This window comes from Alloacidobacterium dinghuense (assembly GCF_014274465.1).
Lineage (GTDB): Bacteria > Acidobacteriota > Terriglobia > Terriglobales > Acidobacteriaceae > Alloacidobacterium > Alloacidobacterium dinghuense.
The window spans coordinates 5818964-5934306 of the sequence record NZ_CP060394.1 but is presented as its reverse complement, the minus strand read 5'-3'; the positions used below and the strand labels follow the sequence as shown (position 1 = coordinate 5934306).

At 56.1% G+C, this 115343-nt stretch carries 113 protein-coding genes and 1 tRNA gene; 44 read left to right on the top strand and 70 right to left on the bottom strand.

What is annotated here, in order from left to right:
• Positions 1 to 120 precede the first annotated feature (120 nt).
• Positions 121 to 780: a hypothetical protein gene (locus H7849_RS25000; protein ID WP_186743161.1), complete on the top strand. Its 660-nt coding sequence runs from the start codon at positions 121 to 123 to the stop codon at positions 778 to 780.
• Positions 781 to 892: 112 nt separating this feature from the next.
• On the opposite strand, the gene H7849_RS24995 is transcribed toward H7849_RS25000, so the two are convergent.
• Positions 893 to 1141, bottom strand: a complete 249-nt coding sequence (locus tag H7849_RS24995; RefSeq protein WP_251106476.1) for an ASCH domain-containing protein — start codon at positions 1139 to 1141, stop codon at positions 893 to 895.
• Positions 1142 to 1220: 79 nt separating this feature from the next.
• Positions 1221 to 2774: a DM9 repeat-containing protein gene (locus H7849_RS24990; protein ID WP_186743159.1), complete on the bottom strand. Its 1554-nt coding sequence runs from the start codon at positions 2772 to 2774 to the stop codon at positions 1221 to 1223.
• Between the two features lie 297 nt (positions 2775 to 3071).
• Between H7849_RS24990 and H7849_RS24985 the strand changes: the two genes are divergently transcribed.
• The 3 genes from H7849_RS24985 to H7849_RS24975 all read left to right on the top strand — a co-directional run bounded on the left by H7849_RS24985 (position 3072) and on the right by H7849_RS24975 (position 6942).
• Positions 3072 to 5636 carry an ABC transporter permease gene (locus H7849_RS24985; RefSeq protein ID WP_186743158.1) on the top strand — a complete coding sequence of 855 codons (2565 nt, stop codon included), beginning with the start codon at positions 3072 to 3074 and terminating at the stop codon, positions 5634 to 5636.
• A gap of 200 nt (positions 5637 to 5836) precedes the next feature.
• On the top strand, positions 5837 to 6286 hold the full coding sequence (locus H7849_RS24980; protein ID WP_186743157.1) for a response regulator transcription factor: 450 nt from the start codon (positions 5837 to 5839) through the stop codon (positions 6284 to 6286).
• Positions 6287 to 6396: 110 nt separating this feature from the next.
• Positions 6397 to 6942 carry a DUF4199 domain-containing protein gene (locus H7849_RS24975; RefSeq protein WP_186743156.1) on the top strand — a complete coding sequence of 182 codons (546 nt, stop codon included), beginning with the start codon at positions 6397 to 6399 and terminating at the stop codon, positions 6940 to 6942.
• A 107-nt stretch (positions 6943 to 7049) separates the two neighbouring features.
• On the opposite strand, the gene H7849_RS24970 is transcribed toward H7849_RS24975, so the two are convergent.
• The 3 genes from H7849_RS24970 to H7849_RS24960 all read right to left on the bottom strand — a co-directional run bounded on the left by H7849_RS24970 (position 7050) and on the right by H7849_RS24960 (position 9810).
• Entirely contained in the window at positions 7050 to 9050 is a 2001-nt protein-coding gene (locus H7849_RS24970) for a M61 family metallopeptidase (protein ID WP_186743155.1), read from the bottom strand.
• 83 nt (positions 9051 to 9133) lie between these two features.
• Positions 9134 to 9553 (bottom strand): type II toxin-antitoxin system VapC family toxin, encoded by a 420-nt coding sequence (locus tag H7849_RS24965; protein WP_186743154.1) that lies wholly within the window; start codon positions 9551 to 9553, stop codon positions 9134 to 9136.
• Positions 9553 to 9810: a type II toxin-antitoxin system Phd/YefM family antitoxin gene (locus H7849_RS24960; protein ID WP_186743153.1), complete on the bottom strand. Its 258-nt coding sequence runs from the start codon at positions 9808 to 9810 to the stop codon at positions 9553 to 9555. The genes H7849_RS24965 and H7849_RS24960 overlap by 1 nt, the downstream gene beginning before the upstream one ends.
• Here H7849_RS24960 and H7849_RS24955 point away from each other — a divergent pair.
• The 5 genes from H7849_RS24955 (at position 9800) to H7849_RS24935 (ending at position 14532) form a co-directional block, all read left to right on the top strand.
• Positions 9800 to 10489, top strand: coding sequence for a GNAT family N-acetyltransferase (locus tag H7849_RS24955; protein ID WP_251106475.1), 690 nt, complete (start codon positions 9800 to 9802; stop codon positions 10487 to 10489). The genes H7849_RS24960 and H7849_RS24955 overlap by 11 nt on opposite strands.
• Positions 10490 to 10671: 182 nt before the next feature.
• A complete protein-coding gene (locus tag H7849_RS24950) occupies positions 10672 to 11625 on the top strand; it encodes an AEC family transporter (protein ID WP_186743152.1) in 954 nt (317 codons plus the stop codon).
• Between the two features lie 111 nt (positions 11626 to 11736).
• Positions 11737 to 12480 carry a hypothetical protein gene (locus H7849_RS24945; protein WP_186743151.1) on the top strand — a complete coding sequence of 248 codons (744 nt, stop codon included), beginning with the start codon at positions 11737 to 11739 and terminating at the stop codon, positions 12478 to 12480.
• Between the two features lie 297 nt (positions 12481 to 12777).
• Positions 12778 to 13611, top strand: a complete 834-nt coding sequence (gene lepB / locus H7849_RS24940; protein ID WP_186743150.1) for a signal peptidase I — start codon at positions 12778 to 12780, stop codon at positions 13609 to 13611.
• A gap of 318 nt (positions 13612 to 13929) precedes the next feature.
• Positions 13930 to 14532 carry a DinB family protein gene (locus H7849_RS24935; RefSeq protein WP_186743149.1) on the top strand — a complete coding sequence of 201 codons (603 nt, stop codon included), beginning with the start codon at positions 13930 to 13932 and terminating at the stop codon, positions 14530 to 14532.
• 312 nt (positions 14533 to 14844) lie between these two features.
• Here the strand turns inward: H7849_RS24935 and H7849_RS24930 are convergent, their stop codons facing one another.
• Entirely contained in the window at positions 14845 to 15333 is a 489-nt protein-coding gene (locus H7849_RS24930; RefSeq protein WP_251106474.1) for a cupin domain-containing protein, read from the bottom strand.
• Between the two features lie 156 nt (positions 15334 to 15489).
• Here H7849_RS24930 and H7849_RS24925 point away from each other — a divergent pair, with 156 nt between their 5' ends.
• Positions 15490 to 17295 carry a winged helix-turn-helix domain-containing protein gene (locus H7849_RS24925; RefSeq protein WP_186743148.1) on the top strand — a complete coding sequence of 602 codons (1806 nt, stop codon included), beginning with the start codon at positions 15490 to 15492 and terminating at the stop codon, positions 17293 to 17295.
• Positions 17296 to 17695: 400 nt separating this feature from the next.
• Positions 17696 to 18043: a GIY-YIG nuclease family protein gene (locus H7849_RS24920; protein ID WP_186743147.1), complete on the top strand. Its 348-nt coding sequence runs from the start codon at positions 17696 to 17698 to the stop codon at positions 18041 to 18043.
• A 264-nt stretch (positions 18044 to 18307) separates the two neighbouring features.
• On the opposite strand, the gene H7849_RS24915 is transcribed toward H7849_RS24920, so the two are convergent.
• Positions 18308 to 19324 carry an alcohol dehydrogenase gene (locus H7849_RS24915; protein WP_186743146.1) on the bottom strand — a complete coding sequence of 339 codons (1017 nt, stop codon included), beginning with the start codon at positions 19322 to 19324 and terminating at the stop codon, positions 18308 to 18310.
• Positions 19325 to 19394: 70 nt separating this feature from the next.
• On the opposite strand from H7849_RS24915, the gene H7849_RS24910 reads away from it, so the two are divergent.
• Both H7849_RS24910 and msrA read left to right on the top strand, forming a co-directional pair.
• Complete coding sequence (locus H7849_RS24910) at positions 19395 to 20114, top strand: ankyrin repeat domain-containing protein (protein ID WP_186743145.1); 720 nt, start codon at positions 19395 to 19397, stop codon at positions 20112 to 20114.
• Between the two features lie 104 nt (positions 20115 to 20218).
• Positions 20219 to 20689: a peptide-methionine (S)-S-oxide reductase MsrA gene (gene msrA, locus H7849_RS24905; RefSeq protein WP_186743144.1), complete on the top strand. Its 471-nt coding sequence runs from the start codon at positions 20219 to 20221 to the stop codon at positions 20687 to 20689.
• 63 nt (positions 20690 to 20752) lie between these two features.
• Here msrA and H7849_RS24900 read toward each other — a convergent pair whose 3' ends face one another.
• Both H7849_RS24900 and H7849_RS24895 read right to left on the bottom strand, forming a co-directional pair.
• Positions 20753 to 20929 carry a DUF1059 domain-containing protein gene (locus H7849_RS24900; RefSeq protein WP_186743143.1) on the bottom strand — a complete coding sequence of 59 codons (177 nt, stop codon included), beginning with the start codon at positions 20927 to 20929 and terminating at the stop codon, positions 20753 to 20755.
• Between the two features lie 155 nt (positions 20930 to 21084).
• Positions 21085 to 21161: transfer RNA gene (locus H7849_RS24895), tRNA-Arg, on the bottom strand.
• Between the two features lie 94 nt (positions 21162 to 21255).
• Between H7849_RS24895 and H7849_RS24890 the strand changes: the two genes are divergently transcribed.
• Positions 21256 to 21804, top strand: a complete 549-nt coding sequence (locus tag H7849_RS24890) for a DUF2911 domain-containing protein (protein WP_186743142.1) — start codon at positions 21256 to 21258, stop codon at positions 21802 to 21804.
• Here the strand turns inward: H7849_RS24890 and H7849_RS24885 are convergent.
• The 6 genes from H7849_RS24885 to H7849_RS24860 all read right to left on the bottom strand — a co-directional run bounded on the left by H7849_RS24885 (position 21801) and on the right by H7849_RS24860 (position 27896).
• Complete coding sequence (locus H7849_RS24885) at positions 21801 to 22070, bottom strand: hypothetical protein (RefSeq protein ID WP_186743141.1); 270 nt, start codon at positions 22068 to 22070, stop codon at positions 21801 to 21803. The two genes, H7849_RS24890 and H7849_RS24885, sit on opposite strands and share 4 nt — an antisense overlap.
• Before the next feature lie 7 nt (positions 22071 to 22077).
• Entirely contained in the window at positions 22078 to 23634 is a 1557-nt protein-coding gene (gcvPB, locus tag H7849_RS24880; protein ID WP_186743140.1) for an aminomethyl-transferring glycine dehydrogenase subunit GcvPB, read from the bottom strand.
• A gap of 18 nt (positions 23635 to 23652) precedes the next feature.
• Entirely contained in the window at positions 23653 to 25002 is a 1350-nt protein-coding gene (gene gcvPA / locus H7849_RS24875; RefSeq protein ID WP_186743139.1) for an aminomethyl-transferring glycine dehydrogenase subunit GcvPA, read from the bottom strand.
• A gap of 89 nt (positions 25003 to 25091) precedes the next feature.
• Positions 25092 to 25481, bottom strand: coding sequence for a glycine cleavage system protein GcvH (gene gcvH, locus H7849_RS24870; RefSeq protein ID WP_186743138.1), 390 nt, complete (start codon positions 25479 to 25481; stop codon positions 25092 to 25094).
• 34 nt (positions 25482 to 25515) lie between these two features.
• Entirely contained in the window at positions 25516 to 26655 is a 1140-nt protein-coding gene (gene gcvT, locus H7849_RS24865) for a glycine cleavage system aminomethyltransferase GcvT (RefSeq protein ID WP_186743137.1), read from the bottom strand.
• Positions 26656 to 26735: 80 nt separating this feature from the next.
• Positions 26736 to 27896: a VWA domain-containing protein gene (locus H7849_RS24860; RefSeq protein ID WP_186743136.1), complete on the bottom strand. Its 1161-nt coding sequence runs from the start codon at positions 27894 to 27896 to the stop codon at positions 26736 to 26738.
• Positions 27897 to 28059: 163 nt separating this feature from the next.
• Here H7849_RS24860 and H7849_RS24855 point away from each other — a divergent pair, with 163 nt between their 5' ends.
• Positions 28060 to 29013 (top strand): aldo/keto reductase, encoded by a 954-nt coding sequence (locus H7849_RS24855; protein ID WP_186743135.1) that lies wholly within the window; start codon positions 28060 to 28062, stop codon positions 29011 to 29013.
• Positions 29014 to 29176: 163 nt separating this feature from the next.
• On the opposite strand, the gene H7849_RS24850 is transcribed toward H7849_RS24855, so the two are convergent.
• The 6 genes from H7849_RS24850 to H7849_RS24835 form a co-directional block, all read right to left on the bottom strand.
• Positions 29177 to 29968: an NIPSNAP family protein gene (locus H7849_RS24850; protein WP_186743134.1), complete on the bottom strand. Its 792-nt coding sequence runs from the start codon at positions 29966 to 29968 to the stop codon at positions 29177 to 29179.
• 471 nt (positions 29969 to 30439) lie between these two features.
• The gene (locus tag H7849_RS27000; RefSeq protein WP_251106472.1) at positions 30440 to 30781 is read right to left on the bottom strand and encodes a MotA/TolQ/ExbB proton channel family protein; all 342 of its coding nucleotides are present in this window, start codon (positions 30779 to 30781) and stop codon (positions 30440 to 30442) included.
• Positions 30782 to 30786: 5 nt separating this feature from the next.
• A complete protein-coding gene (locus H7849_RS26995) occupies positions 30787 to 31170 on the bottom strand; it encodes a MotA/TolQ/ExbB proton channel family protein (protein WP_251106471.1) in 384 nt (127 codons plus the stop codon).
• Positions 31145 to 31339 (bottom strand): motility-associated protein, encoded by a 195-nt coding sequence (locus H7849_RS26990; RefSeq protein WP_251106470.1) that lies wholly within the window; start codon positions 31337 to 31339, stop codon positions 31145 to 31147. The genes H7849_RS26995 and H7849_RS26990 overlap by 26 nt, the downstream gene beginning before the upstream one ends.
• A gap of 137 nt (positions 31340 to 31476) precedes the next feature.
• On the bottom strand, positions 31477 to 32925 hold the full coding sequence (locus tag H7849_RS24840; protein ID WP_186743133.1) for an ATP-binding protein: 1449 nt from the start codon (positions 32923 to 32925) through the stop codon (positions 31477 to 31479).
• Positions 32926 to 32943: 18 nt separating this feature from the next.
• Positions 32944 to 34593, bottom strand: coding sequence for a response regulator (locus tag H7849_RS24835; protein WP_186743132.1), 1650 nt, complete (start codon positions 34591 to 34593; stop codon positions 32944 to 32946).
• Between the two features lie 498 nt (positions 34594 to 35091).
• On the opposite strand from H7849_RS24835, the gene H7849_RS24830 reads away from it, so the two are divergent.
• Entirely contained in the window at positions 35092 to 35748 is a 657-nt protein-coding gene (locus tag H7849_RS24830; protein WP_186743131.1) for a response regulator transcription factor, read from the top strand.
• 65 nt (positions 35749 to 35813) lie between these two features.
• On the opposite strand, the gene pruA is transcribed toward H7849_RS24830, so the two are convergent.
• Complete coding sequence (gene pruA, locus H7849_RS24825; RefSeq protein ID WP_186743130.1) at positions 35814 to 37406, bottom strand: L-glutamate gamma-semialdehyde dehydrogenase; 1593 nt, start codon at positions 37404 to 37406, stop codon at positions 35814 to 35816.
• Positions 37407 to 37478: 72 nt separating this feature from the next.
• Between pruA and H7849_RS24820 the strand changes: the two genes are divergently transcribed.
• Positions 37479 to 38252 carry an SDR family NAD(P)-dependent oxidoreductase gene (locus H7849_RS24820; protein WP_186743129.1) on the top strand — a complete coding sequence of 258 codons (774 nt, stop codon included), beginning with the start codon at positions 37479 to 37481 and terminating at the stop codon, positions 38250 to 38252.
• A gap of 40 nt (positions 38253 to 38292) precedes the next feature.
• Here H7849_RS24820 and H7849_RS24815 read toward each other — a convergent pair whose 3' ends face one another.
• Positions 38293 to 38961 (bottom strand): O-methyltransferase, encoded by a 669-nt coding sequence (locus H7849_RS24815; protein WP_186743128.1) that lies wholly within the window; start codon positions 38959 to 38961, stop codon positions 38293 to 38295.
• 16 nt (positions 38962 to 38977) lie between these two features.
• Entirely contained in the window at positions 38978 to 40351 is a 1374-nt protein-coding gene (locus tag H7849_RS24810; RefSeq protein WP_186743127.1) for an ArnT family glycosyltransferase, read from the bottom strand.
• Between the two features lie 81 nt (positions 40352 to 40432).
• Here H7849_RS24810 and H7849_RS24805 point away from each other — a divergent pair, with 81 nt between their 5' ends.
• On the top strand, positions 40433 to 43936 hold the full coding sequence (locus H7849_RS24805) for a trifunctional glycoside hydrolase family 18/polysaccharide deacetylase/glycosyltransferase family 2 protein (protein ID WP_186743126.1): 3504 nt from the start codon (positions 40433 to 40435) through the stop codon (positions 43934 to 43936).
• Between the two features lie 24 nt (positions 43937 to 43960).
• Here the strand turns inward: H7849_RS24805 and H7849_RS24800 are convergent, their stop codons facing one another.
• The 4 genes from H7849_RS24800 to H7849_RS24785 form a co-directional block, all read right to left on the bottom strand.
• Positions 43961 to 44659, bottom strand: a complete 699-nt coding sequence (locus H7849_RS24800; RefSeq protein ID WP_251106469.1) for a LolA family protein — start codon at positions 44657 to 44659, stop codon at positions 43961 to 43963.
• 44 nt (positions 44660 to 44703) lie between these two features.
• Complete coding sequence (locus H7849_RS24795; RefSeq protein ID WP_186743125.1) at positions 44704 to 45066, bottom strand: hypothetical protein; 363 nt, start codon at positions 45064 to 45066, stop codon at positions 44704 to 44706.
• Positions 45067 to 45088: 22 nt separating this feature from the next.
• Positions 45089 to 46405, bottom strand: coding sequence for a serine--tRNA ligase (gene serS / locus H7849_RS24790; protein WP_186743124.1), 1317 nt, complete (start codon positions 46403 to 46405; stop codon positions 45089 to 45091).
• Positions 46406 to 46524: 119 nt separating this feature from the next.
• The gene (locus tag H7849_RS24785; RefSeq protein WP_222439738.1) at positions 46525 to 47910 is read right to left on the bottom strand and encodes a nicotinate phosphoribosyltransferase; all 1386 of its coding nucleotides are present in this window, start codon (positions 47908 to 47910) and stop codon (positions 46525 to 46527) included.
• A gap of 132 nt (positions 47911 to 48042) precedes the next feature.
• Here H7849_RS24785 and H7849_RS24780 point away from each other — a divergent pair, with 132 nt between their 5' ends.
• The 4 genes from H7849_RS24780 (at position 48043) to H7849_RS24765 (ending at position 51639) form a co-directional block, all read left to right on the top strand.
• Positions 48043 to 49803 (top strand): alkaline phosphatase family protein, encoded by a 1761-nt coding sequence (locus H7849_RS24780; protein WP_186743123.1) that lies wholly within the window; start codon positions 48043 to 48045, stop codon positions 49801 to 49803.
• 8 nt (positions 49804 to 49811) lie between these two features.
• Complete coding sequence (locus tag H7849_RS24775; protein WP_186743122.1) at positions 49812 to 50771, top strand: dihydroorotate dehydrogenase; 960 nt, start codon at positions 49812 to 49814, stop codon at positions 50769 to 50771.
• Positions 50768 to 51385 carry a putative colanic acid biosynthesis acetyltransferase gene (locus H7849_RS24770; protein ID WP_186743121.1) on the top strand — a complete coding sequence of 206 codons (618 nt, stop codon included), beginning with the start codon at positions 50768 to 50770 and terminating at the stop codon, positions 51383 to 51385. Before H7849_RS24775 ends, H7849_RS24770 begins: the two co-directional genes overlap by 4 nt.
• Before the next feature lie 62 nt (positions 51386 to 51447).
• Positions 51448 to 51639 carry a hypothetical protein gene (locus tag H7849_RS24765; RefSeq protein ID WP_186743120.1) on the top strand — a complete coding sequence of 64 codons (192 nt, stop codon included), beginning with the start codon at positions 51448 to 51450 and terminating at the stop codon, positions 51637 to 51639.
• 63 nt (positions 51640 to 51702) lie between these two features.
• Here the strand turns inward: H7849_RS24765 and H7849_RS24760 are convergent, their stop codons facing one another.
• The 4 genes from H7849_RS24760 to H7849_RS24745 all read right to left on the bottom strand — a co-directional run bounded on the left by H7849_RS24760 (position 51703) and on the right by H7849_RS24745 (position 54641).
• Positions 51703 to 52143, bottom strand: a complete 441-nt coding sequence (locus H7849_RS24760; protein WP_251106468.1) for a hypothetical protein — start codon at positions 52141 to 52143, stop codon at positions 51703 to 51705.
• A 125-nt stretch (positions 52144 to 52268) separates the two neighbouring features.
• Positions 52269 to 53252: an MBL fold metallo-hydrolase gene (locus tag H7849_RS24755; RefSeq protein WP_186743119.1), complete on the bottom strand. Its 984-nt coding sequence runs from the start codon at positions 53250 to 53252 to the stop codon at positions 52269 to 52271.
• 108 nt (positions 53253 to 53360) lie between these two features.
• Positions 53361 to 53738: an acetyltransferase domain-containing protein gene (locus H7849_RS24750; RefSeq protein WP_186743118.1), complete on the bottom strand. Its 378-nt coding sequence runs from the start codon at positions 53736 to 53738 to the stop codon at positions 53361 to 53363.
• A 12-nt stretch (positions 53739 to 53750) separates the two neighbouring features.
• Positions 53751 to 54641 carry a phosphotransferase gene (locus tag H7849_RS24745; protein ID WP_186743117.1) on the bottom strand — a complete coding sequence of 297 codons (891 nt, stop codon included), beginning with the start codon at positions 54639 to 54641 and terminating at the stop codon, positions 53751 to 53753.
• A gap of 87 nt (positions 54642 to 54728) precedes the next feature.
• Here H7849_RS24745 and H7849_RS24740 point away from each other — a divergent pair, with 87 nt between their 5' ends.
• Complete coding sequence (locus H7849_RS24740; RefSeq protein WP_186743116.1) at positions 54729 to 55139, top strand: cupin domain-containing protein; 411 nt, start codon at positions 54729 to 54731, stop codon at positions 55137 to 55139.
• Positions 55140 to 55142: 3 nt separating this feature from the next.
• Here the strand turns inward: H7849_RS24740 and H7849_RS24735 are convergent, their stop codons facing one another.
• The 15 genes from H7849_RS24735 to H7849_RS24665 form a co-directional block, all read right to left on the bottom strand.
• Positions 55143 to 55997, bottom strand: a complete 855-nt coding sequence (locus H7849_RS24735; RefSeq protein ID WP_186743115.1) for a 3-hydroxybutyryl-CoA dehydrogenase — start codon at positions 55995 to 55997, stop codon at positions 55143 to 55145.
• A gap of 77 nt (positions 55998 to 56074) precedes the next feature.
• Complete coding sequence (locus tag H7849_RS24730; protein ID WP_186743114.1) at positions 56075 to 56809, bottom strand: Stp1/IreP family PP2C-type Ser/Thr phosphatase; 735 nt, start codon at positions 56807 to 56809, stop codon at positions 56075 to 56077.
• Positions 56810 to 56951: 142 nt separating this feature from the next.
• Positions 56952 to 57365, bottom strand: a complete 414-nt coding sequence (atpC, locus tag H7849_RS24725; protein WP_186743113.1) for an ATP synthase F1 subunit epsilon — start codon at positions 57363 to 57365, stop codon at positions 56952 to 56954.
• 3 nt (positions 57366 to 57368) lie between these two features.
• Positions 57369 to 58811 (bottom strand): F0F1 ATP synthase subunit beta, encoded by a 1443-nt coding sequence (gene atpD, locus H7849_RS24720; RefSeq protein ID WP_186743112.1) that lies wholly within the window; start codon positions 58809 to 58811, stop codon positions 57369 to 57371.
• A gap of 14 nt (positions 58812 to 58825) precedes the next feature.
• A complete protein-coding gene (locus H7849_RS24715) occupies positions 58826 to 59920 on the bottom strand; it encodes a F0F1 ATP synthase subunit gamma (RefSeq protein WP_186743111.1) in 1095 nt (364 codons plus the stop codon).
• A gap of 15 nt (positions 59921 to 59935) precedes the next feature.
• The gene (atpA, locus tag H7849_RS24710; protein WP_186743110.1) at positions 59936 to 61594 is read right to left on the bottom strand and encodes a F0F1 ATP synthase subunit alpha; all 1659 of its coding nucleotides are present in this window, start codon (positions 61592 to 61594) and stop codon (positions 59936 to 59938) included.
• A gap of 41 nt (positions 61595 to 61635) precedes the next feature.
• Positions 61636 to 62172, bottom strand: coding sequence for an ATP synthase F1 subunit delta (atpH, locus tag H7849_RS24705; protein ID WP_186743109.1), 537 nt, complete (start codon positions 62170 to 62172; stop codon positions 61636 to 61638).
• Entirely contained in the window at positions 62172 to 62882 is a 711-nt protein-coding gene (locus H7849_RS24700) for a F0F1 ATP synthase subunit B (RefSeq protein WP_186743108.1), read from the bottom strand. The genes atpH and H7849_RS24700 overlap by 1 nt, the downstream gene beginning before the upstream one ends.
• A complete protein-coding gene (locus H7849_RS24695) occupies positions 62879 to 63346 on the bottom strand; it encodes a F0F1 ATP synthase subunit B (RefSeq protein WP_186743107.1) in 468 nt (155 codons plus the stop codon). Before H7849_RS24695 ends, H7849_RS24700 begins: the two co-directional genes overlap by 4 nt.
• 326 nt (positions 63347 to 63672) lie before the next feature.
• A complete protein-coding gene (gene hflX, locus H7849_RS24690) occupies positions 63673 to 65094 on the bottom strand; it encodes a GTPase HflX (protein WP_186743106.1) in 1422 nt (473 codons plus the stop codon).
• A 51-nt stretch (positions 65095 to 65145) separates the two neighbouring features.
• A complete protein-coding gene (gene hfq / locus H7849_RS24685) occupies positions 65146 to 65463 on the bottom strand; it encodes an RNA chaperone Hfq (protein ID WP_186743105.1) in 318 nt (105 codons plus the stop codon).
• Positions 65464 to 65791: 328 nt separating this feature from the next.
• Positions 65792 to 66955: an SH3 domain-containing protein gene (locus H7849_RS24680; RefSeq protein ID WP_186743104.1), complete on the bottom strand. Its 1164-nt coding sequence runs from the start codon at positions 66953 to 66955 to the stop codon at positions 65792 to 65794.
• Between the two features lie 214 nt (positions 66956 to 67169).
• Positions 67170 to 68255: an AI-2E family transporter gene (locus tag H7849_RS24675; protein WP_186743103.1), complete on the bottom strand. Its 1086-nt coding sequence runs from the start codon at positions 68253 to 68255 to the stop codon at positions 67170 to 67172.
• 186 nt (positions 68256 to 68441) lie between these two features.
• Positions 68442 to 69620, bottom strand: coding sequence for a PP2C family protein-serine/threonine phosphatase (locus tag H7849_RS24670; protein ID WP_186743102.1), 1179 nt, complete (start codon positions 69618 to 69620; stop codon positions 68442 to 68444).
• Between the two features lie 52 nt (positions 69621 to 69672).
• Positions 69673 to 70668 carry a lactonase family protein gene (locus H7849_RS24665; RefSeq protein WP_186743101.1) on the bottom strand — a complete coding sequence of 332 codons (996 nt, stop codon included), beginning with the start codon at positions 70666 to 70668 and terminating at the stop codon, positions 69673 to 69675.
• Positions 70669 to 70906: 238 nt separating this feature from the next.
• Between H7849_RS24665 and H7849_RS24660 the strand changes: the two genes are divergently transcribed.
• A complete protein-coding gene (locus H7849_RS24660) occupies positions 70907 to 71908 on the top strand; it encodes a M20/M25/M40 family metallo-hydrolase (RefSeq protein WP_186743100.1) in 1002 nt (333 codons plus the stop codon).
• A 331-nt stretch (positions 71909 to 72239) separates the two neighbouring features.
• Positions 72240 to 72707: an OmpA family protein gene (locus tag H7849_RS24655; protein ID WP_186743099.1), complete on the top strand. Its 468-nt coding sequence runs from the start codon at positions 72240 to 72242 to the stop codon at positions 72705 to 72707.
• Positions 72708 to 72802: 95 nt separating this feature from the next.
• On the opposite strand, the gene ahpD is transcribed toward H7849_RS24655, so the two are convergent.
• From ahpD to H7849_RS24610, 10 genes are all read right to left on the bottom strand, one after another.
• Positions 72803 to 73354, bottom strand: coding sequence for an alkylhydroperoxidase, AhpD family (ahpD, locus tag H7849_RS24650; protein WP_186743098.1), 552 nt, complete (start codon positions 73352 to 73354; stop codon positions 72803 to 72805).
• Between the two features lie 219 nt (positions 73355 to 73573).
• Positions 73574 to 74110, bottom strand: coding sequence for a peroxiredoxin (locus H7849_RS24645; protein ID WP_186743097.1), 537 nt, complete (start codon positions 74108 to 74110; stop codon positions 73574 to 73576).
• Between the two features lie 191 nt (positions 74111 to 74301).
• Complete coding sequence (locus tag H7849_RS24640) at positions 74302 to 74736, bottom strand: Fur family transcriptional regulator (protein WP_251106467.1); 435 nt, start codon at positions 74734 to 74736, stop codon at positions 74302 to 74304.
• Between the two features lie 150 nt (positions 74737 to 74886).
• On the bottom strand, positions 74887 to 75321 hold the full coding sequence (locus H7849_RS24635; RefSeq protein ID WP_186743096.1) for a DUF2203 domain-containing protein: 435 nt from the start codon (positions 75319 to 75321) through the stop codon (positions 74887 to 74889).
• Positions 75322 to 75330: 9 nt separating this feature from the next.
• Positions 75331 to 76488 carry a quinolinate synthase NadA gene (nadA, locus tag H7849_RS24630; RefSeq protein WP_186743095.1) on the bottom strand — a complete coding sequence of 386 codons (1158 nt, stop codon included), beginning with the start codon at positions 76486 to 76488 and terminating at the stop codon, positions 75331 to 75333.
• A 257-nt stretch (positions 76489 to 76745) separates the two neighbouring features.
• Complete coding sequence (locus H7849_RS27170; RefSeq protein WP_285288918.1) at positions 76746 to 76877, bottom strand: hypothetical protein; 132 nt, start codon at positions 76875 to 76877, stop codon at positions 76746 to 76748.
• A gap of 65 nt (positions 76878 to 76942) precedes the next feature.
• Entirely contained in the window at positions 76943 to 78085 is a 1143-nt protein-coding gene (locus H7849_RS24625; RefSeq protein ID WP_251106358.1) for an IS481 family transposase, read from the bottom strand.
• 148 nt (positions 78086 to 78233) lie between these two features.
• Positions 78234 to 78899 (bottom strand): DUF4386 domain-containing protein, encoded by a 666-nt coding sequence (locus H7849_RS24620; RefSeq protein WP_186743094.1) that lies wholly within the window; start codon positions 78897 to 78899, stop codon positions 78234 to 78236.
• 220 nt (positions 78900 to 79119) lie between these two features.
• Positions 79120 to 79614 (bottom strand): ion channel, encoded by a 495-nt coding sequence (locus H7849_RS26605; RefSeq protein WP_222439737.1) that lies wholly within the window; start codon positions 79612 to 79614, stop codon positions 79120 to 79122.
• A gap of 119 nt (positions 79615 to 79733) precedes the next feature.
• Positions 79734 to 81362: a tetratricopeptide repeat protein gene (locus tag H7849_RS24610; protein WP_186743093.1), complete on the bottom strand. Its 1629-nt coding sequence runs from the start codon at positions 81360 to 81362 to the stop codon at positions 79734 to 79736.
• A gap of 149 nt (positions 81363 to 81511) precedes the next feature.
• On the opposite strand from H7849_RS24610, the gene H7849_RS24605 reads away from it, so the two are divergent.
• From H7849_RS24605 to H7849_RS24595, 3 genes are all read left to right on the top strand, one after another.
• Positions 81512 to 81871 carry a PadR family transcriptional regulator gene (locus H7849_RS24605; protein ID WP_222439736.1) on the top strand — a complete coding sequence of 120 codons (360 nt, stop codon included), beginning with the start codon at positions 81512 to 81514 and terminating at the stop codon, positions 81869 to 81871.
• 8 nt (positions 81872 to 81879) lie between these two features.
• On the top strand, positions 81880 to 83985 hold the full coding sequence (locus H7849_RS24600; RefSeq protein WP_186743092.1) for a hypothetical protein: 2106 nt from the start codon (positions 81880 to 81882) through the stop codon (positions 83983 to 83985).
• Between the two features lie 92 nt (positions 83986 to 84077).
• A complete protein-coding gene (locus H7849_RS24595; protein ID WP_186743091.1) occupies positions 84078 to 85082 on the top strand; it encodes a VTT domain-containing protein in 1005 nt (334 codons plus the stop codon).
• Positions 85083 to 85269: 187 nt separating this feature from the next.
• On the opposite strand, the gene tal is transcribed toward H7849_RS24595, so the two are convergent.
• Positions 85270 to 86352: a transaldolase gene (tal, locus tag H7849_RS24590; protein ID WP_186743090.1), complete on the bottom strand. Its 1083-nt coding sequence runs from the start codon at positions 86350 to 86352 to the stop codon at positions 85270 to 85272.
• A 254-nt stretch (positions 86353 to 86606) separates the two neighbouring features.
• Here tal and H7849_RS24585 point away from each other — a divergent pair, with 254 nt between their 5' ends.
• Positions 86607 to 87488 (top strand): helix-turn-helix domain-containing protein, encoded by an 882-nt coding sequence (locus tag H7849_RS24585; RefSeq protein WP_186743089.1) that lies wholly within the window; start codon positions 86607 to 86609, stop codon positions 87486 to 87488.
• Positions 87379 to 87825, top strand: a complete 447-nt coding sequence (locus tag H7849_RS24580) for an integrase core domain-containing protein (protein ID WP_186747929.1) — start codon at positions 87379 to 87381, stop codon at positions 87823 to 87825. The genes H7849_RS24585 and H7849_RS24580 overlap by 110 nt, the downstream gene beginning before the upstream one ends.
• Before the next feature lie 759 nt (positions 87826 to 88584).
• On the opposite strand, the gene H7849_RS24575 is transcribed toward H7849_RS24580, so the two are convergent.
• The gene (locus tag H7849_RS24575; protein ID WP_186743088.1) at positions 88585 to 89484 is read right to left on the bottom strand and encodes an AbiJ-NTD4 domain-containing protein; all 900 of its coding nucleotides are present in this window, start codon (positions 89482 to 89484) and stop codon (positions 88585 to 88587) included.
• A 976-nt stretch (positions 89485 to 90460) separates the two neighbouring features.
• Between H7849_RS24575 and H7849_RS24570 the strand changes: the two genes are divergently transcribed.
• Genes H7849_RS24570 through H7849_RS24555 form a run of 4 tightly spaced genes read left to right on the top strand, consistent with a single transcriptional unit; the run spans position 90461 to position 93513 of the window.
• Entirely contained in the window at positions 90461 to 90934 is a 474-nt protein-coding gene (locus tag H7849_RS24570) for a Sec-independent protein translocase subunit TatA/TatB (protein WP_186743087.1), read from the top strand.
• Entirely contained in the window at positions 90927 to 91730 is an 804-nt protein-coding gene (gene tatC, locus H7849_RS24565) for a twin-arginine translocase subunit TatC (RefSeq protein ID WP_186743086.1), read from the top strand. Before H7849_RS24570 ends, tatC begins: the two co-directional genes overlap by 8 nt.
• On the top strand, positions 91730 to 92605 hold the full coding sequence (locus H7849_RS24560) for a M28 family peptidase (protein ID WP_186743085.1): 876 nt from the start codon (positions 91730 to 91732) through the stop codon (positions 92603 to 92605). Before tatC ends, H7849_RS24560 begins: the two co-directional genes overlap by 1 nt.
• A gap of 2 nt (positions 92606 to 92607) precedes the next feature.
• The gene (locus tag H7849_RS24555; RefSeq protein ID WP_186743084.1) at positions 92608 to 93513 is read left to right on the top strand and encodes a TerC/Alx family metal homeostasis membrane protein; all 906 of its coding nucleotides are present in this window, start codon (positions 92608 to 92610) and stop codon (positions 93511 to 93513) included.
• Here H7849_RS24555 and nadB read toward each other — a convergent pair.
• Positions 93510 to 95081, bottom strand: a complete 1572-nt coding sequence (gene nadB, locus H7849_RS24550) for an L-aspartate oxidase (protein WP_186743083.1) — start codon at positions 95079 to 95081, stop codon at positions 93510 to 93512. The two genes, H7849_RS24555 and nadB, sit on opposite strands and share 4 nt — an antisense overlap.
• 96 nt (positions 95082 to 95177) lie before the next feature.
• On the opposite strand from nadB, the gene aroB reads away from it, so the two are divergent.
• The 4 genes from aroB (at position 95178) to H7849_RS24530 (ending at position 98381) form a co-directional block, all read left to right on the top strand.
• Entirely contained in the window at positions 95178 to 96263 is a 1086-nt protein-coding gene (gene aroB / locus H7849_RS24545; protein ID WP_186743082.1) for a 3-dehydroquinate synthase, read from the top strand.
• On the top strand, positions 96263 to 97003 hold the full coding sequence (locus tag H7849_RS24540; RefSeq protein ID WP_186747851.1) for a ubiquinone/menaquinone biosynthesis methyltransferase: 741 nt from the start codon (positions 96263 to 96265) through the stop codon (positions 97001 to 97003). Before aroB ends, H7849_RS24540 begins: the two co-directional genes overlap by 1 nt.
• Positions 97004 to 97203: 200 nt before the next feature.
• A complete protein-coding gene (locus H7849_RS24535) occupies positions 97204 to 97620 on the top strand; it encodes an OsmC family protein (protein ID WP_186743081.1) in 417 nt (138 codons plus the stop codon).
• Positions 97617 to 98381: a PASTA domain-containing protein gene (locus H7849_RS24530; protein WP_186743080.1), complete on the top strand. Its 765-nt coding sequence runs from the start codon at positions 97617 to 97619 to the stop codon at positions 98379 to 98381. Before H7849_RS24535 ends, H7849_RS24530 begins: the two co-directional genes overlap by 4 nt.
• On the opposite strand, the gene H7849_RS24525 is transcribed toward H7849_RS24530, so the two are convergent.
• From H7849_RS24525 to H7849_RS24495, 7 genes are read right to left on the bottom strand one after another with little or no spacing between them, the layout of a single operon-like run.
• The gene (locus H7849_RS24525) at positions 98378 to 99733 is read right to left on the bottom strand and encodes a transcription antitermination factor NusB (protein ID WP_186743079.1); all 1356 of its coding nucleotides are present in this window, start codon (positions 99731 to 99733) and stop codon (positions 98378 to 98380) included. The genes H7849_RS24530 and H7849_RS24525 overlap by 4 nt on opposite strands.
• Positions 99730 to 100665 (bottom strand): methionyl-tRNA formyltransferase, encoded by a 936-nt coding sequence (gene fmt, locus H7849_RS24520; RefSeq protein WP_186743078.1) that lies wholly within the window; start codon positions 100663 to 100665, stop codon positions 99730 to 99732. The genes H7849_RS24525 and fmt overlap by 4 nt, the downstream gene beginning before the upstream one ends.
• Positions 100666 to 100668: 3 nt before the next feature.
• Positions 100669 to 101178, bottom strand: a complete 510-nt coding sequence (gene def / locus H7849_RS24515; RefSeq protein WP_186743077.1) for a peptide deformylase — start codon at positions 101176 to 101178, stop codon at positions 100669 to 100671.
• 11 nt (positions 101179 to 101189) lie between these two features.
• On the bottom strand, positions 101190 to 102371 hold the full coding sequence (gene aroC / locus H7849_RS24510; RefSeq protein ID WP_186743076.1) for a chorismate synthase: 1182 nt from the start codon (positions 102369 to 102371) through the stop codon (positions 101190 to 101192).
• Between the two features lie 45 nt (positions 102372 to 102416).
• The gene (locus H7849_RS24505; RefSeq protein WP_186743075.1) at positions 102417 to 102797 is read right to left on the bottom strand and encodes an EVE domain-containing protein; all 381 of its coding nucleotides are present in this window, start codon (positions 102795 to 102797) and stop codon (positions 102417 to 102419) included.
• Entirely contained in the window at positions 102775 to 103824 is a 1050-nt protein-coding gene (locus tag H7849_RS24500) for a 3'-5' exoribonuclease YhaM family protein (RefSeq protein WP_186743074.1), read from the bottom strand. The genes H7849_RS24505 and H7849_RS24500 overlap by 23 nt, the downstream gene beginning before the upstream one ends.
• A gap of 22 nt (positions 103825 to 103846) precedes the next feature.
• Positions 103847 to 105715 (bottom strand): peptidylprolyl isomerase, encoded by a 1869-nt coding sequence (locus H7849_RS24495; protein ID WP_186743073.1) that lies wholly within the window; start codon positions 105713 to 105715, stop codon positions 103847 to 103849.
• Between the two features lie 233 nt (positions 105716 to 105948).
• Here H7849_RS24495 and H7849_RS24490 point away from each other — a divergent pair, with 233 nt between their 5' ends.
• Entirely contained in the window at positions 105949 to 107586 is a 1638-nt protein-coding gene (locus H7849_RS24490; protein WP_186743072.1) for a S41 family peptidase, read from the top strand.
• A gap of 58 nt (positions 107587 to 107644) precedes the next feature.
• Here H7849_RS24490 and sucD read toward each other — a convergent pair whose 3' ends face one another.
• The 3 genes from sucD to H7849_RS24475 all read right to left on the bottom strand — a co-directional run bounded on the left by sucD (position 107645) and on the right by H7849_RS24475 (position 110651).
• Entirely contained in the window at positions 107645 to 108520 is an 876-nt protein-coding gene (gene sucD, locus H7849_RS24485; RefSeq protein ID WP_186743071.1) for a succinate--CoA ligase subunit alpha, read from the bottom strand.
• 2 nt (positions 108521 to 108522) lie between these two features.
• Entirely contained in the window at positions 108523 to 109701 is a 1179-nt protein-coding gene (gene sucC, locus H7849_RS24480; RefSeq protein WP_186743070.1) for an ADP-forming succinate--CoA ligase subunit beta, read from the bottom strand.
• Between the two features lie 134 nt (positions 109702 to 109835).
• Complete coding sequence (locus tag H7849_RS24475; protein WP_186743069.1) at positions 109836 to 110651, bottom strand: transglutaminase-like domain-containing protein; 816 nt, start codon at positions 110649 to 110651, stop codon at positions 109836 to 109838.
• 179 nt (positions 110652 to 110830) lie between these two features.
• Between H7849_RS24475 and H7849_RS24470 the strand changes: the two genes are divergently transcribed.
• The 5 genes from H7849_RS24470 (at position 110831) to H7849_RS24450 (ending at position 115185) form a co-directional block, all read left to right on the top strand.
• Positions 110831 to 111532, top strand: coding sequence for a proteasome-type protease (locus tag H7849_RS24470; protein ID WP_251106466.1), 702 nt, complete (start codon positions 110831 to 110833; stop codon positions 111530 to 111532).
• A gap of 4 nt (positions 111533 to 111536) precedes the next feature.
• Positions 111537 to 112577 carry an anthranilate phosphoribosyltransferase gene (gene trpD, locus H7849_RS24465; RefSeq protein WP_186743067.1) on the top strand — a complete coding sequence of 347 codons (1041 nt, stop codon included), beginning with the start codon at positions 111537 to 111539 and terminating at the stop codon, positions 112575 to 112577.
• A gap of 71 nt (positions 112578 to 112648) precedes the next feature.
• A complete protein-coding gene (locus H7849_RS24460) occupies positions 112649 to 113380 on the top strand; it encodes an SIMPL domain-containing protein (protein WP_186743066.1) in 732 nt (243 codons plus the stop codon).
• Between the two features lie 130 nt (positions 113381 to 113510).
• Complete coding sequence (locus tag H7849_RS24455; RefSeq protein WP_186743065.1) at positions 113511 to 114362, top strand: acyltransferase; 852 nt, start codon at positions 113511 to 113513, stop codon at positions 114360 to 114362.
• 124 nt (positions 114363 to 114486) lie between these two features.
• On the top strand, positions 114487 to 115185 hold the full coding sequence (locus tag H7849_RS24450; RefSeq protein WP_186743064.1) for a site-2 protease family protein: 699 nt from the start codon (positions 114487 to 114489) through the stop codon (positions 115183 to 115185).
• The last annotated feature ends 158 nt before the right edge of the window (positions 115186 to 115343 follow it).

Here is a 115343-nt window from a genome sequence, read left to right as displayed (position 1 = left end):
CAAATTGGCCTAAAGTACAATCTGTTGACACCGTCCAAGATCAACATTCGTTTCTATAGCTTGCCTAAGGACCCCATGGCGTCAACAGAAGGACAATCTCGACTCTTGCAAGAGGCGATTATGAGTTCGATGAGGACCGTATTGAAGTCGCAATGGCCCGATCAGACAAAATCCCCTCCGACCTTAGGACGGTCAGCGCTAAATCCAAGTGAACTATTCATCGTCGATCTTTTTCAGCACTTTGTAGAAATTATCAACTCTGTCGAGAGGCTTCGGTTAATTGCTGCTTTGCTCGGTGCTAGGCCTGGACGGTCTCCGAAGGTTAACAAGGCTACCTATCTCAGCTTTCTGCTGGAGAGTTACTTGCAGGAACTCTTCGTTCTGCGGGAGAGATTTCTCCTATTCGCAAAATATGTAAAAAGGAAGTCCAAACGGCTGGATCCGCGCGATGCTACTAAATTGGATAACCTCATTAAGTTGACTGTCACTTTATTCGAACGGCGAGCTCGACAACGATCAAACCATGTTCATGAAACACGATATACAACGGACGATATCTCACACGCTCAGGGCTTAGAGTTGATTGCAAACAGCCCGCTGCCTAAAGACCCAATAGATCCAGCCGCTTGGAGGGTTCACGCCGACTTGGCCTACCAAGAGACTCGAAAAAGACTTGTCAAAGAGGTTCGTAAAGAACTTGAAGCAATCGAGAAATTTCAGAATGTTTTTTTCGCAACCATCCAACCTATCTTGGCCGAACGAATCTGCAAAAGCGGATGATCGTTATCGTTGACCGTCGAGCAGACAGTAGATTGAAGCCAGCGATATCTTAACAATGACACCCGCGAAAACTCTGATCAAATCGAAAACGCGTGAGTCTGCACCTGTAAACCTACACCTTCGGCTCAGAGCATCCCTGCCCCGTACGAGAGCGCGGTGGCACATAGTGAAACCGGATGAGGTAAATATTCTCGCCCTTACCATGCTTTGCCACCTTCAGCAGATCCAGAACACCTAAGAATCCCGACTCACGCGCAAGCTCGGGAGTAATGTCTGGGAACCCGATCGTCTCAATCGAATCCACCTCGATTTCGCCTTCTTCCATGCGATATCGTCCGCCCACTCGCACACGGGGACTCATCCAAATTCGGACGCTGCAAGTGATCTCTCCGCGACGAATCCCCTCGCGCAGTCGCTTGGCAAACAGCATGGCCGGAAACCTAAAACTGGCTCACCGAAATCGAAGCCTGCGTGACATTCACCGCATTGTTCGTCCCAAAGACCCGCAGACCCCCATCCGGCTGGGCTTGAATCTGCAGCCCCGCCTGAAAAGCAGCCTGCTGCACAATCTCCATACATTGCGGTGGAGTCGAGTTGGCCGGCAAGGGCTTAGTGACGGTGTTGTTCGTCGATCCGTTGGTCACAGTCACCGTCCCCGCAGTCGCACCTGTGCCGCTCACGAACGAAATCAGAATCCCATGCGGCTGAGCCGGCCCGGAAGGAGGCGGAGGTGGCATTTGCTGAGGAGGCGCGGAATTGTATAGAGCATCGAACGGAGTGCCCTCGACATTATCAACCCCATAGGGAATGTGGCACTTGCCGTTGGCCAGGAAGCCCGGCTGATACCCCTTTTTGCTGCCGAAGTAGCTGATCTGCTTGCGGCAGATGTAAATGTGGGTGCCGTCGGCGAGGTATCCGCCAGGCACCAGTGCTCCTATGTTGCCATCGAAATTGCGCCACTCCGCCGGGCCAGTGGCGACCTCATAGCTCTTCGACGAGTCCTCTTTTCCCTGGTCGTTGACGAATCGGCACTCTCCTTCAACCCACTTTCCAGGTACAAGAGCGTTGTTGGAATAGACTCGGCAGACATAAAGAGGCGAATCAGGCTTGGGACCGTTGCCCGGACCTCCCTTCACCGCGTCGTCTCCCGGAACAAAGGGCGACTGTGCTTGCTGCCAGTTCACTGAGCTCGCTCCCGGATCATACGGAGGAGGAGGCGCGTAATCTCCGGGTTGTGGATACTTGGGCTGAACATTGCCAAAAGCATCGATCGAAGAACACCGCGGTCCAACATACCAGCTCGTCCCTCCCTGCACCTGCCGCGTCACACTCGGATCGTCACGCCGGCACGGTGGATACGGCTGGGCAGGCTGCACTGGCGGGTAAGGATACGGCGGGTACGGTGGATACGGTGGCGGATAAGGATATGGCGGCCTTCCGCCGCCGGTGGCATAGAGCACTTCAAACGGCGGACCCTGCACGACTTCGCCTCCGCCCATCGGGATGTGACACGTCCCATCGGAGACCAATTTGCCGGGCTGATAGCCGTAATCCGTTCCGGGATTGGGAGAGTAGTGAACGCGGCATGAATAGAGTGGGCTTCCGTCAGCGTTGCTTCCCGTCTGCGCAAGACCATAGACGCTGCCCTGATATTGCCCCCAACGGGCGCTCCCATAAGCGACCTCATACGAGCGCATGATCTGTTCCGATCCGCCGTACGGCACGTTGCAATTGCCCTGAACCCACTTGCCGGGAACAACGCTCCCCTGGATCTGCGCGCGGCAGATAAACATCGGTGCCCCGGGATTGGGATCGGAGCCCGGCCCGCCTGCGATTGCTCCGTTCGACTGGTCCGGCGTAAAGGGCGACTGAACACGCTTCCATGAAATGCTTTGGCCCAACATAGAGCCATTCTGCGCAACCGAAGAAATGCTGAAGTTACCCAACAACACCAGGAGCAGCACAAGACGGTAGGGGCGACCGAAGAATTTCATGTTAAGCCTGCGGGAAAGAGAAAGATGCGAGGAACCTGCGTTAGCCGGTTCATTATGGATAAATTTTCACCGCCATGTATACATGATTCCCAGAAAAGTGCCCGTTCGTCGCAGATCCAACCAAAACTGTTCGATTCCGAACAGATGAGGCCATTTGCGGACAGAAACCCTTGCCACGGTTCGCTTAAGTCCTTCATTCTCAAAGAGTCGGTGACCTCAAGAACGGTAGGCAACGTGCTCGACATTATTTGGCTTCAAGATACAAAGAAACCACCGAAACACCACTTGGGGGACGGGATGTTGGCAGATTTGCGGGACGCACTGCGACAACTACGAAAAGCACCGGGGTTTACCGCGACAGCTGTGATCACGCTGGCACTGGGCATCGGTGCGACAACGGCCATCTTCACGCTTGTGCACCAGGTGTTGTTGAAATCGCTGCCGGTGACCAAACCAGATGAGCTGTGGCGGATTGGAGACCTGGACCGCTGCTGCAACTGGGGTGGGTACGTCCAGGGTGACGACGGGGATTTCTCGCTGTTCTCGTGGGAGGCATACAAGAACTTTCGTGCGCATACGCCGGAGTTCTCAGACTTGGCTGCACTGCAGGCAGGCAATGCGCCTCTCGGCGTCCGCAGAGAAGGATCGCAGGCTCCGGTCGACACGCGCAATGGCGAGTATGTATCGGGAAATTTCTTCAGGACCCTTGGCATCCAACCATGGATCGGTAGGCTCATGACCGACGAGGACGATAAGGAAGGCGCGCCGTCGGTAGCGGTGATGAGCTACCACATCTGGAGCCAGAAATACGGATCCGATCCCTCCGTCGTGGGCGCCAGCTATCAGATCAACGGACATCCGTTCACCGTGATTGGGGTTACTCCGCCGGGATTCTATGGTGGCAGGCTATCTGGGTTTAACATGCCGGATCTCTGGCTGCCGCTCACGACAGAGTTGTTGATCGATGGTGCGACGGCGCGCCTGAAAAGGCCGAATGGCAACTTCCTCGACTTGCTCGGAAGAGTGCATCCGGGAGTGAATCCAAAGACGCTTGAGGCAAAGCTCAGGGTTGAATTCCATGACTGGCTCGCCAGTCATGTTCCCGACATGGAGCCGGGCGAGAAGCAACTCTGGCAGCAGCAAACGTTGCATCTGGTACCTGGCGGTGCCGGAGTAGCATCCATGAAGGCTCAGTATGAGGATGGCCTGAGGCTGCTGCTGATCGCCTCCACCTGCGTGCTGCTGGTGGCCTGCGGAAATCTGGCAAATCTCATGCTGGCGCGCGGATTGAAGGATCGCGCGCAAACGTCGGTGCGCGTGGCATTGGGCGCTTCACGGCAACGGCTGGTGCGCAAGGCGCTGGTGGAATGCGTCCTGCTGGCTGTCATTGGTGGAGTCATCGGCATAGCCGTGGCCTACGCTGGAACACGGCTGATCCTGCATCTGGCCTTTCAGATCGGCGGTCCGAACAATTATGTGCCGATCGATGCGAGCCCATCCTGGCCAGTGCTGCTCTTCACTCTGGGCGTGTCGGTGCTCACCGGCATCTTGTTCGGGATCGCGCCGGCCTGGATGACCTCGCATGCGGAACCTGTAGAAGCGCTGCGCGGCGCAAACCGCTCCGTAGGCGGCGGGCGCTCGTGGGCGCAGAAGTCTCTGGTGATCGGACAGGCAGCTATGTCGCTGATCCTCCTGTCGGCAGCGGCTCTGCTAGGCCAGAGCTTGCGCAACCTCCAGCACCAGAATTTCGGATTCGACATGCGCGGACGCTACATAGCCTGGATCAATCCGCTGCTCAGCAACTACAAGCCGGAACAAATGGAGCCAATGTTCCGTGAGATCGACGCCCGCCTGCGTCAGATTCCGGGCGTGCGTATGGTCGCCCCGGCACTCTATGCGCCAATGAGCGGCGACAGTTGGAACGACGGTATCCGCATCGAAGGCAGGCCGGAACCCGGAGCGAAGGAAGACACCTCCGCGGGCTGGTCGCGAGTCATGCCAGGATTTTTTGAAACCATAGGCGCAAAAGTTGTGCTGGGCCGGCCTATTACTGAAGACGATACCGATGCAACGCGGAAGATCGCGGTCATCAACGAAGCCTTCGCGAAGAAGTTCTTCAAAGGCGAGAACCCGATTGGACAGCATTTCGGTCCTGACAAGATCAAGTATTCCGCAACCTACGAAATCGTCGGTGTCATCCGAAACATACGGTATATGACCTACGACTACAAGGAGGCCATACGCCCGATGTTCTGGGTGCCGGAGGCACAGACTGTGCAGTACGACGAGACGGCATACATGAGCGGCGAAATCTGGTCACACTACCTCTACAACATCGTCATCTGGGCGCCGGGGAATCCGCCGGGACTGGAAGAGCGCGTGCGCAAGGTCTTGGCCGGCGTCGATCCAAATTTCGTTCTTTACGGAGTTGACCCGTACAGCAAAGTCGTCGACGCGGATTTCCAGCAGCAAAACATGATTGCGACACTGACGACGCTCTTTGGCATACTCGGGCTGGTGTTGGCAGCAGTTGGCCTCTACGGAGTAATGGCATACACGGTGGAACAGCGCACGAGCGAGATTGGCGTGCGCATGGCGCTCGGAGCAGATCGCGGACAAGTGGTCAAGATGGTGCTGCGCGGCGCGTTCTCGCAGATCGCTATCGGACTGGCAATTGGCATCCCGACGGCAATAGGCGTAGGAAAACTGATGACCGATCAACTATTCGGCGTAAAGCCCTGGGATCCGGTCATGCTCACGCTGGCTACATTGCTGCTGGCGCTGGCAGCACTCCTCGCCACGGTGATTCCCGCACGCCGGGCTGCGGGAGTCGAACCGATCGTTGCACTTCGGAATGAATAGTTGCGAGGCAGACGGGTACGCGCGTGATTCCGCCCTGTCAAAAGACTATAAGGGGATGACCCTCTCAATCGAGATGGCAAGCCTCCCATATCTCTTCGAGATGTTCTCGGCAAAATTAGCGAGTACCGAAGCTCCCCCCTGCGCTAACATGAGTCAGCACTCGGTCTTTTGATCGTAACTGAAGCCTTCCCTCCTGACGCATGGCGCGCCACGTACTTATCTTCGGCTTGATCGGCGGAATCCTGATCGCCGCTCTTCAGTGGACTGAGTACCAGTTCCTGGTCATCGAACATTCGATGGCAATCTATGGGGCGCTGATCGCCGCCATCTTTGCCGCTCTTGGAATCTGGCTTGGCATCAAGCTGAGATCGTCGCGGCAAAAAATTGTTGTGAAAGAAATCTCCGTCCCGACCGAAAAGCCGTTCGTCCTGAACGAGAGAAAACGGGGTGACCTCGGCATCACACGCCGCGAGCTTGAAATCCTTGAACTCATCGCCCAGGGCATGAGCAATCGCGAGATCGCAGGAAAACTCTACGTGAGCGAGAACACGGTCAAGACGCATTGCAGCCGTGCCTTCGACAAACTAGGAGCCAAGCGACGGACACAGGCCGTCCAGCTCGGCAAGGAGTTCGGTCTGCTTCCGAAATGAGTCATGCAAACGCATGATTTTTCTATCCATCCGCCGAAATCACCCGAAAGGATGACGACAGAGCCCCTCCCCGCCACGGTAAGGTGTGTTCACATTCGCAGGAGACACAGATGAAAAAGACCATACTCACCTTCGGACTGATTTCCGGTGCCATTTCCTCGCTGCTGATGGGCGTCACAATAATGATCGCAAACAGGATCGGCCTCGATCGCGGCGCCTTCGTCGGCTACACCACCATCGTGCTGTCATTCTTGCTGGTCTTCTTCGGCATCCGCTCATACCGCGACACCACCGGCAACGGTCAGATTACCTTTGCCAAGGCATTCATCGTCGGAATCTCCATTACGCTCATCTCGTGCATCTGCTATGTGATCACATGGGAGATCATCTTCTTCCAGTTCATGCCCGACTTCATGCACAAATATGCGGCCCACGTCATGCAAAAGGCGCAAGCCTCAGGCGCCAGCCCAGCAGCCCTCCAGGCACAAAGCCAGCAAATGACGCGCTTAGAGCAGCTCTACAACAACCCCCTCTACAACGCAGCGGTGACATTCATCGAGCCCTTCCCGGTTGGCCTCGCCATCACCCTGATTTCCTCAGTCGTCTTGCGAAGGACACGGACGCCCCAACCAGCACAATCACCTCTGCCAACCTAAGCGGTCGCCTAGGCCAGAGGGCCTAGTGACTCTCGTGACAGATGACGACAAATCGCTATCGTTTAACGATTTGCTAGGTGCTGAGTCGCTCTCATCTTTCTGTCAGATCACATCGCAGGCAACGGACTCTTACTCGGCGCCAGAATATCGTCCAGCCGATCCGGCGTCCTCTCAACCCGCTCCAACGATGGATAACGCAGCCCATCATAGTAAGCGAACGGGATCGTCACGAAGCGGTCCTCTATATGAAATTGTAACTGTATCGGTTGCTTATCTTTTTCCGCTGCAAGAATGGCATCCCGCAGCACCTTCGCCGAGTACGCCGTGCCGTTCACAGAAACAAGTTCCATACCGGGAGTCACCCCTGCCTTGAACGCCAGGCTGTCCCACACCACATTCCCGATCGTCTTCGGTTCCGTGCCTTTGTTTCCATACGATCCAAGCGAGAAGCCCAGCGACGTCCAAAAGCTCACGATTCCAGCCTTCGCCTCTTCCTTTTCTGCCCACTCAATCGGCTTGTCCGTGTACACCAGCTTGTAGCCGCCTTGCGCAAAGCCGTTCATCGGCACCTCTGGATGCAGGTCATACACTCTCTCCTGAAGGAAGCCGCGCCAGTCATACGGAGCAACCGCATTCAGATCCTTCACCACATCCTCCAGCGTGTACTGATACGTAATGAAGCTGCCGTTGTAGACCCCGAAGAACTTCTTGCAGAAGTCATCCAGCGATTTCTGGCCTCCGGTCAGCTCGCGAATCTTCGTGTCCGCGTCCAGCCAGATCAGCATGCCTTCCTCGTAATAATCTTCCGGCCGCTGGTAGCTCACCCAGCTCACCGGGCGCCGCTGCGAAACAATCGGCTGATTCGTCGTATCCACCAGTGGCCGCCAGTCCCGTCCGCGGCTGATCGCATAGTGTGCCGCGGTAGCAGCCAGAATGTCGCGCGTCTGCTCCGGAGTGCGCATGCCCGCGCGAGCTGTCAGCACGTTGCCCCAATATTGCGTCATGCCCTCGTAGACCCACAGCAGGTCATCGCGCATCGGAACGTTGAAATTCGGCGTCCATAGATCGGCGGGCCTCCGGAACTTCCCATTCCAAGAGTGCGTGTACTCATGCCCCAGAAGATCGCGGTCCGAGACTCCGCCCGCCCAGTCCGTCAGGTAGTCCGCGCCCAGCCCGTCCTCGCTCGACTGATGATGTTCGAGCCCGACGCCTCCCACCTTTTCGCTGAGCAGCAGCAAAAAGTCGTAGTGCTTGTAGTGGTGCGATCCGTAAAGCTTATCCGCCTCCATCGCCAGATTCTTATGCGCCTGCAACTCCTCTGGCGTCATCTTCAGATCTTCGGCCTTATCTGCAACGATGTTCAGATGCACTGTGTCGGTCGGCGTCGGCGACAGATCGATGCGCTCGAAATAAAGCCCCGCATACAGCGGCGAATCCACCAGCGTATTCAGCGTCGTCCGCTCAAAGTGGACCGTATCGCCATCATTCGAAGCCGTCTCCAAAGCCGTCGCGTACTTCCAGCCCTTGGGAAGCTTCAGCGTCGCATCCACTGAAATGCCGCGCGAGAAGTACCCCGCCGGATACATCACAATCTCGTTCCACTCGATATCGGCCATCGCATCGGAAATCTCAATCCGGCCAGAGCTCGCCTTGATGGGCGAGAGATAATCGAAGTCCAGACCCACCGTCTTTGCGCCCTCGCTGAGCGGTACGTGAAAGGCATACATGTTCACGCGATTACGCACCCATTGCACGCGCTTGCCATCTACCGTCGTCACAATTCCAGCCAGCGCCGAGATCGGCCCACCCGGCGCATGCTCTCCCGGAAGCCACTGCGGATAGAGCAGCACCATCTCCTTCGCACCCTGCTCTACCGGAATCTCCTCGTGTACCTTCTCCACGCGATCGGTCAGGTCAGTAACGTCGACGGAGAGCTGGACCGGCCCGGAATACTGCTTATCCACTGGCGCCGCAATGGCGGGCGGCATCGACGTAGGCTCAGGCTGCGATTGCTTCTGTGCAACAGCAGGCGACGTCAAGGCAAGGAGAAACAACGCGGGAGCAAATCTGTTCATGAAAAAAGTGTAAAGCACGGCTCCTGCTTTCATCTCTTGCTCACCGCTGTGACGATGGTCCTAACCACAAGGAAAAATGCAGGGAAGCGAAGGCGTCATTGCCAATCAATCGACGGCTAATCTAGCCATGGATTCAGCAACGACACGCCAGTCAACTCAAAATCGGCCGTATTCCGCGTAACAATGGTCATTCCATGGACCAAAGCAGTTGCGGCTATCAGGGCGTCCCGGTCAGAACACGGATCGGGAACGTGAAGTGCCGCGCAACGCTGGGCAACCAAGGTATCGATAGCCACAATCCTGTCATGGAACGAAGGCAATACCTGCTCTTCCATCCAGGAGCGAAGCAGCCCGCCTTGATGATGGTCTCGGCGCTCAATCAGCAGAATCCCGATCTCCAATTCCAGTACCGAGATCACCGAAAGAAACAGCCGTCCAGAGGGGACGCCTTTAGCCCAGGACAACACATTCCGATCAGCCTTGCCGGTCTTCGCTCTGCGTAATTCGGAGACAACATTCGTGTCTAAAAGGAACATCAGGGCAGACTCGCTGGCTTATGAATATTCCCGCTGATACGAGGCGGTTCAAATTCAACCTCGGCCGCATTTGGCATTGCCAGCGAATCAACGATGTTTTCTCCCGTGCCGGTAATCTTCTCGTACTCTTCGATCGAAAGAAGCACATGAGAGGTGCGCCCACGATCAGTGATAAAGACAGGCCCTCGCTTGGCAGCTTTCTTCGCCCTGCCCGCATCCTGATTGAATTCCCGACTGGAAAATGTTGTGGCAGTCATAGCGGCCAATGTAGAAACATATCTACATAATAAGGCGTTCGCAGCCATGAAGCAAGACCATCAGCACATTCCTGAGTCCGATCGGGTTGATCAGACTCAGAAATCGGGCGACGATGAAGGCGGGAATCTCGAAGCCTCAATGACCCCAGACCTCGAAACCCGGCGGCTTCTCCTTCTCCCGCCCATCGTTGCGGACGCCGAACAGATCCAGCGCATCTTCCCGCAATGGGAGATCGTGAAATACCTCGGCAAAGTTGTTCCCTGGCCGTATCCGCCCGACGGCGCAATGACATTCTTACGCGACCAGATGCTGCCATCGATGAAGCGCGGCGACGGCTGGGCCTGGACGATCCGCCTCAAAGCAGCCCCCGCCCGGATCATTGGCTTCATCAGTCTTCACAACCGCGAAGAAACCCACCGCGGCTTCTGGATCGTTCCCGAGCATCAGGGCCAGGGTCTGATGACCGAGGCCTGCAACGCCGTCACCGATTTCTGGTTCAACACCCTCAATATGCTCGTTCTCCGCGTGCCAAAAGCAGTCCCGAATATCGGCTCCCGCCGCATCTCGGAGAAACAGGGCATGCGCCTGCTCCGCACCGAGGAACGCGATTTCGTCTCTGGCCGGTACACTGCTGAAATTTGGGAGATTACCGCTAAGGAATGGAACGCTCGCCGTTAACTAAGCCCCGCCTCAATAAACGATAATTTTATCTTCGCACTTCACTAAAAGAGAGTGGCCATGTCCGCTCTGCCCAGAGCTACTGCGATGACCAAGCTCTCTAGAAGACTGGCAGAGCACAAAATCAACCGAACAAAGCTAATTCCCAGTGCTACACTCTCCTTCAATCTGAGATATCCCTGGTGCAAATCGCTGACCTCATCCTACCTGTATTTGCAGTGATCCTGACTGGCTGGATCGTTGGCTTTACGGGGTATCTGTCGCGGGCATTGTCGGACGCACTGATTCACTTCGCTTATAACATCGCAATGCCGGCCTTGCTGATCGTCACCATTGCACAAGAGCCAAGTCATTCGCTGATTAATTGGCGCTTTCTTGTTGCCTTTGGTGGTGGCTCCCTCCTCTGCTTCACCTTCGTCTTCGGCATCATGAGCATTCATGCTTCGCGAAGTCTTGCAAGCCGAACGATGCATGGCATGGCGGCATCGATGACCAATACCGGCTTCGTCGCCTTACCCGTCCTGCAGGCGATCTATGGTCAGCACGCTGTGTTGCCGGCGGCGATCGCCACGGTATTCGTGGCCGTTGTGATGTTTCCAGCAGCTGTGATCCTGCTCGAACTTGATCAGCGAGATGCGCGTGGCTCACGCACGACCCCAATGGTCACAGTGAAGCATGTCGTGCTTAACCCGATGGTCATATCAACCCTGATTGGCATGCTTTTGTCGGTCCTCAATCTCCACATGCCCGGGCCAGTCACCGCTTACCTAGGCATCCTGGCAGATGCTCTCACGCCTTGTGCTCTATTCGCCATCGGGCTGGGGCTGTCGATCGATGGATTGCGCGCCAACATTGGTCGAGCCTCGCTGCTCTCGGCCGTCAAGCTCGTTATCATGCCTGTGATCGTGTACGGACTGAGCGTATCTCTGGGGCTCGACCCCCTCTACACCATTGCGGCTGTAATCTGCGCCGCAGTGCCCACGGCCAAGACTGTCTACATTCTTGCCGGAGAGTACCGCTGCGAGGAAATGATGGTAGCGTCCACTGTCTCGATGACAACTCTGGTTTCCGTCATCTCGCTCGTGATCTGGCTTTATGGGCTATCCGGGCTTGCGAAACGCATCGCCGCCGGATAGGGCACTAATGCGTTCGCGGTCTCGGAGGCTCATTGCCATTATGGATAAAACTCCGCGAATCCTGCTGAACGTTAAGAATTTCTTTCGAGCAAACTTCATGTGCTATGCCAATTGGAAAAGTGTACGATCTTCTTCGACTTTCAAGCTCAAGGCATCCGCACAACTGTGACGACCGCCAGGCTCTCTCTACACATCACCGAGCACAGATTTTTTCTGCTGTTTGTCTTCCTCCTGGCAGATCTCGCTTTCTATCCCTTCGTCAGCGATTCTCTCGGCGCGCGGTATTATGTGCTCCGCGGGTTGGGCATAGCCGTAACTTTGATTACTGTCTATGCGGTCAGTTTCCGCAAGGGTTTGATCTTCGTCGCCTTGGCGCTCGGCATTCCCGCGATGATGGAACGCAGGGTGTTCTTCCACACCGGCATCGGGGCGCTATCCGCTTTGAATGTATTTGTCGGCTTTGCGTTTGATGTCTTCGTGATCGTCGTAATGTTCCGGCGCATCTTTGCCCCCGACAAGCCCAGCGCGGAAACTCTCTTTGGCGCATTGTGCATCTATCTTTTGATCGGGTTCGCCTTCGCCCGGCTTTACGCTCTTATCGCAGCCCTCAGCCCCCATGCCTTTTATCTCGATCCGGCGACCAACCAGCACACTCTTCCAGTGGGCTTCGATTTCATCTTCTTCAGTTTCGGATCCATGACTACAGCCGGTGCTAGTAGCATCGTGGCCGTCTCGCCGCAGGTGCGCTCTCTCTCAGTGATCGAATCCATTCTGGGAGTCCTGTATCTCGCGGTCATGATCTCAAGGCTGGTAGGCGCCTATCGACGAACCTATCCCGACTCCAAAGAGTCCTGACCGTCTCCCGTAGCGAACAGCCTGTATTCAAAGTTGCGGCACGAAGAATCGCACGCAACGACTGAATATGCGCAGTTAGCAGATGATCGGCAATCCGGAACTAACCGGATTACTTCCGTATTGGCGACTAGCCGCTCGCACGCCGAATCATCCGGAGAATTCTACGTTGCACAGGGATTTGATAGACTCTGGTCAAGACGAAAACCCGACGACAGTCGAACGTACATGAAATCATCCCTTTCGAAGGGACCGCTGTGAACGCCCTGGGGCTTGCCAGCCTTCCTGAGGAGCCCTTGGATGCGCCTAGCGACGAAGATTTCTCCTGTTTCAACGAAGCCCGCAGCTTCCGCCAAGATCAATCAGGAGGAGACTCCTTTCGAAGCGCTGGCCAGCATCTGCTCAGTTCTGGTGGTGGGCCTATTTATTCTGACCTTCTTAGCTCAGAACTACGTCATTCCGTCGGGTTCGATGAAGAACACGTTGCTTGTAGGCGATCACCTGCTCGTCGACCGGATCACGCTAATGCCGCTTGCTTCGTGGATGCCGCTCATCAGGTATCGCGAGCCGAGGCGCGGCGATATCGTGGTCTTCCACAAGCCCGTCAATCAGCCTGGTATTGATGCCACTGACGCCGACGGAACACCACAATACACTCCCCTGGTGAAGAGGTTGATTGGCGTACCGGGAGATCATATTCATCTACGCAACGGCATTGTGATTGTTAATGGTGTTGCACAGCCCGGGGGATTTGCGCAGCCGACAACGACGGATAACTTCAACGAGTTCCTCGACGATTTCCCCGCAGTACCTCCAGCCGAGGTGCCTGGGTCAACAGAGTCGTGGGCCGTGAACTTCTCGAGTTATATCCAGGACGGCGACCTGGTGGTTCCACCCGGCATGTATTTCATGATGGGCGACAACCGGCACAACAGCCTGGACTCGCGCTACTGGGGCTTCGTGCCGCGCGCTAACATACTTGGCCGTCCGCTTTTCAACTATTGGTCGTTCGAGGCCGCAGACGGGCAACTTGAACAAACAGGATTCGGTCACAAGCTCGCGTGGATCGGCCACGTTCTGGTGCATTTCTTCCCAGACACGCGCTGGAAACGCACTTTCCACGTCGTTCGTTGAACCGAAATTGTAAGATCCCGATTTGATCTTGGTGCGCTCCGGTCGTATGACCGGCAATCCGGAAGTTACCCGCCGAAATGTCCGTATGCCGACCAACCGGCCTAAGGGTAACGAAATCGCGTGTGATCGCTCTCGTAACGCAGGTCCCCAACAATTTAACGTTCGAGCATCTGTAGCGCCATCTCCGGAATCATCAATCCCGTGAACGCGGCGACTCGTCCCTCAAAACTTCCGGATGATCACGAACTGCTTGTATCTTCCCCGCCTCTGCTCTAGCCTCGGGCGATTGCAAGAGTTTCGATTCCAGCGGAGACCGCAATGAAATCGCCGATTCTCTCTTCGATTTGTATCGCCTGCGTCCTGAATGCCGGTGCTCTCTCAATGCACGCGCAAACTTCCGACGCCTCCACAGACCGCACTGCACCCAGCTATGACATGAAAGCCCAGGCGCTTCTCGACCTGCAAGAGGTGAATAAGAAGTGCGTCGATCTTGCCCAGGTACTTCCGAGCGACAAACTCACCTGGCGCCCCTCGCCCGACACCCGGTCCTTTGCCGAAGTGTTTCTGCATGTAGCTGGAGAACGCTACGCATTCCTCAGCATGATGGGTGCGACTCCTCCGGCAGGGTTCAAAGCGGGCGAGTTCGACAAATCCACCACCGAAAAGGGTCACATCATCGAGGCGCTGAATCAATCCTGGGATTTCGCGAGCAAGGCGATCAATGGCATGAGCAACGCGGATTTCGCAAAGCTGCTGCCAAAGCTCGGCCCGCAGGCTAACGAGGGTGACGTTGTTTACCTCCTCGTTGCCGACGCGCACGAACACCTCGGCCAGCTAGTCGCCTACGCCCGGCAAAATGGCATCGTGCCTCCCTGGACCGTGGAGGCTCAAAAAAAGAAGACGGCCGCCGCTGCCAAATAAGGCGTGTGACTTCCCCCTCTCTATGACTCAACGCTCATATCGATCCCTGGAATACAGATTCCGAGTGGCATGGTGAACACATCCATCGCCTAATCGACGCTGTGCCATCTGCCAACCGAGAGTTTGGCCGATGGATTGATACATTCCGGATTGCCGACCAACCGGACGTTACTCAACACAAGGGCGTTTTTCGGTATCTATCTTGGAAGAGGGCGGCCGTCTCGGTCTCAAGTGTTTACTCTTGAGTTAGTTCCGGGTGGGCGACCACACGCCCAGGAGCGTTTCGAGTCGCATGCGGCAAGCGCGATTCCGCTACTTCTTCCGGCTTGGGTCGTCGTCAGGATTGACGTAGTTGAACTGCAACGGGGACATGCCGTGGACCTGCACCACAACTTCTCCGCTTGCCATCGCGTAGTGATGCATATCGGGGTCGAGAAAAGCAAAACTGCCGGCCGGGAAATCTCCCATCTTGGTTTCATCAAACCGATCTCCCATTCCCACTTTGAAAGTCCCTGTGATGACAGTGACGTTTTCTCGTTGAGGATGCCAATGTGGCGCGATGCGATATCTGTCTGGCATCTTCAAGCGAATGGTGTAGTCCCCACTGGAAGCACCTGGATTGCCCTCAAGTACTGCGAGTTGCGCTCCTGCGGGCACAAATGCTGGGGCGGGACCATATGGAATGGCATCGGGTGTGAATGCGTGTTTCGAAGAATCCGTTTGAGCCCCACTCGTGAAGACGAGGGCTACTCCGCACAGCAGTGCTGCCAGTGTAGCCGCGAGATTTACGTTCCGGTTCATAGACTTTGCCTCCGTCGTTGAATTCGATACCGAACGCCAAGAATATTCCTCCAACCAGGGCGCCATTTCAATCGGGCTCAGATAACGGTTCCATATCTTTCATATATCGGAGTAAAGTGCTCAATCTTAGAGAAGAATGCCTGCAAGACAAGCTCTATGCCGGGTGCAAAACAAGAAGTTAGTGAAATTGAGTTAGACCTCGGGCGCTACGAGCTTCGCCGCCGCGGGCGGCCGGTAAAGCTCGAGAAGAAGCCCATGGAACTGTTGATTTTCCTTGTGTCGCGCAGGAATCAGCTGGTTTCGCGGAGGGATATTATCACGAAACTCTGGCGTTCGGACGTATTTATCGATGCCGAGCCTGCCATTAACAACGTCATACGAAAAATCAGAACGGCCTTAGGCGACACCTCCGCTAAGCCGCGTTTTCTTGAGACGGTAGTTGGCAAAGGGTACCGATTCACCGGCCCGGTGCGAGTGATTCATGCTCGCTTCCAGTGTTCCGAGCTGGAGGGGTCTCCGGCAGTTGAGGCCAACTGGGAAGGTCTTTCTGTGCGAGACGAACGCCCGTCCCTCGCCGTACTCCCACTTTGTCTGCTCGGAAACAGTCCCGATGACAGGGGAGTATGTCTCGGGTTTGCAGACGCATTAGTATCGCGGCTCGGAAATCTGCAGGGCGTCAATGTCTTACCAACCTCGGCGATGCTTAACGTGCCGGTCGACATGAGCGCTTCGGACGTTGGGTCACGCCTCGGCGTCCGCTTTGTAATCCACGGCGCTATCCGAGAATCGAAGGGACAGTGGCGTCTTTCCCTGCAGATGTTCGACACACATTTGCAGGGCGCAGGCTTCTCACGGAAGTGCGATCTCGATGTGAATCGGCTATGCGACCTTGAAGATGAAATTGCCAGACAAATCGCGAGTGCATTGAATCGGCCATTGCGCCCACAGACAGAGCAGCGCCCGCGCTATAGCAGAGATCAGATGGCTTATGCGGAATTTGTCCGCGGATACCGACTTAGCTCCTCTGGTGACACTGCCGTCTTGGATGAAGCAATCGAACGCTTGAGTAATGCGGCGACCCGAGATCCGAACTTCGCTCTTGCTCATGCAACGCTTTCGCTTGCCTGCGCGACTCGCTATTTCGAGTTCGACCCAGCGAGCAAATGGTTGGAGAAAGCTGAGTTTCATTGCCGTCGGGCGCTTGAACTAAGTCCCGATTTGGCTGAAGGGCATGTCGCCAATGCCTTTCTCCTTTGGGGTCCATCGAAAAACTTTCAGCACCTCGATGCGATTGCCGAACTGCGGAGGGCGATTTCGCTGCAGAAGAATCTGCCTCATGCTTACAACCGTCTGGGGACAATTCTGGCGCACATCGGCCTGCTCGATCGTGCTCGTGAAATGTATGAGCGCGGGCGGCCTTTCCAGCCGAAGAAGGCCGCCAATCACAGTGTCGTCCAAGTGTATGTCTGGAATCATGAGCTCGATTTGGCACGGGAAGAGATCCAGGCGTGGCGAGCAGAGAATCCAGGCAACAAGTACGCCATCTACTTTGCTCCGCAGCTGGCCATGATGACCGGAGATTGGAACGAGGCGAGAGCTCTGTTGGATGACGCGGTTCGAGTCTTCCCTCAAGAACCGATGATTGTCAGTTTGTTGGGTCTCTATTTCGCTTTGGTCGGCAAAGCTGAACAAGCACTGGAGTGCGTGGCTCGCGCCTGCGGCACCGCAAAATCGTTTGGACACTCCCACCATACTTATTATCAAGTCGCTTGCATTTATGCCATTTTGGAGCGGCGTGAGGCGGCCTTTGAATGGCTGGAACGGAGCGTTGGTACTGGATTTGCGTGCTGGCCGTTTTTTCTAAAAGACATTGGCCTCGAGAATCTGCGGACCCTCCCTGAATTTGAGGTCTTGGTCAGCGCCTTGCAAGCCAAGTATCCAGACTATCTCGGATTGCTTTAGCCGTGCCCCCTTGTCGACTGCGAGTCGTGTCACCGCCAACTCGGTAATTACCAATTGGTTGAGAGCTTAGACGGCAAGAGCAAGATTAGTACCGAAAAGTCGGCTTGTGGGAAGTGATGTGACAGATGTATCACCGGCAAACCGGACATTTCGCTATAGCCGTCCAATGGCTGCCGGAAACCTCTGGCTGACGACAATCGGTCAAAGAACTCGGCAACGTCAAAAGCCGACCTCTTGGCGTCAACCTGCAACCTTTTGGTAGGTGCCCCCGTTTGGAGCAAACGCCAAATTACGGTTTATCTGAGACCCCGTTGGCGCAGCTTGATTACTTTCGGTTCGAAATCCACTGCTTGCGAACCAGAATCCGCGCATCTCCCTATACGGAGCCAAGCTACGCTGCATGCAGATGGGTCAGGCAAGTTTCTACGTCTACATCGCCGCAAGCCGCACCCGTGTCCTCTATCTGGGAATTACCCGGAACCTGAAGCGCCGCATGCACGGCCACAGGGACCCCAAAAACGAGGAAATACCGGCGTTCGCCTTACGAAACCGCTGCAATCGACTCGTGTGGTTTGAAAACCATGTCTCTCCGGAAAGCGCAATTGCACGCGAAACCCAGCTTAAAAGCTGGTCTCGTGCACAAAAACTCGCCTTAGTGGCGAATGAAAATCCCTCCTGGAACGACTTCAGCGAGAATTCCGGCAAGGCGAAACCTGTCAAGCCCCTGCGAGAGCTCGGCTCCCGATAAACAGCACGAAACAAAATACTTAATTGAAAAATTGAATTGGCGTACTATTTCGCCGAAATTGCTATACTGGAATTAAGGGGAGAAATTCCCTAGAAGTGCCCGCTGAAGAGCGGGCGCTCTGCTTTTTGAGTGAGGATCCCCCGCTAAGTGATTGAAAACACTAGAAAGCACCTAACGGCATTGAAATCAATCACTTAGGAGGGGATGATTCCCTCCTAAGTGATTGATAAATAATGAAGCCAGCCTGACGGGAGGGGAAGGGGGTCAGGCGCCCGTCTCAATCACCACCCGGAATCGCGCCTTGCCGCTCATCATGCGCTCGTACGCTTCCGCCGCGCGATCCAGCGGATACTTTTCGATCAAGGGCAGCACTCCTGTCAATTCGCTGAACTTGAGCGTGTCCTCTGACTCGATCGAAGTTCCGCTTGGCCAGCCATGGACGGATTGCCGCTGTAGAATCAACGGAAGCGTCGAGACTTGCAACGGCGTCATCGATACTCCAAGCACTACTAACTCGCCTGCATAGCCAAGGCCGCCAACCGCGGCCGACATCGCATCATTATCGGGCACCGTGGCCACGATGACTCTCGCGCCGCCAAGCTTCTGGAGCGCCTCAGCCACGTTCTCGCTTGAGCTGTCGATATAGTGCCGCGCACCCAGCTTATGGGCAAAATCAGTCTTGTCCGCCCCGCGGCCGATCGCAACGGTGTTGAAGCCCATCTTGGCCGCGAACTGCACCCCAAGATGCCCAAGGCCCCCGATTCCGAAAACCGCAACGGTGTCAGGCGGCTTCGCCTTGGTGTTGCGCAACGAGTTGAAGGTCGTGATCCCGGCACATAGAAGAGGCGCAGCCTCAGCGCTCTTGAACGAATCAGGGACCGCCGCCAGCGCATCGGCCGGGACCACAATGTAGTCGGCATAGCCGCCGTCATAAGTGACACCTGGGATCAGCGCATTCTGGCACGCAACCAGATCGCCACGGCGACAAGGCTCGCAGTGTCCGCAATGGCCGCCATACCAGCCAACGCCGACACGCTGCCCTTTTTTCCAGGGCACAACGCCCTCGCCCACAGCATCGATCAGCCCAATGACCTCATGGCCCGGCACACGCGGATAGGTGATGAAGGGGAAAAGCCCCTGTACGGTGACGGAATCGCTATGGCACACACCGCACGCCTGAACACGGACCCGCACATGTCCCGGTTTCGGCTCGGCCACGTCTCGCATCACGACTTCCAGAGGCGCGCCGCCCTTGGCTACCTGCACATATCTTCCCTGCATTCGAATTTCTCCTTGGCGTTGGATTATTTCAGACAGTGACGGATGAGAGATTACGAAGAGGAAAAGATAGGTGCAAAAGCTTGCGCTGAAAATGCAGCCCATGCAGAGCTATACTCGGCGAATGAGCCAGCACTTCTTCGACCTGATCCGCCAGGGAAAGACCACCGAAATCGCCGAGGCCGTCGAAGTTCAGCCATCGGTTGCCAAGTCTCGCGATGCTCAGGGAATCTCAGCGCTCATGCTGTCTATCTATACGCAGCAGCCGGTGATCCGCGATTACCTCCTGGCGCACCTGAAAGACCTGGACATCTTTGAAGCCGCCGCAACTGGCGACTGCGGCCGCCTTCAGCAGCTCATCAAGGAAGACGCCATGTCCGCCCGCGCCGTCTCTTCTGACGGCTGGACACCCCTTCACCTTGCCGCAGCCTTCGCCGGCCCTGAACCGGTTACGCTTCTGCTGGAACATGGGGCGCACGTACACCAGTTCTCGCACAACCCCATGCACAACCAACCGCTCCACGCCTGCATTGCGTTGAACCATTCGCTGGACGTGGTTGCGGTCCTGCTTGAGTGTGGCGCCGATATAAATGCGACCCAACACGGTGGATACACTCCGTTATTGCAGGCCGCCGCTGCTGGGAGGAAAGATCTGGTCCGGCTGCTCCTCGAACACGGGGCACGGGTAGATTGCATCTGCGACCGCGGCAAATCCCCCGCCGACTATGCTCGCGAGCGAGGCCACACGGAAGTGGCAGAGATTTTGGCTGAATACGCCGCACATCCTGCCTAGTCAGACGATTGAGATTCTGGTTCGGAATGCGACTCACCGACATCTAACAGGGTGCTTATAAAGGAAGTAAGGGATGCGCTGACAGGCTGCATCTGGAGGTTTAAATGGAAAAGGCAACATTTGGCGCAGGTTGTTTCTGGGGAGTTGAAGTCAATTTCGGGCAGATTCCCGGTGTACTTGAAACTGCCGTTGGTTATGAGGGTGGCAAGCTCGATAATCCCAGCTACAAGGATGTCTGCACCGACGCAACCGGCCATGCCGAAGTAGTGGAGCTAACGTTCGACCCGGCAAAAGTCAGCTACGAAAAGCTGGTGGAGGCATTCTTCTCGTTGCACGATCCGACACAGCTCAATCGTCAGGGCCCGGACTGGGGCACACAATACCGTTCCGCCATCTTCTATCACTCACCCGAGCAGGAGGCTGCGGCAAAGGGCGTGATCGAGAAGCTAACAGCAGAGCGCCGTTTCGCGAAGCCGATCGTAACCGAGGTAGTGCCAGCGCAGACATTCTGGAAGGCGGAAGAGTATCACCAGAAGTATCTCGAGAAGCGCGGATTAGCTAGCTGCCACATCTGAGTGCAAAAAAGCCGGCCAACAATATGGCCGGCTTTCTTTGTTTGATCCAATCATCCTGCAAGCTTACGCATCGTGAATGGCTGCCTTCACTTTCTCCATCAACTCTGGCGGAATGTCAGTAAATCCATGATCTTTACGAGCGTGTTGGGCCGCTTTCTCCATGACTTCTTCAGCACTTGCGCCCTGAGCAACAAAATCACAATCCACGCCAACATCCCGGCACGTCAAGACTTTGGTCATCTTAGGTCTCCTTTCACCAATGCCGACAGAGCATAGTGTCGAGGATCGTATTCCTCTGCGGATGCTCCGTCAACGCCCTTGGATAAGGGTTGTGGCGAAGTTCAACCAAGACTCTGGGATTGGGTTGATCCAGCAAATGAGATGGTAAGGGGATCTGGTGCGCCCGGAGAGATTCGAACTCCCGACCTAATGCTCCGGAGGCATTCGCTCTATCCAGCTGAGCTACGGGCGCGCGTCCTTAGGATACTATACCGGAAGTTTTGACACGCGGGCCTCTTCGCGATTTGATGGAGAGGCCCACTTCCGGCACAAAAAGGAGAGTTCCGATGCATCGCAGGACATTCGCAAAAACACTCTGTTGCATTTTGTTCGCAGCCATTGTCAGTTCCTTAGCTTTTGCGCAAAACGATCAGAAGCCGCCAGCCAGCCCACCGGCACAGGCGAAGGTGACTTTCGGCAGCAAGACTGTGACTATCGACTACAGTGCGCCATCGATGCGCGGACGCAAGATCTTCGGGGGACTGGTTCCCTACGATCACTGGTGGCGTACAGGCGCAAATTCTGCAACGACACTGAAGACCGACATCAATTTGAAAATCGGTGACCTTGGCGTGCCAGCCGGGACATATACGCTGTACACCATTCCGGAGAAGAGCGGCTGGACTCTCATTGTGAACAAGCAGACAGGCCAGTGGGGCACGAAATACGACGAGACTCAGGACCTGGGACGCGTGAAAATGACAGAAGGCGTCATGCCCAGCAGCCCGGTTGAAACCTTCCAGATGAAATTCGAGCACACGAAAGACCTGACGACCGAATTGCACCTGCTCTGGGAGACGACGGACGTCTATGTAGGCGTAACAGCGATCCCCTAACTCCGGCTCGCTTCCCTTGCCTGCTCTAGCTCCTGCATGACGGACTGGATCAGTTCCTTGGCGCCGTTGATTTCGTTCATCACGGTTTCGAGATCAAGCGCCGGCTTCGATGGATTACGGTTCGACGCGCAATAAACTCCGTGCTGACCAATGAGGATGAGCGCATCGGTCAGCGCGTCGAGCGTCACAGCAAGCCGCCCGCGAGCCGGTCCCATCATGAATTCGTACTTTTCGAGCTCGTCGCGGCGGTCGTGAAAAATAGACATGCCTTGACTACCACTCCTTGGCCGGAGTGTCGTCCGGAGTGAGCGGCGTGCTGGCAGGATGCGCTTTCCACCGCAGGATCGGCTTGCGCGCGGCAGTCGTCTCGTCCAGGCGCGAAACACGCGTCGAATGCGGCGCATTGAGAATCAGCTGTGGATTCTCGTCCGCTTCGCGCGCAATCTGGCGCATGGCATCGACAAAAAGATCGAGTTCCTCGCGCGATTCGCTCTCCGTGGGCTCGATCATCAGCGCGCCGGGCACGATCAGCGGAAACGCCGTCGTATACGGATGGAAGCCGTAATCGATAAGGCGCTTGGCAATGTCTCCGGTCTTAATGCCATTCTTCACCTGACGACGATCGCTAAAGACCACTTCATGCATGGAAGGCGTGTTGTACGGCAAATCGTAGACATCTTCGAGCTTCTTGCGAATGTAATTCGCATTGAGTACCGCGTCTTCAGTTGTCTGACGCAGGCCGTCAGGGCCGTTGGCAAGGGTGTATGCGAGTGCACGCACAAACATGCCAAAGTTACCGTAGAAGGCGCGCACGCGCCCCACAGATTGCGGACGATTGTAGTTCCAGTGAAGTTGTCCGTCGCTTCCCTCTTCGACTACCGGGATCGGCAAAAACGGCTCGAGAATCTTCTTGCATGCCACCGGTCCTGACCCCGGACCACCACCACCGTGCGGCGTCGAGAAAGTCTTGTGCAGGTTCAGGTGCATCACGTCGACGCCAAAGTCGCCAGGCCGCGTTTTCCCGCACAATGCGTTCATGTTTGCACCGTCCATATAGAGCAGCGCGCCCTTCGCGTGCAGAATGTCGGCTATCTTGTGAATCTGATTTTCGAAAACACCAATCGTCGACGGATTCGTAAGCATCAACGCGGCAGTGTCTTCATTGACCATCTGCTCAAGAGCCGCGACGTCGATGCCGCCCTGTGCATTGGATTTGAGATTGATGACCTGGTAGCCGCAGACGGCAGCGGTGGCCGGATTCGTCCCGTGGGCCGAGTCAGGAATGATGATGTTCTTGCGCGTGTTGCCTTTTGACTGGTGATACGCGCGCGCAAGCAGAATGCCGGTGAATTCGCCATGCGCTCCAGCAGCGGGCTGCAGCGTAATCGTGTCCATACCCGTGATCTCGATCAGACAGTCCTGCAACAGTTTCACAATCTGCAGCGAGCCTTGCGAGAGCGACTCCGGCTGATACGGATGGGCTTCAGCGATGCCCTCTAGTCGCGAGACGAATTCGTTCACGCGCGGGTTGTACTTCATCGTGCAGCTACCCAGCGGATACATGCCAAGATCAATGGCGTAATTCCATGTCGAAAGCCGCGTGAAATGGCGAATGATCTCGATCTCGCTCAACTCAGGCAGTGTGCCTGTGCTCTCGCGCGCCGCTTCACCGAGAAGTGTGGAGGGATCAACTTCGGGCACATCCAGCGGAGGCAGCCTGTATGCCTTCTTGCCCGGCGATGAAATTTCAAAAGACAGTTTTTCGTTCTGCGTAAGATGCGCTGTTACCTTGCGCGGCGTGCCGCCAAAAGTTTGTTCTGTTGTTGCCATCTTCAAATTTCCTTGTTGCTACCTTGCGGATGCTGCGACGGGCGCTTCCGCCACGACTGCAGCGGCCTGATCGATCTGGTCTTTTGTAGTCAATTCCGTCGCGCACCAGAGCGTCGCATTCCCCAGTTCCGGATACCACTTCTTGAGCGGCACTCCGCCGATGATCTTGTTTTCGAGCAAGCGTACATTGAGTTGATCAGGAGCCTCGCTCGTTTCGAGAACAAACTCATTGAAGCGTGGCGACCCAGCAAAGAGTAGCTTGCCGCTCTCGCTAATCGTCTTCGCCGCGTATTGCGCTTTGGCAAGATTCTGCACCGCAAGTTCCTTGATTCCTTCCTTGCCGTAGACGGTCATAAAGATCGTCGCCATCAAGGCCACAAGCGCCTGATTGGTACAGATATTCGAAGTCGCCTTCTCTCGCCGAATATGCTGCTCGCGCGTCGAAAGCGTGAGGACAAAACCGCGGCGTCCATCTTTGTCTTTCGTCTCGCCGACGAGACGTCCCGGCATCTGTCTCAGATATTTTTCCTTCGCTGCCAGCACACCGCAGAACGGTCCGCCATAGCTGGGGGCCACTCCAAACGACTGCGCTTCAAGCGAAACGATATCTGCCTCTACGGGAGGTCGCACAATACCGAGCGAAACCGCTTCCGCAATCGAAACAACCAGCAGTGCGCCCTTCTTGTGCGCGATCTCAGCGATGGCAGGAATATCTTCGACCACACCGAAGAAGTTCGGTGACTGGACCATCACGCACGCAGTCTTATCGGTCACCGCTTGCTCAAGTGCCGCAAGATCGATGCGGCCGTCAGCGCCGTAAGCAACTTCCTTCGCCGAGTGCTCCTGGTGCTGCGAGTATGTCTCCATCACTTCGCGATACTCAGGATGAACTGTGCGCGCAACGAGCACGCCATCGCGCCCTGTAACACGAACCGCCATCATCGCCGCTTCCGCAGCTCCCGTTGACCCGTCATACATCGAGGCATTGGCGATGTCCATTCCAGTGAGCTCGCAGATCATCGTCTGGAACTCGAAGATGGCCTGCAGCGTGCCTTGCGTAATCTCCGCCTGATACGGTGTGTACGAGGTCAGAAACTCGCCGCGCTGCACCAGCGAGTCGATAATCACAGGGCGATAGTGTCGGTACACGCCCGCGCCAAGAAAACTGGCATAGCCAACGGCGTTGTGCACTGCCGCGTTCTTGAAGTGATCGATGATCTCCGACTCGCCCATCTGCCGCGGAATATCGAGATCCCGCCCTAGACGGTATTCCTCGGGAATAGTCGCAAAGAGATCATCGATGGAAGAAGCGCCGATTTCACGCAGCATCTCAGCGCGCTCGGCGGGTGATTTCGGTAAATAACGCATGATTCTTATTCCTTACTGCTAAAAGAAAATCAATCGTGGGAACGCAAAAATATTCATCTCGTCGCAACACGGAACAAAGAGGATTGGGCCTAGTGGCCCGTCTCTTCAGCGATGAACTTCTCGTAGTCTGCCGCGCTCAGAAGCGAATCGACCTCCGCTGGATCGCTCAGCTCAACCTTCATGATCCATGCCTCGTGCGCGCTGGTGTTGATCTTTTCCGGAGCGGAGGCAAGTTCCTCATTCACTTCGGTGACCGTCCCGGTAACAGGCGAATACAAATCCGAAACAGCTTTCACTGATTCAACGCTGCCAAAGACTTCGCCCTTCGTCACAGCTGCGCCCACTTTGGGGGATTCCACAAAAACAATGTCGCCGAGTGAGTCCTGAGCATAGTCGGTGATACCGATCTTGCCGACCTTGCCAGTAACCTCAATCCATTCATGCTCGCGGGTATAGCGGTAATTCGCAGGATATGCCATGTGATTTCTCTTTCTATTGTACGGTCTGTTGTGGTCAGGACTGCTTTTTCGGGCGGCGGTAGAACGGAATGGGCACAACCTTGGCGCGAACCATCGCGTTGCGCACCTGCACAAAAACTTCAGAGTCGAGTGAGGCGTACTCGCGTGGAACAAAAGCCAGTGCAATATTTTTCTTCAGGAATGGCGCAGGCGAGCCGCTTACTACTGATCCAATCTGCGTGCCGCCTTCATTGAAGACACAATAACCATCGCGAGCGATCCCGCGTTCGATCACCTCAAGACCAACTAGTTTGCGCGTCGGGCCGCCTTCAGCAATAACGCGCTGTAAGGCCTCAGCGCCGATGAACGGGCCCTTCTCCAGTTTGCAGAAACGATCGAGCCTCGCTTCAAAAACGTTGATGGTTTCTGAGATTTCGTGTTCGTAGAGCGACAAAGCCGATTCGAGGCGCAGCGTATTCCGCGCACCCAGTCCACAGGGAATGATCTCGAACTCCTTGCCCGCTTCCAGCACTTCGTCCCACACGCGCCTGCTGGTGGCCTCGTCAGATGGAATATAAATCTCAAATCCATCTTCACCCGTATATCCGGTGCGGGCGATCAGCGTGTTGGGTAGACCGCAAACGGTTCCCCACTTGAACCAGTAGAACTTGATCGTCGAAAGATCGACGCTTGTTAGCTTCTGCAGTGTCTCCGCCGCCTTCGGACCCTGAATCGCAAGCTGCGTGTAGTAGTCACTGTAATCACTCACGTGACAATGAAATTTCTGCGCGTTGCTCTTGACCCAGCCGAAGTCCTTTTCGCGTGTACCCGCATTGATCACAATCAGATAGTCATTGTCAGAAAGCTTGTGGACGATCACATCATCCACAAACGTCCCCTGCGGGTAGAGCATCGCCGAATACTGTGCCTGCCCTACCCGAAGCTTCGCGGCATCATTCATGCAGATGTGCTGAATCGCATCGAGCGATTCGGGCCCGCGCAGCTGAATGTCGCCCATGTGGCTCACATCAAAGAGCCCAACTCCGGTCCGCACAGCCATGTGCTCGGCAATCAGGCCCGAATATTCAACGGGCATATCCCATCCGCCAAAATCGACCATTTTAGCGCCAAGGTGACGATGGACGGCGTTCAGAGCGGTCTTGCGCAGGACAGGAGCAGCTGTGGAAGTGGACACGGCAGGATCCTTCGTTGGAAGATACGGAACCTTCTAACTTACCACGGGACTTGCCGTCCAGGCGGACGCGCCTACGGCGCCTATTTCCCAGCCGTTTCCTTATCCGCGTAGTAGCCGTCCCGCGTCTGCACAATAAGGTCTTTCTTGTTCGCAGTCAGCGTGATCCGGTGATAGCTCTCGTCGGAGCTGGATTTATCCGGCGTGTAACCAAGCATGTACTGCGAGCGCAGTTCTTCGGCGATGCTGGCGTAGACCTGATCGAAGTTCTCCTTCTTCTTTGCCTCGAACATGCGGCCGCCAGTCTGCTCGGCGATCTGGGTCATAATCTTCTTACCGTCAACATGTGGCTCGTCGGACGGCCTCTGGCCGCCGCGCCCGCCGGGGTATCCGCCTCCGCCGCCAGGATAACCACCCGGATAACCTCCGCCGCCCATCCCAATCCGTGGGCGACCATAGCCACCGCCGCGATTGTCGTAGTCATGCTGTTGCTCACCCTGGAAATAGATGGTGTAAACGACCGTGTTCGACCGCTGCGCAGCTTCGATGGCTGAATTCAGCGTCTCCCGGCTGCCGCGGTCCTGTCCATCACTCAGGACGACGATGGCCTTGCGCCCTTGCTGCTTTTTCATAAGTTCATCAGCCGCGAGAAAGATCGCGTCATAAAGCTGCGTGCCGCCGCCGTGATGCGCCCGCTGTTGCCCAGAGTCGGAGTCCGAGGTAGTTTGATACGGCTGCTGCGTAGGGCCCAGATCCTGCAGGGCTGTCGAAAGCTTCTCTTTCGATGGGGTTAGGTCCTGTAACAACTCCACTTCGCGGTCGAAGTGAATCAAGAAGGCCTTGTCCTCGGGCTTCGTAAGCATCTGGTTGAGAAAGGTCTTGCTCGCCGTCTTTTCCTGATCGAAAGCGTTGCGCATGCTCATACTGGTATCCACCAGCAGGCCCAGCGTAAGGGGCAGATTTGTATCTAAATTGAAGTATTTAATGGTTTGCTGACGCGAGTCTTCAAGCAGAGTGAAATCGTCTTTCGTGAGATTCGTAACAATCTGGCCCTTCTTATCGCGAACCGTAACCGGCAGGGTCACAACCTTTACGTCTACTGACAACGTAGTGGGGGGCGCCGTGATTTTCGGTGGCCCGGGGGTTGCAGACTGTGGTGTTGCTGTCTGGGCAAGGAGACTGGCAGCAGCGAAGAGCCCGGAAGCTATCGCGGAAGAGAGAAACGTAGACTTCGATGAAAGCATAGTGGGTTGTCACATTGTTAGACGAAAGAGTCGGAAAACAGTTGAGACAGCGCGTTCATTGCAGGTGTGAAAATTCATATTCACCTGTGACAAATCCTTCATGAATCTGGGAAGATATACCTAGTAAGCCGGCTCTGCCTTCATCCCCTCAACGAGGTCACCTATGGAACGCCGCGACTTTCTAAAGCACAGCGCCTTCGCTGCTGCTGCCGCTGCCACAACTAAACTTTCTGCCGCCACTCCTGCCAACCCCATCGCCCGCCGACAATTGGGCAAGACCGGCGAACATCTGTCGATCATCGGGTTTGGCGGCATTGTCGTCATGGACGAAGAAACTGGCGCGGCCAGCAATATCGTGGCTGAAGCCGTCGATCGCGGCATTAACTATTTCGACGTCGCGCCCAGCTACGGTAACGCGCAAGAGAGACTCGGCCCTGCGCTCGCCCCCTACCGCAAGAACTGCTTCCTCGCTTGCAAGACCGAAGGCCGAATGAAAGACGACTCACGCAAGCAGTTGGAAGAGTCGCTGCGACTACTCAAGACTGACCATGTCGACCTATATCAGTTCCACGCACTCACAAAAATGACCGACCTCGACATGGTGCTCGGCCCGGGCGGAGCGATGGAGACAATGGAAGCGGCAAAAAAGGAAGGCAAGATCCGATACATTGGCTTCTCGGTGCATTCTGCCGAAACCGCTGTTGCCGCGATGGACCGATACAACTTCGATACAGTGCTTTTCCCTGTCAATTTCGTTCTCTTCTCGCAGGCAAGCTTTGGCCCGCAGATTCTCAAGAAGGCACAGGAAAAAGGAATGGGCATCCTCGCACTGAAATCCATGGCAAAAACCGTCTGGTCCACCGACCAGAAGCAGAACCATCCCGAACCAAAGTGCTGGTATCAGCCCGCCGCGTTCCCCGACGAGGCCTCGCTTGGCTTGCGCTGGACGCTCGGTCACCCCATCACCGCCGCATTGCCTCCGGGCGATGAAAAGTACTTCCGCCTGGCAATGGACGTAGCCCAAAACTACAAGCCTCTGGAATCGCACGAAGAACAGGCCTTGATCGCCCGCGCAACCGGCGTAGAGCCCATCTTCCATCTGGGAAATGACGTCTAGATGTGGAGTCTTAACAGGTCGTAATACGCACTCTCTACTACGCGACCGTCATTCTGACGACCAACGGGAGGAAGAATCTCAGCAATGCGTACCGGGAAGTGTCGCTGAGATTCTTCGCTGGGCTCAGAATGATGAGTCTATAGCTATTCCTAAAGATGACAGCCTAGATCTGCGAAAACTCCGTAGGCGTCAAAATCAGATTCGTAATGTTGCTCACAATCGATTCAAACGCGTATCGCGGTGAGGCCGACAGCTTCTTCCAGTCCGGATCGCTGCCGAAAGCCGCCCACTTGCCATTCATCTCGCCGATATCCCCGAACGTCAGCATGTAAGTCAGATTCGGCAGCCTCGGTCCAATCAGCGAGTCTCCATAGAACACCTGCCCAAAGCCCGCCTTCTGGAAAATCTCAAACTCCCCGTTGTGGAACATCTCCACCTTGCGCACGTGGTCCTGGTTCGTAGGGCTTTCATACGTGCGTAACTGAAACACACGCTTTGCGTGCTGCGCTGTGGCCGCCGGGACAGTCACCTTCGGCCAGCCTTCGAACGCAATCATCAGCGAGCTTTCAATCCGAACATAAGGCAGCTCTTTCGCCGAAGCATTCCAGAAGGGCTCCGCCGCCTGCATGAACCCTTTGTCCTGCGCCAGCTTCAGATCCGCCGTCACCAGTGCCTCCACCGACGTGCTGGGAATCAGCACATACAGCGTCGGCGTCTCCGGCCCAAGAGTGAGGTTGAACGCGCCTACCGGAGACATCCCCATACGATTCAGCGCCGGAATCAGCGCGCCGGAAACATAGTTCTCGGTCAGCTTCGTCTGGCCCGACTGCATAAAGTATTTGCGCAACTCGTAATACTCGCGCTGTTTGCCTGTGGATTCCTGCGCTACGGATTTACCTGCGAATGCCAATGTCGATGCGGCCAGAGACGAAGTAAGAAAGCGACGTCTTTCCAATGGGGCCCTCCTGATGATTGAGATTGTATCCAAGGAGGCGCCGCTGCAACGTAAACCCGAAAAGAAAAACCGGATGCCCCATGGTGTTGAACACGTGAGTATCCGGTCGACCGATGGGTTGATTGGTCTGAAAACTTACTGGTCGTTCCCTTTCACCAGTTCCGTCGAAACTGCTGTCAGATAACCGAACAACCCTCCCGAACCATGATTCGGACCGGCGGTGTGAAATACAACTCTGTTGAAGGCGCACCAGCGGGATCGTTGTTGGCCGGGTTTACATTGCCCGGGCTAATGGCCCAGATGCCGTTGATCGCGATCGGATTCCCGCTCGCATCTTCAGGCAGACCATCAAATTCACCCGTCGCCAGGTCGTAGGCAGCAATGTAGCCGCTTGATTACATCGTGCCGCCGCCGGTGGGCGTCGGAATGGAGCGCAGGCGGGGAACCTATGATCCGAATTCCTGAATCAGGCTACGGGCCGGTTACGCGAGGCTCGCCCTGCGCGCCTTCAGTAGGTGCAGCAACTTCACCGCGACAAACTGCCTCTACTTCAACGAAAGAAGGCCGCTCGTGCAGTGGAATGGCGCGGCGTCCCATTTCGATGGCAATAATCGGAGGATCGCCCTTGATGGCCGAGATCATCAATACGCGCAGCACGTGCAGGTAGTCTCGTTCCTCTTCAGCAATCTTCGTCATGTGCGATCCGATGGGCCCGATGAAGCCATAGCAAAGCAGAATGCCAAGAAACGTCCCGACTAGAGCCGCTGCCACTTTGTGGCCAATCGCTTCAGGAGGACCACCCAGCGCGCTCATCGTAATCACCACGCCCAGCACGGCGCAACAATTCCCAGGCCAGGAAGCGAATCCGCCACGGCACTCAGAGCGCCCGCAGATTCCGTTGCGCCGTGGTGCCGCACTTCCATGTCTAGCTCCAGCATCTGGTCAGTAGAGAAAGGCTCGGCGTTGTTACTCACTGCCAAACGCAAGGTGTCACACACAAAATCGCAGATGTGTTTCTGTTTTAGAAACCCGGGATTCGCTTGAAATATTGGACTCTCTGCAGGTGTCTCGATGTCGATCTCGATCGATAGCATGCCTGCGCGCCGCGCCTTGCTGAGCAGCTCATACATCATCTTGAAGGCCGCGAGGTAGGCTTCCTTACCGTAATGCGATTTGCTAAACACGCCGGCCGCGCGCTGCAATCTCCTTAAGAAGGCGCATGGGATTGGCGATCAGCAATGTTCCCGCCGCCGCTCCCCCGATGATAATCAGCTCAGCGGGCTGCATCAGAACCAGCAGCGATCCGCGCTCCATGAGGAAGCCCCCAAGCACTGCTGCGATCACGACTACCATTCCAACAATGACAAACACGACAGATCTCCCGGCCAGGCGCGGCAAGAGACACGTTTCCTGAAAGCCTCGCCTCGTTTTGCCTATCGGACGGGAGCGATCCGGGCTTGATGGAGTGGACTTACAAATTTGCCTTTATTCCGGGATTGGGAAGAGCCTTAGACTTCTTTCGGATTCGTCATCGGCAGCTTCACCACGAACTCCGTTTTTCCCGGCTCGCTGGCAAAGCTGATCTGACCTCCGTAGTGACCAGTCACAACGCGGTGGGCGATATCAAGCCCCAGACCGGTTCCAATGCCGACGGGCTTCGTCGTGAAGAAGGGCTCGAAGACCTTGGCGCGATGTTCGGGAGCGATGCCTGCTCCCTGATCGGTAATTCCGACACACACCCATTCGCCCTCCGTCCAGGTGCGAACCGTAATCTTCCCCGGCTCCGGAGATGCATCAATGGCGTTGTCTAGCAAGTTCGTCCACACTTGGCTGATTCCCGAGCCGCAGGTCGTAAGTACAGGAATGTCGGGATTGAACTGCTTTTCGATCGTGATCTGCTTCTGGCGGAACTTGTGGCCAAGGATGGTAAGAGTGCTCTGGATCGTGTCGTGGATATCGAGCTTGTGTTGTTTGTTCTTATCTTCGTAGGCGTATTTCTTTACCGCCATCACCAGCTCGGTGACACGTGCAATGCTCTCTTCAATGGTCCCGACAAGCTGCACATTCGAAACAAGAGCCTCAAGCCAGTTCAGTGCGTCCGAAAGCACGTTCGACGGGAACGACTCCTGCGCGCATTCAATATCACCGCGCGTCCAGCCCGCGGCGACGAGCGTAGGAGCCATTTTCCAGGCGTTTTCAACTCCGATACTCTCCAGCCACTCAGTAAGCGCTTCCTCGGCATCGCTCTGCTCAAGGGAACTCATAGCCGGATGCTTGGCCGGCGTAAAAACCTCTTCCTGCAACTGCGCCAGGCATTCAAGCTGATCTGGAGAAAGCTGCGCGCGGGACATGCGCAGGCTCAATTCCTGCTGACGCGTCATGTTTTCTCTAAGTTGCGAGGCCGCGCGCTTGGCCGCGGCTCCGGGATTATTCAGCTCATGCATCAGTCCAGCGGCAAGAGTGCCGAGCGAGATAAGCTTTTCTCGGTGCAGTGTAAGAGCCGTATAGGCTTCCAGCCTGCGCGACATATTCTCAAGAACTGCTCTGCGCACCACTGGGCAAGTCGCCATCAGGCTCCAGAAATTCTCCGGCAGAACCCGTCCCAAAGTGCAGTCGGTTATCGTCTCGCACGTGGCTCCCGTAACCGCATGCCCTGCGAGAATCGCGACCTCGCCGAACGTGTCTCCGTCTTTGACCACATTGATGTACATCTGCGAGCCGTCGCTGTCGCTTTTATAAGCCCGCAACTCGCCATGCAGCACGATCCAGAAATAGACCGCACTTTCGCCCGCCCGGTAGAGGATCGACCCTGCCGGAACATCCAGCACATCCACATCGCCTAGACAGGCAAGGTCCTCCTCTGAAGTCTGAGAAAAGGTGGGAATCCTGCGCAGTTCCGGATAAAGTTCCTTGGCACTGACTTTTCTTGCGTTGGCGGTAGCGACTTGTTGAGCCATCTTTGTGTTATCGAAATCCTAAAAACGAGCGAGATATTGGTGCATGAACTGAACCGAAATCGAGCCTTCTCCGACCGCCGAAGCGGCGCGTTTCACCGAGCCGTGGCGTACATCACCGGCGACAAAGATGCCGGGAGTGCTGGTTTCCAGCAGATATGGCGAGCGGCTTTCCTTCCATATCTTCGGCATTTTGCTCTCTATCTGCAGGTCAGGGCCTGAAAGCACAAAACCGTTGGGATCACGCATCACAGTCTCTGGCAGCCAATCCGTCTGCGGCGCCGCGCCGATAAAAATAAAGAGTGACGAAGCCGAACAAACAATTTCTCCCTTGGGACTGCCCACTTTGATGCATTCCAGCCGTCCGTTACCTTGCACTTCCTTAATCTCAGTGCCTGTCCGAACCTCAATATTGGATGTAGCAGCAATCTGATCGATTAAGTATTTCGACATGCTCTTCTCCAGTGAGGAGCGCACTAGCATCGTAACCTTGTGTGCGTACTTGGAAAAGTGCATTGCCGCCTGTCCAGCCGAATTGGCACCACCAACGATATAGACATCTTCGTTACGACAGGAAATCGCTTCGGCTTGCGCCGCTCCATAGTAGACGCCCGCACCGGTGAACTGATCGAGGCCGGGAATATCCAGCTTGCGGTAGTTCACCCCTACGGCGATCAGCGCCACGTGGCACGAAACCTCCCTGCCATCGGCCAACTTGATGAAGTGGTAGTTTGATTCCGAGCGAATCCCCGTAGCCCGCTGCGTCAGGAATTCTGCGCCAAAGCGTGAAGCCTGTGCGTAGGCACGACGCGCAAGATCGGCGCCGCTTAAGCCAGACGGGAAACCGAGATAATTCTCAATCCGGGAACTGCTGCCCGCTTGCCCGCCGGGAGCCTCAGGCTCGATCACCAGAGCCTTCAGCCCTTCCGATGCGCCATACACCGCCGCTGCCAGGCCGGCTGGACCGCCTCCCACAATCACCAAATCGTAAAACTCCTTCTGTGCCTGCGTTCGCAGGCCGATGCGCTCCGCCAGTTGAGTCTGGCTGGGCTGCACAAGCGATGTGCCATCGGGGAAAAGCACGGCTGGCAGCTTATGATCATCCAGCCTGAAGCGCTCCAACAGTTGAACCGCCTCGTCACTTTTCTCGGGATCGAGCCAAACATAAGGAATTTGATTCCGTGAAAGGAAATCGCGTACTTGGTAGTCATTGAGGGACCACCGCGGCCCAATGACCCGCAATCCTTCAAATGGCGGCTTGTAGTCTTCCTTCCAGTTCTCCAGCAAATCATCCAGAACCGGATAGAGCTTCTCCTCAGGCGGATCCCATGGCTTCGTCAGGTAGTAGTTGATTCGGGCCGTGTTGATGGCTTTGATCGCCGCTTCCGTGTCCGCATAAGCGGTCAGGAGGGCCCGCTTCGCGTCCGGATAGAGATCCTGCGCCTTCTCCAGAAATTCCACGCCCGTCATTCCGGGCATGCGCTGGTCGGATAAGAAGAGCGCAACCGCGTCGCCGCGCTGCTGCAACTGGGTGCAGGTGTCCAAAGCCGCCTGCCCGGAGCCTGCGCGCAGAATGCGGTAGTTCGCGCCATACTGGCGGCGCAAGTCCTGTATCACGGCTTCAAGGACGCTGATATCGTCGTCTACTGCAAGAATGACAGGCTTAGGCATGCTTCTCTAGTTTAAAGTGTCGCCTTTAAAAGATGATTGAGATGGCGACCGGTTGCGGGAAATGACACGGCAAAGCGCATGAATCGAAGGCCGGAATTCAGCAAGACTTCGCTCTTCGCGGCTCGGGATGCGGACTCCAATTTCATTCCATGAGGGGAGTTACTAACTCGTTAAATGGACCACAATAGTAACTAACCGTGGTAATTTATTAAGAGACACCCTCAAATTTTAATTTCCAAATCGGTATTTCCTCATGTAGAGTTGCTTCCACCAAATCAAAAAGTTGTTGACATGAAGGGAATTCTTGCGAAAGAAGACCCTTTCCGTACCGTAAATGTCAAGAAATAGGACACTTAGGTTCGGAGTTCTGCCGCAGTCGATGTAGTTAAGGTGGCCTGAAATGTTCTCAGGCTGCATGGATCAATTTGCCTGGACCTTGAAATCTTTCGTTGGCCAGCCAATGCATTCGTTAACGGGGAAACGGACGCAGCTAAAAATATGAACAAAATTATTCTTGCGGATAATCAGGCGATTTTTCGCGCAGGCACAGCGAAAATCCTCGCCATGGAAGACGATTTTCGCATCATCGCTCAGTGCCCGGATTCAGATCGGTTGTACCAGGCCATTGATGCTTTTCGTGGTGTGGTGCTGATGTTTGCAGCCACATTGAAAACAGACCTCAAAATGCTGATGGATCGGATCGCCAGTGCCGGCAGCCGATCGATCGCCATTCTTGAAAACAACGATTCACCTCAGCCCTATCTTTCAGCTGGAGTCGAAGGACTTGTCTACCGCAATGTGAGCGGCTCTTCTTTACTAGACTGCGCACGGCGCGTTGCTGGCGGCGAACGCTTTCAGCAGCCGGCAACCGGTAACTTCGAACTACTGGAAGAGGACGCGGTAGGTGCGCGCGTCCGTGACCGTCTCACATCGAAAGAGATGAAGATTGTCGCTCTCATCACGCAGGGCTGCAAAAACAAGGAAATTGCCATCCGGCTGGGAACAACTGAGCAGGTAGTGAAGAACTATCTGCGCAGCATCTATGACAAAACAGGTGTCTCAGACCGTCTGGAACTGGCTCTTTTCACCATGCACCACAAAATACTGGCGGAGGCGGCAGCAGCCGTCGGCGACCAGATGATGCAGGTAGTGTAGATTTTCTGATGTTTTAAGCTGAATTCCTGCTCAAAAAGGACCGATCGCGATCGGCCCTTTTTGTTTTAGCGCAGCTTTTCAGCGACTGACTTGGCTTGGGTGAACAGGATGAGGTAATCCGGCCCGCCAGCCTTGGAATCGGTGCCAGACATGTTGAATCCGCCAAACGGATGCGCCCCAACCATGGCTCCAGTGCACTTGCGGTTGAAATAGAGATTGCCCACGTGGTAGCTGCGACGCGCGTGATCCAGCTTCTGCTGACTGGTTGTGTACACGGCTCCGGTTAGGCCATATTCCGTGTTGTTGGCGATGGCCAGAGCGTCGTCGTAATCCTTTGCCTGAATGATCGCGAGTACCGGACCGAAGATTTCTTCCTGACAGATTCTTGCATCAGGAGCGACGTCGGCGAAGACGGTCGGTTCAAGGAAGTAGCCCTTTTCCGGTGTCTCGACGACATTGCCACCAGCGATGAGGCGGCCTTCCTTCTTGCCGGCTTCGATGTAGCCCGCAATCTTCTGCATGGCGTTAGCATTGACGACTGGTCCCATATTCGGATTTTTTGCCGGATCGCCCACTGTCAGCTGCGCAACTCGCTCGCGGATGCGTTCGATGAAAACATCGTACAGCGGTTCTTCGACGATGGCGCGAGAGCAAGCCGAGCATTTCTGACCGCTGAAACCGAAGGCGGATGCGACGACGCCTGTTACAGCGTCATCGAGCTCCGCGTCAGCGCTGACGATGATGGAGTCCTTGCCGCCGAGTTCCAGAATCGTCCGCTTGATCCAGACCTGACCAGGCTGGTTTTTCGCGGCGCGCTCGTGGATTTCGAGGCCAACTTTTTTCGAACCGGTAAAGGCGATGAAGCGTGTCTTCTGATGCTCAACAATGGCCTGACCCAGCGCGGGGCCTCCCTGGAGCAGGTTTACGACTCCCTGCGGCATGCCAGCTTCTTCCAATACGTCGAGGAAACGCGCGGCGATGGTGGGCGCGTCTGTAGAGGGCTTGAGAAGAACCGTATTACCGGTGACGATGGATGCGGCTGTCATGCCGGCCATGATGGCAAAGGGGAAATTCCACGGCGAAATGACCGCGCCCACACCGAGCGGGATGTAGATCAGCTGGTTGCGCTCGCCGGGATACTGGATCGGTGTCGTCGACTGCGCGAGGCGGAGGGCTTCACGGGAATAGAACTCGAGGAAGTCGATGGTCTCGGCTACATCGGCATCGGCTTCAGCCCAGTTCTTGCCGACCTCGTAGGTCAGCCATGCGCAGAATTCGAGTTTTCGTTCGCGGATGATGTGCGCTGCATTCAGCAGCAGCGAAGCGCGCTCTTCGACGGGCGTGTATTGCCAACCTCCGAAGGCTTTCAGCGCGGCTTCCATGGCCTGTTCAGCGTGTTCGGGTCCAGCCTGCTGGTGGATACCGACAATTTGCGTTGGCTTAGCTGGATTGTGCGACTCGATTTTGGCTTTCGTGTGAACACGCTCACCGCCGATGACGAGTTCGTATTCGTGCCCTAGCAAAGCGCTCACGCGCTCCAGAGCTTTCTTCATGGCATGCGCGTTCTCATGCTTTGAGAAATCGACGAAAGGCTCGTTGCGAAATTCGCCCTTAGGCGAACGCGGCAGGATGACAGTAGATATTTCTGCGGTAGCCATAACCCACCAGTTTAGCGCAATCCACTTGCTGTAACATGCTGCGATGAAGGGCAGGCGAAAGGAAATCCGTTAATGACTCCAGACCGGTTTGCCCGCTACCCCAGTCTCAGGGGCAAGGTGGTGTTAATTACGGGGGGTGGGTCCGGCATTGGAGCCTCCATGGTGGAGCAGTTCGCGCATCAGGGCGCGAAAGTAGCTTTTCTAGACATCGCCGAAACTATATCGCAAGAACTGGTCAAGAGCCTCACTGAAGGCGTCGAGCAACTGCCGTTCTTTCTTCCCTGCGACCTGACAGATATTTCCGCGTTAGGATCATGCATTCAGAATGCCGAAGAAAGCGTCGGCCCAATTGAAGTGCTGGTGAACAACGCTGCGAATGACGAGCGCCACGAGTGGGAAGAAACGACGCCTGAATACTGGGACAGAATGATGGCAGTGAACCTGCGCCATCACTTCTTCGCGATTCAGGCCGTAGCGCCAGGAATGAAAATACGCAGCCAAGGCTCGATCATCAACATGAGTTCCATCGCCTGGATGCTTCCAGGAACCAGGCTTCCGGCCTACATTTCGGCCAAAGCAGGCATCGTGGGCCTGACGCGCACCATGGCTCGCGAGTTGGGTCCCTCGGGAATCCGGGTGAACTGTGTGCTGCCGGGCGCGATTCAGACTGAAAAACAGCGCCGGTTAGTCTGGACCCCGGAATACATCGAGAGAATCCTGGCCGGCCAAAGCATTAAAAGGACGCTCATGCCTGAGGATGTGGCCCGTCTCGTCCTCTTCCTCGCAGCTGATGACTCCTCAGCGATTACAAATCAGAGCTACGTCATCGATGGAGGCTGGGTCTGATTTCGAGCTTGGGTTCCGGTCGTCATCGTGACGTCCGTCGCTAGCCGATGACCAGCGCAATAGCGAAGCCATCATAGCCCTTGCTGCCGACTGTCTGCTGAGCTGTGCAAAGCACGCGCGGCTCGGCGGCAATTCTTTTGAACATACTGCGAACCCCCTGAATATCTGCGTTTGTACTCTCCGCCTCAATCACCGCGCCGTCGCGCACGACGTTGTCCACAATGATCAGCGTGCCTTTGTGTGAAAGCCTGAGCGCCCAATCAAAATACTGCAGATTGTTGCACTTGTCAGCGTCAATAAAAATGAGATCGAAGGTTTCCAAACCCTCCGCAGCCAGCTCCGGCAATAGTTCCAGAGCCTTGCCTTCGCGCAGCTCGACCATTTCTGCCAGCCCCGCATTTGCAATGTTCGCGCTCGCAACCTCGGCATGCTTCGGATCAAATTCCATGGTGATGAGGCGGCCATCGGCAGGCAAGGCACGCGCCAGCCAGATCGTGCTGTAACCGCCCAGCGTACCAATTTCGAGAATATTTCTTGCTGCGATCAGGCGCGCCAGCAGATGCAGCAGTTTTCCTTGGCTCGGCGTGACGCTGATCTCGGGCAGCTCTGCTTCTGCGCAGGCGGCTAACGCAGCATCGAGGGCCGGATCTGAAGGCACGAGCTGGTCGTTAATGTATTCGTCAACAGCAGTCCACAATTCCTTGGTCATAGTCTCTCTTCTTGGATTAAATCGGCAAGCGGAAGTATGCGTCCCTGCGCTCGAGAGCTACCCCTCCCAGCGCAATAAGAATCGGAAAACATTCAAGCGTGTAGCGCGGCTCCGGAGCTTCAATGGTTGCAAGCAACGCACAGCGCAGCAGGATGAAAAGCAGCATTGCCCCTGCAAAACGGGGAGAACGGTACAGCCCAATCAAGGCCAGCACAATGTAGGCAAGATTGAGAGCAGCATACGCTAAAGCAAACTCCGTCTCGGCGTGATGCTTCGAATATTCCCACCAGCGCAACTCAATCCAGAGCAGTTCCGTTCGCGGCCTCAGCCACATATCTGCGAGGCGCAGCATTGGCATGCCAACGTAATAGCGAAGCGGATCAGCACTGATACGCTCCTGAGCCAATTCACCGAAGCGATCGTCGATATCCTGGCTGAGTGTGGTTGTTTTGTTGTAGTCGGCGAAGAGCTGCTTTGTCTTCGCATACTGCACAAGCGAATCAAAGGCGCGATTTGGCAGGCGGTCGAACGGCAGAGCATCGCTATTCGCGTTCCAGTAAATCTCCCATGTGCATGTCAAATCAGCGCAGACCGTCTTGGTCCAGCGGTTAAACCCGGGATTTGTAGCCTCACCAGGGTCCGTGGCATAGCGCGGAGCCAGCGGCTGAATCACATGAAAGGTTCTCCAGTTACGAACCGCCCAGGGAACGAACGGCAGCACGGAGAGAACTCCGCACACCACAGCCATGCGCAACATCAACCGCATCCCCCACAACTTAGCCCCGTAAGCAACAATCGCAGGGCACAAGGCTACCGCCAACAGCGCTCCATCCGGTCGCAGGATAGCGGCATAGCTAAATGCAAAGGCCAGCACCAACACCCACCGCCACTCCGGGTTTTCTAAAAGGCAGGCAAAACTCAAGAGAGCCAGCGCAATCGAGAAGAGCTCCAGCGTTTCCGTGAGTGGGGTAGCGGCGTAATTCGCTGTGAAAGGACAAAGCACCGCCAACCAGAGCGCCACCCATGCGGCGCGCCGCGACGCGATCTTCGCGGTAAATCCGGCGATGAGTAGGCATGTAAGCAGATCGATTCCGGTCTGCACATACATCACCGCGTGGTAGTGCTCGATGCCGAAGATGCGGAAACATAACACCAGAAACAATGGATACCCCGGCAGGCGAATGAGCGTAGGACGAATGGCTTCGACGTCGGTCTGGCCACCTGACAGTCCGTAGATACCGTGAAGCATCCAGTTCTTGGCAATATCCCCATAGATCAGCGGATCGCCCTGCACCTCAGGATAGGCATGGATGAACCAGAGCCGCAGCATGGCCCCAGCAGCGAGCGCAAGAAGAGCTATCCACCATTTGCGAGGGAGCGCGACCAGCATTCATGTGCATCATACAGGGCGGCGAGACGCTTACGAAGGCATCCAACCAATACAATAGATACCTGAGACAATCGGGAGCGAATGAAACAGGTTTTTTATGATCCGCAGCGGAAACGCTGGAAGCGTCTGCGACGTGTTCTTGACGTAGCCGCCGTGCTGCTTACGGTCGTCCTCGCAGTTTTTGCCTTCAGTGTGATCAAACGACAGTCTTTGCCCGAGCTGCTCCTGCCCACGCAGAAACGCAACTACAAGGCTCTCAAGCCGCAGCCGGACCTCAAGAAAACAGGACAGCAGCACTCGACGCGTCGCAAGACGCATCGCAAGCCATCCGAGATTCCCCTGAATTCCGACGAAGGCGTCCGTGCTGCTTTCTATGTGAACGATGCAAACAGCCTTGCCGCTCTCAAGGCGCACATCCACCAGATCGATCTGCTCTTTCCCGACTGGCTGCATGTAAGTACTGCAGATGGAAAGTTGCACGCCGCCACTCCCCTTTTCCCCGTGAGTGTTTATGACGTTGTCGATGGCAACGGGGTGGTACACGGCATTGATCCGGAAAATTCTGTAGCGCGCACGATTGCCGCCGCAAAGGAAGACACCGAGGTCTTCCCCATGCTCAATGATTACGACGTAGCGGCGGGCAAATGGAATGGCGACGTCATTGGGCAGATGCTCGAAAGTCCTGCCGCGCGCGAAAGCCTTCACATCCAACTAGACAAGTTCCTTGCCGCCAACCCGAGCTATCACGGCATTTGTTTGGATTTTGAGCAGGTTCCGGACGAGGACCAGAAGCTATACGCCGCCTGGATCGGAGAGATTTACAACGACTTTCGCGGCAAGAATCTCCACTTATACGTGAACGTGCAGGTCAGCACACCAGACGATGTTGTGAAGGCGATCGCGAAAAACAGCGACGGCATCATCCTGATGAACTATGACCAGCACGAGGAAACAAGCGAGCCCGGCCCGATCGCGGCGCAGGACTGGTTTGAAGGCAACCTCGCTCACGTACTCAAACTGATTCCGAAACAGAAGATCATCTGCGCTCTGGGGAACTACGGCTACGACTGGTCCACTCCTCTGCCGGAAAAGGGCAAGAAGCCAAGTCGCAAGGTGCTCGACACCGAGGATCTGACTGTGCAGGAGGCATGGCAACGCGCCTCTGACGCCGATGCTGACGTTCACCTTGAAGGCGACGAACTGAATCCCCATTTCGCCTACGACGATGAAGACGAGCATGTCCGCCACCAGGTGTGGTTCCTTGACGGCGTAACCACCTTGAACGAGCTGCGCGCTGCGCGGCAAATGGGCTTGAGAACCTTCGCACTATGGCGGCTGGGCTCCGAAGACGGCTCAATGTGGGCAGTCTGGGACCACCCCGGCGCAGCCGATGCACCGCAGCTTTTGAAAGATGTGCCACCCGGCCATGACGTAAATACTGAAGGCGAAGGCGACATTCTGCGCATAGTGGCTCGTCCCGAGCGAGGCAGCCGCACAGTAAGCATGGATGTGGACAACTTCACTGTCACCGACGAGCACATGGTGACGCTGCCCCACGCCTACACGATTGGCCAATATGGCTATCAGCCCAGGAAGCTCGCCTTATCTTTTGATGATGGCCCTGATCCCAAATGGACGCCGAAAATCCTTGATGTTCTAAAGCAATACAACGTGAAAGGCGCCTTCATGGTCATCGGCGAGCAGGCCCAGGAAAATCCCGGCCTGCTGAAGCGCTATGTGCACGAAGGCCACGAGATCGGCAATCACACCTTTACCCACCCGGACATCAGCGAAATTTCGCCACGCCAGCTTGATCTCGAATTGAACCTGACCGAGCGCCTCTTCGCTGCTGAAACCGGAGTGCAGCCGCTCTATTTCCGCCCTCCTTACTCGATTGATCAGGAACCCGAGACAAACGACCAGGCCGCGCCCGCTGATCGCATTGAGCAGATGGGATACATCATCGTCGGGAACAAGATCGACACCGACGACTGGAATGAGCATCCGCGGAGGACACCTCAGGAGATCGTCCAGACTGTTCTCGATGCCCTAGCGGCGATGAAAGACAGGCCGGACTTTCGCGGCAGCATCATCCTGCTGCACGATGGCGGCGGCGATCGGTCGGTCACCGTTGCAGCGCTCCCATTGCTGATTACTACGCTGCGCACAAGGGGCTATGAGTTCGTTCCCATTTCTGCGCTGATGGGAAAAACCACTGCAGACGTGATGCCGCCGATCGCGCCACAATTGCGCTGGCAAGCACGCATCGACTCAGTCGCATTCTTCATCTTTGGTTTCTTCAACCACTTCGTCGTGACCGTCTTCTTCGCGGGCGACGTATTGATGAGCGCTCGCCTCATTCTTGTCGGCCTTTTCGCGTTGATCGAGCGTTTTCGACAGCGCAAGACTCCTGACACTGGCGTCTTCGAGCCTCGTGTCGCTGTATTGATCCCGGCTTATAACGAAGAAAAGGTCATCGTACGCACGGTGCGTTCGGTGATGAATTCAACCTACAAAAACCTGCGCATCATTGTGATTGATGATGGCTCCAAGGATCGCACCTATGACGTCGTGCGCGAGGCATATCCAGAAGAGATTGCTTCCGGTCTATTGACCGTGCTCACAAAGCCGAATGCCGGTAAAGCTGAGGCGCTCAATTTCGCCTTGCAGCGCCTCGAAGAAGATTTCTATGTCGGCATCGACGCCGATACCGTCATCGCGCCCGACGCGGTTGCGAAACTAGTTTGTCATTTTGCCGACGAGCGTATCGGCGCCGTTGCCGGCAACGCAAAGGTCGGCAACAAGGTCAATCTCTGGACACGCTGGCAAGCGCTTGAATACATCACCAGCCAGAACTTTGAGCGCCGCGCACTCGATCTCTTCAACGTTGTCACCGTTGTTCCCGGAGCGATCGGCGCATGGCGGACGAATGCAGTCATCAAAGGCGGCGGCTACCCCGTCAATACCGTTGCTGAGGATGCCGATCTGACCATGAATCTGCTCGAACAGGGCTACAAGGTCATCTACGAAGACCGCGCCCTTGCCTTCACTGAAGCGCCGACCACCATGAACGGGCTTATGCGCCAGCGCTTCCGCTGGTCCTTCGGAATCCTGCAGGCAGTCTTCAAACACAAACAGGCCTTCCGCACCAATCGGGCCATGGGCCTATTTGCGCTGCCCAACATCGTCATTTTCCAGATCCTTCTGCCGCTGGTCTCGCCGTTCATCGACATCATGTTCGCCGCGGGAATCGTCCAGTACTGGTGGAACAAGCACTACCATCCGGAAGCCGCCAGCCCGGCCAGCTTCGAGAAGCTGCTAGTCTACTTCCTCGCATTCCTGCTCATCGACTTCGTGACCTCGATCCTCGCCTTCACGCTCGAACGGCGTCATCCGGCAAACAAAGGTGACGGCTGGCTGCTCTTCCACATCTGGCTGCAGCGCTTCTCCTACCGGCAGATATTTTCGCTGGTACTGTTCAAGACATTAAAACGCGCGATCGACGGACGCCCATTCAATTGGGACAAGCTGGAACGCACCGCGAAGATGTCGCAGCAGACAGAGAAGATTGCGGCGGGAGGCTAGGCAACCTTCCGAGAGATGTCGGCTTTACTTGCGAATCGTCTGAACATCGTGCGGAATTTTCAAAGCAAACGCACTCGCAGGGACCTGATTCATTTGAATATTCGAATAGATCGCCGTCCGTGTGTCCCCACTCTCCTGAAAGAACACCTGTTTGAGCGAGATCGCCCGAGCCGGATCGATCCAGATGGTGACGTGCGTAAACATCTGATTGCTACCAACCTGCTTCGGCGTCAGGTCAAGCTTCGCGGTCTGCGTGCCGTCGATGGCTTCCATTCCCTGAAAATTAATGATCCAGTTTGCCGCAAGATCCTTGCCGCTGCCGCCAAAGCCGAGCGTGAGGAAACCTTCAGCCTGCTGGCGATTGGCTCCCGTAGAAAAAATGGTCTGCTGCTTGATCGCCGGCTGGTAATAGGCAAGCTCGCCGTTCTTGTACAAGATGTCCTTCGGCGCCGGTTGACCGTTATCGGTCTTCACATGCGCAATCATCTCCGTGCTGGACACGACTCGGCGAAAGGCAATCGTGCCGGTTGTGATCTCATGGCTCTGGACAACAGCGGTAAGCTGGTCCCAGCTGAAGTCCGCCTGCGCGCTCTCGAATTTCTGCGAGGCCGCATCCATCTGGCTGAGTATCTTCTGCAGGTCAGCATTCTGCGCAAGTGCGGGGATGGCAGCAACTACAAACAGGGCTGTGATAATCGAACGGCTGATCTTGACTCGATTCATGGTTCCTTTAATCAGCACGGTTGCTTTGGATGCGTTCCAGCCCATTAGCGGTGGGCCCAGACTTTGTAGGCTGTGACCTTGCCGCTCGCATCCTTCAGCGTGTCGTAGTGGTCAATCACCATCGGACCGGAGATGCGCCCGATGCTTTGTTCCAGACGATCCTCAAAGGGCGCCGACGAATTGCCGCGCACCTGCTCTGCGGGAATCTGATACGTGAAGGCATTTTCGCCCGCCGCCCGCACTACTACCTCACTCGGAGCAAAGCTGCCGACCGAAGGGTGGTCACCGTAGTTCCAGAAGTGCGGCGTGACAAAGATAAATGCCAGAATGAGCGTCACCATCACGTCATAGTGAAAACTTCCGCGCTCATACGTCCAGAAAATGTAGCTCTTTAAAATACGACCCATTGGGGGAACTCTCTATCTCATTCTACTTGGCCGCAATGGCAGTCTGCCCACCCATGTAGGGCACCAGAGCTTCCGGCACGCGTACCGAACCATCCGCCTGCTGATAATTTTCGAGAATCGCAAGCCACGTCCTGCCTGTTGCCAGGCCACTACCGTTAAGCGTATGCAGAAACTCCGCCTTCCCCTTGCCCTTTGGACGATAGCGAATGTTCGCACGCCGCGCCTGAAATGCCTCGCAATTTGAGCACGATGAAATCTCTCGATACAGCCCTTGCCCCGGCAACCAGACTTCTACATCGTAAGTTTTCGCCGAACCGAAACCCAAGTCAGCCGTGCACAACAGCATTCGCCGATACGGCAAGCCTAACTTCTCAAGAATGGCCTCGGCATTCGACGTGAGCTTTTCCAACTCCTCATAGCTCTCTTCAGGCTTCGCGAATTTCACCAGCTCCACTTTTTGAAACTGGTGCTGACGGATGATGCCTCGCACATCCTTGCCATACGAACCCGCCTCAGACCGGAAGCAGGGTGTATAAGCAGTCAGCGAAATGGGCAGCTTCGCTTCATCCAACGTCTCATCGCGATAAAGATTCGTAACTGGCACTTCCGCCGTCGGAATCAGCCAGTGATCATTTTCCCGATACTGCCCTTCCTGAAAGCCCTGATCATCCACACAACGAAACAAGTCTTCAGCGAATTTCGGCAGTTGACCTGTCCCGAAAAGCGACTTGCTGTTGACCATGAATGGCGGCAGGACTTCCGTGTATCCATGCTCTCGCGTATGCGTATCGAGCATGAAGTTAATGAGCGCACGCTCGAGACGCGCGCCCTCAGCCCAATAGACCGCGAACCGCGCGCCGGAAAGCTTCGCTGCGCGTTCCAGGTCAAGAATGCCGAGCGCCTCACCGATCTCCCAGTGCGACTTCGGTTGAAAATCAAACTTAGGCTGCTCACCCCAGCGCTTGATCTCAACATTGTCATGCTCGGACTTTCCAACGGGAACAGAATCGTGCGGAAGATTCGGGATACGCTGCAGAATCCCGCGCAGCTGCTCCTCTGCTTCATTGGCCGAGCCTTCGAGCGATTCCATCTTTTCCTTGATCGCCCGCGTCTCTTCCATAACAGCAGTCGCATCCTGCCCGGCCTTCTTCAGATTTCCGACTTCTTCGCTCAGCTTGTTGCGCTGGGCTTTCAGCTTTTCGACTTCCGTGATGCGCTTACGACGGCGGCCATCAATCGAATGAAAATCCCCCAGCAACGCGGCCGGGTCCTGTCCCCTCGCGCGCAGCTTCTCCTCGACCAACGGCAAGTTGGCTCTCACGAATGCAAGATCGAGCATAAGCTTCTAGCTTACAGGAGGATTGGCGGCTCAAAACAGAGTCACACCCGCCTCAATCTGGTTCATCGGCAAATAGCCTTCTTTGGAACGACAAACAGCTGATTCCGACGCCGGAGCAACTAGGTCACAACCGGTATTTCGGCCATTCCTTCCAAGCCGAAAACGCGCCTGTAGCGCTCAACCTCATCTTGCGGCCCCAGCGCTTTCCTGAAATTATCAGAGAGCTTGACCGCTGGCCTACCGTCAGCGTCATTGAGTTTGCAGACCAGGCTGGCAGGATCAAAGGCATCGTCGCCACGCGGATTGCAGTTGCGGAAGTCATTTGTTAACAAAGTGCCCCAGCCTGCGCTGAAGCGGATGCGACGCTCCAAGCTCCACTTCTTTTCATCAAGAAAATCTGTCGCTTGGTGAAAGTCACTCGGAGCCGCGCCATTACGCAGTGTCCCGGCGAAATACGCATGCAGGGCAAGAATTTCATCCACATCCAGCGAATCGGAGGCGATAAAAAGCTTCTGCTTCGGATCGCGCCCATGTTCATCGAGCCATGCAATGTACTCGTCCCCGGCTACGAAGGGATCCTTGCTGTCGGCGCGCTGACCAGTCCAGTTCGCAACCCAGTCCGGGGCATCCCGCAGAAACTGCGTCGTCCCGAAGGTATCCGGCAACAGAATCAACAGCTCACCCTGGTACGTCTGCTGCCATAAATCGAGCAGCCGATATTGCGACGCCTTTAGTTCTTCATCATCTCCGGCCATCGCAGCCAATGCCATCGGCAGCTCATGCGCGTTCGTGCCAATGGCCTCCAGATCATGTTTGTAAGCAAGATACGTATTCGACGTGCCGGTAAAATTTTGACCCAGCACATCCGTCATCGCGTTCACAACGTATTCCTGCCATAAAAAGCTGTGCCGCCGTCGTGTGCCGAAATCGCTCACACGCAGACATGGAACGCCGCGCAAGCGCGCCATCTTTTCCCAAAGACGCGTCTTGGCGCGGGCATAAAGAATGTCCAGTTCCAGCTCACTCAGATCCTTTAACGCGGCGCGTGTCCTCAACTCATTAATCGTCGACAGGATGTAGATTTCCCAAAGCGTCGTCTCGGTCCACAGTCCGTGGAAGGTCAACGAGATCTGACCGTCGTGCGTGGACAGCTCATAATCGGAAAGTCGAAAATCGCACTCAAGCCATTCAAGAAACGCGGGCTCAAAGATGCCGCGCCGTCCATAAAACGTATTGCCTGCAAGCCAGATCAACTCGGACTTATGAAAGCGCAGGCGACGCGTCTGCTCCAATTGTTCCCGGAGCTGGTCCACATCGATCATGTCTGCAAGCCGCACCTGTGCCGAGCGATTGATAAATGAGAAGGACGCGCGGGTCTTCGGAAAATGTTTCCAGATAAACTGCAGCATCAGCAGCTTGTAAAAATCCGTGTCCAACAGGGATCGAGTAATGGGATCGAGTTCCCAATTGTGATTGTGAGCACGCCGCGCGAGATTAATGATCACGATGGCAACACTTTACTGCATCAGGACGAGGCAACAGAAATCGATTGCCCTCAGGACGGCATAAAAGCCGGGCTTCGAGGTCTGACCTTGTTACCATGGAATTTGAACCAATCCCTTAGAAAACCGATCCCAATGCTGAAGCGTTTCTTCTCCCTCGCCCTGATCCTTGCCCTCACCGTCGGGCTCACTCCCCGCGCAAGTGCCAGCGCTTACGATGCGCATCCCAAGCTGGTCGTCATTTTGGTCATCGATCAGTTCCGCGAAGATTATCTACAACGCTACCGCGCGGACTTCAAGCCGAAAGGCCTCCGTCTTTTCCTCGATCACGGCGCATATTTTCCTGACTGCTACTACGGCTATTCCAACCTCTTTACTGCACCGGGACACTCCACCATCGGCACCGGCGCCTACACTGACGGCCATGGCATTGGCTCGAACGCATGGTGGGATCTCGATCGCAATAAAGATCGCCCCATAACGTCAGTCGAAGATGAACGTTACGCCATCGTCGGTATGCCTCAAGGCAGTGAGACCGGCCCTGGTCGCTCGCCACGCAACCTGCTCGCCTCCACCGTGGGCGACGAGTTGCGCCTCGACACCAAGGGCCACGCAAGGGTCTTCGGAATATCGCTCAAAGACCGCGCCGCCATTCTTCCTGCCGGAGCCTCAGCGAACGGCGCTTTCTGGGTAGATGAAGCGACCGGCCGCTTTGAAACCTCTACGTATTACATGCCGCAGCTTCCCGACTGGGCCACAGCCTTCAATGCCAGCGGACGGCTCGATCAGGCAAAACAGGAAGCGAACCAACCGAACACAACAAATTTCGAAAATGAAATTGGCAGCACTCCCGCCAGCATCACCTACGAGCTCGATTTCGCGAAAGCTCTGGTCACCGGCGAGCAGATGGGCAAACATGATGTGACCGACATGCTCACGCTCAGCATCTCCGGCACAGATATTCTCGGGCATCGCGTAGGGCCAGACGCCGACGAGCAGCAAGCAATCGTAGATGCGCTCGATACTGACCTCGACGGCTTCTTTGCATGGCTCGATAAGAACGTCGAAGGCGGCCTCGGCAATGTTTGGATCGCCATCACCGCCGATCACGGCGTCGCGCCATCTCCGGCGATCGCTGCGCAACTTGGCATGAACGCCGCGCAGATCGACACAAAGAAGCTGGTCAACGAATTGAATGACGCCATGAACCAGAAATTTTCCCCCGGCGAAAAAGTAGTCTACGTACTTCCAAAACAGGAACTGCCTTTCCTCTCGCTGAATCGCCCGTCATTCGAACGTGCGGGAATCAACGAACAGGAAGCAGAACAGGCAGTACAGGATGCGCTTGAGGGCGCATTCTCAGCGCTCATGAAACCCAGCGACATAAAGCTGCCCGCGCAATCCAAGCTCCCGCCGCGCCCAGTTCTCTACCGCAGCTACACTCGCCTGCAGTTAGCCGCTGGCGAATTGCCGCACACGCAGTTTGGCGATCTGCTTGCGCACAGTTACACACCGAATGGCGGGTGGTACGTGCGCGTCGTTCCCGCCGCTTTCCAAATGGGACTCGAAAAAGCCAATGGCACGACGCACTTCACTCCTTATTCATATGACCGCCATGTACCGCTCGGCTTCTACGGCGCACCCTTTACAACGGGCGTGTATCACGGGCGCGTTGAGCCAGTCGACCTCGCGGCAACCTTTGCGTCCTTGCTGGGTGTGAATCAACCGTCAGCGTCTGTAGGACGCATCCTTACACAGGCCCTCAAACCGGCTGCGGAAGTGACCTACCCCAAGGCGATTCCCGCACGCACACATCGCGGCGCACACCCCACTGCGGGCAAGAACACCACTCCAAAAGCCCCTGCAAAATCCGCAACGGAGAAGCCACAGCCGTGAAGCCAGATATGAAAGCTCGCTTCCTCGGGATCGAACTTCGCAACCCGGTCATTGCGGCCAGTGGAACCTTCGCTTATGGCATCGAGTTCGAGGAAATCGTGTCACTCGACCGCATCGGCGGCTTCGTAACAAAAGGATTATCGCGCGAGCCGATGGCAGGCAACCAGGCCCCACGCATCATTGAAACAGCAGCGGGAATGATCAACGCCATCGGACTGCAGAACATCGGGGTGAAGGCATTTATCGAAACCAAGCTGCCCGCGCTCGCCCGCTACCCATCCTGTGGCATCATCGCCAACGTCTTCGGCTACGAAGTCGAAGACTACATAGCCGTCATCGAGGCACTGAATGAAGCGCGCGGCATCGCCGCCTACGAACTGAACGCGTCCTGCCCCAATACGAAGCACGGCGGTCAGGTCTTCGGCACAGATTGGAGATTACTGGGAGAACTCGTCGTCCGTGCCAAGGAAGTTGCGAAGCATCCGCTGATCGTCAAGCTATCGCCCAACGTCACTTCTATATCCGCCATGGCGCGCTGCGCCGAAGATGCAGGTGCCGACGCCATCTCCCTGATCAACACCTTCGTCTCGCTATCGATTGACGTAGAGACGCGCCGCCCGCGCATCGCCAACATCACCGGAGGACTCTCAGGTCCCGCCATCAAGCCCATCGCCGTTCGGATGGTCTGGGAAGCAGTGAAGGCTGTCCACATTCCCGTCATCGGCATGGGCGGCATCACAACTCCCGAAGATGCAGTCGAGTTCCTGCTTGCTGGAGCCACCGCCGTTCAAGTGGGAACAGCCAGCTATGCCGATCCTCGTGCAGTCGAGCGTATAGCGAGTGGATTAGAGTCATGGTGCGTTCGCCATCATGTCGAACGCGTTTCCAGCCTCATCGGCGCAATCGATACGAAGCCATTAGACACCGAAACAAAGCCCGCCTCCGAGCCCTCAAAGGTAAAGGCATGACCGCTCCTTCCAGGTCATTCGAGCCAAATGACCGGATCGCAATCACCGGTCCGGTGCAGGACCTCTCCGCACACCACCTGCCGCCCAACTTCCGCGGTCGCCCGGCATGGTTCGTGCAGACCTGGTGGCTAGTGCAATCGCTGCTCTTTCACACCTCGCCGCAAGTTCTATATGGCTGGAGACGCTTTCTGCTGAAGCTCTTCGGCGCAAAGATTGGTAAGAATGTGATGTTTCGTCCCAGCGTCTCGGTGACCTATCCCTGGAAGCTCACCATCGGCGAGGATTGCTGGATCGGCGATCACGTCACGCTCTACACGCTCGGACCTATCGTCATCGGCAACGACACAGTCATCTCGCAGCACTCTTATCTCGCCGCCGCTTCACACGACTACACCAAACCGTCCTTCGATATCTTCGCAAAGCAGATCACCGTCGAAGACGAAGTCTGGATTGCCGCTCACTGCTTCATTGGCCCCGGAGTTACCGTTGGGCGCGGCGCGGTGGTCGGCTCGTGCAGTGTCACATTCAAGGACGTTCCGCCGATGATGGTCTGCATGGGCAATCCACTCAAGGTGATCCGGCCGCGCGTCGTCACGGATACTGCAACGCGTTGATCGCGGAACTTTTTGTCAGTGGCCGCGTATTCTTTTTGCAGAGCGAAAGGAGTGTATCGCCCATGATCAAATTTCTTCTCTGGTGTATTCTCTTCTTCTTTTGCTGGCCCCTGGCGCTGCTTGCTCTCATCGTCTATCCGATCGTCTGGCTGCTGCTGTTACCCTTCAGGATTGTCGGAATCGCCGTGCATGGCGTACTCGAACTGGTAGCCGCAATCATCTTCCTGCCCGCTCGTATGATCCGCGCCATTTAAGTACCCTCCCCAAAGACAAAAGCCCTCGCCGATGCGAGGGCTTACTCATACCGATCCGAAAAATCAGGCAGCTTTTCTGGGCAAACGATTCTGCAATTCGCGCGCCTGCGCCATCGCTACCCCGGTAATATACACCGGAGCAGGGGTCGCAATGGCGACAAGAACCCACGCCAGCGCCGATATCAGTAGTCCCACGACAGCAGCAGCCTGCAGCGTAAGCACTACGTCGATCTGGTGCAGATGCAGGTTCATCACCGCCCAGTTGCGCAGTGGCTCTACGCGGTGAATCACCGACAATGCGAGCAGAAAGGCCAGCATTGAGATCGTGGCCAGCCCAATCAGCGTGACATCGACAGTACGATGCAGACGCTGGCGCGAGTGGCAGTGCTGGCATTCCACAAAATGTTGTTCGTAATCGACGCGCATCTCCGGGGAAATTCCGGAAATGTCATATCTCCAACTTGAGAGTATGTCTCCGATGACTTGATCGGTACAAGGGGTCATGTGAATCCGTTCTCCGCCCTAACGTTCTAGCTTAGGTAACAGTCTTCCTAAGCGGGCCCATTCGGCCCGAAGTGACTGCATCCCGGAGCGGCCAGGGAATCTTACTAAAGTATAAACGAGTCTCGTTACAACACAATAGACTCTGTTGCCGTTCGTTGTTCCGCCAGCACTAACCTGTTTCCCAACAAGCTCATACGGTCGCGCAAAGCATACTCTGCAGCCACCCGGGCTAGTTCGGGCAGGTTATTGCTCTCTGATAGATGCGCCAGAACAACATAAGACGCTTGTCCGTCATAATGCGTCTCAAGAAATTTTGCGGCGGCATCATTCGACAGATGCCCCACACGCGACATGACCCGCTGCTTCACCGACCAGGGATACGGTCCATCCCGCAGCATCTCTAAATCATGATTCGACTCCAGCATGAGCACATCGCATCCGCGAAGCTGCAGACTGACGTTCGGAGGCATGTACCCAAGATCGGTGGCCAGCCCAATGCGAATGCTCTCAGTCTGGAAGACAAATCCCACTGGATCCACAGCATCATGCGGAATCGTAAAGGCGCTGATCGCGATATCGCCAATTGAAAAGTGGGTACCAGCCCGAAAATATTCCACCCCTGGCAAAGCACAGGGATCACCCTCGACCTTGTCGTCGGCCTTTCGTTCCTCTTCTTCCTCTGCAGCACATTCGGCCAACTCTGCCTCGCGATAAAAGGGGTCCTCCGCTTCAGCATCCGGTTCTGACCCGCTCTTCTCCGCTTCTGCTTTCTTCTGCGCTGCCTCCTGCTGCCGCTGTGCCAGCCATTCGGCATAAGTCAGACGCTTGCGTGGAGTCATCCAGCGCATCCACGCTCGATGTGTCGCCTCTGTGAAATAAACAGGAATCCCCAGCTTGCGCGCCGTCACCTGCAAGCCCTGCACATGGTCTTGATGCTCGTGCGTGATGAGAATCGCGTCCAGCGTCTCCGGATCTTCGCCCACCGAGCGCATGCGCTTGAAAATCTCGCGGCAGGACATGCCCGCATCTACCAGAATCCGCGTGCGCGTGTTGGAGACAACGGTGCTGTTGCCCTTCGACCCGCTGGCCAGCACCGTCATTCGAACCATACCCTTCAGGATACGCCCACCGCGTGTGGAAGACGCGTCAGAAACTAACGCAGGAACCTGCCTTGACTACACCGCGTCCAAACTGGGGAGTAAATCCACCCGCCAAAGCTAGAGATAGCTCAGCCGCCAGTCATGCCGTGTCTCCTTGACTCCGGCAAACCACAGGCACAGCGGATACAACAACACGACTACGAAGTCCCAGGCCAGATAGACCACCCACAAACTGTACCCGAAGTTTGCCGGGAAGAGTTGCGCTGGCCCACCCATCGAAGGCAGCGGATTGAAAATGGATGAGAACGCCGACCGCGTAATCCAGCGCGTAAGGAACAACACAGGAATAGTCCTCGTCAGATCTGTCGGCGAGAACGACCTCGCGCTGCTATGAACAAAATCACGGACATGATCAAGAGCCATCACCACCATCACGAGTCCGCGAAGCGCATCAATACTGATGAGGCGCGGACGATGCTTCGTGAGCGCATTCATTGGCATCCAACCTCAATCAGAAGTCGATGCGTACCGCTCTCGACAAACGGCCATCCACTCCTCTGCCCGCGCCCGCCGGTCAGCAAATCGCGTCGAAAGAATCGCGCCCCATACCGCCCCCTGAAGGTCACGGGCTTCAAAGAACGGCTCCAGATGTTCCGGCTCAATCACCACGTCGTAGCTCGCCAGCGCATTCTTTCTCTCTTCACCCGAAGTGCGAACAAAGCACGCCACGTCCCATGCAATTGGTCCACGGCACGCATCTTCAAAATCTGTCCACACCAATCCTCGGCTTGTCTTGAGCACGTTTTTCTTGTGAGCATCGCCGTGCAGCGCTTGCTCTGGCAACGCCAAGGCGTCAATCCGTACCAAAATCGCTGCATATCCCCGTCGCAGCATCGCCAGATCGGCTGCTGCGACCGCCCCCCACTCTTCTACTTCATCAAGCCACTGCGGAATCTCGGTGAACGGGCTTAAATGCCTCAGATTGCCGCGAAAACCGCGCAATTCTGCATGTAGTTCCCGCAAGAACGCACCCGTTTCCAGCGCATTTGACACATAGCCGCGATCATGTTCGACATATTCCCAGAAGGTAAGCGCGAGATCGTCCGAGATATGCGGCCCTGAAGGGACCTCAGTGCTTGGCGCGACCACGGGAAAATTCCGGCCAGCAAGGAAACCGGCAAGATCTAGATCAAGCGCCAACCAATCCTGTGCCGGTTTACGAACCAGCCCCGTAGTCGTGGCCACCCGCGCAACTACGGGCGAAGGCCGCAAATGCACCAGAACATTGCTGCCGTCGGCGAGCAGCTCTGGTTCGTCGTTACACCTGAGTCCGAGTTTCCGCGCAACGGTCGTCGCAGCGGCAACAGCACGCGTGCTCAACGCATCCATTGTTTTCATCGTACTTGTGTTTGGTCAGGGCCTCGCAACCAACGAAGAAATGCGCTACTCTGGCTGCGCCAATTCGCAAGGAAGGAGACTCGCTGTATGACAACAGACACGATCAAAGAGACCACCGCGCCGGGCGACTCCGCGCAGTTCGATTTATTGAGCGAGATTGCCGATTCGGAAAAGAAAAAGCCCTGGCAATCGGGCCTCTACGCGAAAACACTCGACAAGCGAGCCGACTTCCGCACCGTTCTCATCACTATGGAACGCGGCGCCCGCATGAAAGAACATCACACTGACGGCACCATTTCCATTCACGTGCTCAAGGGCGCCATCCGCGTCAACGTGCAAGGACAGGCGCGCCAGTTGAACACCGCCGGCCTCTTCACGCTTGCCCCGTCCATCAAGCATGATATCGAATCGCTCGAGGGGTCAGCGTTTTTGCTCACCATCTCGTGGCCGACCAGCGAAAAACTCCGCTCGCTGGAACACCGTGGCTATGGCACCTAGGGATTACTCGTACTGATAGAAGCCGCGGCCGCTCTTGCGCCCCAGCCAACCCGCGTCCACCATGCGAATCAGGAGCGGGCACGGCCTGTATTTCGGATCGCCGAGCCCGTCGTGTAACACGCGCATGATGTCGAGACAGACATCGAGCCCGATAAAATCCGCCAACGTCAGCGGTCCCATGGGATGCGCCATCCCCAGCTTGAAGACCTCATCCACGGCCTCCGGCGTAGCGACGCCCTCCATCACCGCATACATTGCCTCGTTGAGCAGCGGCATCAGCACACGATTTGAAACAAAGCCGGGGGCATCGTTGACCTCGACGGGAGTCTTGTCAAGCTTTTCGGCCAGCGCCTTCACCGTGTCATAGGTCGCCTGAGAAGTCTGGAGGCCGCGAATCACTTCGACCAACTTCATCACCGGCACCGGATTGAAAAAGTGCATGCCGATAATCTGCTCTGGCCGCTCGGTCTGTGCGGCGAGCTTGGTGATAGAAATTGATGATGTGTTTGACGCCAGGATGACGTCCTTGGGCAGAATCGAATCCAGTTCCGCAAAAAGCTGGCTCTTGATTTCAAACTTCTCAGTGGCAGCCTCAACAACAAAATCGCAAGCCGCGAGCGACTGCCGATCAAGGGTCCCCTGAATCCTCTTTAACGAAGCAGCAACTTCATCTGCCGTGATCTTTCCTTTAGCCGCTTCGCGATCAAGATTCTTCCGGATGGTCTCAATGCCGCGATCGAGAAGTCGCTGTTCCACCTCACACAACCGCACATCAAATCCGCCGCGCGCAAACACGTGCGCAATGCCGTTCCCCATGGTTCCCGCGCCAAGCACGCCGACCACCTTGATCTCACTCATCCGTTCACCTCAAAACAATTGAGTGTATCAGTGAAAGGCAATTCACTCGCCGCTCCGGAATGACTGCGGTTAGCTGACTAAGAAATCCTCACTAGAATCGCAGTGATGTTGTCGCTTCCACCCGAGTCATTCGCATCTTGAATCAGCGCCTGGCACAGCGCCTGCAAGTCGGAAATATCTCCACAAAGAAGTTCGGCCATTCGCGGTTCGGGAACTTCTTTCGTCAATCCGTCCGAACACAGCAGAAAGAGATCACCATGCTCGGTGGCCACTTCCTGAATATCCGGCGTCACGTGCTCACGCGTCCCGATCGCCCGCGTAATCACGTTGCGAAACGGTGACACTTCCGCCTCCTCAGGCGTCATCTGTCCCAGGCGTATCTGCTCATCGACAAGGGAATGATCCTGCGTCATACGCTCCAACGCGCCCGCGCGAAGCCGATAACAACGGCTGTCTCCAACGTGGGCAATCCACACACAGCCCTCGCGCACCAGTAGCGCCACAAGGGTCGTGCCCATTCCATGCAAGGAGGACTCGCGTTCGGCACGCGAAAAGACCTGACGGTTGGATTCTGCAATCGCAGTCTCGAGCGCCTGCCGCGGATCGCTGACTGTTTCAGCGCAGACTTTCTCCATTACGGCCGCCACCGTCACCTGGCTCGCCACTTCTCCCGCGGCGGCCCCGCCCATGCCATCGCACACTACAAAAAAGCCGGCCTCGTAGCAAAGCCCATAACTATCTTCATTTCCGGAACGAATACGTCCAACATCCGTCAGCGCTGCAGCTTCCATAAGCATCTGTTCTTGAGGCATGCTGCGGTCCCCGGCCCCTACGAATTTGCTTCACAATGTAATCCAACACAATACACGGCTCTGGCAACACTTCGCATCCGGTTCGGTTCGCCGCAAAAATAAAGGCCGGCGCAATGGCCAGCCTTGTAATGGTAAACGCGGGTTACGATTTCGACGCGGCACTCGCCAGTTTCGATTCCGCCTCGGCAATCACGTGATTCGCCTCATCATACTTCTCGGCATCCTCGCCCGCTTCGCTCCATAATTTCTGACCGCGTTCGAGCTGCTCTTGGGCCCGCCCGGTATCGATCTCTTCCGGCTTCAACGCGCTCTCGGCGAGAATCGTTACACGCTCGGGAAGCACCTCAACGAATCCCCAATTCACGTTGTATCGTTGCTCACCTGCATGACCGCCGTGCAGTCGCACCTCGCCAGCACCGAGTTCAGAGAGCAACGGCGTGTGCCCGAAGAGCACCTCAATGTATCCGTTAGGCGCTGGCAACTCAACCGCATCTGCCGTCGAATCGACAAGGATGCGCTCCGGAGTCACCAACCGTACTTGCAGTTGATCTGGCATAGTCTACGCAGTCGCCTTCATCTTCTCAGCCGCTTCGAGCACTTGCTCAATCGAGCCCTTCAGGTAAAAGGCCTGTTCGGGAATGCTGTCATGCTTGCCGTCGAGCACTTCCTTGAAGCTGCGCACTGTGTCTTCGATCTTGACGTAGGCGCCCGGAATACCGGTGAACTGCTCCGCAACATGGAACGGCTGCGAGAGGAAGCGTTGAATCTTGCGCGCGCGCTGCACGGTAAGCTTGTCTTCTTCTGAAAGCTCGTCGATACCTAGAATCGCGATGATGTCCTGCAAGTCCTTGTAACGCTGCAGAATCCGCTTCACGCCCTGCGCCACGTCGTAGTGCTCCTGCCCGACGATACGCGGCGAAAGAATACGCGAGGTCGAAGCCAGTGGATCGACAGCAGGATAAATGCCCAGTTCAGACAGAGGCCTCGAAAGAACCGTCGTCGCGTCGAGGTGAGCAAAGGTTGTCGCCGGAGCCGGATCGGTAAGATCGTCAGCCGGAACGTACACAGCCTGTACCGACGTGACCGAGCCCTTCTTGGTCGATGTAATGCGCTCCTGCAACTCGCCCATCTCGGTCGAGAGATTCGGCTGGTAACCGACAGCCGAAGGCATGCGCCCCAGTAGCGTCGATACTTCAGAACCCGCCTGCGTAAAGCGGAAAATGTTGTCGATGAAGAGCAGCGTGTCTGCGCCTTCATGGTCGCGGAAGTATTCAGCGACGGTGAGTCCGGTCAGCGCCACACGCAGACGCGCACCTGGCGGCTCGGTCATCTGACCATAGATCAGCGCAGCCTTCGACTTCTTGAAGTCCTTCAGGTCGATAACGCCCGCTTCCTGGAACTCAATCCAAAGATCATTTCCTTCACGGGTACGCTCGCCCACCCCGGCAAAGACCGAGAAGCCGCCGTGCTTGAGCGCAACGTTGTTGATCAACTCCTGAATGATGACCGTCTTGCCCACACCAGCGCCCCCGAAGAGGCCAATCTTGCCGCCCTTCAAAAAGGGCTGGATGAGGTCGATAACCTTCACTCCGGTCTCAAACATCTCTTCGTGCGTCGATTGCTCATCGAAGGCAGGAGCGGGACGGTGAATCGGCATGTGGACCTTCGCGTTTACCGGACCAAGTTCGTCGACCGGCTCGCCGATCACGTTCAGCACGCGTCCCAACGTCTCGTGGCCCACGGGAACGGTGATGGGGCCACCGAGGTCGATGGCGTTCATACCACGCACCATCCCTTCAGTCGCCTGCATGGCAACGCAGCGCACGCGGCCTTCGCCCAGGTGCTGCTGCACTTCCAAAATGACGTTGATGGGGTTCGGCACGGTAAAGCCGTCGCTCACGACGCGCAATGCCTGATAAATCGGAGGCATCTTCGCCTCTTCAAACTGTACGTCGACCGCTGGCCCCGCGATCTTGATGACTTTGCCAATGTTCTCTGCCATAAAATTCTTTCTCTCTACAGTGCGGCTGCGCCGCTCACAATTTCGATTAGTTCCTTGGTAATCGCCGCCTGCCGAACGCGATTCATCAAAAGCGTGTAGTGGTCAATCAGGTCCGACGCGTTGTTTGTCGCCGAATCCATCGCTGTCATACGCGCAGCAAATTCCGCCGCTACTGACTCGATCATCGCGTGATACAGCAGAGTGCCGATATACCGTGGCAGAATCGCGTTGAATAGATCTTTCGGGTCCTGCTCGTAGATGTAGTCGATATCCGCCGTGCCAAAACGCTGCGCCTCTTCCTCAGCCTCCTTGGCTGCGGCACTCGCCTCTTCCGAACCTGGACTGATCCCGGCCGACGCTGCAGCTTGGGCTGCGCGCTCGCGCTCTTCTCGCGTCATCTCTTCGGCGGCAGCAACCTGTTGTTTTCCGATCTCAACGATGGGAAGAATCCGTTCCACGACAACGCGCTGCTGGATCACCGACTTGAATTCGTTGTAGACCACATAGACAGCGTCGATCTTTTCCCGGCTGTAGAGTGTAACGATCTCCCGGCCAAGTTCGCGTACTTCATCAAACGTAATCTTGTGCAGGATATTGCGATAATGGTCATCCATTATCTCAATTGCGCCGCCACTCTTGCGCTCACCGCGAGACAGGCGATCTTCTTCCGTTTGCTTTTGGGCATCCAGATACTGCGCCGCAGGATACCGCCGCCTCAGGATGTCGCGCCCCTTGCGGCCAATCGCTTCAATATCGATGTGCTCATCCGGATGCGCTGCAATAAAGTTCGTGGCCGCCTTGATGATGTTCGCGTTGAATGCCCCGGCAAATCCGCCTTCACCGGATATCACCAGCAACAACACATTCTTTTCCGGACGCGTGAGCAGCAGCGGATGCCGCACTTCGCCGGTTTCGGGGTCATAAATCTCAATGCGACGCTTGAGCGACTGCAGCACGCTCGCCATCATCGTTACGTATGGTCGCGACGCAAACGCGCGCTCCTGCGCCCGGCGCAGCTTGGCTGCGGCCACCATCTTCATGGCCTTGGTAATCTGGCGCGTGTTCTTGATACTGCGAATGCGCCTTCTTAAGTCGAGAACGTTTGCCATTCTTCCTGCTTGTGCTTATTTCCTGGCCGCCACAGGCTCCGCCTGTTCCGATGATGGTTTCGCAGAAGCGCCTTTTGAGTTTCCCGATTCCTTCTTCATATCCGATGACTTCGCCTGATCGGGCTCCTTCTTTGCCGCTGCCGCAACCTGGGAATCCTGGTGTTCCGCGAAGAAGTTCTGCTTGTACTCGTTAATCGCATCCTTCAGGCGGCTCCGCAAATCATCGTCCAGCGACTTCTTCTCGCCGATGTCCTTAAGCAGCGCCGCCTGCGTCGAATCCAGATACTTATGGAATCCGTCCTCAAACGCCCGAATATCCTGCACCTTGACGTCATCGAGCAGGCCCTGCGTTCCGGCAAACAGAATCGCGACCTGATGCTCCGCCGTCAGCGGCTCGAACTGCGGCTGTTTCAGCAGTTCAGTAAGGCGCTGACCGCGGTTGAGCTGATTCTGCGTAACCTTGTCCAGATCGCTGCCGAACTGTGAGAACGCTGCGAGTTCGCGATACTGTGCCAAGTCAAGCTTCAGCGTCGCGCCAACCTGCTTGATCGCCTTCATGGCCGCCGAGAATCCGACGCGCGACACCGAAAGCCCGACGTTGACCGCCGGACGGATGCCCGAGTTGAACAGATCGGTTTCAAGGAAGATCTGCCCGTCCGTGATCGAAATCACGTTGGTCGGAATGTAGGCCGAAACGTCACCCGCCTGCGTTTCAATAATCGGCAGAGCTGTCAGCGAGCCTCCGCCCTTTTCCTTGCTCAGCTTAGACGAGCGCTCCAGCATGCGCGAGTGGAGATAGAACACGTCACCCGGATACGCTTCGCGGCCCGGCGGACGGCGCAGCAGCAGCGAAATTTCGCGGTACGCCACGGCGTGCTTGGAAAGATCGTCGTAGATCACCAGCGCATGCTTGCCCTTGTCACGGAAGTACTCACCGATTGACGTGGCGGCATAGGGCGCAAGATAGAGCATCGGCGCAGGCTCAGAGGCGGTCGCCGCAACGACGACGGTGTAATCCATCGCGCCGTTTTCGGTCAGCGTCTGCACTACCGAAGCGACCGAGGAGCGCTTCTGCCCAATCGCGCAGTAGATGCAGATCAGGTCGTTCTTCGCGTTATTGATGATCGTGTCGAGCGCAATCGCCGTCTTTCCCGTCTGGCGGTCCCCAATGATCAGTTCGCGCTGTCCGCGGCCAATTGGAATCATGCTGTCGACCGCCTTGAGACCGGTCATCATTGGCTCGCGCACCGACTGGCGGTCGACGACACCTGGAGCAAGTCGTTCCACGGGCAGGAATTCGGATGAGTGGATCGGTCCCTTGTCGTCGATGGGCTGGCCCAGGGCGTCGACCACGCGGCCAACCACGGCCTCGCCAACAGGCACACTCAGAATCTTGCCGGTGCGCTTTACCTGGTCGCCCTCGCTGAGCTTGGTGTATTCGCCCATCAGAATGGCGCCCACCTGCTCCTCTTCCAGGTTCATAGCGAGCCCGGCCACATCGTGGGGAAACTCGAGCATCTCGCCATACATGACCTTGTCGAGGCCGTGAATGCGGGCAATACCATCGCCCAGGGCAATGATCGTGCCCACCTCATCCACGCGGATCTTCGAGTCGTAATTCTGAATCTGCTCTTTAAGGAGCTGCGTAATTTCGTCTGCTTTAATCTGAGCCATACTTCACTTTCCCAACGGAATCTTGTTTAGACCTTCGCAACCTAGCTGGCAAGCTGCGCTTTCAGACGGTCCAGCCGTCCCTTGACGGACCCGTCATAGACAGTGCTGTCCACGCGGACCACCACGCCTCCAAGCAGCGATTTATCTTCGTGAAAGGTGGCCTGCACCTGGGTGCCCGTCATTTTCGCCACCTTTTGTTCAATACCCCGCCGCTCATCTGCTTCTAGCAGACGCGCACTGGTTACGTGCACTTCAGAGATACCCAGGCGCTGATTCACTTCCCGGCGGTATTCGGTCAGAACTTCATCGAGCATATTCAACCGATCGTGCTGAATCAGCACCGCGATAAAATTCCGCACCTGCGCCGACAACCCCAGACGCGTGTTCAGCTTGTCCAGAATCGAAACCTTCTGGTCCGCCGGAAATGAGGGGTCAAGAAAGACCTCGCGTAGATCGGCGCTCTCGCGCCACGCCGCAACAAAATCATCCAGCTGCTTCTGAACGTCGCGCGCGTTCAGATGAGCCTCAAACACAACATCGGCAAAGGCGCGGGCATAAGGACCGGCAATTGCGGCCATCAGTTCTGCCCCCCCTTCGTCTGGGTGCCGGCCAGATCAGCGGTGAATTCCTGCACCAGAATGCGATCAGCATCTGCGCCCAGATGAATCCGCTGCAAGGCCCGGTCCACCGCCAGTTCGGCAGCAAATCGCTTCAGCTCCCGTTGCGCCGCTGATCCGAAGGCCTCAATCTCCTGTTCGGCAGACTCGACAATGCGCTTGCGCTCCTCTTCAAGCGACGCCTTGATGCGCTTCTCGTCCTCGGCGCTGTCATGTTCGGCCTGCTTGCGAATGGCCTCGATCTCGGAATCCAGCCGGGCCAGTCGAGCTTCAACCGCGCTCAGCCGTCTCTTAGCCTCTTCGGTCGCCGAGTGGGCGTCAACAAGTTCTTTCTGAATTTTCTCCGACCGCGCACGGAAAGCCTTGGGCAGCACCTTCACCAGAAGCCAGATGACTCCAATCCAGATGATCGCCGAATTGAGATCTTCAAAAATCTTCGCCGCGGTTTCCGTGTCCGTATGCATTACCTTGGCGATAAACTGCACCGACTTCGAATGCCGATACTGCTCTTCCTGAGCATGGGTCTCCGGCGCATCCATGTGCTCATACCGGGAGTCAACGTTCGGGGCATGCGCCGGCTGCTCCTGGCTGAAGGCACGCGGAGCGGCTCCGGCCAGCAGCGCCAGGGCGGCCATGAATGTTACAAACCTGATCTTCAAGCTACGCGTCAAAGGGCACTCTCCACAGGAGCCATGCCTGCCGGAAGTATGGCCTGAAGAATTTGCGAGGCGAGTTGCTCAGTCGAGCCCTCAATCTGCTTATGCGCCTCAGCAGCCTGCGCTTTCAATGCGCTTTCAGCGGAGCGGACCCGCTCTTGCGCAGCCAGCCGGGCGGAAGCCAGTGCCCTCTCGCGCTCGGCATTCCATTGGTGAATAAGCTGCTCGCGGTGGCGAAAGATCTCCGCGCGCGCCGCCCGCAGCTTGGCTTCATATTCCTGCGATTTCGCATCTGCGGCAGCGATGGCAGCGGCGGCTCGTTCGACCGCCCCCTGCGTGCGGTCACGGCGCTCCGCCAGCGTACGCGTAAGCGGGCCAAAGAGCACAAACCGGTAGGCCAGCACCAGGACGATGAAAAGGATCATCGTCGGAATCGAGCCAAGCACCAGATCGCCGAGTTGTTTCAGAATTACATCCATGCCTTTTGCCGGTTCTTGAAACCACCCTCAGGCGAGTCCGAAAACACCTCGAAATTCACCTTCAGGCAGTCTGATTTTCTCCGTACCGCCGCCCTATCCACACCTTTTCCCAACGCCTTGCGACTCGCTCTGGCGCGCTTTTAGCTGCCCTTTAAGCCCTTGGAAGTCTGGATATGGAAGGTATTGCGGAACCTATAGGTTGTAACAGAGTGAAAAATATAGTGTCAACGCAGGGGAGGACACTTCCCCTCTAGATGTATCACACCCGGCCGATTTTCTGCAGAAAACCGCTTGACTCGACCCCGTCCCGGCGTAGACTTGAACTATCACCTATGACCCGGTTCAGGGTCCAACGGATCGGGCGACTGGGAATCTCCACCGCTCCCCCTCGTCCGGTCCGTACTTGCATCCACCCGAAATTCCCTGTATCTCCCCAGCAATGACGCCGGCCCCGCGACTGTCATGCGAACGGTGTTGTCAATAAATTGTCGATCACGCAACACCGCCCCGGCGCCCAGCGCAGCAAGGATCTCGCCCTTTGCCTGCGGAATCGTAAAGGTCTGCTCAATGACCGGATCAGCCGTCAACTCTGCGTCGATCCGCACCAGCAATGCCTCAACCCCCAGACCAAGCTTGCCCGAGGTAGTAACTGCCCCGCTCGCAATCAATTCCGCGCGATCTTCGTCCGAGAGCAGGTCAATCTTGTTCATTACCTCAAGCCGGGGCTTGTGCAGCACGCCGAGCTCACCCAGCACCTTTTCCACTTCAGCCTTCTGCTCATCGCGCACCGGACTCGAAGCGTCCCGGACATGCAGCAGCACCTCCGCCTTCTGCACTTCTTCGAGCGTCGCGCGAAACGACGTGACTAGCGTATGCGGCAGATTGCGAATAAACCCAACCGTATCGGAGAGCAAAATTTTTCTTCGCGATGGCAGCTGAATGGCCTTCAGCTTTGGATCAAGGGTCGCAAACATCCGCGCCGACTCTAATACGCCGGCCTTCGTGAGCGTGTTAAATAGCGTGCTCTTTCCAGCGTTGGTGTAACCGACTAAAGCGACCGCTGGGACCGGAACCGCTTCTCGCCGCTGCCGCTGTTGCCCGCGGACTCGGCGCACTCCTTCCAGGTCGTCTTTCACCTGCACAATGCGACGCTGAATCTTGCGCCGGTCAGTCTCCAGCTGCGTTTCACCTGGACCTCGTGTCCCGATACCGCCGCCCAGCTGCGACATGGATTTCCCACGCCCGGCCAGCCTCGGCAGCATGTATTCGAGCTGCGCCAGTTCCACCTGCAACTGACCTTCCCGCGTCCGCGCATGCCGGGCAAAAATATCAAGAATCAGCTGCGTCCGGTCAAGAACACGACTGGGCAGCCGCTCTTCCAGATTTCGAAGCTGTGTCGGGCTCAAATCGTGATCGAACAGCACAACATTGGCGCGCGTCGAAGCCGCTACACCGGCCAGCTCGTCCACCTTGCCGCTCCCGATAAGGGTCGCCGGATCGGCTTTGGGTCGCCGTTGCGTCACCTCGCCGGCAATCACCGCGCCTGCGCTGACCACCAGTTCGCGAAATTCGCCAAGCGAAGATTCAGAATCGTGGGTTAAGGGCGCAGAGAACACGGCATCCGCTTCCTCGATGCCAGCCGAGATGCGCGCCGCATCACGCGCCAGAACTGCCGACGGCGGCAGAGTAGAACGCCGCGTGGCGAACTCCACCGCTACCAGCAGTGCGCGCTCTTCTGCGCTATTCATGCTTCTGCGCTGAAGCTCATCCACGAAACGCCGTTCCTGAAATCCTGACCGTTATGCGCTCTGTGATTCTGTTCCCGAGGGGCCCGCAGCAGCCACACCGCTCCCGCCTGGGTGTCCAGGGGTATGCGCCGATGGCGGCCTGTGTTCGGTATGGAGCACTGAGCGCGAGCTGACCACAGTCGAGATAGCGTGCTTGAAAATCAGTTGTTCCTGGCTATTGTTCTCCAACAGCACGGAGTATTTATCGAAGGAGCGAATCTTACCCGTCAGCTTTACTCCGCTTACCAGGTAGATAGTGATTGGGGTTTTGTCTTTCCGGACCGTATTAAGAAACGTGTCCTGAATGTTCTGTGCCGGCTTGTTGTCCATGTGCCGATCTCCTCTTGTTTTATTTTCACTGCGTGGGACTCGACTACTGCAATGCTAAAGCTCATGCCAAAGCCCGTAGGCGAAGCAAGGTTGTAAAAGAACAATACGAGGTTGTAACTGACCGGGGCAAGTCGTCATGGTCTTTCTCCCGCCAGATATCTCACCTCAAACGACGAGGCAAACTACACCTTAGTTGAGTTTAGATGCCTTTTAGGCTTGATGGTTGTGTGGAACCAGAGAATTCAGCGTATTTGATGGTGTCAAATCGCTTAAATTCGTTACATCAGACAAGAATTGCCGGAAAATCGCCGAATCCGGCGATCCCGCCTCAATGGTGTTTAGGATGCTTCGCCCGCGTTCCGTGGTGCTTGGCGGCCTTCTTCCCCGTTTCCCGCGATGCCTGCGGAGCGACTGACGGTAGAGGCGGTGGTGGAGCGGCGCTCGGCGGCTCGACCTTCCGGACGATCACGCCCTCCAGCCGGAACGTCTGCGTCGTCAGATTCGCAGGCCGAGCCGCGCCTGTCGCCGGATCGATTGCGATCGTGTCGTCGGTGGCTGTTTTTAGAGAAAACACCGGCACCGTCCCAATCTTGTCAAAGGCTTGCGTTCCAACCTGCACCGGCAGATACCCCTGCAGATTCCGCTGCCGATAAGCCGTTTCGTAGCGGTGCTTTCGCACATTCCAGGTAAAAATACGCACTTGGTCAAAGTCGTACGGCAGCCCGTCCTTATACGGGCTCATCACCGTCACAAACTCCGGTACCTGCCCATTCGGAAAACTCGACTCCGGATCACTCACCGTCGTCAGCTTGTAGGCGCCCACAATACGCTGTCCCTCGGCGTACCCGGCAATCGAATCCGGCACATCCACATCGAGACGTCGCGAGAGCATCCAGCCCACGCGGCCCTGCGTATCACGCACCAGCCACCAGTCTTCGAGAGCCGGGGGCTCAACCGGAGCCGCGGGGGGCGACGGGGTTGCAGCAATGGTGGGTACAGTTGCTGGGGATGCCGGCTTGTCCCCCGCCTTCGTATCTGTCTTCACGACTGGCTTGCGAGCAACGGGAGCAGCCTGCGGCGGCGCATCTTTCGGCACCGATGCACGCACCAGCATCTGCAGCTTGTCATTCTCTGGGAGCAGGTAAAAACGATCCGTCTGCCGCCCGGGCTTCACGTGCAGGTAAAGATCGTCGCGCAGCGTCGCAGTCGAAATCACCGGATCGTTCGCATGCTGCTTCGCCAGATCCGCAAACTGCTGGTAGGCGTCCTGGTCGATGACGCCATGCTCCTCGATCCAGCCGATCTCGCCCTTGTCCGTTTTCACCTTAAGAAAGCGCCGGCCCTTTTCGACCACCTGCAGCCGCTGTCCGTTCGTGACGTTGGCAACACGGTTGGACACGGCAGCCACGCGATCGCGCAGGAAGGTTTCCTTGGCGACAACGTACACGTATTCCGCGGCAGGTTTTGGGCGCAGACGATTGCAACCGCCCATTGCAGCAAGCAACAAAAAAACTGGCAGTAGACGTAGAAGTAGAGGAGGAGACGAGCGAAAAACCATGCGCACTTAACAAGAGAAGGTAGTTAGCGACTACATCTCCTGCTATTTACAGAGCATAGCATTGAATCGCGGTCTTTCTCGCTCGCTCCACAGAATCAACTCGTTACGGTTCCCACATAAGCACCAAGGGAGCAAGGGCCATCATCCATCAAGTTCCCTGCTTCGCCTCGGTCGGCCCTTCCAGCCATGCGAGCAGAAGCTTGTAGCCTACCGAAAGAACAATGGCGCCCACAAAAAGGCCAATAATGCCAATCGCAAGGAATCCGCCAATCGCACCCAAAAAAACCACCACAATGGGAACAGCCACGCCCCGCCCAAGCAGCAAAGGCTTCAGCACATGCTCGCTCAGCACCACTATCACGCACCACACCAGAAACACCACCGCCTTGGTCGTGCTGGCAATCGCAAATACGTAAATGATTGCGGGAATTAGAACAATGCCTCCAATCTGAAGCACGCAACCGAAGAGGAAGACCAGACACCACAATCCAGCACCGGGCAATCCCGCCACCAGGAACCCGATCCCGGCAAGCACCGCCTGTATCACGGCAACGCCAATAATTCCATTGGTGACGCTTCGTACCGTTGATCCCGCCAATTCCTCAAACTCAGGGCCTCGATCCCCAAAAAGGCGGGCGGCCAACAGATGCGTGACGGAAACGCCACCCGAAGCATTCGCCAGCAGAACCCCGGCAACAACAATAGAAAGAATAAATTGCACAACCGTCAGACCAATTCCAGCAGAAGTGTGGAGAAGCCTGGGAAGAAACTCGCGAATCTGTGGAGTGAGACTCTTCAGCAGTCCGCTCAAATTCGTATAAGCCATGTCCCACACGCGGCTCAAAGGCGCACCAACAAGCGGCCAGCCTTTCACACTTTCAGGCGGTGGAGGAATACTGATGTTCCCCGCTCTCACCTGAGCAGTCAAACCACGAATGCCGCTGATCAGTGTGTCGGTCAACAACGCGACCGGAACAATCAACACCGCCAGAAACGCCAGCGTGCAAAGAACCGCCGCCAGCGTCCCTCGCCCGCCTAAAAGACTCCGCAGCTTTTTGTAAGCAGGAAATGTAGCGATGGCAATGATGATGCCCCACGCAACCAGCGGAAGAAATGGGCGCAGAATCAGCAGGCAGGCTGTCGTAAGAAGCACGAGCAGGCCGACATGGATCGCAACTTCGAGGGCGCGACGTATGTAGTACCGGTTATCGGAAAGGGGCGGTTCGGTGGCCACGGCTAAGTCCTCCTGAGAAGCGGATGAGACTGATTACCGATACTGACTACTGCCCAATACTCGAATCAGTGTAGACTCGCCGCGTTTCGGGTCGAAAGGAAATTCAGTGATACGCCTCTGACCGGATCCGCTTATAACGATCATGGGCCGGTAAGACCGCGGCAACGCAAACCGATCCCAGAGAAGCTAGACAGCCCGCATCAGCACGCATGTAACATCGTCGTGCTGCGGTGCATTCCCGACAAAGCGATCGAGATCAGCAAGGACACTGTTCAACAGCATCGAGGGAGCCAGCATCACTCCCGAATGCAGCATCGTGATGAAGCGCACTTCGCCGTACTCCTGCTGTGCCGCATTCTCCGCTTCGACAACCCCATCGGTGAAGATGGCCAGCCAGTCACCCGCCTCCACTACTCGCTCTCCCGACTGATATGCCGCGTCTTCCATAATCCCGAAAGGCATCCCGCCTGCTTCAAGCCGTTCGATCGCGCCCGATTTCCGCCGCAGAATCGGATTGTTATGCCCCGCATTTACATACGTCAGACGCCGTGACACCGTGTCATATTCCGCGATGAATGCCGTCGTGAACCGTCGGCCGCGCTGGCTGTTGCTACATGCATAGCGATTCATCCGGTTCGCCAGTTCCACCAGCGACCCAGGAGTTGTGCTGAGGGTCTTAAGGCTCGCCTGGAACGTAGCCATCAGCATGGCAGCCGGAACGCTCTTGCCGGCAACATCCGCTACGGCGATGAGAAAGGTGGGGCTCCTTTCTGATTCCGCTGAGGCGCGCGCGAAAACATCGTAATAGTCGCCAGCCACGGTATTCGCCGGACGCGTGGCAAATGCAATCTCCAAACCCGGCACCAGCGGCGGTTCGGAGGGAAGCAGCCATGCCTGAATCTCCTTCGCGATCTGGAGATCCCGCTTCATCACCACCCGGTCTCCGACTTCCAGGATGAGCAGCGCAAACATCAGCAGCCCGCCATAGAAGTGAAAATCCAAAGCAAAAATCTTCACTTCATGCGACCTCGTCGAGAAGGTCCATTCGCCGCCGGGCACGATAACAAGAATCAACGCCGCCAGCAGCAGGACGCGACGAGCCGGGGTAAGCTTCTCGACAATCGCCCAGAAGAACTCGCTTGCTACACGAAAAAAATGCTTGCTGTGAGGAACACCGGCGGTGCGCGTGGCGTCAACTTCCTGCGAATACAGCCGATAGCTCGAATGCGCATCCTTCCGAAACTGTGACCACAACTCGCTGAGTTCCATGCCCTCAGTCACGCGTTGCCAGAATTGTTCAGCGCGTTCCCTGAATGGATCTCTCCGTACCGCCTGTCGCTGCTGTCGATAGTGGGGCGTCGCCATGAGGGTAAGTCTACTGCCAATCCCATACGGAAAAAGTGCCCCATCCTAACCATCAATGCGTAGCCGCGATAGCACTCGCCAGCGTAGGATCAGCCCCCGTAGTCAGGCTTGCAAACGGATCGAGCTTACCCGGCGTCGTGGTGTCGATGGTGAACACCTGCATATCAGGATTCCCTCCTACACACGCTACCGCAAGATAGGTATTGGTCTTATCCTCGACAATATCGACCGGGGCCGTGCCCGTCGTGTACGGCGAACCAGTCAGAGGCGTAAGCGACCCGTTCGCCACCAGCGTGAAGCCGCTGATCGTTCCATCCGTCCGATTGGTTACGTACACATAGCTTCCATCCGCGACGATGACTTGCGACGGCCCGAGGCCAGTCTTTACCGGCGAGGTAGAAAGCTCTGTAAGGATGGTGCCTGTGGCATTGATGTTCAAAACGCGAAGTGAATTGATCCCCGTTTCGGTAACAAAGAGATACTTGCTGTTCGGGTCGCTCGCCAGCCCGAAGTCGGCATTCGTCGAGGCGGTGGGATGCAGGATCTGATTCAGCTTGGTAATCACACCAGTCGTGGTATTGAACGTCAGAATATCCACGCCGCCTGTCCCCAGCGAGACAAAAACGTTCAGTCCATTCGGCGTGATGATCAGGTTCGTCGTGGTTCCCGTATCGAGCGCGAGCGCATTTCCCTGCGTTGTCAAAGCGCCGGTGCTGGCATTGATGCCAAAGACATACACTGCAGGGCTTAGATCGGCGGCAATCAGCCACTGCCCCGTCGGGTCGATCTTCATCGTAATCGGGCTGACGCCCGTGGCCACTGGACTTCCGTTGTTGGCTACAGTCAGAGTCCCATCCGAGTTGATCGTGTATGCGTAGATGCCCCCGGAAACGCTTCCCACATACAAGAATGTGTCTTTGGGCGTCACCGCCAGCGCATTCGGTGGCAGGCCCGTAGCAAACGGTGAACCGTTCAAGGCCGCGACCGCCGGAGTGCTGTTAATCGTGAAGGCCGCTACGGAACTTACGCTCGTCGACGAATTCGCCACATAAATAAAGTTCCCGCTGCTCGTCGGGTTGCAGTTGGTCTTACAAGGAGGCGGAAAAAACTTCCCCGTCTCACACGACGACAACGCAAGCAGGCCAGCCATACACAACAAAGGGAGAAACCTTGACTTCAATCCAACTCTCACTGCGTTCGACTCTCTCTCGTTCTCATGCTCCATGGTTTGAGAACAGTTCTGCGAAAAAGCGCTATTTCTTCTTCGATATACTGCGCTTACCCTTATGCGCCTCTGTTTTCGCCTTGTCTTGGTGATATCACTGCTCTCACCCTTTTGTCGCGTCGCCAGCGCCGCCGATCGTTCAACCTTCTGCAACCCATGCGTCCGCGCCGACGAAGAATTTCTCGCGTCCGACGAACTCCACGGACGCGGCAGCGCCACCCGCGACGAGCACATCGCCGCCACTTGGGCCGCTTCTCAGTTCCAGAGCTTCGGCCTCGAACCCGGCGGCGACAACGGCACTTTCATTCAGAAAGCTCCGCTGCCCAACCCGCTGCCGGATCGCATCCAGCAGCGCCTGGCAAAGTACGAAGACACGCCCCGCACCAAAACGTGGAACGCCGTAGCCGTTCTTCGTGGCTCCGACACTAAGACGCAGCAGGACGCCATTCTGCTCACCGCGCACCTCGACCACCTCGGCATCGGCCCCGCCGTCAACAATGACTCCATCTACAACGGAGCCGACGACGACGCCTCCGGCACTACCGCCGTCATCGAGCTCGCGCGCACCCTCAGCCAGGGCAAGCGCCCCAGGCGCACCATCGTCTTCGCCCTCTTCGGCTCAGAAGAACTCGGCGGCTTCGGCAACCGCTACTTCATCGACCACCCGCCCGTCCCGCTAGACCACATCGTCGCCAATCTCGAATTCGAAATGATCGGCCGCCCCGACCCGGCCGTCCCCGCAGGCAATTTCTGGCTCACCGGATACGAACGCTCCGATCTCGGTCCCACGCTCGCAAAACACGGCGCGCACCTCGTCGGCGACCCGCACCCCGACCAGAAATTCTTCCAGCGCTCCGACAACTTCGCGCTCGCCAAACGGGGCATCGTCGCCCAGACCGTCTCCAGCTTTAACCTGCACAAGGACTACCACCAGCCCAGCGACGAAATCAGCAAACTCGACATCCCCTACATGACCACCGTGATTTCTTCAATGGTCAAACCCATCCAATGGCTCTCCGACACCGACTGGAAACCAACCTGGACTCCAAACGGAAAACCCTAGAAACTACCTAACTCATAAATGCTACTGGTAGGTGAGGCTAGGCAGCGTTATTTCCGGATAGCCCGACGACACGACAAATTGCGGGCCGCAGGTGCGGACGAGCCTCAATGAGCCTGTCGCCCTGCTTGCAATCGTTCACTACCGGGCACCTCAGACTGAAATTTCCGAGTTCATTAGGTTGGGCCGTCTTTACGATGGGAAAATGGACAGCCTGTCCGAAATGACAGTTTCCTGGAACCAAGCACGGGGCTATCATCTCCACCGATGCGGCAATAGCAACCGAACGGAGGTTACACCAGTGAGATATCGACATGCTCTCGTTGCGGTCACAATGCTCCTCGTGACCAGTGTCCCGCTATTTGCAGAAGGTCCTTCAGAAGCATTCACGGATGATGCCTATTGGGTTGATTTCTGGTCAAAACCAATGGTGGCTCTCTATGGTCCCGAGGAGGAAGCCTTCAACGCAAACATGCACGAAATCAGGTTTGCTCATGATCGCTTTAACCATGCTGTGGACGAGAGTGCGTTGAATGCCGATATCCAATGGTTGAAGGATCATCCAAGTGATCGCTTCTTCATCGACGGTTACACCTCTGCGACGGGCACCGAGGCCTACAATCTGAGACTCTCGGGAGAACGAGCGTGGTGGGTCAGACAAGTGATGATACGCAAGGGAATTGCGGAGGATCGGATCGTGCTGGCCGTGCCATGGGGGGAGTTATATCCAGCTTGTTTAGAAAACACCGAGGAGTGCCATGCCAAGAACCGGGTTGTCCGGTTCACTTACCGTCCAAATTGAGGAGAGACCCCGATCGACATCGCGCGACGATGAATTTCCATAGCACAAAAGAAAAAGGCCCGCCGCAGCGGACCTTGACCACGCAAACAACAAGGCTAAACAGCCACAGCCTCCGGCTGGGCCACGCGCTCCGCATCGAGAACAGCCCCGATCGCATGAACGATGGAGGCGACACGCACCACTGCCAGCACCGTCTCCTCGCTTACGCCTTTCTCGCGAACAACTTTCTCGTGTGAATCCACACACTTGCCGCAGCCGTTGATCGCCGACACCGCCAGCGACCATAGCTCGAAGTCGTTGTGATCGACGCCATGCGTGCGCATGACGTTCATGCGCAAACGCGATGGCAAGGTCGAGTACTTTTCGTTCGAAGTGAGGTGAAGAAAACGGTAGTAGATGTTATTCATCCCCATCACCGCCGCCGCAGCCTTCGCCGCATCAAGCGCCTGCGCCGAAAGTTGCTTTGCACCCTCTTCCAGCGCCGCCTCCGTCAGCTCAGGATTGCGCGTGGCAATCGCGCTCGCCACCACCGTACCCCAAAGCTGCTGCGGAGTGAGTTCCTGATTCTGCCGCACAAGACTCGAATAATTCAGCTTCAGGTCCTTCGCATAAACCGGAAGCCCGTCAATCAACTGATCCAATTGCATATTTCCAAATCCTTTCCCGTCATCCTGACTGCAGATCGACCGCTGCCCATCGTCTTGACCGACCAACTCTTCACGTCATTCTGACGACCATCTATCTCCCTCGTCATTCTGACGACCATCTATCTCCCTCGTCATTCTGACGACCACAGGGAGGAAGAATCTCAGCGATGTTCAATGTGCATGCACATCGCTGAGCCGTACCCGTTTTACAAGCTAGTCCTAAGCGACTAAAGTCTCTTCGCCCTTCTGCCAGTTGCAGGGGCAGAGCTCGTCAGTCTGCAATGCATCCAGAACGCGCAGCACTTCCTGCGGATTGCGGCCCACCGAAAGATCCGTCACGTACACGAAACGAATGATGCCCTCAGGATCGACGATGTACGTCGCGCGCTGCGCCACGCCGGCTGCGGGATCGAGAATCCCAAGCTGCTCGCAGAGATCACGCTTCACATCAGCCAGCATGGGGAAAGGCAGATCCTTCAGATCATCATGGTTGTTGCGCCAAGCAAGATGCACAAATTCGGAATCCACGCTACCGCCCAGCACCTGCGTATCGCGATCCTGAAACTCATTGTTGATCTTTCCGAAAGCAGCAATCTCCGTAGGACAAACAAAAGTGAAATCCTTTGGCCAGAAGAAATACACCTTCCACTTGCCCGGATAGCTCTCGTTCGTGATTGTTTCAAAGGCCTTGTTTTTATCGCGGCTGACCGTAGCAGTGACCGAATAGATAGGAAACTTCTCGCCGATACCTAACATGTATGACTCCTCTAAGTAAGTTGTTATGAAAATGAATGAACGATGGTAACAAGATTTTCCAACAGTGTTTCGGGTGGAAGCACCGGCCTTTAGGCCGGTGAACCAGGAATAAAAATCTAAGGGCTTTAGCTCCGGGAATTTCCGCAAGGCTCTTAGCCAGACGAATTTCAAATACGCTTTAAGACAAAACTCTAATCAGCCTTCCGCTGGCACTCGGCGCACAGCCCCAACACATCGACTGCATAGCGTTGCGCAAGAAAACCGCCGGGCAGCTTGCCATGCTTCGCAGCCAGCCCTAGCTCTTTTGCATCGATGTCTGAAATCGATTTGCACCGCGTGCAAACCAGGTGATGATGCGGTCTGTGATTCGTTTCCACGCGCAGCGAGCCATGATGCAAGCTCACCTCGTGAAAAATTCCGCTCTCTATAAATAGATGAAGATTCTTGTAAACCGTCGCAAGTGAGATCGACGGAATTCTGCGCTTCACGCGCGCATACACTTCTTCCGGGCTGGGATGCCCGTGCATATTCTTAAGAATCTCGTAAATGACATGCCGCTGATGCGTCACCGCAAGCCCAGCGTTCTCGCACATCTCACGAAATTCCTGCGCCTCAACCGTGTTCACATTTCTTATTAAACAATAATAATTATCGTTTGTCAAAGTTCCACAGAGTCGTCGTCCTGAGACCCTGAGCTTGCGAAGGGGACGAAGGATCTCAGCGATCCTGGCTGGTCAAAAACCGCTGTTAACTCGATAATTGGAGAGGTAACTGAATCAATTCGGCCGCTCAGGCTTGCTCCGCCCAAACCGCTCATCAATCGGCTGGCGCCCGCGAAACCCCGCATCCACCGTATGCCAGTAATCAATCCGAGACTCGCCCATCTTCCAGCACAGCAGGACAATCTCTCCATCAATCATGTGCGGAAAATCCAGCAGCCCAGTCTCGAGATCCTTCACCTGGACGCCGATCGAATCAATCTCAGCCACAGCGTCCTTGGCCTGCTGCACAAATTTGTCGATCTCCGCCCGCTGGCGCGTCGCAGAGATCACATTCACCATCATGCCGCCCGAGAGAAAGATGCGTTGCCGCAACTCATGCAGCTCCGCCTCTTTCTCCTCCGCGCTTTTCTTGCCCTCGATGGCCCGCTTCAGCAGCGATTCGAGCACCGGCAGCAGCGATTGCGCCTCATCGAGGCTGAAGGTCTTCATGCCTTCATTTTAAGCCCGAATTTCCAGCATGCGATCCAGAGCCACGCGCGACCAGCGCTTCACATCCTCGCGCACCTGAATCCGATTGACGACTCTGCCTTCAACCAGATTCTCCAGCGCCCACGCCAGGTGCTGCGGACTGATCCGGTACATCGTCGTACACAAACAGCCCGTATCGTCGAGCGTGATAATCCGCTTGCCCTTCGCCGCAAACTCTTTCGCCAGCCGGTTCACCAGATGGATCTCCGTGCCAATCGCAAACATCGATCCCTCAGGCGCGCTCTCGACCAGATGAATCAGCCGTTCTGTAGAACCGAGAGCATCGGCCTTCTGGCAAACCTCCCAGCGACACTCCGGATGCACAGCCACCTTTATCCCTGGATACTTCGCGCGAACTTTTTCGACATGCTCCGGCAAAAAGCGCTGGTGCACCGAGCAGTGCCCTTTCCACAAAATGATCTTCGCCGCCTTCAACCGCGCCGGCGTCAGCCCGCCATTGATCTGGTATGGATCCCACACCACCATCTCGTTCAGCGGAATCCCCATCGCAAACGCCGTATTGCGCCCCAGATGCTGATCCGGCAGAAACAGAATCTTCTCCGCGCGCGCAAAGGCCCAGTCAAACGCCTTGCCCGCATTCGATGAAGTGCACACCAACCCGCCGCGCTCGCCACAGAAAGCCTTGATCGCCGCCGTCGAGTTCATATACGTGATCGGCAGAATATCTGCAGGCGACAAGCCAGCCGCCATCAGCGAGTCCCAGCAGTCTTCTACCTGCCCAATCTCCGCCATGTCAGCCATCGAACAGCCGGCATTCAGATCAGGCAGAATCACCTGCTGACCTGTACCCGGAGGATCGTCAGGACGCCCCAGCACATCGGCGCTCTCCGCCATGAAATGCACGCCGCAAAAAACGAGATACCTCGCCTCCGTCTCCGCGGCAATTTTCGAAAGCTTGTAGGAGTCGCCCGTGTAATCCGCAAAACGGATCACCTCATCGCGCTGGTAGTGGTGCCCAAGCAAAATCGTGCTCTTGCCGAGCTTCGCGCGCGCCGCCGCAATCCGCCCGTCTATGGTGTGGTCAGGCTGCGCCAGGTAGTTATCCAGAGAACAAACGTCCTGCTCAACAGCAGGGGCCGACACTATTTCTTCAACAAATACGCTCAAGTCCCTTTTCCGCCTTCAGTCCAAATGTGGACGGGGATGTTGAAAGCAATCACGGTTGCAGTGGATTCGCTGCGATGCCGCCCAACCCACGGGGATGTTGCAACCCTATTTCTTCGATGTGCCGCTCAAGGTTTGCGTCGCAAAATTGCAACCCTCACCGGACAAACCGATTTCATCTAATTTTAATACGAAAGAGAGCCAGTCTAAGACTCAGCCCTGCTAAGCAATTCATCAGAGCCTACACCGAAAGTTCGCCGTCATTTCTGAGCGGAGCCGTAGTCGTAGCGAAGAATCTCAGCGATGACGGCCGATTCACGACACGCAGCTATTCCAAGGAATTCGCGATCAAAGTCCTCGATCGCCAGTTTGACCGCCGGGGATTGGCTCACTCAAGCTTTCTTTTTGTCAAGTTACACGACATCGTTTGCAGTTTGTCTCTGGACATTCTTTCCAGTTAGGGTCGAGGGTTTTGAGCTGGTATCCAACGCTCGACGATCGTCGAGCGTTGGATGGCGGGATCGAGTTCCCGGATCAGGGTGTTGCAGTAATAGACCTGGAGCCGCTGTTCGACAGGGAGGATCTGCACCCATTCACCGGCCAGAGCGCGACCGATGCGCCACTTGGTATCGGCGATCTCCAGCTTGCCTTGACAGTCGACCTTCAGTACCCAGGCTCCCTCGGGGTACTGCCAGCGCGGCGGGTTGGGATCGTAGCGCCGCTCACTGGGGCGCCAGCGGCTGGCTGGAGTCTGCATGCCCAGGGCTTCGTGCGGACGCAGATGGTTGTGCTCCCAGCGATAGCGGTCCAGCCACTGCTGGGGCGCGTGGCCACGCAGTCCACGCCGGGTGAGCGCGCGTTCCAGCGCGCCGTGAAAGCGCTCCACCTTGCCTTGCGTCTGCGGATGCCCGATGCCGCTCCAGCAGAGGCGTATGCCCTGTTTGATCAGCCACAGCGCCAGTCCTGTCGTCGCCGCCTGTGGTCCGGCCCAACTCCACCAGGGCACGCCGTGATCCATCAGCATGGCCTCGGGCAGACCGCACTCTTGAAAGGCATGCTCCAGCCGCACACGGACCGGCTCGGCCTGGGTGCTGCCCACCGCCTCCAGCGCGATCACATAACGGCTGTGATCATCCAGGATGGAAAGCGGTCCGATCGGCTGGTGCCACGACTTGGGACCCTTGAAATCCATCTGCCACAGCTCGTTGGGCGCGGCCCGCTCGAAGCGCCTGGGCGCGGGGCGATGCCGGTCCTCGGGGCGCACCAGTTGATGGCGCAGCAGAATGCGATGGATGGTGCTTGCGGGCAAACGTGTCCCGCATTGCTCGAGCAATACCTGCAGTTTGCGCGCACCCCAGTCGGGATAGCGGAGGCGTAGCTCGATCACACGCCCTTCCACCTCCGGCGCGGTCTGCTGTGGACTGTGCAGGGGGCGTCGGCTGCGTTCCGCGATGGCTTCCACCCCGCCAGCCCGATAGCGCTCGACCCACAGCCGCCCAGTTGGACGCGAGATGCCAAACTCCCGGCATAAGCTGCTCAAGCTCCGCTCACGGCGCAACGCCGCCACCACAAACCGCACCCGCTGTTCCCGCACGTCCATCGTCTTCCAAGGCATCCTCAGTCTCACTCCCTGCTCTCGCTTCGCTCGCGCAGGGAGTGTAAAGGATGACTAGAAACATCCTGGAAAGCATGTCATGGCACTGAACATTCTTTTGGCTTGTGTGGGGCTGTTCGCCGCAGAAGTCCATTCAAGCACTTTTCTCCAGCACGACTCCACCGCCTCCGGTCTTCACCGCAAACAGCATCAAATAGAAGCCGGTTAGGACATCAGCCAGACCCATCGGCGGAAAAGAGATGATTTGAAATAATCCGCGCCTTTCCGGGAATACCAGGCTGGCAAAATACAGGCATATCCAGATCGCCGAAGCAGCGACGCCCAGCCCTGATAGGACCCTCGGGATATATCTCGATTTGAAAAACAGGTAAAAGAAAAGCAGCGAGCCGATGCCGAAAGCAATCCCGCCGATGTTCTCCGTGACACGCTCAATAGTGCGCATCAGCTCCGCCAACGCTTGTATGCTGGCCGTCCCGGCTCCCGCGGTTTGTGCGGAGAGGTAAAGATGCAGCCTCACGAATTCGCACATCCGCACCACCAGGGCCAGAAATGAATCTCCCAGGCTGAAGATCATCGCGAGTTGAGCCAGCAGACTGTTGACCGGCTTCAGCGTCGCATACAGAGCGACAGCAAGCAGGGCGCTACCCAGACTCACAATCACCACAGCCGAGAGCCCCACTCGATATAAGCGCTCCGACGCTGCGATTCGCTTTGCCGTTTCTGCGAAGGTTCCACTCCCCGCGACATGGGAGAGGATGAAGCCGCTGCCGAAAGCAACGATGATCACCCCGAGGAACAAACAGCCCGCAAGCCTTGCGTATGTCCGTTGGGTTTTGGCCGCTTCAGCGTTTTCGATTTCCGCCTCCTAGCTATATGAGTATTCCGAACGACGGCGGAGTGCCGCTTCGACTTTCTTCGACAGCTTTGGATCATCGACAACATCGGCACCCAATGACTTGAGCGCTCTAAGGATTTCGGCAGCTTCGGGAGCCTCAAGACCCGACTGAGATTCCGTGGTCTCAGAGGTCCCGATACCGGATCTGAACCAGCCCCTGAATGACGGCAAAAATCATGGCCGTCGAAACCCCAAACATCAGCGCTCCGTTTGCGGCCTCGATGGGTCCCAGCAGTCTCCACGACGGGCTCATCACGATATCTCCATAACCGAGCGTCGAGTAATTCACCGCCGAATGATAGATGGCCGTTCCAAAGTACCGGAACTCTCCGCAGATCATGTACAACTTGGCCCACAAGCAAATCTCGACCAGGTGCGCAATGAACGCTAACCCGTTCGCCCGGAAGACGATCGAAACATCCATGAGGGTGCTTGAGCCTGCGCGTCCGGATACCTTCTCCCGACGAAACAACTGCACGGTCGCCAACACCGCCAGCGCGTGAATCGCAAGCGTCAACGCCACCAGAAACGCGCCCGTCGCAAGCGGAACCAGAACTGGAATTTGGATATCGATCATCGGAAAGCGGCCTGCTACTCGCGTCTTAGTGTAGTGCATCATGCCGGATGTCATGGATGAAGGGTGGCGCGGACGCGGGCGCCTTTCTCGAGGATGCCGTCAACCTTTGGGTCCAACTCTGCTGTGCCGGGTGCCCCACATCTCGAAGAGATGTGGATTAACTACTTCACCGCCACCTCCGGATGATCCACCCCAAACTGCACCGCATGCGCCACCGCTGGACGGCTCGTATGCGCTCCGTTCTCCGTATTCCGAGCCACTTGCTCGTAATACGAACGCGCCAGCGCGGTATCACCAGTAGCCTCGGCTGTAGCACCAGCGCTCAGCAGCCCATTGAGCCGATTCGGACTCAGCTTCAGCGCAAGTTTGTACTCAGCCAACGCCTGCTCCGGCCTGCCCAGCGAGAGCAGCAGATCTCCGAGCATCTCGCGCGCCGGAATATCCACCTCGCCCTGCCCCAGTTTGTCCTGCTGGGCGGCAGCCTTGCTCATCGCGGCAATCGCCGCCTCCGGAAGGCCCACAACAAACGCCTGCCACCCCACAATCTCGTTCCGCCGAATCTGCGCACCGTCGACGTCATCGGCGTAGGGCGACTTCTTCATCCACGCCAGAGCTTCGTCGTACTTCACCAGTGCCTGCGCCGCCAGCTTCGAATCATGCAGGTGCCCGGCCGCAACAGCCCACCCCCAGTAAATGTCGAACTCAGAGAAGCGGTCCCCATGTGGCTTGCCCGGATCAACCTGCAACGCCGCCAGCGTCTTCCAGTCATGCATCTCCATGTTGTAGATGACGCGCAGCTCGTTATCGAAATACGCACCTGAGTCCTTCATGTCATCGTGCCCCGGCAGCGCGGCGATATGCTCGCCAATCGACCGCATCTGGTACGTCAGCTCACGAGCTTTCTCATCCTGCCCCGTCTGCAGATACGCATAGACAAGAAATTCATCGGCATGCATCTGGTGCGCGACGCCCGGCATATGCTCAGCCTCGTCTTTCTCTGAAGCCGCCACCGAAGCCAGATTCGACGAAATGGAATCCTGCCACATCCCCAGCCGCGAAAAGATGTGGCTCGGCATATGCAGCGCATGCGGCGACGATGGCGCGATCTTGGCATACACCTTCGCCGCCTCCAGACCCTCGCCTGCAAGCGCAGGCGTATCGCAGGTGTGAATAATGTAATGCGCCAGTCCCGGATGATCCGGATTCTTCTCAAACAGCGGCTTCAGGATCACCAGCGCATGCCGCTCGTTCGTCAAAGATGTATCGTTCGGCGCAACATCGGCCAACAGCGACAAGGCATAAAATGCCGCGCCCTCCGTATCGTCCGGATAAGCCGCATGCAGTTTGCTCATCCCCATCGCATAAGCATCGGCGCCCTTCTGGAAGCTCTCTGGCGCAAGACGATAAAAGTCGCTCAGCGCACCTATATAAGCCTGCTCGCGCGGCGTGATCTTCGTCTTCGCCGCAATCTCACGAGCCTTCATCATTTCGCTCGCGCCCGTCTTCAGCGCCTCCGCATCCGGACGCCCCCACAATTCATGGAACTGCGACATCGCAACGCCCCAGTGCGCCATCGCGCACGTCGGATCACTCTCGGCAATGCTTTCGAACTGCTGCTCAGCCAGCGTGTATCCAAACGAGTGCAGAAGTGCAATGCCGCGCTCAAACGGAGCCTGCGACTTCGCCGCGCACGAAACCGGAAAGTGCACCTGCCCCAGCTTCTCGGTGCTCAAAGGAGCATCGTCATGGTGATGATGCTCCCCACCCGACATCCCCGGCATGTTCGGCATCGATTGCGCGCTCGACCGTGGAGAAGTGACACCAAAACCGCAGCAAACGAACACGAAAAGACACGCGGCAATACGTTGACTCATGCCCGCAAGCTTAGTGGAAAGCTCTTATTCCCAACAAGCCCATTTCCCGTAAGACGAAAATTTTCATGCACAAATCCGATTTATTCGCTATTGTTGAATTAATGCCAGAGCGGGGCTATCTCGGAGAGTTCGAACTCATGCTCCTCCTCGCCGTCATCCATCTCGGCGACGACGCCTACGGAGTTCCCATCTCGCGCGAACTCGAAGCAAATCGCGGCAGAACCGTCTCGGTAGGCAGCGTATACGCGGCTCTCGAGCGCCTCGAAGCGAAAGGCCTCGTCTCATCCAGTCTTGGCGATCCCACCCCTGAACGCGGCGGCAAAGCGAAGCGTTATTTTCGGATCACCAAGGAAGGCCTGCATCAGGTCCAGGAGACGCGCCGCGTTCTAACGAAGTTGTGGCAGACACTCCCCGCCTTGAAATAGGAGGGCACATGACGCGCTACGAACCTCCACCGCTCGCTACCTGGATACTGGAGCACCTGGCGCCCGGCCACCAGAATGAAGCTCTCGCTGGCGATCTCCTCGAAGATTTTCGCGCCGGCCGCTCCAGCCGATGGTATTGGCGTCAGGTCCTCGCCGCGTGTCTCGCCGCATGGCTCCGGTATCTCGGCGATCGCAAAATGATCGTAGTCTTCGCCGTTGTCTGGTCCATGTTCGCTCCCGCCTGGACAACTCTGCAGGAACGCATCATGCACGGTCCCGAGCACATGTGGCGCATGGACCTCTCCTTCAAGGGCATCTCAACCATTGCCGTCTGGCTCACTCTGAACCTGATCTTTCTCTGGGCTGGAGTCCTCTTCTACTTCATTTCCCATCCCCATTTCACAAAGCGCTTCACCCGGCGGCAGGTCACGCGCGCATTTCTCCTCGCGGCTTTCGTATTCCTACCTGCGTACATTGCTACATTCATCGTCACGAACCTCTATTTCTTCCCCGGCCCGCAAGTCGATCGCAGCACGATGACTCTCCTGGGCGAGTTCATGGACGTGCGGTTGTGGGCGAACGCGATCCGTATCCCGTTTCTCGTCACTCTGCTCTGTGCACTATGGCAAGCCATACCCCGCTCTCAAAAAATGCAGGCAATTCCTGCCATGGGGGGCAGACCGGCCAGGTCTCTCATCGATGGAATCTGGCTCGACTCCAGTTCCGACGAACTCAGCGTGAAGCAATGCTTCGTCCTCGTCGTAGCTGCCGGCTTGGTGAATTCTTTGATCACGGCGTACCTGCTTTGTCACCTGCCCGAATCTCATTCGCCATCGCTCGCGTCGCTTTTCGTCAGAGCAGTTATCTACATTCTGTTTGGCCTCGTCGGAGGCGCAATCGGCGCGTGGCTTTATTGGAATCGCCCATCCAGCCCCTTCCGCATCGATCCTCCCGTACCGTTCGGCCTCTTGGCTCTCATCTGCTCGGCCACCTGGGTTTGGACTCCTCCATCCATGCTCCTGTCTCTGCAGAGTTCGCCCGTCGCGCCGTTCATCTCGATTGTGGGTGCGGCGCTGCTGGCCACAAGTTTGCGCGGAATAGCATCAGTTGTCCTCGCGCCCGCCCAACCCAGCTTGTCTTCTTTTGTCTATGGGAATGGCGATCTTTTCGCTACGGCCCTCTACGAGCCTCCGTTCGAGGCACACGGCTTTGTCATTGCGCTGTGTATCTACGCATCCGGCTACGCTCTCTTTCACGGTTTCACCTTGGCCTCAAGCGCCTTCGGAGCCGTGGCGACATTTCTCTTCGGTTGGAAATGGGGATTCGCACCGCCCGAGACATTCGACAGAACTACAGAACGCGAGCGCGCCGTACTAAGACTCACTTTGGTAGCGCTGCCCGCCGTCTTCGTAACGTTCTGGGCCATGCTCGGCGTCAGCTATCACAACGAACTTGGCTCCATCGGCGCAATGGCCAACGCGATCGCAAAGGCAAATGTCAGAATCAAATCACCCGCATCGTTTCCGAGCTACGGATACGAAAGCATCATTCTGCTGCCACCGCCCGCAAAGAAAGAACTGGTCTTTCCCTTCTCTGCTCCGGGACGTCTCACCGCTCCGGAAAAGTCCCACCCACTCGTGATTCACTTCGACGGCCCTTACTGGTATTTGCAGCCGCCCGATATTCGACCCGGCCCCATGGCCCACAAGGCCCACGGCACGCCCCTGTCCGTAAACATCAAGTCGAACAATTCGATTCCCCTCATCATGCAAGCGCACCAGAGTCTCGGTAGAAGCATCAACATAGCGCGCTGCCGCGAAATTCAGATCCAGATAGACAACCGCGACACCGAGTCCGGAACCATCACCATGGCGGTTTTCGTAACGGATTCAATTTTGCCGGGTAGACCCACGCTCAGCCTCGGCACGAAATCGCTCACAAGCCCCGCTTCAATCGGCGCCCAACCCAGGCACGAAACGCTCAGCTTTCCCTTTCCCGCTCACACATCGTTCCGCAGGTTCGACCGGATTACGATCTCCCTGCTTCCCGACATGCGGCACTCGCTGGTAGCCCCCAAGATCGCGATTGAACAATTTCAAATCTTTCCACGCTGAGTACGCGCGCTCCCCTGTCCAAAAATGCCCGCCATGATTGAAAATTTCCACTAGGCTTAATCTCACAGGTTCACCTCTGGCGCACGAATCCTATGAGTTACTACCTGATCCACACGACGTATCCCATCCTCTTTGTGGCCGTATTTGCGCGGCAATTGTGTCTCCCGGTTCCAGCTATTCTTTTTCTTCTCTCTAGCGGAGCACTCGCAGGCGCGGGAAAATTGAGTTTCGCCGGAATACTTGTGATCGCTGTCCTTGGCTGCGTTTTGGCGGACTCGGTGTGGTTTCAGGCCGGCCGAGTCGCAGGAAAGAGGGTCCTGCGGCTCTTGTGTGCATTGACCAGCGATCCAGGCTACTGCATCAAGCGGGGCCGAGCCGTTTTCCAAAAGAGAGGCGTCCGGCTGCTCTTAGTTGCTAAGTTCGTCCCCGGGCTCGATGGCATCTGTCCCCCTCTCGCTGGAATGCTTGGCGCGTCACTCCCTTCTTTTGTCGCATACGATGCCGGAGGAGCGTCCCTTTGGGCAGGAGCTTATATCTTCTGCGGTTTCCTCTTTGCAAAACAACTGGATATGGTCGCAAAGCAGTTGGCTGTAGCTGCTAACTTCCTGATTATTGTTTTGGGAATTCCTCTGTTGGCAATGTTTTTTTGGCGAGTTTTCATGCTCATCCGCATGATTCAATTGCTTCGCCCTCTGCAAATCACTCCGGCTGAACTCAAGCAGCATCTTGACTCGGATGAAAAGTTTGGCGTGATTGATTTGCTTCGCTTTGAAGACGACTGTGAAGGTGTGGCTGGAATACCGGGCGCGATCAGGCTTGCCCCTCCTGAAATTCGGCGCAAAAAGCGCATCACAATTCCTTCCGACGTCAATATCGTGATTTATTGCCGATCGAAGAATAGTTTCGTCAGTGCACGAGTCGCTGCTGCGATGCGGAAACATGGTATTCGCGGCGTTCACGTATTAAAGGGCGGCCTGGACGCCTGGACAGCGCAAGGTTTCTCTTTAAGTGATGAATTTGCGGACCCGGCAGCCGAGTTGCAACGTCTAGGCATCGAAATGACTCCGTCCTGGCATCCTCCGTCAACCCGGCCTTAATGATTTCAGGAGAATTAACGTCAGAGTTGGCGGGGGTGCCCCATACAAGCCTTCTTTTGGCTTGTGTGGGATTGTCCCCAATTTCCAACGCATGGCCGCTTCCTGCTGCAAAAAGCAAAGTCTAAATACCAAAAAGCGCAAAGCGGCTCCAAGTAGAAGCCGGAAACTTCAGTCCCCGGACCACCCTTCATTTTGTCTGCAGGCTTTCGCTCTTCGACTGGATCGTCTGCAGCAAACTGTCCCACGACTTGTCGAAAGACTTCGCGCCGTCCGATTGCAAATCGGCAGCCAGCTTTGTAAGGTCGATGCCCGCCTTCTGAAACCCGTCGAGAACCGTCTTGAAGTCACCACCATCACGCGGCATCGATCCCTTCACTACCCCGTGGTCATGGAACGCCACCAAAGTTTCCTCCGGCATGGTATCGATCGTGTTTGGAGCTGCGAGCGCTGAAACATAGAGAATATCGGACGCTTTCGGATCCTTTGTGCCGGTGCTGGCAAACAGAAGGCGTTGCGCTTGAGCCCCGAAGTTCGCCAGTCTTTGCCACCGGTCGGAATCCAGAATGTCTCGATAGGCTTTGTACACCTGTTGACCAACCGCGATGCCCAGCTTGTTTCGCAGCTCGCTTGGCGCCTTATCCATCGTTGCCTTGTCCCAGCGGCTCAGGAACACCGACGCCACCGACCGAACATTCGGAGACAGGCCTGCATCGATTCGCCTTTCGATACCACGCATGTACGCTTCTGCGGAAGCGACGTAGTGATCGGCGGAAAACAGTAAGGTCACATTGATGGGAACACTCGAGAAGATCGACTCTTCAATGGCTGGATTTCCTTCTTTAGTGCCAGGAATCTTAATAAACAAATTCGGGCGGTTGGCTTTAGCGTGCAATTCTTTGGCGGAGGCGACAGATGCCTTCGTGTCGTACGCCAGTCGCGGCGAGAGTTCAAGTGAAACGTACCCGTCAACGCCATTGGTGCGTGTGTGCGCAGACAAGAACAGGTCTGCCGCTCTTCTCAGGTCCTGCAGCGCGAGCTCAAAGAACAGCGCCTCGTCGTGTACCCCTTGCTCGTTGAACCCGACAATATCCTCGTCGTAGGAAGCGCTCTTGGAAATCGCGTGTTCGAAGATGGTCGGGTTGGAAGTAAGGCCCGTAACCGAAAATTCGTCTACGTATCGCTTCAGAGTGCCGTTATTCAGAATGTCGCGAGTGATGTTGTCGAGCCAAAGGCTCTGACCGAGATTGTGGAGGGTCTGGGTTGCTTTCATAGTGTCATCTCCGGTTGATTGCAAGCATTGATTCTTCGGCTCGCCCTTCCATCCAGCGTCGAATCCGCCAGGCCTCAGGGCAAACTCTCAACAATCAAGAGATGAATGCCGGCACTCCCAGGATTCCCCTTGCTCTTTTGTATGGTCAATACATCACAGTAAGCGAGCGTTGCCGCGGTACGCGGACCAAAGTTATTTAGGCGGGGTGGCCGGGTGGCCCATACAAGCCTGGTTTTGGTGTTCAGTTTCATGACATGCTTTACAAAATGTCTCCGGACATCCTTTACACTCCGCGGCGAGCGCAGCGAGCGGCGGAGTGTAAAGGCGAGATGGGCTGGAAGACGATGGATGTACGGCAGCAGCGGGTGGAGTTTGTAGTCGCGGCGACACGCGGGGAGAAGCCTTTCAGCCGGCTCTGTGAAGAGTTCGGGGTATCCCGTCCGACCGGGTATTTGTGGTGGAAACGGTATCGTAGCGGAGGTCTTGAAGGCATCGCAGAACAGAGCCGGAAGCCGCATGCGAGTCCGACCCGGATCAGGGAGTCGCTGGAAGAGCAGGTGATGGCGTTGCGGCGGCGGTATCCGGATTGGGGAGCGCGTAAGTTGAGCGTGCTGCTCGAGCGATCGGGCCAGCAACTTCCGCCCAGTACGATCCACCGCATCTTGCGCCGCCACGATCTGGTGCGCGATCGGTTGCAGAGCAGCCGATGCTGTCAGCGGTTTGAGCGCAGCCATCCCAATGAGCTGTGGCAGATGGACTTCAAGGGACCGAGCGGATGGAATCAGGAAGTGGGTCCGTTATCGATTCTCGATGATCATAGCCGCTACCTGATCGGGTTACGGGCGCTGGGCAGCACGCAGGCAGAGCCGGTGCGCGAGCAGTTGGAAGAGGCATTTCTGCGCTGCGGGGTGCCGGAGGCGATGCTGATGGATCATGGCATTCCATGGTGGGGCCGCGATCCCGCTGGGGCTGACGAAGATCTCCGTCTGGCTGATGCAGCAAGGGATCCGGCTGTACTGGAGCGGGGTGCGGCACCCGCAGACACAAGGCAAAGTGGAGCGTTTCCACGGCACGCTGCTGCGTTCCATCCAGAGGAGGCGCCTGTGGGAGCAGCGCACGCAGCAGTGGCTGGATGACTATCGCTGGGAATATAACCATCTTCGGCCGCATGAAGCCCTGGGGATGAAAACCCCGGCGAAGGTATGGCAGCCGAGTCGGCGGAAATATCAGCCCCACCCGGCCGGCTGGGAGTATCCGGAGGGAGCGGTCTTGCGCAAGGTAGACGCCGACGGCAAACTCCAGGTAGGCGGGCAACAGTGGCATCTCAGTCGCGCTCTGAACCGGCAATGGGTGCAGATCGTGGCTGTGGAGCAGCGTGTGCTGGTCTACTACTGCACCACGCTGATCCGGGAACTGGACTTCTCTATCCAGCGATCGACGATCGTCGATCGCTGGATAGAAGACCCCTTCTGAAATCCAAAACTGTAAACAATCTCTGGAGACAAACTGTAAAGTATCTCGTGGAACTTTACACCTTCTTTTGGCTTGTATGGGGCAGTTCCAGTTTCCAATGCAAGGCCGCTTCCTCCAGCAAAATGCAATTTCGAAATATGGGGGGGCGCAAAGCGCCTCTAGGTAGGAGCCGGGGACGGATCGGGGTCCCCGGAACACGCGGAGTTCGTGTTCTGGGGTGATCTTCAGTCCCCGGAATAAAGCGGTCGCCGAAGGCGACAACCTTACTGCCGTAGGCTCATCCTCCGGGGTCCCCGTCACGCGCGTTGTTCGCGTGATGGGGTGGATCGGCGAAGGTCAAAGACCGCAGCGGATCACCTTCAGCCGCGCGTCGAAACCGACGCGCCACCTTCGGTCCGCAAGTGCGAACTACATAGAGAACTTGCCGGAACGTCATCGAGGAATTGCGAATGCCGACATATTCGCCTTCCTAATTGCGGGGTAACAGGCAGGGTGGCCTATACAAGCCTTCTTTTGGCTTGTGTGGGGTAGTCCAGTTTCCACCGCATGACCGCTTCCTCCAGCAGAAACCAAATTCCAAATGCCGGGAGGCGCAAGCGGCCTCTCGGTAAAAGCCGGGGACTTCAGTCCCCGGAATAAAGCGTCGCCTAAAGGCGACAACCTCACTGCCGTAGGCCGAAGTGGAGGCAAGCCGGCGCGACCTAACCGTCTACGCACTGAACACACCCAGTGAAATCGTTGGCTGGCTACAGAAGCATTTTAGAACGGGGGCTCTTCATCGTCCTTTGCCAGATCGGCCAGTAAGATTACCTGAGAAGCCGCCATCCCGAGAACGTATTCAGAAAGCTCGGCCGTTACGATTCCGCCTGACGTAGCTCCGTGTGATACCCCTTCGCCGCTGTTACGAAACGCATATAGACCGGTGAATGTCTGCCCAATCGTTTTCGGCATTAAGTTAGATTCGCTAGCAGTCGCCCATTTGACGAAGTCCCCAAGGGTCGTAGCCTTGGCATCAGGAAACAACTCCTTCGCCGCCGCTTCCACCGCACAAACAGCTTCCTTTACTGCATTTTCATGGTCGGGTTTCTTACGATCACGGAAGTGGCGAAGGGCTTTTGAAAAATGCTTTCGAGCAGCCTCCAATTTCAGGTCAGTCAAAGCCTTTTCCGCCTTGTTAATTTGGTCTATCATATGGCGTTTTCCTCGCCGCTGTACTAAACCATCTCTAAACTCGTACCCCAGACTCTCTTCTTCAAACAGACGCTGCATTTCCTCAGCAATAAACAGCTGTGATTCCGTTTTCGTGATCGTGACCACTTCGTCGTTCCGCTCGTAGACGGTGCCTTGGACAAGATGGCTGTGAAGTCGTTCGCAGAAATCGTAGACTTGTTCCCAGCCGATCTGATTAAGGAAAGTTTCGGCATCCTTCTCAGCCTGTTCAATGCTTGGAACGTAATTGGGACGATAGTTTCGGACGGGCGTTCTGGCAATTCTTCTAAGCTCCTTCGCGACGATGTGCCAGCCTGAAAGATAGTCCTTGCCAACCGCCTCGTTCAACAGGTGAAGAAGTCCAGTACGTGCCGAGGATGGAAAGTCTTCTTCGATCCAAGCTTTCTCGCGACGATTTCTTGCCGCAAAAGGCGGCGGTACAGTTGCCATTTTCTAAAAATTCTACCCTGCGCACACCTTGCGAAGAGAAATATGCCCCCTTGTCGTAAGTTCTCCTCGCACCATAAACCGCCGCGAAACTTAGGCTATGAAAAACCAGCGCCTCTAGCTCGACGGCGTGGCCCAGAAAGCTTTCTATTGACTCACGTGCACCGGTCCCAGTTTCCAACGCATGGCTGCCTCATCGAGCAAAAAGCAAATTCCAAAATATCAGGAGGCGCAACGCGCCTCTAGGTAAAAGCCGGGGACTTCAGTCCCCGGAATAAAGCGGTCGCCCTAGGCGACCAACCTTACTGCCGTAGGCCCATCCGCACAGGTCAAAGACCGCAGCGGATCATATTCAGCCGCGCGTCGGGCACCGACGTGCCACCTTGCTCGCGCCCCTTAAGCAGGCGGGATGGGTCCATATAATCCTTCATTTGGCTTGTGTGAGGCGGTTCTAGATTTTCTGCACGCAAAAAAATCGCTGCACTTAAACCCCGATTTGTGACACGAATTCTCGACTTAACTCAACGTTAAACGCACAAATTTGCCACGTTCTTCGGCACAGATACCTTCAGAAACTCTTATCGCCAACCTTTTTCCACAACAACCGCTGTCAAGCCCCCCAAACCTGAAAAAATCTTCTAACGCACACATTCCAAACAGAAAATAGCAGCAACAAATTGGCGTGCGATTACCGCCTGAATTGCTAAAATAGAAGAAGAGAGAAAAAGCCCGCCCTTTCGGCGGGCTTTTCTCATTTGAGGAAGGGGCCCCCCGCTAAGTGATTGAAAACACTAGAAAGCAGTTAAACTTTTTAGAATCATAAGCATAGCAGGGGATGATCCCCTGCTAAACTATTGAAAACAAATAAATCAAAGAGACACCCCCGGGGGAGGGGGGTAGGCCCTTGCATCGTGACGAAACCCGAAAACGGTCCATATTTGTGAGCCATCCTTTCTGGCAGGTATCATGATGGAACGAGATGCACTTCGGCGACTCCATCTTTATCTTCCTGTTGGCATTGGTCCTTTTCGGCCCCAAGCGGCTCCCGGAAATAGGCCGCCAGATCGGCAAGCTCCTGGCCGAGTTCCGCCGCGCAAGCAACGACTTCAAAATGCAGATCGACGAAGAGTTGCGCAACATGGAACAGCAGGAAAGGCAAAAGCAGTTGGAAGCAACCGCCGCGAAATCTCAGGCCGAAGCGCCGCAGCTCCCCGCCGAGACCACAGCAACCGCCGAGCCTGCAACCCCGGCAACGCCGACCATCCAGCCTCCGAGCACCGGAGAGCCGGTCAGCGCCACCGAATGGCCCTACAATAAAGACCTGCCGGTCTCTGAGATCGATCCTGGCTACCAGGAAGCAGTAAGAAAAGAAGAGCAAGTCGCGCGCGAAGCTGTAAACGGAACGGGCTCTGAAACCCCTGAAAGCGAGCACACCCCGATCCACCATGCTTGATTTCTTAGACCGCGCTCGCGGCGCCGTATCGGAACGCGCAGAACTGCCCGGCATGAGCCTTCTCGAGCACCTGGAGGAACTCCGCCGCCGCATCGTGCACTCGGTCATTTATCTCGTTGTCGGCTTCTTCGTCGCCTACGGCTTTCACGAGAAGATCTACGGCTTCATGGAGCGGCCGATCAAGTACGCGCTGACCAAGCATCACCAGCCAGCCCTGCTGAACTATCACAATCCGATCGACGGCTTCAACATGTACCTGAAGATCAGCTTCATGGCCGGCTGCATCATCGCCGCGCCCTTCGTGCTCTATCAGGTCTGGCTCTTCATCTCCCCGGGACTCTACAAGCAGGAGAAGCGCTTCGTGACCCCCTTCATGGTCGCGACGGTGAGCCTGTTTCTCGCCGGAGCCTACTTCGGCTACCGCTGGGTCTTCCCCGGCTCCCTCGACTTCCTCTTCACCTTTAACAAGGACTTCAACCCGCTCATCGAGATTAACGAATATACAGACCTGTTCCTGACAGTCATTCTCGGGCTTGGAGTGACATTCGAACTGCCGATTCTGGTGATGTTCCTGGCGCTCTTTGGCATCGTCAACGCAAGATTCCTGTGGAGAAACCTGCGCTACGCGATCCTGATCATCTTCATCATCGCGGCCATCATTACGCCGACGCCGGACGTTCTTACCATGTGTGTCTTTGCGACACCTATGCTTGTGCTCTACCTCATTAGCATTGGCGTAGCCTTCATGGTGCATCCGAGCCGCCGCCGTAAGAAGAAGGACGAGGCCGCAGCCTGATGTACCGCTGCTTATTCGCACTCCTGCTTATGTGTGCGAGTGCAAACGCCTCTACCGACGCCTTCAACGGCGCACGAGCTCTCGAATACACCCGCCAGTTCGTCTCCATTGGCCCGCGGTGGGTCGGAAGCCCCGGCCACGCCAAGGCCGAAGCCTTCCTGAAGAAGCAATTCGCCAAAGACAACCTCGAAGAAGACACCTTCACGATGGACACCCCGGCCGGCCCCCAGCAGATGCACAACTTCATCGTCCGCTTCCCCGGCAAAAAAGACGGAGCGATCGTGCTGGCATCGCACTACGAGACAAACTATCCGCTACGCAACATCAACTTCATCGGCGCAAACGATGGCGGCTCATCGACAGGTTTACTGATCGAAATGGCGAATCACCTGCGCGGTCGCACGCTCGACGGTTACAGCGTCTGGATGGTCTTCTTCGACGGCGAAGAAGCATTTAAAGAATGGTCTGATTCAGACAGTACGTACGGCAGCCGTCATCTCGCGGCAAAATGGCAGAACGACGGCACGCTGAAGCGCATCAAAGCTTTTATCATTCTCGACATGATCGGTGACAAAGATCTTGATATTCAACGCGATTCGAACTCGACGCAGTGGCTGCTCGATGTAATTAAACGAGCTGCTGCAAAAAATGGCGATCAATCCTATTTCTTTCAGGAACAAACTGCCGACTCCGACGATCATCTCCCGTTTGTGCGCCGCGGCGTCCCTTCGGCAGACATTATCGATCTCAACTACGGATATCAGAACTCCTACTGGCACACCGCCCAAGACACGATGGATAAGATTAGCGCGAAGAGTCTCACCATTGTCGGCAACACGATGCTTGAAACCATCCGGCTCCTGAATCAGCGCTAACGATGATTGGCGGAGCATCCATCTCATACTGGGTTGGATTTCACATCCTCGTTGCTGTCCTGTTAATCGTCGATCTTGTCCTTCTGCAGGGAGGCACACACTCAGCAAGGCTGCGAAAGGCCTGGGCATGGACAATTTTTCTCGCCACGCTGGCCTGCGGCTTCGCGCTCTTTCTTTCAAAGACACAGGGCCGGGAGCCAGGACTGGAGTTCTTCTCCGGCTACCTGATCGAAGCTTCGCTAAGCGTCGACAATTTATTCGTTTTCCTGTTGATGTTCCGCTCTCTGCGTCTCGATGCAGACGAGCAGCGACGTGTGCTTCTGTGGGGAGTGCTGGGCGCCATCGTGATGCGGGCCACCTTCATCGCTGTCGGCGTTTCATTATTGAATCGCTTCGCGTGGATTGAATACGTCTTTGGTACATTTCTGCTGGTTGCGGCGATTCGCCTGCTCCGTCATAAGCCCGGCGGCGAATCGAAGCCCGGAATGATGAGTTGGTTGCAACGCCGCTGCCTGCGAGGAGTGAAAGATCAAGGTGAATCGGGCGTGAAACTCGGCATGCCCGCATTGTTGTTCGTGATTCTCGCAGTGGAAGCAACCGATCTTGTTTTCGCGCTCGATTCGATTCCGGCCGTGCTGGCCATCACGCGCGATCCGTTCATCGTTTACACGTCGAATATCTTCGCGATTCTCGGATTGCGTTCTTTATATTTCGTTCTCGCCGGGATGCTCGACAAGCTGCGCCTCTTGCACTACGGACTCGCAGTCATTCTCGCCTTCGTCGCGCTCAAGATGTTGTTAGTGTACTGGGTCGAAGTTCCCGTCACAATCTCACTGGCCTTTATCCTGACTGTCTTATTGATCTTCGCCATCGCCAGCAAACTCATCCCGGAAAAGAAACACAGCTAGTCAGCGTCGAAGCGAACAGCGCTCTGATCTTTACTCAATACAGAATGTTTCTGAAAATTAGCCTCGTCTCGTTTCGGATAGTCGTTGCGGAAGTGCGCTCCACGGCTCTCCTTACGCGCCAACGCCGAACGCACAATTAATTCCCCGATCGTATGCAGATTGCGCAGTTCAAGTGAGGACCGAGCCGTGCTTTTAGGTAGCTGAGTGCATGTGCGTTGAAGTTCTACCTCAGCCTCACGCAACCCTGAAGCATCGCGAAGCAATCCGGCTTTCTGCCACGTAACCTGTTGTAATTCCTCCAAAAGATTCCCAGCTTGATGAGACGAAGGCGTAGACTTTGAATCATCAACAGAGATGGATCTTGCCTTAACGCCACTTTCCGCACGCATCGCCTCAGCAGCACGCGCACCAAAAACCAGCCCTTCCAGAAGAGAATTGCTGGCCAGACGGTTAGCTCCGTGAACACCTGTACAAGCGGCCTCACCCGCTGCATAGAGACGCTGCAAAGAAGTCTTCCCATTTACATCAGTCTTCACGCCGCCCATCAGGTAGTGAGCAGCCGGACGCACCGGAATAAGATCACGGCCTAGATCAAGCCCGTGCTGGGCAAGAAACGCTGAGATGCCGGGAAACCGCTTGTGTAAATCCACTCCTTGAACATGCCGCATATCAAGGTAGACAGGAATTTGCTCACCATTAGAGCCAATTCCCTCAAGCGTGATGGCCCGCGCAACCACATCGCGCGGCGCCAGCTCTTCCAGAGAATGGTAGCGTTCCATAAATCGCTCACCGCGTGCATTGCACAAATAAGCCCCCTCACCACGTAATGCTTCAGAAAGCAGAAAGCGAGAAACACCGGGCAGGCTCAATGCGGTCGGATGAAATTGATAAAACTCCATATCGGAGATCTCCGCTCCCGCACGATACGCCATGGCAATGCCATCCCCAGTGGCTACCGTTGGATTCGTCGTATCGCTATAGACCTGTCCCGCTCCTCCGCTCGCCAACAACACAGCGCTTGCACGAATAGCATGTAGCCGACCCTCGTGGTCAAGAACAGTAAGGCCAACGACCTCATCCCCCTCAACGAGCAGGTCAACACACATCGCCCATTCGAGCAGGCTGACATTTTTCAAAGCACGCGCATGCTCCAGAAGTGAGCGGCCAATCTCTGCCCCTGTCGCATCTCCGTTGGCATGCAAGATCCGGTTCCTACTATGAGCGCCCTCCCTTGTGAGCATCAGTTCGCCGTTATGACGGTCAAACCCTGTACCCCAGTGCAGAAGTTCGTCCACACGCTGTGGACCTTCTTCCACCAACACTCTTGCCGCTTCACGATTGACCAGTCCATCGCCGGCATTGACTGTGTCTTCAAGGTGGAGAGACACATCCTCATCGCCACCCATGGCTACGGCAATTCCACCCTGAGCGTAGCTCGTGTTCGATTCGCCCAGCTGCTCTTTCGTAATCACTAAAACGTGACCCGCATTCGACAAGCCAATAGCTGCACGCAAGCCAGCAATGCCTGCACCTACGATCACGTATTCTGCCGGTGTTGGAACTTCCATAAACTTTGAGGCTATCACTCGCGCACGCAACACTTCTAGACTCGCTAGCCACCGCAAAAGATGCGACAAGAATCCGTACGATACGATGTAAAGAGCGTGCGAACAATTCAAGTCAAAACTGAGTCGGCAAAGTACCCCGTCGTCGTTGGAAGCGGCTTACTGTCTACCCTTTGGCGAAGGCTGCCCAAACGGAATAGCATCTTTGTTCTTACATCGCCCGAGATCTGGGCGCTCTGGTCGAAGTACTTCCTTGCTTCCTTCCCTAAGGGAAATCAACCCGCCGTCTTATTTTTGCCCGCAGGAGAGCAATACAAACGGCTCACCTACATTGAACAACTAGCCTCGCAATTGGCCTCCCATCACGCAGATCGAAGCTCTCTCCTCGTCGCCTTCGGCGGCGGCATTATCGGCGACATCGGTGGATTCCTTGCCGCCATCTACATGCGTGGCATCGACTATATCCAGATTCCATCAACACTGCTGGCGCAGGTAGATTCATCCGTAGGCGGAAAGACCGGCGCAAACCTCGCATCGGGAAAGAACCTCATCGGCAGCTTTCATCATCCTCTCTCCGTCTTTGCCGATATCGATCTGCTGCGGACTCTTCCCGACCGTGAATTGCGAGCCGGACTCTTCGAAAGCCTGAAAGCCGGTGTAATCCGCGACGCGCGTCTTTTCCGCTTCATGGAACGCAACGCCGAAACTATTCTCAAGCGGGGCAACAAAGCGCTTGAATATGTTATCTCCGCGTCCATACGTATGAAGGCAGATGTCGTCGGAATCGATGAAAAAGAATCTGGCCTGCGCATGATTCTGAATTTCGGCCATACAGTCGGCCACGCGATCGAGGCCGCAATGCACTATCGCAAGCTGCTACACGGCGAAGCCGTCGCCTGGGGTATGCTCGCTGCTCTCCAGCTTGGACGCATGCGCGGAACAATCTCAACCACTAACGCAAATCGAGTCGAACGCACGATCCTTGACTATGGTCCGCTTCCTCATTTCAAAACAACAGCCCAACGTCTGCTTGATGCAGCATCGCGCGATAAGAAAAACCGCGCAGGGGTTCGCCGCTTTGTGTTGCCTCAAGAAATTGGCAATGCATCCGTCATCGAAAATGTAACCGACACTGAGCTAATTGCGGCTATCGACTGGATGCTCAGCAAGGTGAAGGAATCGTGATGCTGACTCAGGGCGCTCAACCCGCCGGAACCTCTGATGAGCAGAGCGCCGCTCGCGCCGTGCGTGAAATGTTCGACAGCATTGCGCCGCGCTACGACCTTCTCAACCATGTGCTCTCCATGAACGTCGACCGCCTCTGGTGGTGGCGAACCGCACGCAAGTTCCGCGACGTGCTTTCGAACCCCGATGCAACGATCCTCGATATCTGCTGCGGCACCGGCGACATGACGATGGCCCTCCTGCGCCATCGGCTAGCAAATAGCAGGCCAGTCCTCGCCGCAGACTTCGCGCATCAAATGCTGGTTCGCGGCCGCGCCAAATTTGTGGGACAAAACGCCGCAGCAATCGAAGCTGATGCCTTACAACTTCCGCTTGCGAATAATTCCGTAAATCTAATCACCACAGCCTTCGGTTTCCGCAATCTCGCAAATTACTGCGCAGGCTTGGCTGAATTTCATCGCGTCCTGCGTCCCGGCGGCTTGGTCGGCATTCTCGACTTCAGCGAGCCCGACGGCTTATTCGGAAAACTCTACGCGTTTTACTTCCGCCGAGTGCTCCCCGCGATCGGATCGCGTATCTCAGGTACCGCGGGGCCCTATGCGTATCTTCCCGCATCCGTGCACAAATTCCCGCCACCACATGAAATGCTCGATGAGATGCGCGGCATCGGGTTCACAAACGTTTCATGGCAACCCTATAGCTTCGGCATTGCCGGACTCTACCGCGGTATGAAAGCCTGAATTAAGCACCATGCTTGGAAGGATGGGAGACAAAACGCAGGTTTCGTGCCATTGTACCCTTCCCGACAATAGAGATGCGTCGAGTACACGACGGATCACTGCCCTTGAAGACGACTTCAAGCTGGAATGCCCCGAGGTCTATCGTGTCCTGGTCCATCCGGAACCTGCCAGGACAATCATCATCAGTGAAAGGAAGTTATATGATCGCAAGCACTGAATGGAAGGAAGGAACGCAGTATGTAGGGAGTTCAGGGAGTGGCCACACGATACATTTCGATGCCGATCAGGCACACACTACAGGACCAAGCCCAATGGAGGTCGTTTTAACAGCGCTCTGCGGGTGCACCTCGATGGATATTGTCAGTATTCTGCAGAAGAAGCGCGAACCGATTACCAGTCTTGCAGTTTCTGCGGAGGCACAACAGTCCCCAGCTCCGCCGCGCGTGTTCACACATATTCGGCTGGTCTATCGCGTCGGGGGTGCGGTTTCGAAAAAGGGAATGGAAGACGCCGTTTCACTTTCAAAGAATAAATACTGCTCCGTATCCAAAATGCTGGAAAAGAATGCTGCAATCGAGTTCGTCATCGAATATATGGATGGAGTTCCGCGCGAATGATTCCCTTCTTTCGGCTCGCATTGGTGTTCTTGCTTTTGTGTGTTGTCGCGTTGCTGTCGGCCATAACGACGATGCATTTTGCCATCCATGGAGCGGAAGTTTCAGTACCGGACTTCAGAGGATTAACAACAGCTGATGCGATGCGAAAAGCTGCCTCCCTTGAGTTGAACCTGAGCGTCGACAATCATTTCTACAGTGCTGAGATGCCGTCAGGCCGCGTTCTTTCTCAATCTCCGGCATCAGGCACGGTTGTCCGCCGCGAATGGCATGTTCGTATTACGGAAAGCCTTGGTCCCCAACGAATGGCGATTCCCAATGTAATTGGACAGCCGGAGAGAGCGGCAACAATCGCCATTCGGCGCGCCGGGCTTGATCTTGGGAATGTCGCGCGAATGCCCTACTCCGGCGCATCAGCAAGTGCTGTCATCGCGCAGAATCCTGCACCGGATGCTCTGGGAGTGGGACGGCCCAGCATGAGCTTATTGGTCGCATATGCCGGGCGCACAAGCGCTGACGGAACCGACGTTGTGATGCCGGATCTCACCGGGCAATTGTTCGCTGCTGCTGCTGCCGCCATAACCCACGCAGGTCTCAAGCTAACGCCTACAACGGTTGTACCAACAAGTGTTCCCGCCGTTTCAGTCAATACAACGCAGACCCTGACTGCCCCAGTTCCCCCGGGCACCGTGACAGCGCAATTACCGATTGCAGGGCATCGCGTTGATGCAAACACCACAATTCAATTGACCGTTGCCCGCTAGGCAGGACGTACTAGCAAAGCCGCGAAGAAACCATCGCATGCGTGAACGCCGGGCAGCGTGCGCAGACAGCCATTTACAAGTGTGGTGGCGCGCAACGTGTCTGCACCTTCAGCGTGAAGAACCCCAGCACCCGCGATCCGCTCAATCTCCTGATCCAGGCGAATCATTTCAAAATCATCTCGACGATTGAGGCACTCGCGAACAACAAGATCATTTTCTTCTGGCTCGAGAGAGCACGTGGAATAGAGGAGTCGACCGCCTGCTTTGATACCTCCCATTACGCAATTCAGAATTGCCACTTGACGATCGTATTGGCGCTTCAATTCTTCCGGTCTGAGCCGATGACGAATTTCTGGATTTCGCGCCAGCGTTCCAGTGCCACTGCATGGCGCGTCACACAAAACGAGATCAAACTCTGGTCTAAGCGTGAGGGTAGCTGCATCGGCCAATTTGAAATTGATTCCGGGCCCGTAAGAAGTGTTCTGCAAGACTTGTTGCATTTTGGCGAGCCGTCTCTTGCTGACATCACAGGCAATGATTGAGGCATCAGGATTGCGTTCTGCCAGAATAGCGGTCTTCCCACCGGGAGCTGCGCAGGCGTCTAGAATCCGCATCCCATGTCCTGCGATTTCTGCGATAAGTTGCGATCCCTCATCTTGAATGCGCACCCTGCCGTTTTTAAGGGCGGTAGTCGCCGAGACGTCGCCACTTGTCACTCTGCGGACATTGACCAGGAAGTTTCCGGGAGCAAGCTCGATAGCTTCCTGCAGTAATGCCTGCTCTGCATCTCGTGTCATCAGTCGAACAAAGACAGGGGCAGGCTGTTGGTCGTATTCACAGATTCGCAGTGCCGTTTGCAATCCGAAGTTCTTCACCCAGCGTTCGACCAGCCACTGAGGGTGCGCAAAGGCCTCCGCCAAATCGGCGGTTTTGATGATTCCAGACGTCGCTCCTGGTTTGGGCTGCGCTGCGATCTTGCGCAGAATTGCATTCACCATTCCGGCAGCGAATTTGTTGGCTGTGCCTTTGGCGAGTTCAACACTTTCGCCAATTGCCGCATAGACGGGCACACGATCAAGATAGAGCAACTGAAATGCACCAAGTCGCAATGCAATTTTCACTACAGGGTCAAGTTGTGTGTTGGGGCGGGTCAGTAGTGCGGTAATGCGCGTGTCCAGAGCAATCTGCCATCTTAGAGTGCCCATTACCAGGTTTGTGGCTAGATTGCGGTCTTGTGAGGATAGCCTTGCCACGGCAGGTTGATATAACAATTCGTCACTATTACCTGCGCTGCGTTCTACTTTCAGCAAAATCTCAAAGGCTACGGCACGTGCTGGCGCAACGCCGTTCATCCCAGGCGATCGCCAGTCGTCAACTGGTGGCCGCGCAGAAAATCTGCCGCAGACATGCGTTTTTTGCCTTCTGCCTGAACTCCAAAGATTTCAAGCCGGCTATTTGCACCGCAGTCGACAAAGAGTTGACCATGTTCGACACCTACCTCACCTGGCACGCTCTGTTCGCCCCGGAGTTCCATTGGCATCATATGGTGGAAGGCTAGCTTTTTACCGCGGAATTGCGTGTAGGCTCCGGGCCAGGGCTGAAAGCCACGCCACCGGTTATAGATTTCCATTGCTGAACGAGTGAAATCAACCTGCCCGTCCTCTCGTTTTAGAATCGGCGCGAGCGTGGCCTGTGAATCATCCTGCTTTCTGGGGTTAATGGTGCCCGCGGTCAGTCTCTCAAGAGTTTCGACCATTAACGGAGCACCCATTTCGGCCAGCAATGGAAATATGTCCTCTGCCGTGTGATCAGGAGCGATCGGCAGTTCACGCTGCATGAGCATATCGCCAGTATCCAGGCCCTCGTCGATGCGCATGGTGGTTGCCCCCGTTACCGGCTCTCCATTCGCAACTGCCCATTGAATCGGGGCAGCACCACGATACTTAGGCAGCAAAGATGCGTGCAGATTCAGATTGCCGAAGTGCGGCAGATCCAACATCCACTTCGGAATAATGCGGCCGTAGGCTACAACGATGATCGCCTCAGGCTGAATCATTTCCAATTGCGCACGAAAATCCTGGTTGTTTTTTATCTTTTCTGGCTGCGCGATTGGAATACCAGCGGCGAGCGCGGCGTGTTTCACCGGTGGAGCGACAAGTTGCATACCCCGTCCGCTAGGACGGTCGGGCTGCGTAACGACAAGCCGGATGTCGTGCCCGGCACGTAGCAGCGCCTTCAGCGTTGGAACCGCGAACTGCGGAGTGCCGCAAAAAACAAGGCGCATCGCCTACCACTCGCCATTTTTCTGCATCTTGCGAATCTTGCGCAACAGCAGATCGCGCTTCAACGCGCTTACACGAAAGATGAAGAGGATTCCATCCAGGTGATCGATTTCATGTTGAAAGGCGCGAGCCAACAACTCCTCTCCATCGATTTCGAACCATTTTCCCGTAAGATCTTGAGCGCGGACACGCACTTTATGTGCGCGCGATACCTTCTCGCGAATCTCGGGAAGACTTAGACAACCCTCTTCTTCGTTCTGTTTACCTTCTTTGTGAATAACCTCGGGGTTGATGAGAACAATCTTGTCGTCCAGATTCTTCTTGAAGCTCAGATCGATGACAGTTACCCGTTTGGAGATGCCAATCTGTGGTGCGGCCAAGCCGATACCTTGCGCCGCATACATCGACTCGAACATGTCGTCCACCAGTGACCGTAGCTCGTCATCAAACTCAGTTACCAGTTGGGTCGTTTTTTGCAGAATCGGCTCGGGATATTTGACTATTTCTCGAATCATTCTTTCAAAACTCAGTAGGCACGAATCTGATCCACGTAACCATCATAGTTACGTTTTAGCTCCCGCAGAGAATCCCCGCCAAATTTCTCCAACACCAGCCGTGCGAATGCAAGCGCCACCATAGCTTCTGCCGCAACTCCTGCGGCCGGTACTACACTAACATCGCTTCGCTCGTAAGCAGCCTTGGTCACCTCACGCGTGTCAAAACGAACAGACTGCAGCGGTCTGCGCAATGTAGAAATCGGCTTGAGATAACCACGCACGATGACATCTTCACCGTTCGAGATGCCCCCCTCGACGCCACCGGCATTGTTATGCTCGCGTGTGAAACGGGTATGCCGACCGTTCGCTGGCTCGTTGCTATAGCCAATAGCATCGTGGACATCTGAACCAAAAGACTCGGCAGCTGTCACGCCACGGCCAATTTCGACGGCCTTAACGGCCTGTAACGACATGACAGCCTGCGCCAGAATGCCGTCCAGCCGCTCATCCCAATTTGTGTGGGTACCGATGCCTGCGGGCGCGCCATGAATCACCACTTCAAAGACGCCACCGACGGTATCGCCGGTTCGCAGCACTTTGTCGACCTCGGCCTTCATGCGCTCTTCTGCCTCAGTGTCGACACAGCCCAGAAGCACTTCATCCTTTGCACGCAGCGCCGCGATTTCATCCCACGTCGCGTCTCGTTCCAATTCAGCATGGCCTACTCGAATCACATGGCTGGCAATGTCGATGCCGAGTTGCAAAAGCAGTTGTTTTGCTAATGCTCCGGCGGCAACGCGGGCGGTTGATTCACGCGCCGAGGCGCGCTCGAGGACATACCGTGCATCCGGAAAGTCGTACTTTAGAGCCCCTGCAAGATCAGCATGTCCGGGACGCGGCGACGCTACGATCTTGTGCTTCGCAGGATCGCCAACTTCAACGGGAAGAATATCGGTCCAGTTCTTCCAGTCGCGATTTTCGATTTCAATAGCGACCGGGGAGCCGATTGTCTTGCCGTGCCGCACCCCGGAGAGGATGTGCGCGGTGTCCTGCTCGATGCGCATGCGACCACCGCGACCGTACCCCTGTTGGCGGCGCCACAGTTCGCGATTGATGAAGTTTGTGTCGATTTCAACGCCGGCGGGCAGCCCTGAGAGAAGAGCAATTAGACTCTCGCCGTGCGATTCACCTGCAGTGGAAAAACGTAACATGTGCGTGCTGTGCCAACTTTGATTGTAGCGCAGCGCGCGTGGTCTTTATTCGCCCGTCAGCCAAGCGTACTGCGCGTCCGTGAGAGGAACGACTGAAAGCCTGCCTTGGCTCACGAGCGGCGAATCAGCAAAGAGCTTATGCGCCTTGATCTCTGCCAGCGTGTGCGGCGTGTTGATGGGTTTACCCGCCTTGATGCGCACGTTAGGGACTTTGGGATTCGCAGCATCTACCGACAAGACTTTCGCTGTACCTACGGCCGTGCGCTCATCGCCCGTGTGATAAATCACGAGTTTCTCGCCAGGTTTCATGCTGCGCAAGAACCTCACAGCCGCAGGGTTGGTGACGCCATCCCAAACCGTCTCGTCTTCGCGTTCCAGATCGCTGAACGAATACACCGTCGGCTCAGTCTTCAGCAGGTAAGGCATTGATTTCCTCCCGTGGCTCAAGTTCTTCGGCTGCCGTAGCTTCTGTGGTCGGCGCCAGCTCACCCAAATATCCGGCCGTATTCAGAAGCGGCCGCTCCAGCGCTCGGACCCACTCCGTCATCTGACCGGGAGCACGGCCTAGCGCGCCAGCACGCGCAAATTCGCTGCGCATCGTCTGCATCTTGGCATCAAGATCATCGAGGTAATGGAGCAATAGTGCTTCCGGAATCATGGGCAGCTTAGGTGAGCCGAACTCATACTTTCCGTGGTGACTCAAAATAATGTGCTCGACCAACACGCGAAGATTGTCCGGGAAATCCTGCAGATTGGCCAGCTTTTTCTCCACCATGGAGATTCCAATCGAAATGTGGCCGATGAGTTGACCCTCGAGCGTGTAATCGAAGCTCGTTCCCCAACGCAATTCATGCAGCTTGCCGATATCGTGGAGCACCACGCCAGTGAGAAGCAGGTCACGATTGATTTCCGGATAGTGCCGCGCCGCCAGATCGCTGATGCCAAGTAATGAAACGACATGTTCCAACAGGCCGCCCACCCAGGCGTGGTGCATACTCTTGGCAGCGGGTGCGCTCTTGAGCGCAGAAGCAATCTCTGGATCGTCGATAAAGGCGCGTAGTAGAGCCTGCAGGTGAGCATTGGTAAGGGTGGAGACATAGCCATTCAGCTCCGCCCACAGCTCCTCAATATCGCGTGAGGTCTTGGGAACAAAATCCCCGAGGTCGTACTCTTCAGGGTTTGCCCGACGAATCTTATCCAGTGTCAACTGCAGGCGGTCCTGATAACGCGAAATCTGTCCTCGGGCCTTCACGACATCGCCGGACTCAAAAGGCTGGGCATCCGCGACTTCCCACATTCGGCATTCAATCTGGCCGGTAGAGTCGCAGAGAGTCATGGCAAAGTAGACGGCGCCGTCTTTCTTGCTGCGCACCTGCTTTGCGGCGACGGCAAAGAAGCCCGTCACCACTTGATTTTCAAATTTCCCTAAATCTCCAACAAACAGGTCTTTCATTTTCCCTTGGCCCGAAGCGCGGTTACGGCTGCTGGGTAGTCGGAGACGTCGCCGGAGCCGGAGTAGGAGCTGAAGGTACCGCCTGCTGGTCGGCAGGAGCCGCGTTTGGATTCGGCTGTTGGCCGCTGTCTGGCTTCTCTTTAGTCTTGTCAGACAAGCGTGTCTTCTCTGTCGGCTTTGGCGCCTTCTTTGCCTTGGAGGTATCGCCGTTCAGGCCCAATGGAGTGGACTGTTCCTGGCGAGTAGCCAGTTCATCCTGGCTTTCCGGTGCTGGAGCAAATGGATCGGTCTTATCCTTGCTCTTTTTCTGTTTCGGCTCCTTGGCGCGCGCTGAGAATCTGGTCTTCTCTTTTTTCTCCTCGACGGTTTGGTTGTCTACCGTCCCATCGGGGCCAACGACCTGCATGTTCTGCGGAACATTGTTGGATGCTACCTGTGTACCGGCGTTTGCGCCCGCATCCTCGGTCTTGGTCGGAGCCGAAGGTAGAGTTTCGCGTGGTGCCTGGCCAAAACGGATCTTTTCTTTCTTACCCGGCTTCTCTACGCCTGCACTGGCAACCTGAGAATTCTTAGCCGGAGTCGCAGCAGCAGTTGTCGCAGCCGGAGCAGATGGCGGCGTTGCGCTTGCGGTTTCGGTTGCGCCCGCAGTTTGAGTCGCCGCCGTCTGCGTTGCATTGCCCTGCGGTACATCTGCCAAAGAAGGTACATTAGCTGGGGCGCTTGCGGTCTCCGTCGTGGGCTTTGGATTGGTCGACTTTTGGCGGAAGCGGGTTCGCTCTACATGCTTCTTCTTTTTCCCGGTTGGCGGCGCATAGGCACTATATGTTGTCGTGGGCTTGGTTTCATTTGGCGTTGCCGCTGCATCCTCGTAGCCCTCTTTCACTTCAACATAAGAATCTTCCCGCAGCGTGGTGAGATACTGACGCAGCGCCGGAGCCATCTTCTGGCTGTAAATCGCGTCTTCAACCTGCGGCTCGACATCTTTCAAAGGCTGCACTCCACCCGAAGTGTGTTCCGTGACCTTGAGAATGACAAACCCCTGCTTGGTGCGGATTGGCTGCGTGTACTCGCCAGGTTTCAGCACGAAGGTCTGGTCCTCAAGGACCTTAGCCAACTGTCCGCGACGGAAGTCGCCAAGCTCGCCGCCCTGAGCCGCTGTCGGGCCGCCTGATTCGGTCTTCGCCACTTGTGCGAAGTCACCACCGGATTTCAACTGCGCGGCAATGTCATCGGCCTTTTTCTGAGCAGCCGCAACCTGCGTCGCGTCATCCGGGTTCGCCGTTGGAACCAGAATCTCACTCAATTTCACCTGTTCGGGTTGGTCAAAGTCAGCCTTGTGCGCGTCGTAATACTTCTGCACATCGGCCTGGCTGAGATTCAGGTGACGTCCAACCTCGTCGCGAATTACCGTGGACGAGATGATGCCGTCGCGGATGTGCTGCTTGAAATCTTCAAACGAAACTCCCTGCGACTCGGCCGCCTTCTGCAGGTCGTCCATGCTGTCGAGGTGGTTTTGCTTACGAATGTCATCCAGCCGCTTGACCGTTTCGGTTTCGCCGGTAATTCCCAGTTCTTTTCCCTTGGAAAGGAGCAGTTGCTGATCGATCAAATCGCGCAGCAAGTCATGTCGCGCCTCAAACAGCTGCTGCTGCGACCACCCCTGCTGCTGTGCCTGCGTCGCAAGTTCCTGATCGGCGCGCTGGTAATCAGACTTGCTGATGACCTGATCGTTGACACGCGCCACAATCTCTTCAACCACCATGCCCTGGTAGGGAGACGACTGTGCAGCCGGAGCCGGTGTTTTGGCCGCAGTCTGGCCGAGAGCTGGAATTACCAGAAAGACGATGCCTGCAGAGAACGCGGCCGAGAGGGGTAAGGATCGATAAATCATATGTATACGTCTCAACTTGAAGGCATGCCGGAATCCGGGTAAAGGCTGCTTTAGAGGATTCAGGTGGCGCTTCCGCCATTCTAAACACTACGGGTAGGCGAATGCGAATCGAACTTAAGGAAATGACAGCTCGATTTCGCCGTTGGGTAGCAAAAATGCGGTAGATCGAGGGCTCTCTTTCTTCCCCGGCTTGTTATACTTTGCACAGGATTGCCCAGAGGGTCCTCGCAATCATGCCATCCCGCACTCGACGCACTGTTTTCTCATTAGTAGTCTTTTTTTCTGCCTGTGGTATTGCAGGCATGATTGTCAGCCAAAAAGTCGGCGCGCAATCCAGCTCCGACGAATCGCAATTTCGCGACTCCCTGAAGTCATTTACCAGCGTGTATGACGTTGTGTCGCAGAACTATGCCGAGCCACTCGACGGCGATAAGCCGGACAAGGCCATCTACGACGGCGCGATTCCCGGCATGCTGCGTGTGCTCGATCCGCACTCGAATTTCTATGACCCCAAAGCCTACGCCAAAATGCGTGAGGACCAACACGGCAAATACTACGGCGTGGGCATGACCATCCAGCCGCAGAGTGTCGGCGGCGTGCAGCGGATCGTCGTCCTGTATCCCTATGAGGGAACGCCGTCCTACAAAGCTGGTGTCCGTCCGGGCGACGTGATCATCTCCGTCGACGGAAAAACCACCGACAATCTGAATTCCGAAGAAGTTGCAAACATGCTGAAGGGCCCGAAAGGCACGCATGTTCACCTGACGGTTTCTCGTGAAGGCGCGGCGGCGGCGCTAGCCTTTGACCTAGTTCGCGACGAGATTCCGCACCCGAGTATTGATCTTAAGGAAGAGATTCGCCCGGGTATCGGCTACATCCACATCACCCAGTTCCAGGAAGCGACCGGCCGCGAAGTGGCGGATGCGCTCGACTCCTTCGGTCCGGATATGAAAGGCCTCATTCTTGATCTGCGCGGCAACCCCGGCGGCTTGCTAACGGAAGCGGTTTCTACCTGCGACAAGTTCCTGAAGAAGGGCCAGGTCATTGTTTCCCAACGCGGACGCGCCTTCCCGGAACAGACCTACCATGCCATGCACGGTAATAGCGGCAAAACTTACCCGATCGTTGTTCTTGTAAATCACGGAACGGCATCGGCAGCTGAGATTGTAAGCGGCGCCTTGCAGGACCACGACCGCGCCATCGTTGTCGGCGAAACCACCTTTGGCAAGGGTCTGGTGCAGACGGTTTATCAGCTTTCGGACAATACCGGCCTCGCCCTTACGACCTATCACTACTACACGCCGAGCGGACGCCTGATCCAACGCAACTACAGTGGCGTTTCGCTCTATGACTACTACTACAACCACGACCAGCCGCAGGAGAACAAGGATCGCGAAGTCAAGCTGACCGATTCAGGCCGCACAGTCTATGGCGGCGGCGGCATCACTCCGGACTACAAGATCGACACGCCAAAATCCACTCACATTCAGGAAGAGCTGCTCGCGCATTATGCCTTCTTCGATTTTGCCAAGCACTACCTGGCCAATCGTACGGTCACTAAGGATTTCCAGGTGGATGACAATGTCCTGAATGAATTCAAGCAGTTCCTGGGTTCACAGGAAGTTACTTATACGGACCAGGAATTGAATCCGGTCATGGACTGGGTAAAAGCGAACATCAAGGCCGAAATCTTTACCACGCAATTCGGTCAGGTTGAGGGATTGAAAGTCCGCGCAGCCTGGGATCCGATGGTCAACCAGGCGCTAACGTTTATGCCCCAGGCCAATACCTTAGAGCAAACCGCCGAGAAGGCAGATCAGCAAAAGACCACCACCGCCAAGAACGTGCCAGCATCTCCTGCAACTGAGTAACCGGTACAGATCAAGAAGAAGTGTAGGCGTGAAGCCTGCACTTCTTCTTTTGCAACTCTTAAGCTTTGCCCATCACCCTGGCAACTGTCTCACCAATCGCGGCCGGACTTTCAACCACCTGAATTCCCGCTGCGGTTAGTGCCTTCATCTTCTCGGCAGCGGTTCCCTGGCCGCCTGAGATGATCGCGCCGGCGTGACCCATACGCCGTCCTGGGGGCGCAGTCTGTCCGGCGATGAAGCCCACAACCGGCTTCTTGACATGCTGCTTCACATACTCAGCCGCAGTCTCCTCAGCAGTTCCGCCAATCTCGCCGATCAGGATGATCGCTTCTGTATCCGGATCTTCATTCAGCAACTTGAGCGCATCCACATGAGTGGTACCAATGATTGGGTCGCCTCCGATACCGATAGCCGTCGACTGCCCGATTCCGCGCTGTGTCAGCTGATATACAGCCTCATAGGTCAGCGTCCCCGAGCGCGAAACGATGCCGATATTGCCTTCCTTGTGAATCCGTCCTGGCATAATGCCGATCTTCGCCTTCCCGGGCGAGATCACACCAGGGCAGTTCGGCCCCACGAGCGTTGATTTCGAATGCTTGAGCACACTCCAGACCTTCACCATGTCGTTGATCGGAATGCCTTCCGTAATGCAGATGATCAACGGAACTCCAGCGGCGTTTGCCTCTAGAATTGCGTCGGCGGCAAACGGCGGAGGTACAAAAATCACCGTGGCATTTGCGCCCGTTTCCGCAACAGCCTTCTCAACCGTGTCGAAAACCGGCCAGCCCTCGTGGATTGTGCCACCTTTTCCGGGAGTCACACCTCCAACAACCTTGGTGCCGTATTCGGCGCAGCCCTTGGCGTGAAAGGTGCCTTCCTTGCCGGTGATCCCCTGCACAATGAGGCGAGTGTTTTTATCGACCAGAACCGCCATGTTTACTTGCCTCCCTTTGCCGCAGTAACTGCCTTTTGCGCAGCGTCCTGCATCGTGTCGCCGATGATGAAGTTGAGACCAGAATTCTTCAGGATTTCGCGGCCCTGTTCAACGTTTGTACCTTCGAGCCTCAGAATCACCGGCACCTTCACATTCGTCTTCTTCGCCGCCTCGACAACCCCTTGCGCCAGCGTATCGACGCGCAGAATGCCGCCAAAGATATTGATGAAGACCGCCTGCACGTTCTTGTCGGAGAGCAGAATTTCAAAGGCATGCTCAATCTGCTGCTGATTTGCGCCGCCACCTACGTCGAGGAAGTTGGCTGGCGAACCGCCTGCGTACTGGATGATGTCCATCGTTGCCATCGCCAGACCAGCGCCGTTGACCATGCAGGCGATATTGCCGTCTAGCTTGATGTAGTTCAATGCGTACTTCGAGGCCTCGACTTCAAGTGGGTCTTCTTCCGCGACGTCGCGCAACTCTTTTAACTCCTTGTGGCGGAACATCGCGTTGTCATCGAAATTGATCTTGCAATCGAGTGCGAAGAGCTTGTCGTCTTTGGTCGTGATGAATGGGTTGATTTCAAGCAGCGAAGCGTCGGTGTCGACGTACGCCTTATAGAGGCCCATCATGAACTTGACCGCCTCGTTGATCTGCGTCGCCTTCAATCCCAGGGCAAATGCCAATTCACGGGCCTGATAAGGCTGGAAGCCCACTGCTGGATCGATATAAGCCTTATGAATTGCCTTGGGATCTTTCGCGGCTACCTCTTCGATCTCCATACCGCCAGCCTGGGATGCCATGAAGACGAGCTTCGCCGCAGCGCGGTCAAGCACGATTCCGAGATACAGTTCGCGATCGATCGCAGCCGTTTCTTCGATCAGCAGTCGCTGCACCTTCTGTCCTTGAGGACCGGTCTGATGCGTAATGAGCTGCATGCCGAGAATCTGCTTGGCATACTGCTCTGCTTCATCCAGATTCTTTGCCACCTTCACGCCGCCGCCTTTACCGCGACCGCCAGCGTGAATCTGCGCCTTTACCACGACGCCACTTGCTCCGCCGGTAAAGAGCTTCTTGGCCACATCCAGCGCTTCGTCGAGCGTGTTGGCCACCTCACCCCGCGGCACGGCAACGCCGTATTTCGCCAGGATGTCTTTCGCTTGATACTCGTGGATTTTCATAGCTTGTAGAGGCCGCAGACTCATCCCAGGCGCAGAATTCCCGCGTATGAGGAAAACAGAGTTACGGCAGACACTTCATACTATCGGAGGTTCGTAGGGAGCGGCAATTCTCGGCAGAGTTCAAAGGCTTGGTGTTATTCGTGTTCAACGACCTGATCGGTCACAACTTGAAAGTACTTGAGATTCGCGATTCCGAAAGATGTCGTGATCGCAACATCGGCAGCGTCACGCCCGACTGCCATCAACACTCGGCCGATGCGCGGTTCATTGTGCCGGGCGTCGAAAGTCCACCAGCGATCGCCCAGGTATGCCTCGAACCAGGCACTGAAGTCCATCGGAGTTGGCGCGGCAGGAACTCCGATGTCTCCGAGATATCCCGTCGCATACCTAGCGGGAATATTCAACGAACGGCAGAATGCGATCGCCAGATGCTGATAATCGCGGCATACGCCCAAACGTTCCGTGAAGACATCGAGGGCCGTTTTCGTAGAGCGGGCATAGGAGTAGCCGAACGTGATCTTGCGGTAGACCCAATCACAGATTGCCTGAACTCGACTCCAACCCGGCACCACATCATCAAACAGATCCCGCGCGACCGCTGAAAGCCGGTCCACCTCGCAGTAACGGCTAGCGATCAGGTAGCGGAGTGTGTCTGGTGGCAGTTCTGCAACAGGTATTTCCATCGCATCGAGATTCTGCGGATCCTGACAACCAGAATCCTTGATCAATGTCCGACCCTCCAGCTTTGTTTCTCCGGTGGAAACGTGGAAGCGGCTGCATCGATTGCCGAATGAATCGAGGTACGCTTCCTGCGGCATGGCGGGAGAGACAAGCAATTCATCGGGCTCAAGCAGATCCTGAAGACGCGATGGATGGACCTGCAGCATCGCCACGAAGGTAACGGGAACGGGAACATCGAAGCGGATGTCGTAGCCCAGACGTATTCGCATATATAGCTAACTTTCCACGCAGGAAGAATGGATCGAGACTGCCTTGGCAGGTGACGTTAAGATGCAATGAATTTGCAAAATAGTTTGCCAGAATAGAGGATTTAGTAAAGACCGAATCACCGTTCCGGGGATAAGCGTTGACGTATTGCTTAGGAATCTGTACTCACGAAGGACTGATCATGGCCTCTGATTCGCGCAGCAATGCGGGCTACGATCAGGTGAATCTCTGCCGCAAGATGCACACCTTCGTCATGCCTGACGAGCGCGCATTCGTGATCCTCACCAGCGGCAGCGTCTCGCTCACCCAGTCCGTCATTACGCTGCTGCGAGAGGACTTCAACGCGGGCGAGGGTCTGGCCAAAGTTCCAACACCTTATGCCGCCTCGCGAGTTGTGGGCGAAGCCGTGCGCCGAGTCTCCGATCTTGACCGAGCGCACCTGGAGAAGGATGACTTCTCCTTCAATATCAACCTGCTGTTGGGTGGGCAGGTGAAGGGATCGCGCTCCGGTCTCTACCTGGTCTATCCGCAAGGCAATCCGCTTAGCGCTACGCAGGATTCTCCATATCTGCAGATTGGCGAATGCAAGTATGGCCGGCCGATTCTCGACCGCGGCATCGTGCATGGGTCGACACCGCTGGAGGTTGCCGCACTTTACGGACTGCTTTCGTTTGATGCGGCCATGCGCTCCAATGTGACTGTAGGTCCTCCAATCGAGATGCTTATCTACAGGAATGACTCGTTGCACTTCGACGGCTATCGAAGCTTTCCAGCCGATGATCCTGAGTTGCTCTCGATCCACCGGCAATGGGAGCGTGCGCTGCGCAAAGCTGTTGAGGACTTACCCAAAATCCACTTCAACGCCTGCCTTCCAGGTCACTAGCAAGATGGCTACGTTTCCCGATCTTCTTCACTCGATCCAGGCAGGGCAACGCACTCTCACTCGCGCAGAGGCACGCACGGCTTTACGCGAGATGCTGACTGGAGAGACGAGCGATGCCGAAATAGCGGAACTCCTCACCGTGCTGGCGCGCCGCGGCGAAACGGTGGAGGAATTGACAGGCTTCGCTGAGACGATGCGGGAGCTTGCGATTCCGGTTCCGCTCACCGATCAAGAGCGCTCATTGCTCATCGACACTTGCGGTACGGGCGGCGACGACCGCGGCACCTTCAATATCTCGACCGGCGCAGCGCTCGTTGCTGCCGCGGCGGGAGCTAAAGTCGCCAAGCACGGCAATCGTGCCGTGACCTCGAAGTGCGGCTCTGCCGATGTGCTGGAGGCGCTGGGCATCGCGGTCGCGCTGCCGCCCGAATTGGCGGTAGAGTCGCTGCGCGCTGCCGGATTCATGTTCCTTTATGCTCCGGCGCTCCATCCGACGATGAAGCGCGTCCTTCCGGTACGGCGCGCGCTGGGATTCCGCACCATCTTCAATCTCGCGGGGCCGCTGACGAACCCCGCAGGCGCTCCGGCGCAGATCATGGGTGTGTTTGCTCCCGATCGTGTAAGTCTCGTAGCTGAGACGATGCTGCACCTTGGTGTTCGTCACGCATTTGTGGTGCATGGCAGCGATGGACTTGACGAGCTGACAATCACAGGCGCGAGTCATGTAGCGGAAGTGCGCGGAGACGAAGCGAGTTGGCGGGCTTCATACGTTCACCCCGAAGATGCAGGACTTTCGCGTGCGTCGCTCTCAGAGTTAGCAGGAGGCGCGACAGCCGCCGAGAATGCGGCGACGCTGGAACGCATCTTTGCCGGAGAGAAGGGGCCGAAGCGCGACATCGTGCTGCTGAATGCGGCTGCGGCGCTGGTTGCAGGACGAATTGCTACTGATCTGCGAGAAGGTGCTGAGCGCGCGGCGGAAGCGATCGACTCCGGGGCGGCTCGGAAAACTGTGACAAAACTGCGTATGTTTGCTGAGAAGGTTTGATGATGTGCGATGCGACCTCTCATAGCGATATACTTTGCGAGCATCTGTAAGACTGCCGAGGAGAAACTGGCATGATCATTCGGAAGATTGCCGTGAGTGTTGCTGCCCTTGGATTGCTGGCTGCCGCGCAAGCACAAACGATCAAGGTCGATAAAGACAATCGCACGATCGCTGTCACCGCGAGCGATAAGGCAGCGACGAATGCCGATCTGGCCGTTGTGCATATTGGCTTTCAGGTCTTTGGTCCAGATGAGCAGTCAACGTATGCGAGCGGCTCGACGATCTCGAATGCCATTATGGACGCACTGAAGAAGTCGGGAGTTCCAGACAAAGCCATCGAGAGTGAAAACCAGAATCTCACGCCAAACAACTATCACGATCCCAAAGACTCGGAGATGGACCGCGCGAAGAAGCAATTCGTGCTCAACCAGTCGTGGACGGTGAAGACAAAGCCGGATGACGCGGCTAAGGTTCTCCATGTTGCCGTTGAAGCTGGAGCAAACCAGAGCGGCCAGATCGACTGGCAGTCTCAGGACATGAATGGGCTGCAAGCCAAGGCTGCGGCGAATGCTCTGGCCAAGGCGCAGGTCATTGCGCAGCAGATGGCACAAGGGTTGAACGTGAAGCTTTCCGGATTGATCTATGCCAGCAATCAGGCTCCAGAAAGTCCGGTTCGGCCGATGCCAATGATGATGGAGAGAATGGGAGCAGTAGCAAAGTCCAACGCATTTGCTCCTTTGGCGATCAATCCGCGACAGATTGAGGAGTCATCGACTGTCTATGCGGTCTTTGCGATCCAGTGAACTGCGACGTACGAACATGCTGGCGCATCGAAACAGGTGATTTGTGGTTGAGCAGAAGGAACAGCAGATCCTTCCACTTCACTGCGTACAAGTGTCAGGATGACAAACTAATTGGTACAGGACATACATCATGCCTCGTTATGAATACCGTGACCTGCATCCCTCGCGTGAAGCCGAGGAAGTGTATCTGCGCTGGCTCAAGTACCTGGATGAAGAGTTCACCAAGCACAGGAAGCCGGAACTGCGCGCCGAGCTGGTGCATGACAATCTGCACCAGCTGATGCTGGGTCAGCCCAAGGGAGGGCGGTTGAACTTCACTCTTACCAGCGAGCTGCCTTTCAACGTGCTGAAGCTGTCGCTCGATTCGGCCAACATAACGCTGGAACCGGAATATTACGGCGACATCGACGAGAAGCGGTATGCCTGCATCAAGCCGCTCATCTACTTCTGGCAGATGTTCGACCGCTCGCCGATTGGGCTGAATCACTGGCTCGGCTTCCGTTTCCGCGCCATGCTGGGCAAGCACATTTTCAAGCACATCGGGAACAACGTAAAGATCTTTCACGGCGTTGAGTTCAGCTTTGGCTACAACCTGGTGATCGAGGACGACTGCGTCATTCACAAGTTCGTGATGCTCGATGACCGCGGCGAATTGATCATCCGCAAGGGAACGTCGATCTCCGACTACGCTTCTGTTTACTCGCATGCGCACGATCCGATTGACGGCGGTATTGTGGAGAACCGCAGGACTGAAGTTGGCCCCAAGGCTCGGGTCACGATTCACGCATCGGTTATGGCAGGCGTGAACGTTGGCGAAGACACGATCATCGGCGCCAATGGTGTCGCAACGAGGGACATTGCGCCGCATTCGATCGTCGGCGGGGTTCCAGCAAAGCAGCTCAAGACCAAGGACCAGGCGACTCCGTTCAAGGATCGCTCGACGTACAAGGCGCCGCCTTCGACGGGTGAGCATTGCGAATAGGCAGCAAGTCAGCGCGCTTTCCGCGCCAGCGAGTCAGCGAAAGCCTTTCTTCGTTACTGGTCGTTGTTCAGCTGACCTGCCGACTCGCTCGTTTTCGCTCACCTGATACCATCAAATCTGCGGTATGAGTCAGCAAGAGATTGTTCTTAAGGTTTTTCAATTCGTCGTTCTTCTCTTTGCCTTGAGTCTGCATGAGGCCGCCCACGCGTGGGTGGCGTCCCGGCTCGGGGACCAAACGGCGCGCATGCTGGGGCGCGTGACGCTCAATCCGATCAAGCATATCGATCCGGTCGGCACCATCCTGCTTCCGCTGGCGATGCTGTTCCTAACACATGGATTTCTCTTCGGCTGGGCACGGCCAACGCCGGTAAATACGCGAAACTTCAAGCGCGTCGTGCGCGATGACATCCTGACGACACTCGCCGGACCGGTGAGTAACATCCTCGCTGCGGTGGCGTCGCTGATCGGACTGGTGATCGTCGCCAAAGCGACTCCGATCGGCGCGCTGGTGGTCAAAGAATTGGCGATGAATATGCTCGACCCTTCGCTGATGCAGGCAAGTCCAGTGATCTTTCCGATGGTCATGCTGCTTTATATGGGAATCTTGCTCAACCTGTTTCTCGCAGCCTTTAACCTGTTGCCACTGCCTCCCTTGGACGGATCGCACATTATCCGGCATATGCTGCCGTATAACGCCCTGCGCGTTTACGACTCGCTGGGGATGATCAGCCTGATTCTGATTCTCCTCTTCGGTGGTCCGGTGGTGAACCTGATGGTGAGTCCAGCGCTGTATGCCTTTAACCGGGTGCTGCTGGCCCTGTGACCCCCTCCCCGCGTGGTTCTTTTGGCTTCTTTGTTTTCAATGACTTAGCGGGGGATCATCCCCTGCTATCCGCTTGATTCTGCTTGAGTTAACTCGGTTCTAGTGTTTTCAATCACTTAGCGACGGGTCCCCTCTTTAGGCAAGAAAAAGCCCGCCTT

Coding starts and splice junctions, on each gene's coding strand:
- H7849_RS24680 (WP_186743104.1), bottom strand. CDS start 66,955: ATGGGCGGTTGCAATCGTCTGCGCCCAAAACCTGCCGCGGAATACGTG.
- H7849_RS24555 (WP_186743084.1), top strand. CDS start 92,608: ATGATTGGCGGAGCATCCATCTCATACTGGGTTGGATTTCACATCCTC.
- H7849_RS24775 (WP_186743122.1), top strand. CDS start 49,812: ATGAAAGCTCGCTTCCTCGGGATCGAACTTCGCAACCCGGTCATTGCG.
- H7849_RS24900 (WP_186743143.1), bottom strand. CDS start 20,929: ATGACCAAAGTCTTGACGTGCCGGGATGTTGGCGTGGATTGTGATTTT.
- H7849_RS24935 (WP_186743149.1), top strand. CDS start 13,930: ATGAAATCGCCGATTCTCTCTTCGATTTGTATCGCCTGCGTCCTGAAT.
- H7849_RS24475 (WP_186743069.1), bottom strand. CDS start 110,651: ATGCGAATACGTCTGGGCTACGACATCCGCTTCGATGTTCCCGTTCCC.
- H7849_RS24655 (WP_186743099.1), top strand. CDS start 72,240: ATGCTCCTCGTGACCAGTGTCCCGCTATTTGCAGAAGGTCCTTCAGAA.
- fmt (WP_186743078.1), bottom strand. CDS start 100,665: ATGCGCCTTGTTTTTTGCGGCACTCCGCAGTTCGCGGTTCCAACGCTG.
- sucC (WP_186743070.1), bottom strand. CDS start 109,701: ATGAAAATCCACGAGTATCAAGCGAAAGACATCCTGGCGAAATACGGC.
- H7849_RS24765 (WP_186743120.1), top strand. CDS start 51,448: ATGATCAAATTTCTTCTCTGGTGTATTCTCTTCTTCTTTTGCTGGCCC.
- H7849_RS24760 (WP_251106468.1), bottom strand. CDS start 52,143: ATGACCCCTTGTACCGATCAAGTCATCGGAGACATACTCTCAAGTTGG.
- H7849_RS24815 (WP_186743128.1), bottom strand. CDS start 38,961: ATGACCAAGGAATTGTGGACTGCTGTTGACGAATACATTAACGACCAG.
- H7849_RS24800 (WP_251106469.1), bottom strand. CDS start 44,659: ATGAATCGAGTCAAGATCAGCCGTTCGATTATCACAGCCCTGTTTGTA.
- trpD (WP_186743067.1), top strand. CDS start 111,537: ATGGCTACGTTTCCCGATCTTCTTCACTCGATCCAGGCAGGGCAACGC.
- H7849_RS24535 (WP_186743081.1), top strand. CDS start 97,204: ATGATCGCAAGCACTGAATGGAAGGAAGGAACGCAGTATGTAGGGAGT.
- H7849_RS24780 (WP_186743123.1), top strand. CDS start 48,043: ATGCTGAAGCGTTTCTTCTCCCTCGCCCTGATCCTTGCCCTCACCGTC.
- H7849_RS24890 (WP_186743142.1), top strand. CDS start 21,256: ATGCATCGCAGGACATTCGCAAAAACACTCTGTTGCATTTTGTTCGCA.
- H7849_RS24980 (WP_186743157.1), top strand. CDS start 5,837: ATGGCGCGCCACGTACTTATCTTCGGCTTGATCGGCGGAATCCTGATC.
- H7849_RS24610 (WP_186743093.1), bottom strand. CDS start 81,362: ATGCCGAACATGCCGGGGATGTCGGGTGGGGAGCATCATCACCATGAC.
- H7849_RS25000 (WP_186743161.1), top strand. CDS start 121: ATGAGTTCGATGAGGACCGTATTGAAGTCGCAATGGCCCGATCAGACA.
- H7849_RS24990 (WP_186743159.1), bottom strand. CDS start 2,774: ATGAAATTCTTCGGTCGCCCCTACCGTCTTGTGCTGCTCCTGGTGTTG.
- H7849_RS24885 (WP_186743141.1), bottom strand. CDS start 22,070: ATGTCTATTTTTCACGACCGCCGCGACGAGCTCGAAAAGTACGAATTC.
- tal (WP_186743090.1), bottom strand. CDS start 86,352: ATGAAAGCAACCCAGACCCTCCACAATCTCGGTCAGAGCCTTTGGCTC.
- H7849_RS24920 (WP_186743147.1), top strand. CDS start 17,696: ATGCAGATGGGTCAGGCAAGTTTCTACGTCTACATCGCCGCAAGCCGC.
- H7849_RS24745 (WP_186743117.1), bottom strand. CDS start 54,641: ATGAAAACAATGGATGCGTTGAGCACGCGTGCTGTTGCCGCTGCGACG.
- H7849_RS24735 (WP_186743115.1), bottom strand. CDS start 55,997: ATGAGTGAGATCAAGGTGGTCGGCGTGCTTGGCGCGGGAACCATGGGG.
- H7849_RS24525 (WP_186743079.1), bottom strand. CDS start 99,733: ATGAACGGCGTTGCGCCAGCACGTGCCGTAGCCTTTGAGATTTTGCTG.
- H7849_RS24575 (WP_186743088.1), bottom strand. CDS start 89,484: ATGGCAACTGTACCGCCGCCTTTTGCGGCAAGAAATCGTCGCGAGAAA.
- H7849_RS24930 (WP_251106474.1), bottom strand. CDS start 15,333: ATGAACCGGAACGTAAATCTCGCGGCTACACTGGCAGCACTGCTGTGC.
- H7849_RS24795 (WP_186743125.1), bottom strand. CDS start 45,066: ATGGGTCGTATTTTAAAGAGCTACATTTTCTGGACGTATGAGCGCGGA.
- H7849_RS24500 (WP_186743074.1), bottom strand. CDS start 103,824: ATGAAAGACCTGTTTGTTGGAGATTTAGGGAAATTTGAAAATCAAGTG.
- nadB (WP_186743083.1), bottom strand. CDS start 95,081: ATGGAAGTTCCAACACCGGCAGAATACGTGATCGTAGGTGCAGGCATT.
- H7849_RS24750 (WP_186743118.1), bottom strand. CDS start 53,738: ATGAATGCGCTCACGAAGCATCGTCCGCGCCTCATCAGTATTGATGCG.
- H7849_RS24730 (WP_186743114.1), bottom strand. CDS start 56,809: ATGCCTCAAGAACAGATGCTTATGGAAGCTGCAGCGCTGACGGATGTT.
- lepB (WP_186743150.1), top strand. CDS start 12,778: ATGCGCCTAGCGACGAAGATTTCTCCTGTTTCAACGAAGCCCGCAGCT.
- atpA (WP_186743110.1), bottom strand. CDS start 61,594: ATGGCTCAGATTAAAGCAGACGAAATTACGCAGCTCCTTAAAGAGCAG.
- H7849_RS24600 (WP_186743092.1), top strand. CDS start 81,880: ATGACGCGCTACGAACCTCCACCGCTCGCTACCTGGATACTGGAGCAC.
- H7849_RS24625 (WP_251106358.1), bottom strand. CDS start 78,085: ATGGACGTGCGGGAACAGCGGGTGCGGTTTGTGGTGGCGGCGTTGCGC.
- ahpD (WP_186743098.1), bottom strand. CDS start 73,354: ATGCAATTGGATCAGTTGATTGACGGGCTTCCGGTTTATGCGAAGGAC.
- H7849_RS24585 (WP_186743089.1), top strand. CDS start 86,607: ATGCTTTACAAAATGTCTCCGGACATCCTTTACACTCCGCGGCGAGCG.
- H7849_RS24915 (WP_186743146.1), bottom strand. CDS start 19,324: ATGCAGGGAAGATATGTGCAGGTAGCCAAGGGCGGCGCGCCTCTGGAA.
- hfq (WP_186743105.1), bottom strand. CDS start 65,463: ATGGACAACAAGCCGGCACAGAACATTCAGGACACGTTTCTTAATACG.
- H7849_RS24975 (WP_186743156.1), top strand. CDS start 6,397: ATGAAAAAGACCATACTCACCTTCGGACTGATTTCCGGTGCCATTTCC.
- H7849_RS24810 (WP_186743127.1), bottom strand. CDS start 40,351: ATGCTGGTCGCGCTCCCTCGCAAATGGTGGATAGCTCTTCTTGCGCTC.
- def (WP_186743077.1), bottom strand. CDS start 101,178: ATGATTCGAGAAATAGTCAAATATCCCGAGCCGATTCTGCAAAAAACG.
- hflX (WP_186743106.1), bottom strand. CDS start 65,094: ATGAATAGCGCAGAAGAGCGCGCACTGCTGGTAGCGGTGGAGTTCGCC.
- H7849_RS24660 (WP_186743100.1), top strand. CDS start 70,907: ATGCGCCTCTGTTTTCGCCTTGTCTTGGTGATATCACTGCTCTCACCC.
- H7849_RS24805 (WP_186743126.1), top strand. CDS start 40,433: ATGAAACAGGTTTTTTATGATCCGCAGCGGAAACGCTGGAAGCGTCTG.
- H7849_RS24755 (WP_186743119.1), bottom strand. CDS start 53,252: ATGGTTCGAATGACGGTGCTGGCCAGCGGGTCGAAGGGCAACAGCACC.
- H7849_RS24530 (WP_186743080.1), top strand. CDS start 97,617: ATGATTCCCTTCTTTCGGCTCGCATTGGTGTTCTTGCTTTTGTGTGTT.
- atpH (WP_186743109.1), bottom strand. CDS start 62,172: ATGGCCGCAATTGCCGGTCCTTATGCCCGCGCCTTTGCCGATGTTGTG.
- H7849_RS24450 (WP_186743064.1), top strand. CDS start 114,487: ATGAGTCAGCAAGAGATTGTTCTTAAGGTTTTTCAATTCGTCGTTCTT.
- H7849_RS24540 (WP_186747851.1), top strand. CDS start 96,263: ATGCTGACTCAGGGCGCTCAACCCGCCGGAACCTCTGATGAGCAGAGC.
- H7849_RS24490 (WP_186743072.1), top strand. CDS start 105,949: ATGCCATCCCGCACTCGACGCACTGTTTTCTCATTAGTAGTCTTTTTT.
- H7849_RS24605 (WP_222439736.1), top strand. CDS start 81,512: ATGCACAAATCCGATTTATTCGCTATTGTTGAATTAATGCCAGAGCGG.
- H7849_RS24560 (WP_186743085.1), top strand. CDS start 91,730: ATGTACCGCTGCTTATTCGCACTCCTGCTTATGTGTGCGAGTGCAAAC.
- H7849_RS24925 (WP_186743148.1), top strand. CDS start 15,490: ATGCCGGGTGCAAAACAAGAAGTTAGTGAAATTGAGTTAGACCTCGGG.
- H7849_RS26605 (WP_222439737.1), bottom strand. CDS start 79,614: ATGATGCACTACACTAAGACGCGAGTAGCAGGCCGCTTTCCGATGATC.
- atpC (WP_186743113.1), bottom strand. CDS start 57,365: ATGCCAGATCAACTGCAAGTACGGTTGGTGACTCCGGAGCGCATCCTT.
- aroC (WP_186743076.1), bottom strand. CDS start 102,371: ATGTTACGTTTTTCCACTGCAGGTGAATCGCACGGCGAGAGTCTAATT.
- H7849_RS24840 (WP_186743133.1), bottom strand. CDS start 32,925: ATGGCTCAACAAGTCGCTACCGCCAACGCAAGAAAAGTCAGTGCCAAG.
- gcvPA (WP_186743139.1), bottom strand. CDS start 25,002: ATGCGTTATTTACCGAAATCACCCGCCGAGCGCGCTGAGATGCTGCGT.
- msrA (WP_186743144.1), top strand. CDS start 20,219: ATGGAAAAGGCAACATTTGGCGCAGGTTGTTTCTGGGGAGTTGAAGTC.
- H7849_RS24835 (WP_186743132.1), bottom strand. CDS start 34,593: ATGCCTAAGCCTGTCATTCTTGCAGTAGACGACGATATCAGCGTCCTT.
- H7849_RS27000 (WP_251106472.1), bottom strand. CDS start 30,781: ATGAGCGCGCTGGGTGGTCCTCCTGAAGCGATTGGCCACAAAGTGGCA.
- H7849_RS24770 (WP_186743121.1), top strand. CDS start 50,768: ATGACCGCTCCTTCCAGGTCATTCGAGCCAAATGACCGGATCGCAATC.
- pruA (WP_186743130.1), bottom strand. CDS start 37,406: ATGGCTACCGCAGAAATATCTACTGTCATCCTGCCGCGTTCGCCTAAG.
- gcvPB (WP_186743140.1), bottom strand. CDS start 23,634: ATGGCAACAACAGAACAAACTTTTGGCGGCACGCCGCGCAAGGTAACA.
- sucD (WP_186743071.1), bottom strand. CDS start 108,520: ATGGCGGTTCTGGTCGATAAAAACACTCGCCTCATTGTGCAGGGGATC.
- H7849_RS24470 (WP_251106466.1), top strand. CDS start 110,831: ATGGCCTCTGATTCGCGCAGCAATGCGGGCTACGATCAGGTGAATCTC.
- gcvH (WP_186743138.1), bottom strand. CDS start 25,481: ATGGCATATCCTGCGAATTACCGCTATACCCGCGAGCATGAATGGATT.
- H7849_RS24995 (WP_251106476.1), bottom strand. CDS start 1,141: ATGAGTCCCCGTGTGCGAGTGGGCGGACGATATCGCATGGAAGAAGGC.
- H7849_RS24830 (WP_186743131.1), top strand. CDS start 35,092: ATGAACAAAATTATTCTTGCGGATAATCAGGCGATTTTTCGCGCAGGC.
- H7849_RS24645 (WP_186743097.1), bottom strand. CDS start 74,110: ATGTTAGGTATCGGCGAGAAGTTTCCTATCTATTCGGTCACTGCTACG.
- atpD (WP_186743112.1), bottom strand. CDS start 58,811: ATGGCAGAGAACATTGGCAAAGTCATCAAGATCGCGGGGCCAGCGGTC.
- H7849_RS24860 (WP_186743136.1), bottom strand. CDS start 27,896: ATGCTTTCATCGAAGTCTACGTTTCTCTCTTCCGCGATAGCTTCCGGG.
- H7849_RS24970 (WP_186743155.1), bottom strand. CDS start 9,050: ATGAAAGCAGGAGCCGTGCTTTACACTTTTTTCATGAACAGATTTGCT.
- H7849_RS24820 (WP_186743129.1), top strand. CDS start 37,479: ATGACTCCAGACCGGTTTGCCCGCTACCCCAGTCTCAGGGGCAAGGTG.
- H7849_RS24855 (WP_186743135.1), top strand. CDS start 28,060: ATGGAACGCCGCGACTTTCTAAAGCACAGCGCCTTCGCTGCTGCTGCC.
- tatC (WP_186743086.1), top strand. CDS start 90,927: ATGCTTGATTTCTTAGACCGCGCTCGCGGCGCCGTATCGGAACGCGCA.
- H7849_RS24495 (WP_186743073.1), bottom strand. CDS start 105,715: ATGATTTATCGATCCTTACCCCTCTCGGCCGCGTTCTCTGCAGGCATC.
- H7849_RS24965 (WP_186743154.1), bottom strand. CDS start 9,553: ATGTTCCTTTTAGACACGAATGTTGTCTCCGAATTACGCAGAGCGAAG.
- H7849_RS24715 (WP_186743111.1), bottom strand. CDS start 59,920: ATGGCAAACGTTCTCGACTTAAGAAGGCGCATTCGCAGTATCAAGAAC.
- H7849_RS24635 (WP_186743096.1), bottom strand. CDS start 75,321: ATGAAGACCTTCAGCCTCGATGAGGCGCAATCGCTGCTGCCGGTGCTC.
- H7849_RS24960 (WP_186743153.1), bottom strand. CDS start 9,810: ATGACTGCCACAACATTTTCCAGTCGGGAATTCAATCAGGATGCGGGC.
- H7849_RS24985 (WP_186743158.1), top strand. CDS start 3,072: ATGTTGGCAGATTTGCGGGACGCACTGCGACAACTACGAAAAGCACCG.
- serS (WP_186743124.1), bottom strand. CDS start 46,405: ATGCTCGATCTTGCATTCGTGAGAGCCAACTTGCCGTTGGTCGAGGAG.
- H7849_RS24455 (WP_186743065.1), top strand. CDS start 113,511: ATGCCTCGTTATGAATACCGTGACCTGCATCCCTCGCGTGAAGCCGAG.
- H7849_RS24505 (WP_186743075.1), bottom strand. CDS start 102,797: ATGCCTTACCTGCTGAAGACTGAGCCGACGGTGTATTCGTTCAGCGAT.
- H7849_RS24695 (WP_186743107.1), bottom strand. CDS start 63,346: ATGGATGTAATTCTGAAACAACTCGGCGATCTGGTGCTTGGCTCGATT.
- H7849_RS24670 (WP_186743102.1), bottom strand. CDS start 69,620: ATGGCGACGCCCCACTATCGACAGCAGCGACAGGCGGTACGGAGAGAT.
- H7849_RS24460 (WP_186743066.1), top strand. CDS start 112,649: ATGATCATTCGGAAGATTGCCGTGAGTGTTGCTGCCCTTGGATTGCTG.
- H7849_RS24595 (WP_186743091.1), top strand. CDS start 84,078: ATGAGTTACTACCTGATCCACACGACGTATCCCATCCTCTTTGTGGCC.
- H7849_RS24570 (WP_186743087.1), top strand. CDS start 90,461: ATGCACTTCGGCGACTCCATCTTTATCTTCCTGTTGGCATTGGTCCTT.
- H7849_RS24740 (WP_186743116.1), top strand. CDS start 54,729: ATGACAACAGACACGATCAAAGAGACCACCGCGCCGGGCGACTCCGCG.